This window comes from Trichormus variabilis 0441 (assembly GCF_009856605.1).
GTDB lineage: Bacteria > Cyanobacteriota > Cyanobacteriia > Cyanobacteriales > Nostocaceae > Trichormus > Trichormus variabilis.
Genome location: NZ_CP047244.1, coordinates 173,014 through 288,356, shown reverse-complemented (window position 1 = coordinate 288,356; position 115,343 = coordinate 173,014). Strand labels below are relative to the sequence as shown.

Sequence of the window (115,343 nt, the reverse complement as noted above, 5' to 3'; positions counted from 1 at the left end):
CACTCATACTTACTCCCTGGTAAACCAAATAACTACTAGTGCCAAAATTAAACCAACTAATTCACCTATACCCACACCAATCAAAATTGGCTGGATGCTATAAATCTCCTGTTTATCCTGCGTTGGGGGAATTGCTACCCATGTCCCAACTACAGTACCAGCTACTACCGAAAGTAAATTTATACCAACTGCTTGGGTAGATGTTTTTCTCAAGTTGAGTAAACTCTCATCCCGTATTCGATAGCAGATGGGTAGCATCTGGCTAACTATTTCTTCGGAGATTGCCCGGTTTTCGGCTGCGAGGACTTCAACTGTCTGGGCTGCGGTGTCGATGTACCGACCAACAGAGGATGAATCTCTTCCCCCCAGTTCACTTTGCCGAAAAAATCGTTATCAATGCGCGAATTGATTCGCTCTTGCGCCTGGTCGTAACCAGCTGGAACGGAAGTATTACCTTCAGCCAGCGAACTACTGCCATGAAAAACAAATTCTTCTAGAGCAAGCGTGGAAGATTCAAGCACCACTTTATGGCGTAATTCTCCTAACTGAATACCCCTGTCTGCATCCCGATAAAGTATTCCTACAAAACTATCGGGGGAAGCTTGTTCTGGGTCTACGCCAAATCGCTGTTTAATATACTCGCGCTTGTCGAATTTATGTTCGCCTACTTCTGATTTGCGATCGCGCATTGCAATCAAGTGCTGGGCAGCTTCTTCCAGGGACATACCTTCACGAGAAGCTATCTCTTTAAGTTGAACTAATTGCTGTTCGATTGTTTCGTCAAGCGTATCATTTGGCTGCAAAGCTAAATCTAACAACCGACAGCAGGTACGTACTACATCAGGCGACACCTGCAAAGTCTCTGCCACTTTGTTGATATGCTTCATTGCGCTCAATTCTCCTAATTACTGATTGCACAATTGGGTTATTTTTTTCTTCATCAGATATGTGCTTGGTCAAAAAGTTATAAAGGGTTAAGCCATTAACTTTTTGTAAATAAGCATCTAAGCCACCAGCAGGAATTACTTGCTGTAAATATTCCTTATACGTCAACCGCCGAATTTTGGTAGCAACGTAAAAAACATCAGCAATCTCAACTGTTGCTGCATCAAAATATCCTCCCCGCTTTCGCGGTTTTACTATACCGGCATAGGGATACCACTTTTGTAAAGCAGAGATTGAAATCCCAACCATTACGTGATTGGTTAGGTGATTTTTCTGCTGCATCAATGCTGATACTTGATGAGGCTCATAACGCCGCCCCAGCAAGTGGTGCCAAATATGCTGTTGATTCTCAACTGACACGAACTGTCCGTGACTTAGCACCTCGGTTTGAGCATAAGCTGTTTCTGTCTGCCACTCCCCACAACGGCCACTCTAACAGCTTTGCCGCATTACTAGAAATTCTTGACCCACAACGGTTTTGCCGAGGCGTACCTGTTCGTAACCCAAAACTCCTTGATACTGTGATGGTAAGGCGATTAAAACGCGACCTCCGGGAAATAGGAGAAGATTTTCCTAATCGCCAAGTTATCCCCCTAGTTATTGATGGGCTACCTGCAAATGCTCCAGAGTTAAAGCTGTCTCGATTGTTACAAGAATATCGCCAACTACGTGAGGAACGGTTAAAAGATACATCCAAATCCACTCAAAAGTCAGCGATGCTTGTTGTCACTTCTCTGCAAAAACGCTTACTCTCCTCTATCGAAGCATTTGCTAGAACTTTAAAGGTGCATCGTACTGCAATTGAAAAGCAAGCAGCTTCTACTTCTAATACAACTAAATTGTCACGTAATTTACCGCTACTGTGGGAACCTCCAGGGGCTGATGATGACCGCGCTGAACTTGACGAAATAGAAGTACAGGCAGAAGAAGATGCTCAGATGATGGCAGCAACTAGTCAAGCTACCACATCTGCACTTACAGCCCGCGAATTAGAACTACTAGAAGAAATGTCTGAGACTGCAAATGCTGCACGTTATCAGCCAGATCCCCGCATCAAAGAACTAGAAAATTGGATTCGTAGTAATCTGTGTCCAAATTTGGGTGAGCCAGGGGCTACTTGGAATGACCGCCGTGTAATTATATTTACTGAGTATACAGATACAAAACGTTACCTTCAACAGCAATTAGAAGCGTTGATTGCAGGCTCAGACCAAGAGCATGAACGTATCGATGTATTTCACGGCGGTATGAGCGAAGAACGTCGAGAAGCAATCAAACTCGCTTTTAATACTGACCCGTCTCGCCATCCTCTGCGTATCCTCATTGCCACCGACGCAGCACGGGAGGGGGTAAACCTACAAAATAACTGTGCCGATTTGTTCCACTTTGACGTTCCCTGGAATCCCAGCCGTATGGAACAGCGAAATGGGCGGATTGATAGAAAACTGCAACGATCGCCTATTGTTCGCTGTTACTATTTTGCACTGCCACAGCGAGCTGAAGACCGGGTACTAGATATCTTAATTAAAAAGACGGCAACCATACAAAAAGAACTGGGTAGCCTTTCCCCAGTGGTAGAGAAGAATTTATCAAGATTGCTGGAAGGGGGTATTCGCCATGAACAAGCAAATTCAATTGCTGAGGTAATCAAAAAAGTAGACCAGTCTGAAACTCAAGCCAACGCTTTCTCCCAAGTAGTTGATGAAGAATTGGAGGAAATTAGACTCAGGAAAGAGCAATTGGTGAACCAAGTAGCACAACTTCAAGAAATGCTCAAAACTTCGCAGGACTGGTTGGGACTGGATGACCGCCATTTTCGGGATGCTATTTCCGCTTCTTTGGAAATTTTGGGAGTCAGTTCGCTTGCACCTGTGGATGCTAATGAGGCAGCTAATGACCCTACCACTGCACGTTGGATAGTACCATCTCTTAACCAACGCTTGGGAGCAGACCCTACCTGGGCTAGTACCCTTGATACCTTAAGAATACCGCGAAAACACGGTCAAAAACCTTGGGAATGGCGGCGGGAAGCTCCTATTCGTCCGGTAATCTTCCGTGACTCCGGTACGTTGGATGGCGATGTAGTTCACTTGCATTTGGAACACCGATTGGTACAGCGATTGCTAGGACGCTTTTTATCGCAGGGTTTTACCCATGATGAATTAACTCGTGCTTGCGTGTGTCTCACGGATGAACCTTTACCCAAAGTGTTAATTTTAGGACGCTTATCTCTATATGGCGATCGCGCTACTAGATTACATGATGAAGTAATTGCTGTGGCTGCGGAGTGGTCAGACCCAGTAACTAGAGGGCGTAAAAAGTTACAAGCTTTACCAGAAGGACAAAAGGAGGATGTTTTAGCTTTATTGGAAACTTCCTTGGCTTCTCCCCGGTTGCGAGAGGTTCCCGCATCAGTGAGACAACGCTTATGTCAAGCTACATCTCAGGATGTGGGAGAGTTGACACCACATTTGCACAAACGCGCAGAGGTACTAGCTGAACGCGCTAAGAAAAAGCTGACAGCACGGGGACAAAAGGAAGCTGAGGAAATGAAGAAGATTTTGGAGGAACAACGCGATCGCATTCTCAAAACTAAACAAGAAACCGAACAACCCCTACAGCTTTCATTATTTCCTGAAGAAGAATTGCGTCAGTTAGAAGCAGACCGTCGCCATTGGGATAAGCGGCTAAATATGTTAGCCCAAGAGTTAGTACGGGAACCAGCACGAATTGAAGCAATTTATGAAGTGAAGGCGGTACGAGTTGAGCCTGTAGGTATAGTTTATTTGTATCCAGTTAGCGGTTAATTCATCAGTGCAGCCAGCAACGTTCTGACCACAACTTCCAATTCTTCAGTCACTCGATAAAGGTTAATTGCTTGTTCAATACTTTGTTTTTGTCTATTTAATCTACCAAATTGCCAAACATTACCTGTAGTTACTGCTCCTAATATTTCAGCTTGTGTAGAATCAGTCCATTTATCGAGAGCTATCATCTCAGTGGCTAGTTGTATAAATCCCCTATTTATATCTGCTTGCTTGGCTTCAATCACAATTAAATTTGTTGTTGTTCGTAGATAATAGTCCAAATTACCTTGGAGTTTATTATCAACTTTAATATTGTATTCTATTCGTAATTTAGCGTGGGAATAATGAATTAAATCTGTAACAATCGGTGCAATTAAAATTTCCCTGCGAGTAGCTTCGTTTTCTAAATCTACAAAAGGTAATACTTCTTCAATTCGTTGTTTTAGTTCAGTAAGTCTATCTAATGAGCCTGAATATTGTGGTAATTCCAGAAATTTACGCTCGAATGAATAACCAAATTCAGCTACTAAATCATCAACTGCAAACCCTAATTCAAAGTAATTGCTAAAAGTATATGAGCGATTTGGGTCTAGTAATGGTGGACGACTCATAAAATTTCTCCAATCCAGCAAATTACGTTTTCTGCTAACTTATGTAAGCGAGTGGGGATATCATTTAGTATAAAAGTTTGCTGGTTGGTAGTTAAATCAGTTATGGATGAATTCATCTATTTAAATCTATGACTTATGCTGAAATTTTTTCAACAGAAACTTGATACATAATTGTCTCTTTTAACGAATCTGCTGCAACTGCTGCAATAGTTTCCCAATCTTCTTGTTTCAACAACACCGCCAGCAATTCGCGCATTATCTCTCGATTAGAGATAAACTCTTCCCCGTAAAGTTCATCTTTTCCCAAAACAATGAGTATCTGTTCTCTGACTTCTGGTGTAGGTTGTTTTAATCTTTGAAGTAATCTATCTCTTGCAGTTTTTACCGCAATTTTTGTAGCTGTTCCTAAATTCCAATTATTCAGCAGCAACCGCACTTCTCGATTAAGAGAAACCCGTAAAGTTGTTAAACGTCCCAAAAGTTCAAAGTTAAGCATGAGGTCGCCAAATCCAGAACCCCAATCCAAGCCAGCACCAATTTTACCACCTACTTTATCTTCTGCTTCAACAGCTTTTCGCAACCATTTTTCATCAAACAATAAATCCATTGGATTTACTGTATTTTCTTGATTAAAAGTGCTTTGAATATAATTAGGTTCTTCCTGATTCATTAACTTCACCTCGCTACCTTATTCAGAAGAACGGCGAACTCCATACTCAAAATAAACTAGGTCTTCGTAATCTTCATCTTCTCCTAAATCAATCATCCCTTGATGATCATAAAATTCTTCTGCTCCTGGTAGCGAATGCAACCCTACTCTACCCTCGTAATCTAGTTCTATACTGCGGTTTCTGGCAAATGCTAAGAGTGCAGTACCAACGCCTTTTAATTTTGGTGGGCGTTGAATAAATTCCCGGTTCCAAGGCGCAGAAGCAATTCCATCAATGTATACTAACCGTTTACCCTCACTGATACGTGAACCGTGCATTTGAGTTTCAATCAGCATTAACCCTTGAGTTTTGCCTTCGTACTCAATTGCATAGCCTTCGCGGTTTGGTTGTCTGTGAATAACGAACTGAAGTTTAAACTCCCAGTCCCAAAATTTATCTTCTTGTCCGTACAATTTTAATTGTTCTTTCCACTCTGAGGCATAATCATTGACGTGCTTTTGCACTAATTCTACTAAATCTGCTTCCACGGTCATGCTATCTTGACCGCGAATTAGTTGTATTTTTGTTCGCATCGCACCAATATCATGTGCATTAGCAGATTTTGATGTTATCAGATTAAGTAAACAAACTGTACCAGACTCAAAGACCGCAAAGGAGAAACGATGGCAATTGACCCAGAAATCACCAGACATAAAGAGTGGTTGGGTTTTCTCCAGCCTGTAGGGTTGGTGGTATCTCCCCCAGCGTTGGTGAAGGCGCAGGCGGTGGTCAACCGGAATGTTGTAGATTTTCAACAATCGTTGCTGGCTGCGGTTGATGAAGATGGCTTGATTGCTGATTTTCCCGCTTTTACTGTTAATGTATTAGGCTGGGCTGAGAGTGACCTTGTTAAACCATCAGCAGAATATGAGATAGCTTTACCTGATTACAGCGAAATTCTTGCGCCTACCTATATTGTGCCTGACCCAGATAGCGACAAGCCGCAGATTTTGGTGCAAATAATTTCTCCTGGTACCGAGTTAGATGTAGTCGCACCAGAATTAACTAAGTCTAGCAGTGGTTGGCACGCCAGCCCCCAAGCTAAATTTGAGCGTTTGTTGCGGGAGACGCAAATACCCATAGGTTTGTTGTGTAATGGCGGGTTGCTGCGTTTGGTGTATGCGCCACGGGGCGAGTCTTCTGGACATTTGACCTTTCCAGTGCAGGCGATGTGTGAGGTTTCTGGAAGGCTGATTTTGGGGGCGATGGAAATGCTGCTATCGGCATTTCGCGTGTTTAGTGCTACTACAGGTCGTTCTTTAAAAAATTTGTTGGAAGACAGCCGTAAGTACCAAGCGGAAGTTTCTACAACCTTGGCTAACCAAGTGCTGGATGCTTTGTGGGAACTGCTGCGTGGGTTTCAAATGGCGGATGCGGCAGTTGATGGTAAGTTATTAAGTGAAATTGCTGCTACAGATCCGCAACACATTTACGGTGGATTAATCACTACGCTGATGCGGCTGGTGTTTTTGCTTTACGCTGAGGATGAAGGGCTAATGCCGCCAGATGATATTTACCAGCGTAACTATTCTGTAACTGGCTTGTATGAACGGCTACGTGAAGATGCAGGAAACTACCCCGACACGATGGATCAGCGTTATGGGGCCTGGGTATGGCTGTTAAGTTTATTTCGCTTAGTTTATGATGGGGGCGGACAAACACCAGAGTATTTACCAGCACGGCATGGTCAGCTTTTTGACCCAGATGAATATGCGTTTTTGGAAAGTCGCCCACGCGGTAGTAAGTTTGTGGCGGGTCAAGCAATCGAGCCTCCGCGAATACCCGATGGTGTGATTTATCGGTTGTTAGAAAAATTACTAATTTTAGAAGGGGAACGGCTATCTTATAGATCCTTAGATGTAGAGCAAATTGGCTCGGTATATGAAGGCATTATGGGTTTTGCGGTGGAACGGGCAGAAAGTCCCAGTATTGGAGTTTACAGTAAACCCAAGGGTTCAAAGGTTTCTACAACGGTGGTAGTTGATGTAGCAGCCATTTTGGCAGCGAAATCGGGCGATCGCCAAAAGTTACTGAAGGAGTTAGCAAATTGCGAAGTATCAGGTAATGCCCTCAAGGAACTGAAAGCAGCGCAATCATTGGAAGATATAGCGATCGCACTAGGTCGAAAGGTATCGCGGCAAACACCAAATTTATTGCCTGTGGGTTCGCTGTACTTGCAGCCAGGGGAAGAACGCAGGCGTTCTGGTTCGCATTATACGCCCAGGTCACTGACTAAACCAATTGTGGAAACAACCCTGCGTCCGGTTTTGGAAGCGTTGGGAGAAAAACCGACTGCGGAACAAATTTTATCTTTGAAAGTTTGTGATTTGGCGATGGGTTCTGGTGCGTTTTTGGTAGAAACCTGTCGTCAGTTGGCTGAGAAGGTGGTGGAAGCGTGGGAACGCGAGGAAAACGATACCCGCCTGGGAATTAGCGATCACTCCGCCAGCCAAAGGCATCCCAACCAAAATGCGACAATTAGCAATTATGGCAAAGAAGAACCTTTATTAATTGCGCGTCGCTTGGTGGCGCAACGGTGTTTATATGGTGTGGATAAAAACCCGTTTGCGGTGAATTTGGCGAAGTTATCTTTATGGTTGGTGACGCTGGCGAAGGATTTACCGTTTACATTTCTTGATCATGCCCTCAAGTGTGGGGATTCGCTGGTAGGGTTGAGGAAAGAGCAGATTGGGTCTTTTGGGAAGGATGCTACTGACGATTTACCGCTATTTATATATTTAAAAGAGCAACTTGACCGTGCGCGTTCTTATCGGGCGGAAATTCAGGCTTTGGATACGCGCAGTGATGCTGATGATGACCAAAAGCGGGATTATCTATACAAAGTAGAACAAGAATTGTACCAAGCGCGGTTAACGGGGGATGTAAGAATTGCGGCGTTTTTTGAAGGAAGTAATAAGAAGCAGCGAGAGGAGAGAGAAACTGAGATTGCAGAATTAGTAAGAAAGTGGCGATATCACCAAGCTGATACTGAGAGTTTGGAGGAAATTGCTAGTAGGTTGCGGAGTGGGGATAAGGGGATTATTCCATTTAACTGGGATATTGAGTTTCCAGAGGTTTTTGATAGAGAAAATCCGGGGTTTGATGCAATTGTGGGTAATCCTCCGTTTTTGGGTGGAAAGCGTATTAGTACAGTTTTAGGCGATGCTTACAAAGATTGGTTGCCTGTTGTAAATCCTGAATCTAACAGTAATGCTGACTTGGTTGCACACTTTTTCCGTCGTGCTTTTGACCTGTTACGTCAGGGTGGAACTTTTGGATTAGTAGCAACTAACACAATTGCCCAAGGAGATACCAGAAGTAGTGGTTTACGATATATCTGTCAGAACCAAGGCACGATTTACAATGCTCAAAAACGCATGAAATGGCCTGGACAAGCAGCAGTAGTAGTAAGTGTGGTTTATGTGCTGAAGGGAACGTATAAAGGTATATATTTGCTGAATGGACGAGAAGTTTCTCTAATTTCTGCGTTCCTGTTTCATGTGGGGACAAATGAAAATCCGGCAGTGTTGTTGGCGAATAGCAATAAAAGCTTTATTGGCAGTTATGTTTTGGGCATGGGCTTTACTTTTGATGATACCAACGACGAAGCAACACCTATTACAGAAATGCACCGCTTAATTGAGAAAGATGGAAGAAATGCTGAACGAATATTTCCTTATATTGGAGGTGAAGAGGTTAACAGTAGCCCAACTCACGCGCATCGTCGCTATGTTATCAACTTCGGAGAAATGAGCGAAGATGAAGCGCGGAAGTGGTCAGATTTGATAGAGATTGTTGAGATAAAAGTAAAGCCTCATCGTGACACATTAAAGCGAGATGCTTATCGTAAGCGGTGGTGGCACTTTGCTGAAAAACAAGCAGCTTTATACAGAGCGATCGCTCCACTTGAAAAAGTGTTAGTTGTCTCCCGACACCAGCCAAATTGGTCAGCAGCATTTATGGGAGCAAATGTTGTTTTTTCTGAAGGCTTGGTAGTTTTGGCTCTTTCACAATACTCATCATTTGCTCTCTTGCAATCTCGTATTCACGAAATTTGGGTGCGTTTTTTCGGATCATCCCTAGAAGACAGACTTCGCTACACTCCCACAGACTGCTTTGAAACCTTCCCCTTCCCCCAAAACTGGGAAACTAACCCCACCCTAGAAGCCATAGGTCAAGAATACTACGAATATCGCGCCGCCTTAATGGTTCGCAACAACCAGGGACTAACCGACACCTACAACCGCTTCCACGACCCAGAAGAACGCGACGCTGATATCCTAAAATTACGCTCACTGCACGCCGCAATGGATAAAGCCGTACTCGAAGCTTACGGCTGGAGTGACATTCCCACCGATTGCACCTTCCTGCTAGACTACGACGATGAGGAAGACGAAGAAGAAACCAGCAACGGACGACAACGCAAAAAACCTTGGCGTTACCGTTGGACAGAAGAAGTGCATGATGAAGTTTTAGCACGCCTACTCGACCTTAACCAAAAAAGAGCGCAAGCTGAAATTCTCGGCGGTAAAGCAGCACAAAAGAAACCCAAGCCTAAAGCTACTAAGAAAAAAACAACCAAAACCAAATCTAAAAAGGTTGGGGAAACTACACCAATAATACCGGGATTTGATGTGGAGACTGGCTTATGAAAATTCAATCCCTACAGCTAAAATACTTTAAAAAATTCCGGTCTTCTACATTTGATTTCACAGATCCAGAAACTGGCTTGGCGCGAGATATTATTGTTCTCATCGGCATGAACGGTGCTGGAAAAACCAGTCTTTTACAAGCGATCGCCGCAACTCTCGGCACAGCAACCGGACGCTTAAAAGAACCCTCCGATTTAGAATGGGCAGGATTTAACTATGAACTGCTTGGGAGTAACTGGGGAGCATTTGAGCCGGAGGTGACTGTACAGGTGCAGTTCTCATCTAGTGAACTCGAAGCTGTGCGGTATTTTCAACAGAAATTACGAGAGATGGGTCGTGATTTGCAGCCTCCTGCTGAAAAGCATATTGTTAACCTTAAATGGCGAAATGGGCGTGTTCAAGCAGATAGTGCTGCGGAATTATTTCAATTTAAAGGACGAGAATACGCTAAACAACTGCTCCGTGCTGAAGGATTTTCAGCATTTGAACGAGTGGGTACAATTCTTTGGTACACAGAACAGAGAACATCAACTAGCCTAACTACAGAAGACCCAGAACGCAAACTAGAAATTACAGAAGACCTGTTGCGCGATCGCCTTTCTAAGTGGCGACAATTCCATCAAGATGTAGGAACACCTAAAATCCCCAATCTACGCCCAGGACAAAAGGATTTATACGCCGAAATTGAACGCGCTTACAAAGCAGTCTTTCCAGAACGCAGTTTTGAAGGCCCAGTTCTGCGAGAGAATGTAGACGATATTTTAAGTGAACCCTGGTTTTATTTATACGACGGTAAAAACCAGTATGAAATTTCTGAGATGTCCGGCGGTGAACGGGCTATTTTCCCAATGTTAATGGACTTTGCTAGTTGGAATATTCACAACTCTGTCATTCTGATTGATGAAATTGAATTGCACCTACATCCACCAATGCAACAGGCATTACTGAGAGCTTTACCCAAATTAGGCACAAATAATCAGTTTATTATTACAACCCACTCTGATTATGTAGAGCAATTAGTGCCTGAAGCATATATTATCCGGCTAGAGGTGTAATTGTGAGTCCAGTGCTGAAGGAGGGTCTCCCTCCGTAGGCAACTGGCGAACCCGAAGGGTGAGTGTCGTTAGTGGCAAAATTATTTTCTGTGAGGGTAAGCAAACTAGTTTAGATTTTAGACTACTTAATAGAGTTGTCGAGAACCTTGGAACAAATAAGCCCACAATTGTTCCCTCTGGCAGTAAATTTACTTTTTCAGGTTTTGTTCAGGGTTACTTTTCTAGAGAGGGAACGACAAATCAACAAGCTATTATTTTTCGCGATCGTGATTTTGATGCTCAACCTACTACCAACATCGGATTAATCCCATTCCAATCCATGTTGCTTACCCATCGTGCTTGTGTGGAGAATTATTTAATAAATGCCGATTTAATTCATAATTATTGGCACTCAAAATATCTAGAAAAACAAGAAAATCCCACTTCCAAATGGGGACATGGAGATTCACCAGGGATTGAGGCGATCGCAACTTGGATTGAAGAAGCTGCAAGAAGTTTGCAAGATTATCAAGCAGTAAGATGGGCATTAGCTGACTTGTTGCAATCAAGTGCAAGTCGGCATCAATTAAAAACAACATGGACAGGTGGTAGTGGTAAACTCCCATCCTCACTAACCCTCCAAGACTGTCAAACTGAAGCTGAAGCACTAATTAACCAGTTTCAACAAGCAGTTGGAACAGTTACATTAGCCAGATTTCAACAAAGTCTTGCTGTATATCAGCAGCAGTTTACCCAAGAGGAATTTTGGATACAGAAGCAGTATTTGATCTGGTTTCATGGTAAAGATATTCAAAAAGCAATGCAGCAACAGAAACCTCAGTATATTTCTCTGAACGCTTTTTTTGATTGGGTGCTGAATCAACTTGATGTTAATCAGTACCCAGATTTAATTGAGTTACAAAACAGAATTAACCCACTTCAATAGGAATTTCTGATTGTAAAGATAGACTAAAGTATTATTTGACACTTTTAAACACTTCAGGCAACATAAGAAAACAGTTAGTTGCTTGTTATATCTTTTAAAGGAGTAAACAGCGATACACCATGCCCAATACTCCTGCCGAAGTGCGTTCATGTCTCATTGATGCCCTACAACTTGACTTAGTGGGGCCTACGCCCAATGATATCGCCCATGTTGACGAAATTATTGACCAAGCTCCATCTAAGTGGTATCTCACGGGTTTTTTAGTGCCTTATGAAGCTTCGGTAGAACAGCGTTCAGAAGATATAGGTAACGATGACATAGACGAGATTTCTCAGGTGAACGCTGGCGATGATGAAAAGCAACCCGACAGTGCCTCCGCCCGGAGAGCATTTTTCCCCTCATCAATGGGTTTAAGCATCCTTGTACCAGCAACTGCTAAGGAAATAAATGTTACTGTTCACTGGGGCGATTACAGTCCGGTTGATGAAGAGGATGAAGAAAATCAAGAAGACTCTAAAAGCCAACTCCAGTTGCCCCGGCTGTGGCAAAGAACCCCCGGACAAGCAGAATTAACTGTTCCTCTCCATTTAAGTAATGTCCCCAAACATTGGGAAATTCCTGGTAGTAACGGTTTGAGACTCGTTACCTCAGTGCGTCCCGTAACTGCGGCGGAGTTAGTTCCTGTTGGTACTCGTTCCGTATCCGTATTCCTGGTGAACTATCGCCCGCCAGTAGCCAACCCCTACAGCGATATTGCTTTCGCCTTCCAAACTTGCCTCATCATCCGCACCCCTTCTTCTCTCGTTCCTCGTCCCAACCTGCGCGGACGACACGGTGATGATTGGGATGAGAAGGTAGCAGATTTACAGTATCGAGATGATTATGAGTACGCAGTGGGACATAACGTTTCAGCTGTCGCTGTCACTAACGATGATGCTACTTGTCAAGAAGTCCGCACTGCTTGGATGCCCATTGCTGATGTAGAAAAGGTAGTACCTGAAAAAGTTCCAGGCGTGGAACTGGGAATGGAAGCACTCGCCGCCGCACCCACGGTGGAAACTCTGCGAAATATGATGTCTGGGATAGTTGATGCTTATAGGGTGTGGATTGAAGCACAAAAGCTAAATCTTCCTAATGATCCCGAACGACTGGAAGTTGCTAACGATTTACTCAACCGGGCAACCAGGGCAAACAAACGCATCGCCGCCGGATTAAAAGCACTAGATGATCCTAATGTATTAGAAGCATTTCAAATTGCCAATCGCGCGATCGCCACTGCTATCCGTCAGCGTCTTACCCACAATACAGATACTACCCCAGAATCAGTCAAGCCTCCGGCATGGCGACCTTTTCAGCTGGCGTTTTTATTAATGAACTTGGTTGGTATCGCCTATCCCGAACACCCTGACCGAGAATTAGTAGACTTGCTGTTTTTCCCCACAGGCGGCGGTAAAACTGAAGCTTACTTAGGATTAGCAGCATTCGCAATGGTATTGCGCCGCCTGCGAAACCCCACAATAAACTCAGCCGGCGTAAGTGTCTTGATGCGTTATACCCTGCGCCTGCTTACCCTTGACCAATTAAGCCGTGCTGCGACTCTTGTCTGCGCCTTAGAGTTAGAAAGACAAAAAGATACACAAAAATTAGGCCCCTGGCCTTTTGAAATTGGACTATGGGTAGGACAAACCGCTACTCCCAACCGTATGGGAAAAAAAGGCGACAACGATGAATACACCGCCCGCGCCCGTACTATTGCCTTTCAAAATGACACCCGCAAACCTTCACCCATCCCTTTAGAAAACTGTCCTTGGTGCGGTAAACGGTTTACCTCTGACTCCTTCCAATTACTCCCAGATGCAAATCAGCCAAAATCTCTGCAAATTACTTGTATCAACCGAAAATGCAAATTTACCCGCAATCAATCGTTGCCCATCGTTGCCGTAGATGAACCAATTTACCAACGATTACCCAGCTTTATTATCGCCACTGTCGATAAATTCGCCAATCTCCCTTGGGTAGGAGAAACTGGGGCATTATTTGGACTGGTAGACCGTTATGACAAAGATGGTTTTTACGGGCCTGCCCATCCCGGTCGCGGTCAAGCACTTGCAGGTCATTTACCAGCCCCAGACTTGATTATTCAAGACGAGTTGCACCTAATTTCCGGCCCCTTGGGAACAATGGTAGGGTTATATGAGACTGCCATTGACGAACTGAGCAGCAGAGAAATTAACGGTAAAAAAATACGCCCTAAAATTATTGCTTCTACCGCAACAGTACGGAGAGCTAGTAAACAAATTCGAGCCTTATTTGGTCGAGATGCTGTAGATATTTTCCCACCTCCCGGCCCCGATCGCCGCGATTCATTTTTCGCTAAAACAGTACCAGCAAGTGAAAGTAATGCCCGTACCTATGTAGGCATTGCGGCCCAGGGACGAAGCTTAAAAGTGGTACTGTTACGAACTTACTTAGCACTACTGGGTGCTGCACAGAAACATTATCAAGCAGCCGGAGGAGCAAAAAATCCTGATAACCCCGCAGATCCTTACATGACCTTGCTGGGATATTTTAACTCCCTACGCGAACTAGGTGGTAGTCGCCGCATCGTTGAAGATGAAGTCAACTCTCGTTTAGCAAGGTATAGCCTGAGAAAACGAGTCAACGAAACTGAAGGTTTATTTGCTGACCGTCAAATTGCCTATGAACCGGCGGAATTGACTTCCCGTGTCAGCACTAATGTTGTTGCTGAAATCAAAAGCTGCTTGGCACTACCATTTCACGAAAAGAAACATATCGATGTAGCCTTAGCAACAAATATGATATCCGTGGGTTTGGATATCACCCGTTTAGGGTTAATGGTCGTGTTGGGTCAACCAAAAACAGCATCCGAGTATATTCAATCTACCAGTCGGGTGGGACGGGATGAAAATCGCCCTGGTTTGGTGATTACATTATTAAATATACATCGACCACGCGATCGCTCTCACTACGAACGCTTCCCAGCTTGGCATACCAGCTTTTATCGTTCTGTAGAAGCAACTAGCGTCACTCCATTTTCACCTCGTGCTATTGACAGGGGTATTGCTGCTATTTCCGTTGCCTTGGCGCGTTTAGGACATCCTGGCATGACTGCACCACCCCGCGCTATCGAGATTTTACAACATCGGCAGGATTTAGAATATGTTGTCGATGCCATTAGCGATCGCGCAGAAATGCACGATAAAGAACTTGATGCCGTAGAAGCCGAAGCACTACGTCAAAAAGTTCGCGGACGGGTGAAAGATTTACTAGACACTTGGGAACGCATTGCTAGTCAAAAAATCAGCTTGCAATACCAACAAGAAGTAGGTCAAGCACCGCCATTATTATTCGACCCCCTTGACCCAGAACTTGAAAAGCAACCAATGGAAGCACGCAAGTTCAAAGCACAACGCAGCCTGCGAGATGTGGAACCAACAGTCAACTTGTGGGTTTGCAACCCTGATGGTTTTGAGGTTGAGGAGGACGAAAAATGAAGTCGAAAAGCAAACGCAAGCCTTCAGGAGAAATACGGCAAAGCCAAATTATCTCCACCTTTGGCCCCGGCGCAATGGTGGACTTACCAAATTACTCAGTCATCATCGGCGGACTCAACCACTGGCGGGGTAATAGACGGCGAATTTACGAAGACCGCCTTGCAGCGAGGGTTGCCGAGATTTTGGATGTCAGAGACATTGCTATGTATGCACCACCTACAGACGAGCAAGACCCAGCCGCCGCCAGAAGTGGAATTTCAGCTTTTACCTTCCCCACTTGGTTTGTCGCCCAAGTAGAAGAAACTTGGACTTCCCCTAACGCCAAAGAATACCGTACTCGTCCTCTGATTCCTTGGGGTAGTCTAGTTAAAGGTAAATATCTCAGCGATACCAAAAAGAAAATCCCAGTTGTCCCCGTTCGCTTTGTCCAAGCCTGTGTTAACGGACACATCAGTGATATCCACTGGTATCGCTTTGTCCACAGCAATAGCGATACCAGTAAATGCCGGGGTCAACTTTGGCTTGACGAACGTGGTTCTGGCAACGATTTCGTAGATATCTTCGTTCGCTGTCAAGCCTGCGGCGCTCGTCGTCCCCTCTCCGATGCCACAGTACCCAATGGCAAAATTTTGGATCAATGTCTGGGGCATCGTCCTTGGCTAGGGCCAAAAGCTTTTGAACCTTGCGTTTCCCGCGTCACTGGTAAACCAGAGTACAACCGACTGCTAGTAAGAGCTGCAAGTAATACTTACTTTTCTCAAGTTTTGAGTGTTATCTCCCTCCCAGACTCAGATGAAGCCCTGCGAACAGCAGTTAATTTAGTCTATGAAGACTTTCTTCAGTATGCAGAAAGCTCAGATGATGTCAAAAGAGAACGCCGCAAACAAAAAGTTGCCAACGCCTTGGAGGGATTTAGCGATGAAGCTGTATGGGCAGAAATACGGCGCAAGCAAAGTGGACAAGGAGACCAAGGTAAAAGTATTAAGCAAGTAGAAATTGAAACATTGCTTTCCAGCCCAGAAGAGATGGGAGAAGATGCTCCAGATGGTGACTTTTACGCCCGCGCCCGCAAGTTAACTGCTTTGCCCTCATTATTATCGTCTCGTATTCACCGGATTATTTTAGTACATCGGTTACGAGAGGTCATTGCCCAAGTCGGGTTCACCCGCTTTGAACCTGCAATGCCTGATATTGATGGCGAACTGGCACTGGATGTGCGACGGGCAGCCCTTGATATCGAACCAAGCTGGGTTCCTGCCATCGAAAACCGTGGTGAAGGTGTATTTATCAGCTTTCAAAAACAGGCAATCGAAAACTGGGTAAAGCAGCCTGCGGTGCAAAAACGTGGGCTGGAATTGTTGAGGGGCTTCGAGGTGTGGCAGAAGCGCAAGGCACTCCCAGAAGCTAAATTTCCTGGGCTACCTTATATTATGCTGCATTCTTTATCACATTTATTGATCACAGCAGTATCTCTAGAGTGTGGTTATGCTGCTTCATCAATTCGTGAACGCATTTATGTTGGTGACACTGGCTATGGAATTCTTTTATACACTGGTTCCCCTGGGTCGGAAGGAACTTTGGGAGGTCTGGTACAAATTGGCAAGCGAATTGAGTACCATCTAACTGCTGCCCTAGAATTAGGAAAGCTCTGTTCTAATGACCCTGTTTGCGCCCAACATCAGCCAGACAACGTACAAGAGGAGCGTTTTTTGCATGGTGCAGCCTGTCATGGGTGTTTATTAATTGCTGAATCTTCCTGCGAACGTGGTAACGAATTTCTTGACCGGGCGCTTGTCGTAGCTACAGTTGAGGGTTTGGGTGCTGAGTTTTTTCTCAATCAGGAATTGTCATGACAGCGTTTCTCCAACTGAGCCGACCAGTTTTGCTCAGTTTGGCTACAGCCTTTGAAACAGGAAGGCTTCATCCACCCTTTAGCATCTCAACTATTAAAACCTACGTCCCAGAAATTCTCAGTAACGGTGTTGTTGAGGAACTCAATCGACTTAACGCAATGGGTGCTACTCCTGAACACATAGCTTACACATTGCGTCTACTAGCAGCAGAACGGTCAGCATCTCAGGAAATACACGACAGAGTAGAGTTGGTTTGGACAGGACAGGAGGTTGTGGGTTCCCAAAGCCGCGCTACTAGCGTTGTCGTGCGCGAGTTATTCAGCACGGCCAAAAGTAGCATCCTCATTTCTAGTTTTGCTGTTGACAAAGGGAAAAAAGCACAAGCTTTGTTTGGTGTACTGGCTTCCCGGATGGATGCAAATCCAGAGATAAATGTCAGGATGTTCCTTAATGTGAAGCGATCGCACAACAATAAATTACCAGAGTCAACGCTTTTGAAAGAGTTTGCAGACACATTCCGTCAAGAAATCTGGACGGGACAACGCTTACCAGAAGTGTTTTATGACCCCCGTTCCCTCGCCCCAGGTGCAGGTACAAAAGCCTGTCTTCATGCAAAATGCGTTGTTGTAGATGAAGAACGCCTGCTTGTAACTTCAGCCAACTTTACTGAAGCCGCCCACGAACGCAATATTGAAGCTGGTGTACTAATTGATGACCCTGTAGCTGCTAAAGGAATGCGATCGCAGTTTGAAACTTTAGTGGCAAAAAATATACTACGTCGAGTACCGGGAATTCAATGATTTGACTAATTTCGCTGCTAAAGCATATGCGCTGGCAGCTGAATGTGATTGTGAAGCAGGTTGTCCAAGGTGTCTACATTCAACTGGTTGTCCGCAGCATAATGAAGCACTGCATAAAGACTTGGGTTTGTTTTTGTTAGATGCAATCAGTCAGGCAGTGTAGAACATTTGCGCCTACTGGGTTGAATAATTGCATCTTATACCGTATCAGATTTGACCAAGCCCACAAATGCTACTTGATACTGTTCACCCTGAATATTTCATACAGATCTATTTTTGATTCTGTAATTGCTACTGCCTGTGTTATCGCATATTCACCTTCCTGTTTCTTATTGTCCGTTAGTGCTTTGGTATTCGACAAGTAAATTAGCAAATCATCGGCTGATAATAGCTTGGTAATAGTTAAGTGCTATTCTCTCTTCCTTTGTAATCTTTAAAAACAATAGGAAATTTTCAATCTTGGTATTGTGAAGCATTAGCTATGGATTCCTTAACTGCTTGGTCTAATTCCTCAATTGAACATCCATAAAGCTTACATAATGCTGCTGTCTGATCAATTCTTAGTTTTGGTATAGTACGCCCTTTCTCCCAATTGCGTACAGAAGATTCTCCAACACCAACTTTACTAGCTACATCGACGGTTCTGAGATTTAACCGCTCTCTTAACTGCTTCATATCCATTACAGTAACTTTACCATTTGCATTACCGCAACGGGTTGACGCTTTTAGTTAACACAAGTAGAATTAGTAACAGAAAGCCGCTGCACTCGACTTCCAGGAAGAATCGCAACGGCTAACGTCAACCCCTTGCGAGGTCAATATAATCATGACACAACTGCAAGGAGCGATCGTAGTTTTACCCGACAACCAAGCGATCGCCCAATTAGAATTAGAGCAATATATCGAAGAACAAGCCGATGCCATTGCTCCTTTTGCAATAACTTACAGCTTCGATTACAACCAATTTAAAAAACCTGAACTACAAAGCAAAGCCCGAACAACGTTGGGTAACTTCTTAGGGTTTGTTCGCCAGACCTTTGATGGTTTATTAGAAAGTGGTCGAGCTTTGCAGCATGTCTATGACGACTGCATCGCTATGGCCACTGATGGGAAAAAGATTTTTGCAGCATGGCTCGATAGCCCTGACTTTGGGGCATCACGCTACATTGCTAAAGCCTCAATGGAAATATACACTTGGTTTGAGAAGCTTCCGAAAAGGTTACAACGCCTTGTGCGCGAGAAAGTACAGAATTGGAGCGTTGCAGCCCTGCGTCAGTTAACTCAAATCTCAACTGACTTAGTGAAGGAGCTGGTAGGTACTGGGAAAAAGACAGTAGCACAAATTAAAGCGGCAGCAACCTCAAAACTGCCTACTCCTAAAGCAAATACTCTTTATAACTCTAAGTCAGTTCTGGTTGTTAGGAAATCAGATTCTATCGCATTATCTAAGCCACAGTTTGCACCGGGAGTGCGGGTTATCGTGGTCGAGGACAATATGGGTTGTACTGGATGTAGGGGCATCATTATTTCTAAATGGGATAAAACTGACTCAGATTTGTGGTGGGTATTATTAGACCATACAGTTTCTATGGGACTAGAAACTAAGCGCCTGTTTGAACCAGAACAGTTACAAGTAGAAGTGTCCACTGCCGAAATTACTCCCAAACAGACAAAGCTTTACACAACTGAAAAACTCTACACTGCGGCTCAACTAGAGCAGAAAATAGCAGAAGCCTTAGCACAACAAAATCAAGAAAAAGCCGAAGAAGAACTGGGGCGGTTTGTTGAAATTCGAGATGCAGCACTAAAAGCAGCAACTGTAGAACTCCAAGCAGCAAGAGCATATGCCCAAAAAATGGCCCAAGCCAAGGAAGAAGTAGCTAAAAAGCTAATTGAAACAGAACGCGAACTAGGGAAAGTGCGGTCACTCCAAACAGAAAAGGCACAATTGGAACAACGAGTAGCCCAATTAGAAAAAGCTCTCGAAGATGCTAACAAAAACAGATGGAGCAATACATTCAATAGCCAAGCTGCTAAAGTAGTGAACTCGGAGTTGGAGAAAACTATTACACCTTTAATGTCGGAAGTTGAGCATTTAAATAATGTACTCTTATTACGAGAAGAAGAACTAGCCAAACTTCAAGTTTTTAATACCAAACAACAGGAAGAAATAACGCAATTACGCCAATTATTACCTTTGCCTAACATCGAAACCCAAGAATCAACAATTATTGCTGAATTTGGGCATATAGGAGAGCAGTTTGGTTGGGCTGGTTGGAGTCGTCAAGGTTATCTAGCAGTCAATGGAATTTTACATACAGGGATAAATGCTATTGCGGCTTTTGTCTTTGATTTGACTAATTCCCAACGTCATTAATAACAACAAATCACATTTTAGAGTTACGCCTAACAAATTACAGCTAGCTTCACATAATTGCTATGCAGAGAATACACAAAATGTATCTCTGTCCCTTGAGTTGCTGTAATTGCATTTAGGTGAGGGATCATTTATGAAAAACTATGAAATGCTCAAGAGTTTACCCAAAGAAAGGTTAGAAGCCAGACAATTTCTACGCCACTGTTTCGGTATTGCAGAACTCAGCCCCCCAGAACTTCTTGAAGAAGAAACAGATTCGCAATACCGCAAAAAATGTATCACTGTACTATGTGCAGTCTTAGGTGTACAAAGACCAACAGTTCGTAAGTGGGGAAGCGATCTCAACTTTGACGGAATACCCAACTACTGCAAAGTTTCACTTGCTTACATTCACGCGGCCGAAATCGTACCAAACCAGCTAAATAGCATCTTGACAGGAGAATACAATGCACCGGAAGTAGACGCTCAAACCTTTCTTGAAAAAATACTCCTTGAAGGGTTAACTGAAAAACAAATACTGCAAACCGTTTCTCACGCCAATTTTCGCGCAACTTGTGTCAAAACCCTCACGCAAGTATTACATATTGGCACCAAATCAGTCCAAGATTGGGGTCAAGATATGTCGTTTCACAAAATGCCCAAAATTCACAAGCATACCTTGAGCTATGCTTTGGCTGCTATCTCCAAATCGTCATCAAAAAATTGGGAAAAAGCAGCCTGATTTATTTAAATAGTCGAATTAGGAAACTTGGTCTTAAAGATAAAACCGCGCATTATATTAGCGCAGAAAAATGAACTCAACAGCAACAAACAAAAAAATAGCTATTAGCCTATTCTCCGGGGTGGGTGGATTTGATTTGGGATTTGAAGCAGCAGGATTTGAAATCGCGATCGCCATTGATAATAATCCCATCGTCCTAGCAACATACCAACATAATTTCCCGCACGCCACAGTCTTGTGCAAAGACATTCGGGAGGTGACGGCGCAAGAAATACGTGCCTGTATTCAGGCGAAGTATGTAGATTGGGACGGGGAAATTCATACCGTTTTTGGTGGCCCACCATGCCAAGGATTTAGCGTTGCTGGACTGCAAAATGTTGAGGATGAGAGAAACTCGTTGGTGGGGGAGTTTGTTCGCCTGGTGTTGGAACTCAATCCTCTTGCGGCAATCATGGAGAATGTGCCAGGGATTGAGAATCAGAAGTTTGGCTGCATTACTGCTAACCTCCAAGCAGTGCTAGAAGAACATTATTTTCTCTCAAAGTGGAACCTCACCGCTTCAGATTACGGAGTTCCGCAAGCTAGAAAAAGGGTGTTTTTTGTTGCATCTAAGTTTGGAGAAATTATACCGCCGGAGCATCAACCTCAACATACAGTTAGAGATGCGATCGCGGACTTGTTGCCAGTCCCCCTACTCCCCAAGCAAAACACTCAAGAATGGCATCCAGATTGGGTGAAGGGAGAATATGCTAAGTATCTTGAAAAAATATTCCCAAATTTTGGTATAGTAACTAACATTGAGACGGGATTCGCAGCGACAACACATACACCAGAAGTAATTCAGCAATTCATCAACACTCCCCCAGGTGCAAGGGAAGCTAAATCCAAATCAAAGAAGCTGCAATGGGATGGATTCTGCGTGACGTTAAGAGCGGGGAGTGGCAACCGCACTGCATTGCGTCCCCTGCATCCAGAACAGCCACGAGTTATCTCAGTTAGAGAAGCTGCTCGTTTGCACAGCTACCCCGATTGGTTTAATTTTAGTGAGGCAATACTCCACGCCCAAAGAGAAATCGGAAATTCGGTACCCCCATTGCTTGCATATGCTGTGGGAATGCAAGTTAAAGAACATCTAGAATGCAATATCAATTATCAGATTAAGTGCCAAAATAGGCATTTTTGCCAATTTTTAACAATTTATTGCAATTTTAAGAATATATTTATTTTTGTGAATGAAATGCTGTCTTTAAGCGGGTTAAGGAAAATCAGCAAAGAGCGATCGCCTCCTTTCAGCAAGAGGTAGACGAGCGATTGGGGAAATTCGTCGCCTGAAAGCAGAGGGCGAATCTTTTGGGCTTGTTGATTTTTTAAAGCGATATCTTAAATTGCTTCCTTGGCTGGAAGAATTACGCTGATTGCTTGAATAGCTGGCACTTTGAAAGGAAGATTTAAGCCATTCAAATTATTTTCTAAAAACTGTTCTGCATCGGCTAGCAATCGACTAATTTCATTCGCGTTTAGTTGACAAGCATTAGAAGATTCAGACATTTTCTTTAATTCTGGTAAGTATTGATTTAATGTGGCTATTAGTTCCCAATCTTTCACAATAGTTGCTTGCTTGAATAAATCTATGCTTACCCCTACAACAGCTTGCCGTACATTAGACTGGATACCAGTCACGCGGTCAATAATCAAAAAGATAAATAAAGGTTGTTTTATACAAGGTAAGACAGTTACACAAGCAGTAAAACTCGTAGCTTCTGACAAAGCTGCATTAAACAGTTTGTGACCAACGCCAAGCAAATGATGTGCAGGATTTTTATCACCTCGATAACGATTAAAGTGTACCTCTTCGTACTCTCTTTGAATTGCTGATTCAGTACGCCAAGTATCAGGTGTTATAAATGAGAAGCCTTCATCTGTAAATTTTATTCGTCGCTTATTCAGTTGCAACATTGTCAAAAAAAATGATTGTAAATCGGGTAAATCAAGTTGTGGTAGTAAAGGAGAAACTTGTTGAAAGTCAAATTTATCGCAGCTCCCAACAATTTCCTGTACAGTAGCGATCGCATCTTTTCCACCAAATTTAGCAGTTTTGCTATCGAACCATTGATTTAAATCTTCATGATGTCTGTCAGCTTCGCTAAAAATTTCTCGAAATAACTTTGGTGATGTCATCCCCAGAACAAGTTGTAGCAAATCTTCTGGTTCATCCATTACTTGCTGTAGAGATTGCATGATGTTATCAATCTTGCGATTGAGTTTGTCCCAAATTAGGGTTTCTACAGTCTGGGGGTTACGTAGTGTAATTACTTCTACTGCTCGTTTTTGCCCGTAACGATTCAAGCGGCCAACTCGTTGGTGTAGACGCATAGGATTCCAAGGCAAGTCTACATGAATCAGAGAATAACAATTTTCTTGCAAGTCGATACCTTCACCACCAGCCTCAGTGGAAATAAGAAATCTGACCTCTCCCTTGTTAAATTTTTCGGCAGCATTTTCGCGTTTCTCTCGCAGACTTATAAATTGATTAGATGCGCTAATAACTCCCTCTGCAAGTTCGTCACCATTAATAAAAGTAACGCACCGATCGCCATATTGAGCAACCAACGCAGACATTAGTAATGATTGCGTTGCTTTATACTCTGTGAAAAAAAGCACTTGGCGGTCAGTAAACTGATTGGCAACCACATCCAGAATTTTCTGAATTTTTGTTTCTTCCCTGATGGCACTGGCAGCTTGTACAAGTTCTCTCAGACGAGGTTCCTCATCTTCCATGAGTCGGATCATTTCTGTTAATTCCAGAATCCGTTCTTCCAAACGATTAATTTCGTCACTATTGAGTTTTTCCTCGTCCTCAAGGTCATTGAATTCTTGCTCTAACTCCTGTTTTCGTTGTTTCACCTTATCGAGTTGCTTCCGGTTGTTATCAATTCGTCTTAAGCGACCTTCTAATGCTCTGCGAATTGCTGCTACTGAGCTAGAAGCAAGCTTTTGCATACAAATCAAAATCAACATGACTGCCCGTTGGTTAAAATCATCAAGTCCAGAAGCATAAGCTTTTCCTGTCAGGATAAACTCAGTTAGCTGTTCGTAGAACAGTGACTCTTCAGGCGAATAATCGTAAATTTCCGATCGCACCTGTAGAGGTAGAAATAATTTATTCCCCTTCATATCTGTAACAGACTGCTTGTTGTTGCGAATCATTACACTTCGCAGCGATTGCAATTGCTCCTTCAAAAGTTTTTTGGGATGGAACAGGTCTTCTCGTAAAAGCTTAAGTAGAGAGAAAAACTCATAGTTTTTGCCGCGATGCGGTGTTCCCGAAAAAAACACAACTGAACGGACTTTTTTATACCTGTTAACCAACTTATCTATAAAACTATATCCAAGGGTCGGCCCACTTTGTTCATCAGCATTAAGATGGTGTGCCTCATCAACAATTAGTAAGTCCCAAGGTTCTGCATCAAATAGACGTTTATGGCGATCGCCGCTATTCTTGCGGAGTGTAGGCAATGAAGCAATTACCTGATGATGCGTGTTCCAGAAATCGCTTTTCAATGTATCTGCTTCAGTTATGTATCGTGTACAGCGAATATCAAACATCACCCGCAGTCGGTGTTGCCACTGCTCAACAAGAGAAGCAGGGCAGACAATTAAGATACGCTTCACTGCTCCCTTACTCAAAAGTGTCCAAAGAATAAGACCTGCCTCAATAGTTTTCCCCAGCCCAACATCATCAGCAACCAAGCAACGGGCTGGTAGTTCCTGAACAACCCGACGACAGACCCATAGTTGATGGGGTAGTAGAGCAATCCGTGCCAGAGAAAATATACCCCAAACATCATTAACCGAGCGTATTGCCAATGCTTGCACGCGAGCAATCACCTCAAGCGAATTATGCGACTTTAGGGAATTGATAGCTTCTTCCAGTGAAGAGAGACGAGTGAGTTCTTCTCTAGGACATTCTTCCAAACCATGCTCAAAACGGACAATAACCGTAGTTCCTTCATCAGTTCTTACCTGACCATTGCCGTGTTTGGGATGAGATACACTATTGCCTTGCTTGAATTCGATATCCATATTTAAAATCCTCATTCTCTCAGCCCATATATGATCTAGGAATTACTCGACCATCTGATAGTGTTACAAAATCACTATCTTCACTAGAATATTCGTACTGTGAATGTTCTTCATCGGAAATACTTTCATACCAGCTAACATCATCTCGAACCTGTATTTTCGCAAGATTTAAGCGATTAGCTCGTGAAGGTTCTTCAGGATAGAGTTCAAAGGGAATATCAAAGCAGTGGTGAAAAATTGGTTCACCTTGTAAACCTAATCTCTCAAATTCCCGCTTTAAAAATTTATATATTATTGTGGATGTTTTATAATCTGGTTTACTTAAATCTTGACAACCAAGACGTATTAACAATCGTCTTACATTTGCTCTAGGCACAAAACAGTGTTGATGAACAGATAGTTCGGTAATTGGATTAATAACCTCTAGACGTACCAGTTCTCTCAATACGAAGTTTGCGCCAATACCCAGTGGTAAGGGTGGCGCATCGGCTCCACCTCCTTGGAATGCCGGATTAGTTCTTGGAGCAGTAATATGATGTAAATTAAAATTAGTCTGTATGTTTTCAATACTAAGGAAAGAATCAATATACTCATTTAAGTAGTTAGCAATTCGATAAATACTAGGAAATTTTTCCATCCAGTAATACCAAGTTGTATCTTCAATTTGGTCATCCATATACTCATTCAATACTTCCATCCATTTCTTAGAAAGTGCGCTGGGATTATTTTCTGTAAATATTTCCCACCAATATCGCTTTAAACAAAAACGAATAAAATCTCGATGCTGTTCGTGTTTTGTACGACCCATTGTATGGGTAATGCCAATGAAGAAAAGCATTAGCCAGGCACTGCGATCGCGATTTTGTAATTTCTGTTTAAGTTCATCAATGGTTATAGGATAAAGACGCTCATTATATTTCTTAATTTCAGTAATGTGATTTACTTGCCACCAAGTATAAATTTCTGTTAGTGTTTTATCAATATTAAACGTTGGAATTTCCGGGATAATTTCCTGAACAATTTCGTTGCGGTTTTCTTCTAGTGATGAGTTACTGACCTCAGCCCAAGCAATTTCCCCTCTGATTGCCTGTTCAACCTTTTGTTGAAAAGAATTAACCTTTAGGATTTCTTGAATACCTTGATCATTCTCTATCCAAGTTTTAGCGGTACAATTCCGCAGTGCATTGGCAAATCCTTGTTTGCGCTCACCCGATGCCAAGTACTGACGCACAGCTTGCTGTTTATCCTGGGTCTTAGCATTGCGTGCCCATTCCACCATTTCTTGTTCTGATATAATATCTCTTGGCTTACGGCATGCAAGGAAAAACTCAAGGCTAGTTACAGCATAATCTGGATGCAGTAATCGGTCATTTGGAGCAAACTCAGCCAGTAAACTTTCTTCTTGGCTTGCTCCTTTAACTAAGAGCTTCAATGCTGTAATGTACTTTTTGTTATCTTTACTTTGGAAGTGGACATTCTGTAGTGCTATCTTGATGCGCTCGCATTCCTGGCGATGGGATACTTGTAGCTGTTCCAAACAAGCGGATGTAATAATATTCCCTAATAAAGCTGCTGTTGTGGGATCAACTTGTTTTCTTTCGCCTAACTCCCAATCTAGAATGTCAACAAATTGCAGTTTCTCTGGTGTGCTAGGAATGATACTGAGTAACTTTTCAACATATTTCCAGACTTTACTGTGAATAACACAGTGAGAAGGGCAATTTTCTTGGAATTTTCTCCAGTTTACTATTTTCTTAAAGTACTCTTCTTCCGCAATAATACCTTCAACAACGTAGCTGACATTCTCTAGTGAAATTAATTGACGATAAATTTTTCCGTACAAACCATTTGGTAAAGCTGCATGATTATTAATGAGATAACCTATGCCACGATCTGCACTACTAAGCGCGCTCCGGATTATATCCATCGTGTTGTAGACAGTATCTTTTTCTAACCAATCTACAACCAGCACATTCCAAAGGAATTCCCAAAAAGTGTACTCATCTGCTGACTCAATTTTGAGAGTTTGGCACAGTGTATCCCAGTTACGATGTGATTGATGGAATAGTTCACCAAGTTTTTCGCCTAAGCCTTTACCTATTTCTTGAGCAATTTCCCGATTTCGTGCAGAATTGGAATCTAGGTTTGTGCGCCCCGTCGATAAATCAAACATGGCATTAATGACAAACCTTAAGCCTAATTTTTCTTTTGTGGGAGCAGTCACCCAGAAAGTAGGAAAGTCTGACAAAGGCGAAGGCGAACTACTTTGTGAGAATTTTCTGGGGATTACAATGGCAATGGAGGCATCCTTAACTTGAAAACAAAGCAGGTTATAACTGAACCACTCTCGGACAGGTTGCTTTACCTGTGGAATCTGGATTTGCCCGAACTCAATACCTGAAATTCCCAGTAGGTTAGTTGGTTGCCATGTCAGAAATTTCTTAGGAGAGGAAACTAAAATAAATTTGCAGGTTTTAATAAATTTAGCGAAGACAAGCAGTAGATTTACATTATCTTCAAATTCAGCCACAACATTACTAATATCAGCATTTGCTTTAGAATCTATTTCTAAATGAATTAGTGTGCCATCTGTGAGATTTGAGGAAGATTGCTCACTTTTTAAGCGAGAACTTAGATTATTCAATAGATGTTTATCTTCCTGTATACAATGTTCTCGAGGTAAAGTGAAAGGAAGTAATCCAGCCTGAACGACAAAGCTTAAATCGCCACTGATTACCTTTGGTTCTTGAGAAATCAAGTGAACTGTTTTAAAACCCAAACCAAATTTACCCGTTGTATCTTCAGACTTATCAGAAATATTGAAAAAAAGCATTTTTAGCAGGTCTTGGTTAAAGCCTTGCTGACTAAAATCTTCTGTACGATCATCAGGGTGAATATAGAGATTAATGGGTCTTCCCCAGTGCATTACAGTCAAAAATTGAGTATCCCAATAAATAACATAGCGTCCTCTATCCTGATGAATATGACCCAGCATCTCGTTTAATTCTGCAAGAGCATCATCAGCATTTTGAAATAACTCAAAAAGAATACTATTAGCATTGTATCCATATTTGCGAATTTCTTGGCGAACCGATTCTAATATAGATTTTTTAACATTTTCATCATAATTAATTAACTTGTAAATAGAATTACTAATATCGCTAATACTATTTTTAACCTTTTCTATTCTTTGATTAAAATATTTTTCTAAAGGCTCTTTTTTTTCTTGTTCTTCAAGAGCAGTAAGTCCAAATTTCTCATTATTCAATTGCTTGATTAAAGATGTAATTTCATGTTGATTTGGCTTTAGCCTACTTAACAGATTGTCTATATTTTTAAGAATATGATTTCTCGTAACTTTAACCTCTAGTTGTCTAGGTTGAAAAACAGACTCATCCCATATATCCTTGAGTAATTTTACTCTTGTGACAGCTTTATAAATACGTTCCAAAAGAAATTTAGCAGAATTAAAAAGTATATTGGGCAACTCATTTTCTACAGAATCTTTTGGTTTGAATGAAGATAGTCTAATAAGTGATGTAGTATCAGTAGGCTCCATAATAAAGATGTGTTCAGGAGTTTGACTCTGAGATATCATCACATCGAGGGAACCACCAAGAAGACTAACCACAGATATTTGTTGATCTTCATTGGATAATACAGAAATAGTAAAATTTTTCTCCATTAATGAATGACTCCATAGCAATTGATGCCTAATATCATCAAAATTGCGTCCTCTGAGGTAATCTTGAGCTAACTTTTGCACTTCTGTGTCAGTACCGGAAAGTAAGCTTAAAAAAATACCAATTGCCTCAGAAGGGATATAAGAACGCCAAGGACGAAAATATTCTTCCAGAATCTGAGCGTTACTTTTAACACTTTCAGCCAAATAATTATCTTCTACAGTATTATATTTAGGTGGTAAAGAAAGATTAGCTAACCATTTACTTAATATTTCCTGTTGAGCTTCTATCAGAATATATTCGTTGTCGATACCAGTAGAGCAGCTAAGAGCATGAGGAAATTTCCATTTACTAGATTTGTTCAGTAGTTGAATTTTTGGTAAAAATTTTTGATAAAACTCTGGTAATGAATTGACAGCCATTTTTAAGTAAAGATTGTAAAGTAAAACTACTTCTTCAGAAGGACTTTCGTAACTTTTTACAATCCATTGTAAAAGTTTAACTAACTCTTCTGTGCCAATTGGTTTTAAGGCTTTGCTAAGAATATATTTCTGAAACTTATCAGGTAATATCTTTTGTGCCAGCTTTAAGATAGGAAAGCCTTCATAATACTTAAAAGTTTTTAAGAAGCTATCTAGATGAACTTCATGTATATCTATATTACCAATATGATATTCTTGAAGTATATCAATAGCCTCACCAATTGCGTCTAGAGCAAGATCACCTGTGACGAATAATTCCTGTATCTGTAATTGTTGTAAACATAAACTAATATCATATCCGAGCATTTTTGGGGTAACATAATCCCAAGGTTCTATCAACTTTAAAATCGTTGTAACATCATCTTCGAGACTAGAAAAATTTATAACTTTTTGTATGCTAATAGCTCTTGCATTAGCATCAATTAACCATTTTTTATTTTTTAATCTTTCCAAATTATCTTTACTAATATTTCGCTTACGAGTAAGCATAATTTTTATAACTTTAAGAATTACTTGGCAATAATTAGATGGTTCATCTATTTCTTCTAATAAAAACTCAAGAATATTATCGTCATACCAAGATTTTGGTAAAATTTTCTTGATTGGCTCAGAAAAGGGAATATCCTCAGATAGCATAGATAGTGTAGCATAACTACTTTTTTCGGACTTAAAAACCATTTCTAAAGCCTGTTCTATTTCTTGTGCCTGCTGTTTAATAAAATTTTCTGACACAAGAACGACTTTCTCAGGGGAAATAACACCTCCTGATTTTAAAGGCAACCATTTAGTCTGTTTTAGTCTTGATATTAATTCTTCGTTTACTTGAGGTAGCAGCTTAAGGATTATTAAATAAAATTTGGCTGGATGCTCCTGATTCAAAATTACATTGATTGCAGTTTGTGGTGTCCACTGAGTAATCCAGTTTTCTCGTAATGCATCGCTAATTTTAATGAGGGTAACAATATCTTGGAATTGGGAATCAAGTGGAAAAGTAGGGTTGTCTAAATAGGTATTAGTAGTAATATTAACTAGTTTACCATCTACTGTTTCATGCAATGGCAGTCTCTTCCACAAGGATTCACAGCTTGAATTAGATGAAATTTGTCTCAAAATTTCTTTCCGTTCTTCTTGTGATAAATCATTTCCTGTAATGGATAATGAATTAGTTAATAGCTCATTGATGATAGTTTCGGGTTCAATGTATTCTATAAATAGAGTATTACAAATTTCAGGTTGAATCTTACCTGCAAGCATAGGTGGAATTATACGCCATGATTCAAGCACTTTATGAGCAACCTTTTCCCATACAGGTTTTCCGCGTGAAATGTACAAAGTATCATCACTTTCATATTTGTCTCTATTGCCATGCAGCAAAAAGCGTAGTTCGTAAAAATTTTTGTGTCTAGGTAAATTCATTAGAGTAGTTCCTCCAGTAATTTTGCACGATCTTCTATATTAGATAGTTCTGGCTTTTGTTTAATCAAACTTAGACAAGCAGAGTGATTGCACCCCCGTATTTCTTCCTCTAGAAAATTGTTGGCAATTGTATTATTAACTAAAATAATTGTCTTGTTTTTCAAGGCCGCTTGTAGGGCAGCAGCAATTTTTCTACTGTCCGATAAATTCAAAAATAGTAATCCTTGTTGTTGTAGATTTACAAGGTTTGAGGGAGTATAAACCTCAGAAATATTACTGCGGCAGTTAAATACAGAAACAAATTTTAAGTCTTTAGTATATTCTCGAAATATAACCATTTCCTGTTTAGGAATAGCTTTAATAATTTGTAGAATAAGTGTTTCGTTCTGTTGAATATCAGTTTTTGAATGTCTTACCAAGTAAGAAACTATTAATCCTGCATCATGTCCAGAAATTTTAGGTTCTGTTTTTCGCTGTGGAGCAAAATCCATTGGAAGAATCAAAATATTAACCTGATTTTGGATAATCCGTAATATTTGTGTATCATTACATGGGAGTTCAAACCAATTTGACTCATCGATAAGATTAATAACTTTTTTTAGAGAGTCTTTCAAATGTGTAAGACTCATTAGTTCTAAATTAATAAATACCTTTAGAAGAACAGCCTTTAAGCAATTCTGTATTTTCTCAGTCAGAGAATTTGAAAATAATTTCAGTAAGTTAACCAAAAAATCTATACATTCAACTTGCTCAAATACATTTTTTAGATTAAGAGATTTTAGTATTGCTTGAATGTCTGATTCCTCCCAATTATCTGGCTTGCAAGACGTAAATAGATTAGGGGTATCTGACAACACAAGACAATATTCTTTAGCACATCTGCATAGTTCTGGAAATGCTGACCATATTTCCTCTGAGATGCTTGGTAATGGCAAAAACTTTTGTGTTCTCTTCACTAACTGCCAGTCATATTGTTCTGGCTGAAGTTGATAAACCCAGAAATCGTCAGTATAAATATATTCTTGACAAGTTGTGGATTTAAATATTTTGGTTTCTCTCAATGAAGCACAAAGATTTGCAATATCCTCTCGTTCAAGTTGATGTCGTCTACAAAATTTATTTAAAGCAGGTAAAAGATTATATAAAGTGCCAACAGTAGCAAGAATAGCATTCCACTGTCTAATCATGTCGTTCTCATTTTCGGGAAGTTTCCAACAAATTCTATCCTCGCAAATATCCTTTAATACCTCAACATAACGCCGTCCAGAATCAGGAAAGAAATAACCATGAAGCAGAAGCGTATAGTTCCAATTACCATCACATTTACAATTTTGAAATTCGGTAACATCTGACTGTTCATCTACAAGTGGTAGGAAAACCGCCCATTGAAGGTTTAAACTTCCTTCTCCTTGCACCGGAGTTCGAGAAAAGACAACTGCACAATGGGGGACTGCTTTATCGGGTTGATTCTCTATATTTCCTTCTTGATCTTTTGTATATGGCTTTGGCCAATGTGTGGACTTTTTGATGTCATCTAGTGTTGTGGGAGGAGAAGGTAACAATTGATGAAATTGATTGGCTGCTAAAATAGCCTCCCAACCTGCATAATTAGTAATAATGGTTTGGGCATTTCGATTTCTTAGAGAAATACAGCCAAATAGCGGTCTTTGCATCTTCGGAATGTCTTTCCGGTCTGGCTTCTCGGACTTCGGATAAGAACAGCATTCCGCTTTTGCATCTAAATAAACATGGAATTCTTCTTGCAATTGCCCTGCATCATTAGGTAGCCAATAGTGAACTTCTCGAAGCGATCGCAACATAGGTAATAATGTAGTAATTTTCTCACCCATATTCTTAGGAAAGTCTTTTTCGATCAGACGCTCATCATAATAGTTATCTACAATACAGCGATTATTATCAGCTTCTTTTCGTCGTAATGGTATCCAAAGAATGAAATACTGTTTACCTAGTAAAGCTTGATTACTCAAATAATTCTCTACAATTTCTTTATCTTTTACTGTTAGTTGTTTCCATTTAGGTTGTTTTGGATCGGTAGGATTTGCCCAAGGATTAATAAATTGGAACCGATAAGGATCACCTCTAAGCAATTCTGAACTAGCAATATAAAAAAAAGCTTCACAAAGGTGAAATATGCTTTTCTGTCCAAGTCCAAATTTTCCAATTTTAGCGGAATCTTTAGCGTTTAAATCTATTCCAAAGTAGCGAATTGCTTGAGCATCTTCATCACGAAAACTACCATCATTAATAAAAAATAAGGCAGGACATTGCAGCAGAGGATGACTTGCAGTGTCAAAACCACTAGATACTCCAATATCCAGCCTTTTAGCGCCACCATCATTCGCATTTTGAATGATTTCTTTGATGATGGGAAAACCTTGTTTGTAACGTTCTTTGAGTAAGGTTTTAATTTGTATAGCTGCTGGGGGATACAAAAAACCTGTGCTGTCTTCACCTAGCTCTCTCATGTATCGCACCTTGTACTTGATAAACTACTTAAAATTTCTGTTTAAATGATACATATTGCCGCACAAGATTTTTTGAGCAGCTTTAGTAGCTATCATAACTGCATAATTTTAAATTCACATAGAATAATGAATGGCATCTTTAGTCTGAAGCAGTCTAATTAGACGAAATAACCACTCATAAGCAGGTATCAAGGCAAGCAACAATGAAAGAGTTATAATCGTGAAAGAGTAATAGCTGGTTTTAAGTATATACACTGAGAAAGCAACTATTATTATATTAGGAATAAGGTTTTTGATATTTTGCCATCTCAAACTAACTGCTAAAAGTATTGCAGTATATCTTTTTTATACTTATAAAAGTAATTACAAGTGCAGTCTAAGTACTGAAATTAGTGCTGATGCCTGATAATCTAGTGCAAACGTTTAGATTTTTTTTGGCTAAAAAGACATCTAGGTAACTTGGATGCTTAGTCTTCTTGAGCAAGAATCAAGTTTAATATATTCAACTCATTGGAAGTCAAAAGCTGCTTATCTGTGAATAACTTGTGCCTAATTTCGCTTAAACTATAGCTCCTAAAAACAACAAATGGAAATTCTCCGTACTGAGAGCTAATGGGCAAAATGTTGTCTACAGGAAACATACAACGGATATATTCAGCTAAAATATCTCGGAATGATTCTCCATCTGGCTCCTCTACACCCCTAGAAAAATAGTCTTTAATCGCTTCATTGCTGGTAAATATAAATAGTGGAATTGCATAATACTGGTCAAAACGCTGACTATTTTGCTCAAACCACTGTGTTCGCCTCATTTGTTTTCCAAGTAAATTAACTAGCTCAATTGCTCCAAAACTTGCTGAACGCAAATTTTCTGGATAGGCTTGATTAGAATTAATAGAATATAACTTTTTTAAAAGTTCATTATTAGCATAAGGTTTGAGTTCTCGCTCTAGACGCATTTCATAGTTTTCTTGAAGTGCTTTATTAGCTAAAGAAACTACTAGCATACTGCCACTAATGTGGCTGGCTTCTACAGGGCCAAAGCTTAATAGCTGATCCAAACCACTACTTACCAACTTCACAAACTGGTCTGCAAAGGACTCTCGCATTGACAGATAAGAAAGGGTTGGTGTCGGCGGGGAATTGTCTAAATCACTCAAGATAATCTTTACACGACCTAACAGTTGCTCTAGGCTCGTATAAACCTCTTTCAAAAGTTTGTCACTGCGACGACGAATATGCTCTTTCTTCAGTTCTTTGATTAAACCAGATATCTTACTCGTAAAGGTTTCACCTGCTGCAAATACCGACTTTCCCCCAATAGGAATCATCATAAAATGGTCTTTACCTATCTGCCCAGACCCAGAAATTCTTGTCATGACAGATGTCTTGAAAATTAATAGAATATTCACAAGACTCAGCACACTTTCTTGTAAAGAAAGCTCCGGGTCATCAGCGTAATATACAGCCCGCTCTGATAAATAAAGAATTAAATCTTTCTCCTCATTATCTAGGGTTTTGGTCATTCCATCTTCAAGGTAGTTACCGCGACCCCGGTAAATTACCTGAATAATTTCCATTAAGTTTTGCTCAATGGCAAAGCGAGGAATATCAACCAGAATATGTTTAGCTTTAGGAAATGATAACCCTCGACTAGCTGAGGCGGTCATAAAGACCACTTTTACGTCAGTATTACATTTTTGGATTTCTTCTTTTTCCTGCTCTGAAATATTAGCGTGAATTTCTAAGTAGTCCGTAAATAACTGAAAATTACGTCGATGTTTTTTTAGATATTCAGTCAATTCTTTTAATCTCTGCTTATCCTGGATATATACAATTACCTGTCCAGCTTCTGGGTTATCCAAGAAAGAATTAATATCTTCAGCAATCTCTGCTTGTACACGGTTAACTAAGCTATTGTTTTTCTCTAAAAAAGCTGAATTGCTATATTTAAAAGATTCTATAAATACTTTATAAGTAATGTTTAAACTACGAGCAGGGTAAGAGTTAGAATTGATGACAGTTGCGCCTAATCCCTTAAACTTGAAATTTTGTACTGAAAGGGGTGATTCGTTCTCTGACGCTCGCCGATAAAAGATTTTGTCTGGTTCTGAAACTGTAGTAGAAAGATGCTGTTGAATGACATCTGGGTCAACAATAGAAGCATCAGCTACAATAATTTTGGTATTAAAGCCATATTGGGAATTAGTCAGCTCATATTGGCGAAGGATAGAACTGATGCGGTTTAAGAATTCTACACCGCTATGGTCTCCTGTAATCTCATCAACCATGATAAATATATGTTTAATGCGTTGAGAGATTTTCTTCATTTGGTCAGGAATGACTGAACCTTCACTTTGGTTATAGGCGTTCCTAAATATCTTCTCAAAATGGCGGAGAGTGTCTTGGCCGTTTCCCGTTTTTTTCAAAGATTGTAGCGAAATTGTTGCCACTATATTATTGGAAAGTTGACGGTCTATAATTGTGTAAATAGCTTCACAGATACTATCTAAAACTCCTTTAGTCTGCTCACCAGCATCCTGAATTAAATCTTCCATTTTGCGCTGGAGTCTTTGAGAAGCTGAGGGACGCCGCTCAATAAGAGCTTGACCATCGATAAAATGAACAGCTTGCTCTGTAAAGTCCCCTTCTCGTAAATTAGAGAAATACTGCACAGTACAGTGTCCACCATTAGCTTGAATAATGTCTGCATTGGTATTGATGCAAAACAGTCCGTGATTCTCCAATGGTGCTGCAATGCTCCCGCCCAATGATTCTCCCGGTTGACTCTTGAACTTCTCAATTACGTCCTTGTTAACGTTTTTTCTGGGACTGACATAGAAGAACAAAAAGCCATCGTCGAGATGCTGTTTGAGAAATTCTACAATGGTTGTGGTTTTACCAATGCCAGGATTGCCAGTTAAGAAAACATAAGGATTGTCATTAGTCAGGGCAGTTTGAATTAGGGCGGTGTGAGCCGAACGTAGGTCTAGACTACCACTCAGTCCGAGTTGAGCCATTAATTGAGGCGGCACTTCCCCGCTTGAGTTGAAAAACCCTGTTACTCGCTCCTGGTGAGCAACCAAAGTAGTTGTGTCAGGTGGCACTGCTAAAAGAGAGTTTATAAATGTCTTGCCATCAACAAAACTCTCAGCTGCTTTCCTTTTGATGATTCTGAGAACTTGTTGACGAGCTTCGGCGATCGCTTGACCGCTTTGTTGCTGCTTATAAATGCGGTGGCAGGTATTTAAGATATCTAAATTTTCTCGATTTACTGACATGGCACTAACGCCCCGGTCAGTGTAACCCATAACGTTAAACATCACGGAGTCAGCTTCTTGGAGAAGAGAGTGCTGTCGTAAAAACTTATAGAAGCTATGAGCATAACTGGCGGCTTGGATTAATTTGACACTCTCTTTGTCCTTGCGCTTGAAAGCTGTGAAATAACGAGCAATCCCTTCAGAAAAGGTTAATCCAAGTTTTGTGGTGTCTGTTCCCGTGTCGATACTAAGTCCAGAGAAAACACTTTTTGAGCGTAAATAACTAATTTCACTGAGCAGTAATTGCCGTATAACTTCTACATTATCTAAATCTTTAATATCTTCAGCTGACTTAATCGAGAACACTGATAAATCCACTGAGAGGATACGAAACTGTTTGCCGTTGTGCAGCAGCATTAAAGTATCAGCCCTAAGAAACTCTCCTTGCTGCTTATAGCGACCGATATCAACCTTGATATTTCCTAATTGTGACAAGATATCTCTAAAGACTTGTTCCTCACCCTTAACAAGAATACCAAGGCTGTTGTCATCACAAAAGTTACACTGGTAGTATAAAATTTCCAGCTTTCGCTGTTTCCAACCTGTTGATTCCAGGTACTCCCTAAAGAAATTTAAGCCGGATAAAAACCCCTTTTGGAGAAAGAACACACTCCACTTAGCAATGATTTTACTATCACTATCATTAATTACGTTAGCGCGGTCAACTATACGTCGATGCAGTTGTGGAAACCGCAATGCTTGTAAGTCACATTGATATAAATCTCTGAATCGGTGATTCAATTGGTTTTGCTGAATATAAGCAAGGATGCCAACATTGAAGCCGATTTCAAATAATCTTCCTAAATCTTCCGCAATCATTTCCGCTCCTCTCCTTCTACATTCAAAGCACGTCTAACTTCAGTTAAAAAGGCTAAAGAGTTAAAGCTTACACTCCTAGTGGTGTGCTTGAAAACTGACAATTTACCAACCGCATCATCCCCAATTATGTTTTCGTAAGGGTCAAGTTTAAAGCTAATGTTCCGATTCTTTCTGGGAACAGCTTCGTAACGCGAAAAGTGGAATAAGGTTAGATATTGCAAGATATCATTTTTGATAGGATTGTTTTCGCGGTCATAAATTAGTCCCCTACGGATATCTTCATCATCTAGAATGTCATCATAGACATTTAGCAAGGTGGCGTAGGAAATTACCCCGTTGTAGTAACGCTCGTCATCTTGACCGACTTTAATTCCATTGAAGAGATTGAAAAAGACAACAGCTTTCTTGCTGGGATCTTCAACTAAGCTTGTTAGTTCAAGCGTGTCTTGTATGTACAGAGAACTAACAGTCTGCCCTAGATTTACCACATAATATTTATCAAAAAATACTGGATATATTTTGATGTCGTCTCTATCTCCCTTTAAAGCCTTGAGTACAGGTGTAGACATGAAAAATAGTGATTCATCTTCATCACTCTGAGTCATATTGAGAGTGCTAGAATATGGAGACTTGGCAATATACATAAAGTGCCGATAGCCCTGGCGGTACAATTTGTCCACTTCATCAATGACAATAGTAGGTCTTTGAAACATCTGCTGATGTTCATAGTTTGCTGCGAAGGTGTTGAGCCTTTCTAAGCGAACTGTGCCATCCTGTAGACGCTCTACTCCTACAACTTCTCCTAACAAGTTTGATATTCGTTCTCCACCTCGCCAACTGGCATCACTCTCACGGCTAGAGACTATAATAATTGCTAGTTTGTCTAGCTGGGTGTTGTAAGAAGAAGCGTTGAATTTAAATTTTTTGGGCAGTACAGAGTAAAGAGAACTTAGACCATTTTCAATTTTGTAAGGATTCAGGTTTTTGACACAGAATCCTTGAGTACTGGATTGATGTTCTTCGCTCAATAAGTGGGATAAAATTTTAGAGAGCGAGCGCATAAATTCTTCTTCTGGTGTGGAGTTCTGCTTAATATTCAGTTGTAACCGCACAATGGGAATAAACAGTTTATCTTTGACAGACTCAAGCAGTACTTTCAGGCAGATATAAATAAGCAGAGAAAAAGTAAATCGGTAAATAAACGCTTTGGGGGAGTCAGGATTGTTGAAAATTTGCTCTCGTAACTTTTTATGATTGTAGATGAATAAAATTGGTTTTTGATCTTTGAAAGAATTATTGTAGATGTTCTGACAGTTTTCTTCAGTAAAAGGAACCAAAAGAATTGGTAGTGCTTTAATATTTGTGATATCATACGCCATGCTAAATATTTGGCGGTCATCAGTGGGGAAATAGCGAATATCTTCTACTGCAATACTGACAGAAAGATTGCAAAGGTAGCTGCTATCAACATGAGGCTCCCTGATGGCAATATACTTTAGGGCTTCTCGTGACTTCTCACCAAAGACAGGCTTGAAAAATGTAGCATCAGTTAAAATGCGGTCTAAATCGCGCTCTAAAATGCCTCTTTTAACGCCGAGATAAAGCGGATACTCTCGTCTTTTTAGAATAGGCTTATCTTTGAGCAAATCCTTAAGTAACTGCCTGAGTTTTTCAATTTTTATTTTGACGTTAAATTTTTCAATTCCTTCCTTAATTTTGGCAAATATTTTCTTTTTAGCTTCTTCGTCAGAACCTTTAAGTACAGGTAATACCTGTTGCTCAAAGACCGAAACAGGTTCATAATTTAGCTCTGAATTTTCTTGGTAGTTATCTGCTAAAGGATTACTCCTAGAAGCAAATATAAAATAGTATAAAAATATTATTTTTAATACTTTTTCTTTGAAATAATCACTTTTAAAAGAGTCCCCTAATCCCGCCTTATGTTCCTGACTTTCTGGGTCGATTAGGTTGAGGTAATAATCTAGTACAGAAAGTGGCTTGTCTCCGTAAGCTTGAACTGTACCGCCAAATTTTAGTTTGAAACCAAAAATAAACTGCTGCTCTCCTTTAGTATCATCTTTTGTTTCTCCTAAATACCCTTCTATTAAGGGAATAATGGGGAGAATATCTAAAGCTTCGGCACGAGAAAATAAGTCTCTGTAGTTGACTGACTTTCCGGCATAGTTTACTTGGTAATGACCATACCCTCGGTTGATATCATTGATATATTCTTCTAGTAATCGTAGCCGTCGAATTAAATCTTGAAGATATATTTTGCCATCTACACTATCGTTAACATTCTCCAAAATAAACTCTAAATACCTGATTTTCGCCTCTCGTTTGAGCATACCAATAGCTTCGGTATACATAACTCGTTTGAGTTTGTAAAAGTCAGATTTTTGATTTTTAATCAGTTCTTCTAGTGTGTCGCTTAATTCCTCTAAATCACTCTCAGTTTCTTCGCTAAATTCTTGTTGGATATAATTATCAAGACTGGAAGAAAGTTGAGAATCAAATCCCTTGACATCTTTAACTGTGATGATTAGTTTATGAAGTTTCAAGAGAGAATCACTGCCTGAACGGTGGCGCTGAAGACTGAGCCGCTGTTTTTGCAAACCTGTATACTCTCCGAAAGGATAAGTAAATCCCAGAGATGGCTTTGTACCTTGAAAAGACTGTAAATCTGTCAGTAATTGCGAAATCGCTGATTCTACTGTTTTGTTTGGTGGTAATGCGGCAATCAAGAGGTTTTGCAAACGATCGCGGATTAGCCTGATTTGCTCTGGGAAATTTTTACTTGTGCGATCGCTAAGGTTGATAGTTGCACAACGAATCCCGCTAGCAGATGCCAAAGGGCTTTCCACTTGTGAATTAGCAACCAGATCGGCGATTTTGTCAATATTAATCCGCAATCGACTGTCATCTGGGGAGAACTGGAATGGGTTTTGACTGGGCAGCACTTCCAAGATTTTGTTGAGTAAACTGCTGTAATCTAAGGGAGCTAAATGATTGTCACCTTCAGAAATAATATTCACCCTAATGTCTCCTACAAATGGTTGAGATAGTGTAAAATGCCTTGATTGATAGTGGCGATATAAACTACATCATCTGCGCTCTTAACATTAAAAAGCAATACATTTGCACTATTACAGCATAAGAAATCAATGCTAGGCAAGTAGGGACAGATTTAGCGATCGCCACTGGATTTAGTTGCTATTTTGTACTTGAATATTGGGCTGCTGCGATCCTTGAGGTCTAACAAGTTTTAAAACCAGGTGGACATTTTGTGTTTGACATCCTCAATCCAGAACAAGCTTTAGCCGAAGATTGGTCAGTTGAAACATAGTTGGGTGCTAAAGTGTTTCTGGAATCTGTGGCTGAGTGGGAAAAAACAATCACGGGAAAATCCACAACTAAAACTAGCGCGTCTCAATTCATTAGGGCTTATTTTGGGTCAAGACAATTGTTTTATAGCGAATTTCAAAAACCCCCAACATCTTCTCCTCCCAACCTGCTTGAGTCTTCCCCAAAAATCCAGTCGCTATCACTGTCGGCATTACCTTCGCCATCCACTTGAAGATTTAAGGAAGGTATTAGCTGTTCAATTTGGCTTTCAAGTCGGGAGATCGCCAGCGTTAAAGATGCAAGTTGCTCCCTATCCTTCTTAATTTCATTTGAAATTCCCACCCGCAATTGATTTAACCGCTCCTGGAGGGTATGTACTTCCGTTTTGGTCGCAGAAGGAATATTCACCTTCTCTTCCAGGGCGGCGATTTGAGCTTTCAAAGCTTCAATTTCGGCAGCAGTTGCACTATCTGCATCATCCGGACTCTCTTCCACAAGTGCTTGTTTAATACAATTCAGCACAAACTCCTTAAAAGTGAGGCGCAACTCCTCAGCACGCTGCTTGGCCTGCTTCACCAACTCCCGGTCTTCTTCAGACAGAAGTTTTATATTTATCTGCGGATATTCCACCAGTCCCTCGCGCTTTTGTTGTGGAGAAGTGATTTCTAACCAGTTCTTTAACCATTTGCTTCGAGTTCTAATATTTACTTACTCTCCCTACCTCCCTATCTACCTCTACTTCCCCTACTCTTCTCACTACCATCATCGCATACGGGATATCCGCGGATATACGATATAGATTATTTTCAATGAGTAATTTTGTGGTGCTTGGGAAAGAATTATCATAAAGATACCGGGAATTACAGTTCTCGGCATCATAATTATCAGTGGGGGTTGGGGAATTTTATTATGGAAAATTTACCCGTCAAAAGCGTGGAATCACTTGCTGTGGAGGTTGTGACTCTACCACTTGATGAAGCTCGTGTCGCGCTTGTGGATTATTATTTCCCCAACCGCCAGAAAATTAATTCCACACAACAGCTAATTGAGCTATGGGTGCATTCTGTCACTATCAAAAGCGACCAAACGCGACGGGCATATCGGCAAATTGGTTATGAGCTTGTCGATTATATGCAGTCGCGGTTTGGGATATCTGATTTGAGGATGGTAACGTTATTCCATCTACACGCTTATCTGGCTTGGCTCAAAGATGAAAAGCCAGTACGCGGAAAGAAAAATACTTATGGAATTAGTAAAAATACTGCGGCTAAATACACGGCGGCGATTAAAAGTTTGTGGGAATGGGGTACTAGAGCTTCTATTGGTTATTTTGCTATCGACTTGGGCAAGGACTTAAGCATCCAGTGGGACGATAAGCTCGCAGAGCGCATTTTGTCGGAACGCGAGATTGCTAAGTTGGAAAAAGCGGCGATGGCAGTAGACTTGCAACACAACACTAATAAGATGCACTGGTTGCTGTTTACTCTCATGTTTTACAGTGGGGTGAGGGCAGGAGAAATTGCGCGGCAAACTTCTGATTATGGTAAGCGCGTAATTACGCCGGGGTTATTTTGGCGGCAGTTTCGGGAGGATGGGGACTGTCTGTTGTTAACTGTGACGGGGAAACGAAATAAAACTAGAACCATTAGTCTCGATCCGGAAACTAGTGCAGTGTTACTGGATTATCGTGGGGATGCCAGCAATGATCGGCCGGTGTTTCCTAGTCCCAGTCGGCGGGATAGGGGTAAACCTTTAAGCGATCGCGGGTTGCGACTGATGATGGAGGAAATTTCTACTTGTGCGGGAATTAAGTTCAGCGCCCACTTTCTCCGCCACACTCACGCAACACTGGCTAAAAAAAATGGAGCTTCTGATTTTGACTTACAAGCAGATTTGGGCCACGCTTCCCCAGCGACAACTGCAAAGTACATTCACCATGTTGGGCGTGTTGGGACTTCTCACGCACTGCGTAAAAAAAGCAAACATCGGTAAAAAGCGTAGGCGTAGGCGTAGTCTCTCGTAGAGAAGGTATCGCTTCTGCCGGGCGGTTCGGCCATCGCACTCATACGCTCATCATGATAGTGTCAAGGTAGTTATCAAGATGGAAACACGCTCAGTTGTCCTGATCACGGACAAGTTTACCTAGATATTACCTAGACATTACCTAGATATGAGCAATACAGGGAGAACAAAGAAGCTAGCATCTTTCAACTGTGACCAAAAGATGTGGGAGCAGTTTATCGCCCGTTGCAACTCGAAAGGCACGACAGCAACAGCGACGCTCACCCGTTTTATTGAGCTATACCTAGATGGTTCTCTAGATGACCTTGATGCAATTGCTGGTAATGAAAATAAACGCCTGGTGTACATTAAAGAATTATTTGTCAGTTTTAAAGAATTAGTGTCCAGGCACTCGATTTTTTGAGTCCTTTGGAATGAGAGCCAAGCTCTAGTTCGGTAAATTCCAGTTTTAAAGAATTAGTGTCACTTTTCACCCACAATAGTAAAATCATGCTCTAACAGGTACGGAAACAGTAGTTTGGGCATTCCAAAGGGCATAATTGGCGGGCGTGACTTGAGAATTGTTATCTAGGTAACGTATAGGTATTACCTATAACGATAAAACATTGTTAGAGCCTGGTTTAGCGGCTCTAACTGTACCTAGACTTGACGTAAATATGAGCAACACTGGACGTAATAAAAAACTAGCTTCATTCAACTGCGATGTAGAACTTTGGGAAAAGTTCACCCGCCAGTGTCGAGATAACAGTACAACAGCCACTGCCGTACTAATTAATTTTATCTCCCAGTATGTAAATAATCCCTTAAACGAAGTAGTTAAGAGTTCAAGGAATATAAAAGATCCAGGAAAAATAGATTGGGAACATCTGATTAAACAACAGGTAGATAAGTACCTAGAACAACATTTGCCCTCTTACCTGGATAAACATATAGCTAGTAATCAGCAAAAAAGTCAAAAACGACAAATGAATACTCAAAATAAAGAGTATTGGTTAGTCAAAGAGCGAGCTAAATATTTAGGAAGAGAAATAACTGATAATCAACTCATACATATCGAATTGTATGCTAATGATGCTTTTAAACAACGGCACGGAACTTTACCCAAGAAAAAGCTATTTCAGAATATTGAATTTTTTACTTATCCAAAAAGTGATGTTGATATTTTAGATGTAGCGATATTAAAAATAACGGGTGATTAAAAAATCTAAAAAGACTTACCTTTATGAAAGTGGGGGAACTCAAACTTGTGCTAGAGACGAATGGGACTTTTCAACTAGGATACTCCATTAACAATGGTTATCTGTTTGAGTTTAGTAGCTAAGTGGATATTCTGTTAACAGGTTTACTACGAGTGAACAGAATGGACTTTAAAGATGAAATATTTAGAGCTAAGTCAGGCTTTTCTAGGGAGAAAATTGCAATTTTTCGTAGCATTTCATATAAAGTTTCAGCCTGTCCCCCTGACCTTTCATAAAGAATGTTTACAATGCCACTATCACTTGTAAGATTTAATGGTTGCTTCCAGCCATCTAGAACTTGAGACTCCCAACTTGATATGACTTCTGCTGTTTCTTGTTTTTGAAATGAGCTAAATTCATGCCAATCTAAGAATGTATTGGCTACATCTGTATATTTCTTACTTTGACGAGTGAGAATTTCATGTAGATAAAGCGAACCAACAGGAACTACGGAAATTTTTAAATGGCGAGTAATTTCAACAAGCTCGTTAAAAGATTGATAGGTGAGGTAATGTGCATTCCCAATGATTAGCACACTAACGTTGTAGTAACTAAGTGTCATCCAAGTACGATTTCTTAAGAGTTTTAATTGACATACGCCCGTAAAAGGATTACTCAGTTCTGACAAAATTGCTAGAAATAAATCTGTTGGCGTACCCGGTTGCTGAACTTGTGCATAAACAACAGGCATAGGAATTGTGTGTAAGGTTCCACGTTTGCGTACATATCTCAAGCGATAAAATTGACAAGCTTTTCTTAAATCTGCACAACTAACTGCAACAACATAACCATTAGCTCTAGACTCACGTTGGAAATCTAACCAATTGAAAAGTTGTCGGTCTCGAATGAAAAGGTAATAGGTATCGCTTTTTCTTAGACGCTCAATCAAAGATTCTACTTCTGGTGAATGTTTTGATAGCGCTTCGGGAGAAGTTTGAGGCTCTTGTTCTTCTATAAATTGTTGATAATTTGGTGATGATTGCGTCATAAAAGCTACCAATTCTCTTCAATAATTTGGTTCCAGTCATAAGCAATGCTTTGACTCGATTTAGCGCATTGTTGTTTAGGCTCACTGACCAAATTTATTGCTGATTGTTGAGATAGCTCAGGAGCGTCTGTTTCCTTTTCTAAAACAACAGTAGTCTCGTTTTCTTCAGGAAATAATTCAATGACTTTGCTTTGAACCGATTTGCGGTTAATGCGTTTTTGTTCTGATGCTCGTCGTTGTTTAAGAGTCCTAATTTTCTCTTGAGCAAACTCATTTAAAGCTAGTCGCTCTGATAAAATTGACGACTGGTCAATAGTTTTACCACAAGAACGAACCTTTTGCTTTATTGCCTTCCACTCCTTCAAGGACAGACGTTCTTCATCTAAATCTCTGGCTTTTACCGTACCTAGAAAAACAGACGCTTGATTGTTCTTCTCCACGCTATAAACCAGGAGAGTAACAATATTGCTGGGATTGTATCTGAGAGTAACTTGCTGTCCCTCAAACTTTTGTAGCCAAGTGGCACTATAGATTAGACACTCAAACTGTACACAGCCATACGCTTGCACACAGCGCGGTACTGTCTTCATTAAGCATATATCTAACTCGCGTTCTTCTAATAGCTTAGGTTGTTTGCCAATTAACCCTGCCCACCACCGTTGAATTCGTGTCTGATTTTTGACTCTAGGATAGAGATGTTGATTGTAGTGGTCAACAAAATATCGAGTTAATATTTTCTCAAATTCTTCGTAGGTTATACAGGCATATTTTTCGGCATCTAATGGTCTTTTTTGGACATTGGAGCCTTTATAGCCAGGTAGCATTGACAAAACTTCTTTATTTGCTTTATCAAACAGGCTTTCAATCAGACCTCCTTGCTGTGGATAAGCACGTAACCGTAGTTGAATATTCAAATCCATTGCAATTCGTCGCAAATGCCCCGATCTAAATTCCTTGGCTCGGTCTGTGACAATATATTCAGGCAGTCCCGCAAGCATCCACTCATGTTGTATTTGGTAATCAGGCGGATACTGTTTGGCTAAAATCGCATGACGCAGGGCTAGTGCTACTTCATGAGACCCTGCTGCCTCAAAGCCCAGATAGAACCCCATTGCACACCCGGAATAGCTATCGATGACCACAGTAATGTAGAGACTGCCAGCTAGTTCTAAATTCTCATCTACTAATAAAGTGTCTAAACGAGTATGGTCTATTTGCCAGACTTGATTGCTACGCTCAACTACTAACTCTCCTGCCGTTGTCTTAATTACAATCCGAGAACCTTGCCCTGGATGTCGGACTTTTTTCTTTTCGACTAAGGGAGCTAGCACTTGATAAACAAACACATGGCTTGGGTATTCACTCTCTTTCAACCCTAATTCCAATTCGGCGTGTCCCTTCACCTGGTTGTAAACTTGGTTGCGATTCATGCGACGGCTATTTTTATTGCCATCTCTATAAGTTTTTTCGATAAAATTCACCCAATACTCGACGCTGGGCTGCCACTGCTTTTTCCCTCTACGTTTACCAGCATCCGCGCGTTTGGTTTTGATTATTGCTGCTAATCCTTCAATGTCTGCCTTAGACAACATACGGGTAATGGTTCTTGGATGCTTCCCTAATTTTTGCGCCCACTGTCTGATACGTTCCTGTTTGCCATTATCAGAATTAGTCTGGATATCCTCTATCGCATCCATTTTCAAGAGAATTTCTCTTTTCATCTGGGCATCCTCAATTTGCTCAATCAAGATTTTGTGGTCTTGTTGAGTGGGAGCCGTCAACTCCATGCCTATGGGTGTCACCTCAAACAGATTATTTTGTTCACCTTGGCTAACTTTCTTTTCTAGCATTGCTGCTTTTAAGTATCACAAACGTGCAACTTCCGCTTAAAGCGGCATTTAATTATTTAAGCTTAGAGGTGCCACTTTTTCAAGAAAAGGCATTTAATTATTTAAATTTTGAGGAGTCAGTTTTTAGAGAAAAGGCATTTAATTATTTAAAAGCCTTCAAAGAATATAAAAGGGCTAAAAAGCCTAAAATACTTACTGTATAAGCTTTTTAGCCTCTATAACAGCAAGACATTAATTCCTTAAAATTGACAAATAATTCTTTAATGGACACCTGGACTCTTTAGAACAAAAAACTGAAGAGATAACAGCGCAAATGAAACAATTTACTGAGGCGATTATTAAAATTCAAAATTATCTCAACAACCAACCGAAACGGCAGAAGAAATCGTACAATAATAATTCATATTATCAAGGGCAAACTCCTCGAATCCAACCGCTAACGGAAGAAGGTTTAGCTTCAAGACTTGGTGTAAGTGTAGAAACTATACGCGAGCAGCGAATTAATCTGCCACCACCGCTTTTTGTGGGATGGTGCAAAGGCAAGGATAGAGCAGGGTTAGGATGGGAATTTAATCAGGATACGGGGTTATATCATCCGGCAAGTTAGAATTTCTGAATTTACACTGATTCACTCTGTTAATGCGATCGCGGGTAAGAAAAAGAATAGGGCTTTAGTTCCTCCTGGAGATAATGCCGATCTGCGCTAACACTACGGTGCTGGCTCGTCTACACAAACAAAACTTCCCTCCAGATAAGGGATTAGAACCAACAGAGCGTTCTGATTATTTTGTAACTGAAAGCTAAAATTTTAATGTTGAGTGCTGAACCTTTACCCTACTATGTGGATAAAGAAAATAGTTTGGTAGTTATTGGAGAAATTTCAGATGATGCTGTGCTTGCTGGTTGGCATAAAGCTATTGATATACGCATTCACATTTACTCTTTTATCTACCAGTCAAATAGCAGTCACAAGCTTTAATAATCAGTTGACAATTAGGAGCTTTAGGTGCAGCGAAAAATCGAGTTAAAAAGGGGTGTTGATAATACACCTGTTGAAGCCTATCTGGTAGATTTAGGACAAAAACATGTTGATGATTATGTCAATGATTGGATCGAAAAGTTAAGGTTATTTACTCAAGAAGATAAATACTGGGACTGGATATTTAAATTAAGATATATTGCCAATCAAGCAAATCTTGAAGGTTATGCAGTTGAGTGCGAAAACAAAACTCAAGGATTAATGATAATAGAAACACAAATGCACGGTTCCCGGTTGAATATTGGTAAGAGACTAGTTTATGTTGATGGTATTGCAACTGCCCCCACTAACCGAATTGAAATTCAGCGTCCGCCTCAATTCAAAGGTGTTGGTCAAGCACTTTTAAATTTTGCCAGAATTAGAAGTGTTGAGCTTGGGTATGAAGGTAGAGTTGGGTTGCATTCTTTACCAAGGTCTGTAGGATTTTACGAAAAACAAAATATGTTTAACTGCGGGCCTGAAGAAGAATACGATAATTTGGTTTATTTTGAGTATGGTGTATTGAGACGGAGAGCCGATGAAAATTTATGAATCATCAACAGCAAAATAATAATTCTCAGGTGAACGAGCCAGTAACAACCCAAGAAGCTATAGATTTACTTTTTGGTGAAGGATGGCTCGATGAGGCTGTTCGTATCGAAGATGAAGCCAATTGCACTATTGGTGCTGGTTTAGATTGGGGTAATGCACTACCACCTTTAATGCTCAACCTTCCTTTATTTGGTCGCCTATCAACGCTGCGTGTATCACTTAACCGTGAAATCAGGCTAATAATTGAAACATGGGATTTAGGTGTAGGTACAACTTCTGCAACAGAGACGGCAAGGAGACGCATTAAAGAACGGTTGTTATCTCCTGCGCCTGAGCTATTACCTTACTTAGAAGCCACACTGCTGCAAGATGATTTATACGGTGAAGAGTTTATATCTAACCGCGAAGCTCTCAAATCGCTACTTGCAGTACTTCTTACTGATTATGATAGAGCAGAAATTGCAGAAACGGCTGCTAATTCAATACGCGCACAAGTTATGTCGCAGGTGAATTTTTCCGAAAAACTTTCTGCTTAAATACCTAATATAATAACAAAAAGCTTAAAAGCTTAATATAATAACAAAAATAGTGTATATCTATCCTTTTTTAAGTTTTAAGAGTTAAGAATGCTGGCTCTCCCAGAGTTGTTATGATAAATTAACAATAAAAATAGTCTAAAATTATTGATACAGAAAGGTTTTAGCAATGCAAAATCAAAGATTTAATAAAAATATACTTGATTTGTTTAAAAGCCTCGCTATGTAATAATTGAAGCTGACATTAAGTATTAATTTTACATAGCTAGTCTAGGAAAGCCTAAACTTTTAGCTCAAGATATGGGTTCAAAGGACAGTTATTCATTCATAATTTAATTTTGTCTGATGTCTTCCTTAGAAATTGGCGTATTATCAGCGATATCTCCGATGGGCTACGCTTACGCATCAGGCAATTGAGTTTCTAATAAACGTAGAGGCTGGTATAAATAGAAGCTTACTGTGGCTAACATAGTCAGTATTCCCATAAGAATAAATAATAGGGCAATGCCGTATCCTTTCCCTACACCAATAATCTGTCCAAGGTTTCCGGCTAATAACCCTCCTGGAACAAGTAAAGGTTCAAAGACATGATCGGCTAAGGGGCCTGCCACAAGGCTAGCAAGCGGTAGAGATCCCCAAGTAAGCATACGTCGCAAAGCAAAAACTCGTCCCTGGACAGCAAGCTCAACTTTGCTTTGCCAAATAGCTTGATCGCAACTGTTGACAATGGGGAAGCCGAAGAAGTAGGTAAACGCAGCTGCAAAGAAAACTGGTGCTGCTGGTTTGATTCCAGCCATGATAATAGATAACCCACCCAACAGGGTAAAGCCCAGTACAGCATGAATACGTCGCCGTGAACCACCCCAAAAGCTCATAACACAACTGCCAAGGAGCATACCACTGCCACCAATTGATAGTACAGTGCCTAAGACAGTAGTGGAAGTAAAAGATAGAACTAAAGGTGTAATCAGTACGTTAACAGTTCCTACCAAAAAATTTTTGATAGCAAAAAATATCAATAATGCCAGTAGTCCGGGTCGAGTAGTGATGTATTTCCAGCCAGACACCGCCTCCCCTAGCAGGGATTTGTTTTTCTCTACATCTGCGATCGTAGTTTTGATCTTAGGGAATCGAACGAGCATCTGCGTGGCGATCGCCAAAACAAACGTCACACTATCTAGTAATATGACACCTTGAAGATTGATTGAGACTACTAGTATTCCTGCTAAGGCTGGTGCAATTAACCGTGATACTGCTTCTGCAAACTGTACCATTCCATTAGCACGCCCTAAGTGCTGTTTAGGAACGAGTAATGTTGTGACAGCAGCATAAGCAGGCCACTGGAAGGCACTGAACATTGAACTGATGGCAACAATAAGGTAAATTTGCCAAACTTGGAGTTGACCCAGCCACAGCAACAGGGCAATTATCAGACTACCTAAACCTGCTCCAGCATCACTAAAAATCATCAGCCAGCGTCGATCCCATCTGTCTACTAACACGCCTGCTAATGGTGCTATTAAAAGACCTGGTAGTAGTGAGAATAAAGAAATGAGTGCATACTGTGTAACTGATCCAGTTCTTTGATAAACCCAAACTCCTAGTGCAAACCCTGTGAGACTCGAACCCAGCAGTGAAACTAGTTGTCCAAACCAAATGAAAGTAAAAACTCTCATGCTTTGGGCTACAGCAAATTGTGGCATTTAATTCTCCTGGATTAATCTTGAGCGAGATAATGTCTCAACTGTTCTAGGAGAGTTTGAACGTGAGGTTTAGTCAGCATTGTGTAGTGCGTTCCTGGCACATTGACAATCTCTACTGATTCCGAGGAAAGTTCATCCCATCCCAAGGTTTGGTTTTGAGGTGCTTGATTAAAGTTATTTTCACTGGCTCTAAAAAGAACTATGCGCTGCGGATAAACTTGTGGTGCGTAATTTAATATGGCTTGAATATTACTTTTGAAAACTTGCAGAAGATTACTAAGTTGCTGATATTCAATATCTGGAGGGAAAATATTAGCTATCTTTGCCTGTTCTAAGAAATATTGCAATTGCTCATCTGGCTTTAATTGCTGAAGTTGTTGCTCAGAAATGGCCAAATTTCTGCCAGTTAAACTAGCCATATCTTGAGCCAGTTGAGATAGCATTTTGGCATCGTTATACTCACTAATATTTGTCGGCTTATTTTGAGGAATTGGTGCTAGGCTATCGAACAAAGCTAGTAAATCAACTCGATCGCCCTGTTGATGTAACTGCTGTGCTATTTCAAAAGCGATCGCACCACCCATAGACCAACCTCCCAAAAGATAAGAGCCTGTTGGTTGAATGGTACGTATGAGTTGAATATAGTGAGCAGCCATGTCTTCGATGCGGTTGTAAGGCTGTTGCTCTCCATCTAAACCTAATGCTTGCAGTCCGTAAATTGGTTGGTCTGGTTGCAGATGACGGGCTAATTCATAGTAGCAAAGCACATTACCACCAGCCGGATGTAAACAAAAGAAAGGTCTTTTAGAACCGTGAGGTTGAAGAGGTATCAAAAGATTGTGAGTTTGTACATCAGACTGCTGGCGTAAAATACTCGCTAGTTTTTCAATTGTGATTCCTTGAAAGAGAATAGACAAAGGCAACTCTTGATTTAATTTAGTCCGAATCTGCGCCATTAAACGTACAGCCGAAAGCGAATGACCCCCCAAGTCAAAAAAGTTTTCCGTCACACCAACCGGGTGAATATCTAAAATGTCTTCCCAAATCTGGGCGAGTTGAAGTTCTAAACTATCACGGGGAAAAATCAAAGTTTCTGTGAAACGAGAACGTATTTGCTGAGGGGCGGGTAATGCTTGATAATCTACCTTGCCATTAGGTGTCAGTGGTAGTGCTTCTAGAGCGACAAAATTCACAGGAATCATGTACTCAGGCAATTTTTCGCGCAGGTAACTGGTTATTTGTGGAATCAACTCTGAAGTTAATTTGCTCTGGCTGTGCAAGGGTTTGTTAGTGTATGTATCTAATGGCTGTTGGGAATTAGTGGCGATCGCACCAAATCCCGGAATAAGATTTGTAGAATTATCTGAGTAGCGGCGAAACAGTACATCGTAACTACCATCAATAGCAGCGTTAGCCCAACTGATATCTACTGTATACGGTAAATCTTGGCTCAAAGTCCAAAATTCTTCAGGATCAACACCTAATGGTGAAAAATTTGACTGCAAGGCTTGTTTGAGTTCAGCAACAGTTTGTATTCCTGAATTTTGTCTTAGTAATTCTACTGCTTTTGCAGATGTTTCTACACGAGCATTGGGTATATTTCGTAGCCCTAGTGTTGCTGGTGCGCTGGACTTTAACAACTGACGTACAGCAGTGACCGTGAGTTTTTCTTCATGCCAATTTAACCACAAAATATCCGGAGTTAAATTTACTTCTGCTTTGATATGAAGAATCACATCGTAGTGAAATTTTGTCAGTTCATTGTGATACGAACCACGTTTAGGACAAATCTGTACATAACTAATTTCTGGCAGATATTTTTGTAGCGCAGTGAAGAAGTCTGGATTGATAACTAATTCCTTCTCAGCAGATAATTGTTCTTGCACCTGTTGGTAAAATTGCGCTGTACTCCATGAAGGCGGAACTCGATTTAACTGCACCCAAGTGTGAAAAGCTTCTAGAAGTGGCAAACTGCGTACACCACCCAGAAAAATACATCCTCCTGGCTGGACAACTTTCACAGCACTTTGTAAAACATCAACAAAATATTCAATGCTAGGAAAATGCTGCACGACTTCATTCAAAATAATGGTGTCAAACTGTTCGGTTGCTATGTCTTGAAAGTTGTGCGCTGCTCTATGTAAAAATGAAACTTTGGTGAGAATATCTGGTTGACGAATTGCCAATTGCTGCTGAGTGTAACGCAAAGCTACATCTGAGATATCTGTACCACAGTAATGCGTGCAGTGAGGAGCTACCCGCAACAAAATCACACCAGTACCACAGCCAATCTCTAATACCCGTTTGGGTTGCATAACTGAGAGGATGCGTTGGGCGGTGCTGTCTGCGTACTCAATAACTTCTGCTTCTGGTAGGGGCTGATTAGTATCACTGCTGATCCAGGCTCTAAGGCTAATTGTAGAGTCTAGCTGAGAAAAGTTCTGATCTTGACTATATATTTCGTCATAAACTGTTTGATAGTTGGCAATATACTGCTGTTCTAGAGTTGTTGCTTGGAAGTAAAGCTGTTGGGGTGATGGTACTATATATGCGACTAAACGAAGGTCGCCTTGTATCTCCCTAGAAACTACCGCCACTTCCCGAATCGTTGGATGTTGTTCTAGTACCGCTTCAATTTCACCCAGTTCGATGCGAAAACCGCGAATTTTGACTTGGCGATCGCTCCGACCTAAAAATTCAATGTTACCATCAGGGCGATAACGAGCTAAATCTCCTGTTTTGTACAAACGTGCGCCTGGTTCATCGCTAAAGAAATCAGGTATAAATTTCTCTGCTGTTAGCTGAGGTTTACCGAGATAACCTCTAGCGATTCCGTCACCACCAATATACAGTTCACCAGTCACACCCACAGGAACAAGTTTCCCATCAGAATTGAGGATATAAATTTGTGTATTATGAATAGGACGACCAATAGGTATACTAATTCCTGCTTCTGGCCAAGAGCAATTGTAGACGCTACTCCATACTGTTGCTTCTGTTGGGCCATACTCATTATATAAAGATGTGGTTTTCAGCAATTCACAGTGGGATTGAACTAATTTTTTCGGGCAGGGTTCCCCCGCTACAATCACTGTATGTAGTGAAGTTAGTTGTGCAATTTCAGCTTGTTCTAATATCAGGGCGTATAGAGAAGGAAGAGAAAGTAAATGAGAAATTTGATATTGAGATATTAACTTCACCAACTTTCGTACTTCTTTTTCTTCACCGACTTGAGGAAGATAAAGAGTTCCCCCACAACACAAAGTCCAAAATATTCCCGCAACTGAGCTATCGAAAGCGAAGGAGGACAGTAAGAGAAAATTTACATCATATTCTGGATAATAATTTATCCTCGCTATGGTGGAGTGAATTAAATTTTTATGAGTTATTTCTACGCCTTTGGGAAGGCCTGTAGAGCCAGAAGTATAGATGATATATGCTAAGTTATCTGATGTAATTTCACATTCAGGATGAGCATCACTGTGTTGTGCAATTGCCTCCCATTCGGTATCTATGCAGATAATTTTTATATTGTGATGAGAAAATTTTGGTAGTAAATGTTTTTGTGTTAATAAGATTTCTATTTTGGCATCTTGCAACATGAAATCTAATCGCTGTTGTGGATAACTCGGATCGAGTGGGACATAAGCTCCACAAGCCTTGAGGATGCCTAAAATACCGACTAACATTTGCGGGTTACGCTCCACGCAAATTCCCACCAAAGTCTCAGTAACTACGCCCAAATTTTGCAAAAAATTAGCTAATTGGTTAGCACTATTATTAAGCTGTAGGTAGGTTAATTGTTGATGTTCACTGGCGACGGCTAGACTGTCTGGTATTCTGGCTACTTGTTGGGCAAATAATTGATGAATGCAATTGTATTGAGGATAATTAATTTTTTCTCCAGTAGATATAGCTAATAATTGGTATTTCTCATCTTCCTTAACTGTCTGATTGGCAACTTCAACTAATTGATAATTTGCTGTTGTCTCTTTCGCCATCACAGCTAAGGTTTGAGCATAGTTTTCACCTATTTTCTCTATTTGTTGCTCAGAAAACTCAAAGGTATTACACATTAAAAATAATTGTAGTTGAGATGCGAAAACATCAAAACTAAATTCAGCGACTAGGGCAAAATCTGTCATTGCAAAGCCCTGGGTGTCGATTATCTGTAAACCACTGAGTTGTTGCAAACGTTCGTAGACATGAAAGCGTGTGAAGTTTACCGATGTTTCTGCTAGACGCTGATTCCCCAAATCGATTTGCATCTGAGCTAATGGATACAATCTGTGGGGTAATAAATCTTTCTCAGCCGCAAAAGTTTGTTGTACTAAGTCTATCCAAGTACCGCCGGAAAGTTTCATCCGCAGTGGTAAGGGAGTGAGAAAAAGTCCTAAACTCCAATCACTATCAGTTGTTTCTGGGCGGCCATGAGATGCCATAATTGTCACCACATCTGATTGCCCACTCAACTGACTAAGTACATATATATGTGCAGCGACTAATACACTCTTAAGGGAAACTTTGGCTACTTTCGCTAGTTGTTGCAATCCAGTTGCAGTTTCATCACTAATGAGAACGGGGAATGCACGAATGGCTGAGGTTGTGGCAGACTGAGGCTGATACTCCCGTGGTATTCTAGTCATCATGCAGCCCTTGAGCTTTTGCTTCCAGTAGTCTTGAGATGCTTGTGACTGGAGGGCTGTTTGTTGTAAAGCAACAAAATCTCGAAAAGCTATCTCAGGCGATAATTTAATAGTTGGTGTTTCTCCTTGTAACAAACTAAAGTAGTTTTCAAATAACTCCGTCAGCATTGTAGCGACACTCCAGCCATCGAGAATTGCATGATGTTCGCTAAAGTTAAACTGAAAAGTTTGGCTGCTACGACGGTAAATATGAAAGCGTAATAGTGGTGGAGATGTCCAATCAAATTTATGGCGTTTTTGGGCTTCTAACTCAGCATTTAATATCTCTTCTTGTTCAATAGTCGAGAGGTGAGATAAATCTTCTACTTGCAAAGCGACAGCAACATTTTTATGCACCAACTGTAACGGTTGACTAAAGTTACTCAAATCAAACGAAGTCCGTAAGACCGGATGGCGATTTATGAGTTGCTGTGCGGCTGTCTGAAAATGTTGCGGTGCAAAAGGAGCTTGTATGTGTAAACTCGCAACATTATGATAAATAGGTGTATCAGTATCATACTCATTATGAAAGAGCATCCCCATCTGAAGCATAGTTAAGGGATAGGCATCTTCTATATTTTCCGGTAATTGCGATCGCTCTTGTTCACTGATTAAGCTAAATGCTGCAATTGATTGTGTGGTAGCCTGGGGATTTTCTGCTATAACTACATCTGCAATCAGTTCGTGAATTGTCTGATGTTGAAAAATCTGTTGTAGGGAGAAATACAATCCACGTTCTTGCGCCAGAGAACGGACTTGAATACTACGAATCGAATCTCCCCCTAAAGCAAAAAAGTTATCATAAATGCCGATTTCTGCAAAACCCAGCACTTGTGACCAAATTTCAGTTAATATCTTTTCTGTGGCTGTACGGGGGGAGACAAAAGCAGTGTCTAATTCTGGTCTGCTGGTGCTTGGTTCTGGTAATGCTTGATGGTCTAGCTTACCATTGGCTGTTAAAGGTAAAGCTTCCACAACCACAAACACTGATGGCAGCATATAATCAGGCAGTTGTTTTTTCAGGAAGTTTCGCAGTTGGCTAGTTGTAGGAGTCTGCTGATGGCGGAAAACCACATAAGCGACTAGATATTTTTCTCCAGATGAGGTTTCCTTCGCCAGTACCACGGTTTCTTGCACAGATGGGTGTTGAGTTAATATCCCTGCAATTTCCCCTAATTCAATACGAAAACCGCGAATCTTCACCTGATGGTCGATGCGTCCCAAGTATTCAATATCACCATTGGGTAAGTAACGAGCTAAATCACCAGACTTATACAGCCTTGCATCTGGCTGATTGCTAAAAGGATGAGGTATAAATTTTTCGGTGGTTAAATCCGGGCGGTTCAGATAACCTTTGGCTAAACCTCCACCACCAATGTACATCTCACCGGAAACGCCAATGGGTACGAGTTGCTGATGTTGGTCTAATATGTACACTTGCAAATCGGGGATGGGACGACCGATAATACTCCCTGAGTTAACTTGCAAGTCTGCCATTGTGATGGGACGATATGTGACATGGACAGTTGTTTCTGTAATGCCATACATATTGACCAACTGCGGATAGCGATCGCCATGTCGCTCACACCAAGGTTGCAAGCTGGAGATTTCTAAAGCTTCTCCACCGAAAATTACCAAACGCAAGGCTAATTGATGATTGAAAGGCTCTTTGGCTTGTATTAGTTGGCGAAAAGCTGAGGGAGTTTGATTGAGTACCGTTACCTTTTGTTTACACAACAATTGATAAAAAGCTTCCGGCGATCTACTCAGCCAATAAGGTACTATAACTAACTTTCCACCATGCAACAAAGCCCCCCAAAGTTCCCACACTGAGAAGTCAAAAGCAATGGAATGAAATAGCGTCCACACATCCTGTTGATTAAACTCAAACCAGGGTTGCACAGCCTCAAATAGACGTGTGACATTTTGATGAGGGACTAATACACCTTTGGGTTGACCAGTAGAACCGGAGGTGTAAATAATATAAGCTAAGTTACCCACGGTAGCAGTACAGGCAGGATTAGCTTGATTTTCCTGAGCAATGATTTGCCAATCTCTATCTAGGGAAATTACCTGAACCTGATGCGGTGGTAAGACTTCCAACAATTGCTGCTGGGTGAGCAAGACTTCTAATTGAGCATCTTGGATAATAAAAGCGAGGCGTTCTTGGGGATAGCTGGGGTCAAGGGGTACATAAGCTGCGCCTGCTTTGAGGATAGCGAGAATACCTACTATCATCCACAAGGAACGCTCGACACAGATACCCACCTTCACCCCTGGTTTGACACCAAGGGAACGCAGGTAATGTGCTAGTTGGTTTGCTTGTTGATTGAGAGCTTGGTAAGTTATTTGTTGCTCTTCAAAAACAACTGCGATCGCTTCTGGTGCCTGTTGTGCAGATTGTTCAAATAATTGATGAATGCAATAGTGCTGCGGATAGCTAATTTCTGGGTGATTCCATTCATATAAAAGCTGATGTTGTTCAGCCGCACTTAAGAGAGGTAAACTAGCAAGACGCTGGTCAGGGTTAACTGCAATACCACCGACTAAAGTTTGAAAATGTCTGACCATTTGCGTAATTGTCACTGCATCAAATAGGTCTGTACTGTACTCCAGCCAACCATTTAGACCTTGTGAGGTTTCCGATAGTATCAAGGTTAAATCAAACTTAGCGATCGCTGTATTGATTTCTAGCAGACTCAACTTTAAGTCACCCAATTCCCCAAGCAACCTAGACCGATTTTCCAGCACAAACATCACTTGTATCAATGGATTTCTGCTTAAATCCCTCTGGGGCTGTAGTTCTGCGGCTAACTGCTCAAAGGGAATATCCTGATGTGCATAGGCCGCTGATGCCTGTTCATGTACCCTAGCAATTAGTTCCCGAAAACTGGGATTACCCGACAAATCAGTACGCAGCACCAAAGTATTGACAAAAAAGCCAATTAACCCTTCAGTTTCAGCCCGGTTACGGTTAGCAATAGGAGAACCCAGCAGTATATCTTCCTGTCCTGTGTAGCGATAAAGCAAAGTTTTGAACGCCGCCAACAGGGTAACAAACAGAGTAGTTCCCTCTGTTTGACTCAGAGTTTTGAGGGCTTGCGTCACCTCAGCAGATAAAGAAAAAGATTGCGTAGCACCCCGAAACGTCTGAATTGCTGGGCGAGGACGGTCAGTAGGTAGTTCTAGTGCAGGTGGGTGATGTCCTAGCTTTTCTCGCCGAAATGCTAATTGATTTGCGAGAACTTCTCCTTGCAAGTATTGACTTTGCCAAAACGCGAAATCTGCATACTGAATAGGTAATTCGGCTAGGGGAGAAGGTTGACCACTACAAAATGCTTCATACAACACCATTACTTCACGAATCAAGACATCTATTGACCAACCATCAGCAATAATGTGATGAATGGTCAATAATAGTACATATTCAGTTACATCTAACTGTAATAAAGTTGTTCTTAGCAGTGGCGTTTGTGTCAAATCAAAGGGCTTTTCTGCTTCTGCTTTTATTAATCGAGTGACTTCAGTTTGACGTTTATCATCAGGTAAATCCTGTAAATTTACCACAGACAAGGGTATGCTAATAGTTGGATTAATTATCTGAATTGGTTTACCATTGACAGTCTCAAAACGGGTGCGTAAAATTTCATGTCGTCGGGCAATTTCATTAAATGTTTGTGCCAATGCCGCAATATTCAAACTTCCCTGAATGCCTATAGCAGCAGGCATATTATAAACAGAAATATCAGGGTTTAACTGATGCAAAAACCACAGTCTTTGCTGTGCAGAAGAAAGCTGACAAGGGCTTTGGTCTATTCTTTTCGGAATAGTTTTCTGTTCTGGTTTACCAATTCCTCTTTTCTTAAGTAAAAGCTGTAAAAGTTCGTACTGTTCTGGTGAAATATCGCCGAGGCTTTCAGAAAAATTACTCATAATTAAATTAATATCTATAAATTTTATTTTGTAATTAAAAAACTATCTGATACAGGAGTAATCGATTGATAATCTCGACTAACAATAAACTCTGGTCTTTTATTCGGAATGCTGACAGGGATATTTTCAACACTGTTATAAGTAATAATTACCACACTCCGAGAAAAAGGAGATATATTACTAGGTGAAGCATGAACAATATTACTATCAAAAAATAACGCCGAACCAGCTAATGCTTTGATAGCCGAAATTCCATATTTATTAACTAAATTAGCAACAGTATGACGATTCAAAGAATAAGTTAAGTTATTAGAAAAATTTGCAGACCATTGGGGATTATTCTGCTCTTTACTATCTATAACATTTTGGGTAACAATATCAATCATTCCCTCTTGATGTGAACCAGGAATAAAAAATAGCGGCCCGTTAAATTCATTCATATCATCCAGAAAAATCACAACATTCGTCACTCTATTAGTTGGCATTCCATCTTCTTTTCGCCAAAAAATATAATCTTGATGCCATTGCCAAACATCACCACTAAACGCCGCCTTAATATTAATTTTGAATTGATAAACATAAACCTGACTATTTAAAATTTGCATTGCAGGCTCAACCAAACGAGAAATTTGTGAGAGATTCTGAAAAACATGACTATTAGTATGAGAACCGTGAATAGAGCGAATAGTTGTTTTATCATTCTCTAAAACTGTGTAATCAGCATTTCCTGCCAAGAGATGAGCCTGTTCAGTTTTCATTCTTTCCACTTCTAAAGCAGAAAAATAATCGGGTAATAAGATAAAACCCTTCTCTTGATATTCCTTTAACTGCGCTTGTGTCAAAATCATAGTCATGTCCTCAATAAATTAATCCTCAGTCAAAAACTCCGCGTGACTCTGCGTTTACTTCGCGCGACGGCAGTCGCTACAACGGGGGGAACTCCCGCAACGCGCTGCCTCCCCTCTGCGTTTAATATTACTTATCAAGCATCTCCCTCACCTCCTCCGGTGAAAACTGTTGAATTTCTAACAATATTTGAGCAATATTTTCCACAACATCAACTCCACCTAATTGCTGTGTAATCACCTCTAATAACCCTGCAACTGTCGGTGTTTCAAATAGTTGAGATAGCGATAACTCTACCTGAAAAATCTTGTTCAGCTTAAAGAAAACTTGCGTAGCTAACAGCGAGTGTCCACCCAATGCAAAGAAATTATCATAGATACCGATTTGATTCACACCAAGCGTTTGTTTCCAGATATTTGCAATCACCTTTTCAGCCGCAGTGCGTGGTGCTATAAAGTTAGCCTTGAAGAGATAATCATCTAAATTGATATTCAGTAATGCTTGGCGGTCTATTTTTCCATTTGATGTTAAAGGTAGTGATTTTAGGAAAATAAAAGCTGATGGAATCATGTACTCCGGTAGCTTTTTTTGTAAGAAGCTATGAAAATCACTCGTTGCTTCCTGTACTGCTTGATTAGATACAATATAAGCAATCAAACGCTGCTGATTTGTGGTGTCTGTTTGAGCCAAAACAACTGCTTTATTTACATCAGGATGCTGATTTAATACAGCTTCAATTTCACCCAATTCAATCCGAAAACCTCTAACTTTAACTTGGTTGTCGATGCGTCCTAGATATTCAATATTCCCATCTAATAAATAGCGTGCTAAATCTCCAGTTTTATAGAGACGGCTACCAGTTTCTTTACTAAATGGGTCAGGAATAAATCTCTCATTGGTCAAATCTGGTCGGTTCAAATAACCTCTTGCTAAAGAAACTCCCCCAATATAAAGTTCACCAATAACGCCAATGGGAACTGGTTTTAGGTGTGAATCTAGAATGTGAATTTGCGTGTTCGCAATTGGAGTACCAATAGGTGGATGATATGACCATTCATCAGGATTTGGACTCAATTTTAAGGCAGTTACTACATGAGTTTCTGAAGGGCCATAATGGTTATGCAGGGAACAATGTTTTAAGGCTTTAAAGAAGTTGATGATAGGTTTAGTAATTTGTAATTGCTCACCTGTAGTTGTGATTTATTGCAAGTGTTGTAACATTTCAATATGCAAGGGAGCAATACCAAAATCACCAACAAACTCAGCTAATTGTTGTAAGACAACAACCGGGATAATTACCTTTTCAATGGACTGTGCAGAAATATATTTGCCTAACTTAATAACATCAACTCTTAACTCTTCAGATGCAATAAATAGTGTTCCCCCACTGAGCAAAGTGGCAAATATTTCATGAAAACTAGCATCAAAACTCAGGGAAGCAAATTGAAGGGTACGAACTCCAGTTAATAAAGTTGAATTATGCCATTGAAGAAGATTGATTAAAGGACGATGAGCTAAACTTATACCTTTAGGTTTACCAGTTGAGCCAGAAGTGTAGATTATATATGCTAAGTTATCTGCTGTTACTTGATTAGCTAGATTTTCTGAATTTTGAGATTTGATAAGTTCTCTATCTTCATCTAAGCAAATAATATGCAGTGCATCTTGAGTAATGCCCTCAACTAATTTTTTGTGCGTCAGCAGGACTGATATTTGGGTATCTGCTAACATAAACGCTAGTCGTTCTTGTGGATAGGTGGGATCTAATGGTACGTAAGCACCTCCAGCTTTGAGAATGGCTAATAAACCTACCACCATGTCTAACGAACGTTCTAAGTAAATACCTACAGGTACATCTGCTGTTACTCCCAAAGCTTGGAGATAATGCGCTAGTTGATTCGCTTGAGAATTCAATTCTTGATAAGTAAGTTGCTGGTCTTGAAATACTACTGCAATTTTGTCTGGTGTTTGTTCTACCTGGGCTGCAAATAACTGATGAATGCACTTATCTTGGGAATATTCTGTTTGAGTATTATTCCAGTTTGTGAGTAGTTGTTTTTCAATGGGGCTTAAAATTGGTAATTCACTAATTGCTATATTTGATTGATGAATAATGTTAGTTAATAATGTTTGAAACTGACCCGCTAATATTGCAATGCTATCTGCTGAAAATAAGGTGGAGTTATAGTGAAATTCTGTAGTAATTGTATCTGCTTGCTCAAAACAAGAAAGTTTAATTTTAAATGGTTCTAAGCAAACATATTTTTGAGCTATTGTAAATGAAAGTTCGTTATTAATATAATCATGTTGTAGCTGTTCAAATTCAAAGCAAAATAGTGGTGATCTCTCCTCAATATTTTCTAATTCTGGAAATATTTGCTCCCAGCTAAAGTAATCTTGTCTAACATTAACCTCAGTAGCTGATTGGGCGATCGCTTGCAAAGCTTGGTAAAAGTTATAATCATTTTCATTTAGAAAATGAATTGGTAAATATTTCGCAAATAAACCAAATGCAGATTGCAAACTTTCATGGGAGCGACCATCAAAAAGAACAGTAATAGCAATATCTGGTTGTTGGGTAATACGAGACAGTAAAATCGCAAAACAAGTTAATAAAAATTCAGAGGTTGAAGTTTTGCATTTTTGTACAAAAGCTTTGATTTGCGCTACTAGATCAGGAGAAAGTTGGATAGCTAGAGATTGCGGTTGAAACTCTGATTTAACAGTAGCTTGATTTTCTAAAGGCAGTTTTAAACCAAGAAACTTATCAATCTCATGTTCTTGCCAATATTCTCTACCTATATCTGTGTCTGCGATAATTTCATTCTGCCAAGCTGCAAATTGGGTATATTGTATAGGTGGTTCATTTACATCATGATGTGCAGTTTGAGAATAAAAATTGCTAATTTCTTGTACTAAGTTATTCAGAGTTTTGCTATCAGCACAAAGGGCAGGAAGTGTTAAAATTAATGTATGTTGTTGTGGCGATAGAGATAGCAGATAGCAACGCATCACAGTCTCAGACTGCAAGTTAAGATAATAGTATTTTTCTGACTCAAATAATTCTGTAATTCTATCCTGCTGCTGTTCCCAGGCTAAACTCGTCAAATCAATTTCTTGCCAGTATATATGGGGTCTATCGCATATACATTGAATAGGAAATTTAAAGTTGGGTATTTTGTGAAACCTTGTCCGAAGAATTTCATGTTTATTTATCAATTTATCGAAAGCAGATTTGAGAATTGCAACATCAAGGTTTCCTGTTATGGAAATAGCCAGTTGGACTCTGTAAGCCGAACTATTTTGCTGCAATAGCCAAAGGCGTTTCTGTTGTGGTGAAAGTTCAAATCCTTCAATAGTATTTAGCATATTAATTTTGTACAGTTAAAATCTAGTATTGGCCAGAATTACTAATTAGTAATTACTATTAAGGCTTACATCCAAAAGCCAAAAAACCTGTAATAGCGCAAAAAAAACGACCAGCTTGACTTGCTGCTTCCAAATTAGTAATCCAATTAGCGGCTTCTGCGATTGAGATTAAACCTGCTTGCTGGGCTTTCATCGCCGCATTAATTACTCCCAAATGTTTATCTGCTAAGGTACAGTCAGTCAAAATTAAAGTATATGTATCAACATTGATTTTATGTAACCCAACTTCTTGAAAAAGCGTAGGTAATTGTCGTCCTATCCAGCCGTTAACGCAACTATCACAATGAAAGTTTAATATCTTGCGAGTTAAAGCGCGATCGCCTGTATCAATGACCAAAGTTTCCCAATCAGGATCAGAAACAACAACTCGTCCACCGCAACGGGTGACGCGCACTATTTCCGTTAAAGCTTGGCGGGGATTTAACAAATGTTGAAAAGTGCGATCGCTACGACAAGCATCAAATGTACAATCGGGAAACTCCAGCTTTTCTGCATCGCCTACATAATATGCAACAGGTAAACCCAAATCTGCGGATCGGCTTTGGGCTTCTTTCACCATTGTCTCACTGCGATCAATTCCAACTACTTCGCCAGCATTTCCCACTTTGACAGCAAGCGATCGCACATCATCACCTATTCCACAGCCTACATCAAGAATGCGATCGCCTGCTTGTATTTCTAAGCGCGTAAATGTTTGTTGTTTGTACTTCTGAATAGAATTTAAGCTACTGATAGCATCTAAATAAGATACAAAATCTTGCGGATTTGCAGTATCATCAACTTTACTAAAACCAGCTATATTTTGCTTTTTCATATAGTTTTCCTATTCCCTGTTACCTGTTCCCTATTTCCTAAATTAATGTTCTTGCGTAAACGCCTCTCCCATCGCCACCAAAATTTTGCGTTTACCCACAAATGGATTGCGACCATGCGCCACTAACATATTGTCCAGTAATAATACATCTCCTTTCTGCCAAGGAAACTTTACAGATACTTGCTGATAAACTTCCCGAATTTCATCTAATACTGAAGTCTCGATAGGAGAACCATCACCATAATAAGTATTGCGGGGAATATCTGACTCCTTAAATAGTTCTAAAAGTGCTTCACGTACCTCTAAATCTAAATTTGAAATATGGAATAAATGCGCTTGATTAAACCACACCATTTCTTGAGTTTTTGGATGTATTGCCACACTCGGACGTATCTGACGAGTTCTGAGGCGGTTTTCATCTAGCCATTCAAATTCCATCGGGGCTTGACGACAATAATCTTCAACCACAGATTTATCATTAGTCTGAAATGCTTCTTGCCAAGAAAGGTCTATACCATTGCCATAATTACGGACATACATCACTTGTTTTTCGATAAATTTATCTTTAATTTTTGGATTAATTTTTGCTAAAAACTGCCGACAATCTGCAATAGGAGTTTCTCCGCCATATACGGCTGTTTCTGCACAATAAAAACAAATTTTCAGAGGCCAAGTATAAGCATAAGAAAACTCATTATGCAAAGCAATATGCTCATGAGCAGGATACTCGGTTGATGTATAAATATTTCCACCTAAATCTGTTCGTGGCGTTGAACGTTCTCGGTATTCTAGTAATTCTGGAGAAATCACTCTCATGAACTTTTCAAATATCGATGTTGAGCTAATCTTAAAATCCCTAAATAAAATTGCTCCATGCTTTAAAAGCTTTTGTTCAATAAAATCTAAATTATTCTGACTCCATGTAACTAAATCTAGATTGTCTTCCAGTGGTTGAATAACTATAGGTATTGGCTTATCTGGAAACAAATAATTTATTTTTACCAAACTGCCAAAAGATAATCTAAAAGTCTGTGGTTTGATAGTGGCTAATTTTTGAAAGTTTATTTTTTGACTTTCTTGCAATTCTTGATTCTTTTGTTTTTTTTCATAAGCCTGAATTTTATTTATTAATTCATTTATTTTTAAAATTGGTGCATTCACCATATTTACTAACAGATAACGGAAGTTTTCTAATATCCTATTAATTTTGTTTTCATGAAAGCAACGGACATCATAACTAGCTTTTAAACATAACTCTATACCTGGAATTACATTGATAGTCAGGGGATAATTAGTCGAGTCTTCTGTATGAATTTTGCTAATTGTGAGACTGCCAATTTCTGCCTGTAAAACATCTAGAAAAGTATTTTGAAAAATCAAAAGACTGTCAAATAAAGCTACACCTGGCGGTACATCACTCCAACTTTGAATTTGTACAAGTGGAGTATATTCATATTCATGTAATTGAATCTGTTGACTTTGGATACTTTGCAGCCAAGTTAATAATGAATCTTCTGGAGATACCTGCACTCTTGCAGGTAAAGTATTCACAAAAATGCCTACTGTAGATTCAACTCCAGTCATACCAACTGGGCGACCTGACATAACTTTTCCTATCAGTACATCTTGATTACCGCTATAATAACTAAGCAGTAATGCCCATGCTCCTAATACTAAATTGCTCGCAGTTAAATGGTATTTTCGAGCAAAATTATTTATCGATGCTGTATCACTTGCAGATAAATAAATTGTTTGATGCTGATAATATGCTGGCTGATTTATCTGATTTTTAATATTTTTATACAAAGGTGTTGGGGTAGTAAAACCTTGTAAAGTTTGTCGCCAGAAAGTTTCAGTTTGAGAAATATCTTGTTGCTTCAACCATGTAATATAGTCTCGAAAAGGCGGATTTGTTGCTATGTCAAGTTGTTTACCATTACAAAAATTTTCATAAAAAGCAAACACTTCTTTTTGCAGAATCACACCAGACCAGCCATCTAATACTAAGTGATGGCTAGTCCAAACAAATTGATAACTTTCGGCAGCAATTTTAATAATAGTTAACCGAATGAGTGGCGGTTTGGCTAAGTCAAAGCCATGCATTTTATCAGCTAGACAATAATCTTGTAGATGTGCTTGTTGATTTGCAATATCAAGTTCACACCAATCATATTTGGCAATTTCTAGTTTTACCTCACGGTAAACAATTTGAACTGGCTTTTCTAGTCCTTCCCATACAAAACCTGTCCGCAAAGCAGAATGTCGGTTGACAACTTCTTGCCAAGCCTGTTCAAAGGCTAATAAATTTAGATTACCTTGTAAAATACAAGTTGTTTGGCTAAAATATACACCAGAATCAGGCGCAGACAGTACGTGAAATAGTATGCCTTGCTGAGTAGGTGAAAGGGTGTAAATATCTACAATATTTTCAGCTTCCATATTTAACTTTGATGCTTTTTGAGAATTTGATTAAGTTCGGCTTGGCTCAATTCTGCTTCCGAAAATTGTGCCGTTTCTGTAGTAGTTAAAGTCTGTTGCTTTGTATTGAATAAACTTGTATCTGCTACTGTTGCTAGTTCGGCAATTGTGGGATGGTCAAAAATTTGATTGATGGTGAATTTAATTCCTAATTTCATTGCTCTAGCAGCAATTTTAATGCTTTGGATCGAGTCACCACCCACTTCAATAAAATTGTCATGAATACCAACTTGCTGGAGTTTTAATACATCAGCCCAAATATTAGCTAATGTTTCCTCGACTGCTGTGCGGGGTGCGACATAATTGGTTTGTAATTTTGTCGCTTCTTCTTGCATTAACATTTCCAGAAGTTGGCGTTTTTCTGGGGAAAGTTGATTAATCTGATTTAAAATATCTTCGTTCATGTCAAGAATATAGAGTTAAGGTATTTCACGCAGAGACGCGGAGGCGCGGAGAGGATTTAATTAGGTTGATGATTTTTTTGAGAAAGTAGGGTTTTTACTTCGGTTTCTGAAAGTGAATTGAGTTTTTTGAGAAGTTCAGTTAAAAGTTCGTTGTTGGGTTGTAATTGCTCTGGTGTGGGTAGTTTTTGGCGGTCAATTTTACCGTTGGGGGTTAGTGGGAGTGTATCTATTTGCAGGATGACTGAGGGAATCATGTAATTTGGTAGTTTGGTTTGTAAGAAAGAACGTAGTTCATTAGTTAAAGAATCTTGTGTTTGAGATGGGACAATATAAGCTACCAACTGCTGATTTTCTGAGTCGCTATTTCTCGCTATCACGATTGCTTGTTTAACTTGAGGGTGCTGTTGTAATACTGCTTCAATTTCCCCTAGTTCAATACGATATCCTCTAAGTTTAATTTGATGATCTATACGTCCGATAAACTCAATGTTGCCATTACTGAGATAACGTGCTTGATCTCCGGTTTTATATAGGCGTGCGTTTGGTTGTTTACTAAAAGGGTCAGGAATGAATTTTTCAATGGTTAATTCTGGACGGTTGAGATATCCTTTACTTACACCAAAACCACCAATGTAGATTTCCCCAGGTGTTCCGATTGGTACTGGTTGGAGATGAGAGTTGAGTATATAAATTTGGGTATTGCTAATGGGACGACCAATAGGAATAGAATTGTTGTTTAAATCGTGGTGAGAACAGTTATAAACACTACTCCAAACGGTGGTTTCTGTTGGGCCGTATTCGTTGAATAGGGATGTATTTGGTAGTAATTTTTGATGATTTTTGACTAACTCAATGCTACAGGTTTCTCCCGCTACAATTATAGTTTGTAGCGATATTAATTGCTGCTTTTCTATATGCGCTAACAGGGAGTTATACAGTGAAGGTACACTCAACCAATGTGTGATTTGATGTTGCTCAATTAGTTGCGCTAACTGCCAAATATCTCGTTGCCAACCATCTTTAATTAAAATTAATTTACCACCTTGGCATAATGTCCAAAAAATAACGGCAACAGAACTATCAAAAGCAAAGGATGGAATTAATAAAAAGCTGCTAATTGGTGTTTGATAGTAGGCTATACGGGCGTTGGTGGAGTGGACTAAGTTTTGGTGAGTAATTAACACTCCCTTGGGATTACCTGTAGAACCGGAGGTGTAGATTACATAGGCGAGATTCTCTTTTGTTGTTCTACAACTGGGATTGTCATCACTATTGTTGGCGATAATATCCCATTCAGAATCCAAGCAGAGAGTTTGTGCTTTATTGTTTGGTATTTTTGGCAATAGTTGGGATTGAGTTAATAGCAATGATACCTGAGTATCTTTTAATATAAAGGCGAGATGCTCTGAAGGATAAGTGGGGTCGAGTGGTAAATAAGCTCCTCCGGCTTTGAGGATTCCCAATATTCCCACGATCGCCTCTAAAGAACGCTCAACACAAATAGCTACTAGCGTATCCGCACAAACTCCGAGACGCTGTAAGTGATTTGCTAGTAAATTAGCTCGTCGGTTGAGTTCTTGGTAGGTGAGTTGTTCATTTTCATATACTAGGGCGATCGCATCGGGGTTACGTACAACTTGCGCCTCAAATTGTTGATGAATACACAAGTTTTCAGGATAGGCGATCGCAGTTTCATTCCACTCTACTAGTATTTGTTGCTGTTGTGCGGTACTTAGCAAACATTGTTCTTCATGGCGGTTAAATGGCTGTGTAGCCATTGCTATCAAGGTTTCGCTGTAATAGCTACCAATGGCGGCTAATTGAGTGCTGCTAATTTCTGCAATTTTGCACTCTAAGTCAAGTTGGATGTGGTCAGTAATATGGTTGCGATTAAACTCTACTCTCAAGGTAAAGTTACTTTCACCAAAACCTTGACCCCCAATAATTTCTAACCCTGATAAATCTTGCAGACGTTGATAAACATGAAAGTGTGTATAATTAAACACTGTTTCTAATAAAGGTTGGAGTGGCTGGCGATTGCCAAATTTTTGCAACTCTGAATAGGGATAGTGTCTGTAGGGTAATAACTCTTGTTCGGCTGCAAAAGCTTGCTGTACTAATTCAATCCAAGTTCCTGCTTCTAGTTGTAGTCGTAGAGGGATGGTATTAATAAAAGTTCCGAGAGTTTTTTCTCCGTCAGCTTCCTCTAACCGACTGTTAGATTCTAATCCTGTTAACACATCCTCATCGTTAATTAATAAACTCATCACTTTCAAATGTGCAGCTAACAAGACATTTTTTAAAGGAACTTCGGCGAGTCGCGCTAGTTGCTTGAGTCCATGAGAAACTTGAGGCGAAATCGGTACATCTAACACACCAACTTGGACATTTTTTTTTGCGTTATTTTTATCCCAACGAGGGATTGGCTTAATCACCAATCCTTGTAATTTTTGCTGCCAATAGTTTTGATATTCTGGAGATTGTAAAATCTGACTTTCGACAGCGACAAAATCCCGGTAGGAAATTGTCAAAGCTGATTCTATCTGATTTTCTTCTCCATTCAACAGAGTATGATAACGCTGTAACAATTCTGTTAAGAGAGAAGCATTACTCCAGCCATCTAAAATTGAGTTATGCCAACTTAAAGTGAGACAGAAGGTTTCATCTGTCAAACGATGAATAAATAGGCGCATCAGTGGTGGACAAGACAAGTCAAAACGCTGATGTTTTTCAATTTCAATCCAAGATGTAATTACCTGTATTTGTGCTGCTGGTAATAATGAGCGCAAATTCTCTACAACTACTGGTATACACGCACTTTGATGAACGAGTTGCAGAGGCTCATCAAAGTTAATTAAATCAAAGGAGGTACGCAAAATTGGATGGCGAGTTACAAGCTGTTCTATCGCCATTTGTAATAAATCTAAGTCAAAACGAACCCGCAGATGATATTGAAAAATGTCATGATACATCAAGGATTCCAAGTTGTACTGGCTATGAAAAATGATGCCAGTTTGAACTCTGGTTAACGGATAAGCATCTTCTATATTATTGGGCAGTTTATCTCTTTCAATGGCTGATATTAAGCTAAAAGCTGCGGTTTTCTCGGTTAATAAACTATCTAGTTGATTTAGGGAAATAGCTGTTAATAAATTGTAGATAGTTTGATGTTGAAAAACCTGCGCTACAGAGAAGCTTAAACCTCTTTCCTGGGCTTTCGCTACAACTTGAATACTGCGGATAGAATCTCCTCCCAATTCAAAGAAGTTATCGTGAATCCCCACTTGTTCAATTCCCAAAACTTCGCTCCAGATTTGCGCCAATATCTTTTCATGTAGAGTGTGAGGAGGGACGAAAGATTTTTCTAAATTAGGTCTACCTTGACCGGGATTTGGTAGAGATTTTTTATCTAATTTGCCATTTGCGGTGACAGGAAGTGCATCAAGCATGATGAACGTCGCCGGAATCATGTAATCAGGTAGTTTTTCACCTAAGAAGCGGCGTAATTTAGTAATATTGGGTGCAGGTTGATGACGACAAACACAATAGGCGATGAGTTGCTTTGTTGTTGATTCAACTAGCAGTTCTTCGGTTAATTCCCCTTTGAGGAAGTTTCGTAAATCCGTAATTTCTGAGTTATTTTCTGGAGGATTCAGCACAACTTGACGTTTTACAGCCGATGTTTCCCGCATCACAACAACGGCTTTCCGCACATCTGGATGTTGCGTCAAAACTGACTCAATTTCTGTCAATTCTATGCGGAAACCACGCAACTTAACTTGGTCATCTAGTCTTCCTAGATACTCAATACTACCGTCTGTATGGTAGCGTGCTAAGTCACCAGTTTTGTACAGGCGATTATTTGAGTTGTTACTGAAAGGATTGACAATAAATTTCTCGGCTGTGAGTTGTGGTTGGTTGAGATAACCCCTAGCTACACCTACTCCGCCAATGTGTAGTTCTCCTGGAACACCAATAGGAACTGGTTGTAAATGCTTATCTAGTATATAGATTTGCGTGTTGGCGATCGCTCGTCCTATGGGGACAATATTTTTATCAGAATGGCGATTGCAAGCCCAAAATGTAACATCAATTGCGGCTTCTGTGGGGCCATACAAATTATGCAATTCTGCATCCAAGCGCGTAAAAAAATGCTCTTGCAGTTGCACAGGTAATATTTCCCCGCTACAAATTACCCGTCGCAAGCATTTACACGCTTCAACGCTGGGTTCTGCTAAAAATACTTGCAGCATTGAAGGTACAAAATGAATCGTGGTAATTTGCTGCTCTTGTATTAATTTAACTAAATAAGCACTATCTTGATGGCCTCCTGGTCGAGCCATCACTAAACAAGCCCCGGTAGTCAAAGGCCAGAAAAATTCCCAAATCGACACATCAAAACTAAAAGGTGTTTTTTGTAACACTCTATCTACTATCGTCAATTGGTAAGTTTCCTGCATCCAAGCTAGGCGATTGCAAATTCCGCGATGGGTATTCATTACCCCTTTTGGTCTGCCAGTTGAGCCGGATGTATAAATTACATAAGCTAGGTTATGAGTTGTTACCTCATTCACTGGGTTGACAATAGTTTCACTAGCCCAAACTTCATTGTCTTTATCCAGACAAACCACCGTTGCTTGATGTTCGGGTAAACTGGGTAAAAATTTCTCTTGAGTCAATAAAACTGCAACTTGAGCATCTTGGAGCATAAAAGCCAGACGTTCTCGCGGATAGCTAGGATCTAGAGGTAAATATGCCCCTCCCGCTTTGAGAATCGCTAAAATACTGACTACCATCTGGGGCGATCGCTCTAAGTAAACACCAACTAACACCTCTTTTTTGACTCCCAAACCTTGCAGATAATGTGCTAGTTGGTTAGCCTGTTGATTCAATTGTTTGTAAGTAATTTCTTCCTGCTCAAAAACTACTGCTACCGCGTCTGGTGTCTTCTCGACTTGAGTGACAAATTGCTGATGTAAACAAATACTGTCGTAATCTTTCTGAGTAGCATTCCACTCTAATAGTAATTGCTGCTGTTCTTGCTGAGTCAGCATTGGCAGCATACCCACGGGCTGGCTAGGTTCAACAATGATACTTTCTAGTAATGTCTGAAAATGCCCAGCCATGCGGGTAATAGTGGCTGCATCAAATAAATCTGCATTGTATTCCCAAGAAGTCGATAGTACACCATTGACTTGGGAGATCGCTAAGGTAAGGTCAAACTGAGCTATTCGCTTGGACAGTGGTAAAGACTCTAACTCTAGTTCCCCTAATTTTAGTCTTGCACCAGCTTCCCCTAAAGCAAAGCCGCCTAATCCTTCGTTATTCAACAAGTGTGCTTTCTGAAAGACAAACATCACTTGAAATATAGGTGAGCGACTGGGATCGCGTGTGGGCTGTAGTTGCTCAACTAGCCGTGCAAAGGGATAATCTTGGTGAGTTAACGCATCCAAAACCAGCGATCGCACTTGTTGTAAAAACTGCTCAAATGTTGGATTTTCAGCGAAATTTGCCCGCAATACTATCGGATTGACAAAATAACCTACCAACCCAGCAAAATCAGCCCGACTTCTCCCTGTGGTTGGCGAACCGACTAACAAATCCTCTTGGCCTGTATAGCGATACAGCAAGACTTGAAAAACTGCCAACATAGTCATATACAGCGTGACTTGATGCTGTTGGCTGAAGTTTTGCAGTTTATTTGTTAGTTCTTGACCCAGTTGCCAACTTATACTATCACCTCTATAGGTTTGCATGGGCGGCCGCATCCGGTCAGCAGGCACATTCAGCACTGGTAGTTCTCCTGCTAGTTGCTGTTCCCAGTAAGCTTGCAGTTTTTCTCCTTGAGAACTAGCGATCATTTTGGCTGTAGTGCTTACATAGTCAGCATATTGGCAGGTTATGAGGGGAAGATTTTCGGCTTGGTAAAGTTTTCCCAACTCATCTACTAATATCGTCAGACTCCAAAAGTCAGCAATGATGTGGTGAACAACTAGCAGCAAGATATGTTCTTGAGATGAGCGAGTAAATAAACTCAACCGCATCAACGGATCTTGCTCTAAATTGAAGGGACGGTATGCTATTTCTAATAAGCGATCGCTTAAGTATGTCTCATCCCATGTTGTCGCATCTTGTTGTAGCCAACAAACTTCTACTTGTTGACAAACTCTTTGTCTTGGTTGTCCATCAATAGTGATGAAACTGGTACGCAAAGCCGGATGACGGTCAACTAAAATTTGCCATGCTCGGTGGAATGCGGCAATATTTAAATCACCATAAATCCGCGCCGCCCTAGCAATGTTGTAAGCATAATTTTCTGGTGCTAGTTGTTGTAAAAAGTAAAGAGCTTGCTGACCGTAAGTAAGGGAATACTCAGACGAGTGAGAATTTTGTACTGGTTCGTCAATTGTATGGGAGCTTAATTTGTCGAGTATTACCGTTGCTAATTGATTAATACTTACATCTGCCAAAAAGTCTTTAACTGCCAAAACTACACCGAATTTCGTCTCAACGGTGTGCTGGAGTTCAATGGCCATGAGAGAATCTATACCGCAAGTGCTTAAAGGCTGTTGTGGTTGAATTTGCGATAATTCCACTTTCAGAATTTGAGCAACTTGCTGTTGCAAGTACGATATTAGCTGTGGCTGTTCTGAGATAATTTCATCCGCTACACTTACCCCAGTTTCCATACCTTCTAAAATGCTACTGGCAATAGTCTCCCAACTTCCTGCTAAAAATTTCGCCCGACAAGCATAACGCTGAATTTTCCCACTAGAAGTCCTCAAAATGCTCCCTGGTTTGAGCAGCAGTACCCCATACAGTTGTATTTCATGATTGACCGCGACAGCCGCACGGATTGTGGCAATTACCTCGTCTATATCCAACTTTCGTATGTGACTGCGTTGGACTTCTTGAGCAATCACCAGTCTTTCTTCCCCATCCACATCAATACTAAATGCTGCCCCACCGTGAGGTTCTAAAGCTGGATGGCTCTGCTGGACTGTATTTTCAATGTCTTGAGGATAATAGTTTCTGCCCCGAATAATAATCAGATCCTTCAAACGACCTGTGATAAATAGTTCACCATCCTGTAAAAATCCCAAGTCTCCTGTACGCAAAAACGGCCCTTCTTTGGTGTCCTTTGTATAAGCTTTAAAGGTGGACTCTGTTTGCTCTGGCTGATGCCAATAACCTTGAGCTACACTCGCTCCCGCCACCCAAATTTCACCAACTTGGCGATCGCTACAAGCACTCAAGGTCTGGGGATCGACAATGACAATTTTCAGATCCGCTAAGGGTTGACCACAACCTACCAATATCTGTGTGCCGATTTCTCCCGCTTTAGCTGGAACTATCTGATTTTGCGCTAGAGCATCTGATTGGACTGGCTGTAATACTGGTGGAGTTGTTTTACAGCCTCCAGAAACAATCAATGTGGTTTCTGCCATTCCGTAACAGGGATAAAATGCTTCGCGGCGAAAGCCACATTCACCAAAGGTAACAGCAAATTTTTCTAGTGTTGCTTGGCGAACTGGTTCTGCACCGTTAAAAGCTACTTCCCAGCTACTCAAATCTAAGGTAGCTCGTTGTTCGGCTGTAATTTTCCGCACGCACAAATCATAAGCAAAATTAGGGCCGCCGCTAGTTGTGGCGCGATACTGAGAAATTGCTTGTAGCCAGCGCACAGGTTTTTGTAAAAATGCCACTGGAGACATGAGAATGCAAGGTATCCCCAAATATAGAGGCTGGAGCATATTCCCCACTAAACCCATGTCATGAAACAGTGGTAGCCAACCCACAAAGATGGTTGCTGTGGTGTGCTGCATCGCCTGTTTAATCAACAACTGGTTATGCAGTAAGTTTCCATGACTCACCATTACGCCTTTTGGTGTACCTGTAGAGCCGGAAGTGTATTGTAAAAAGGCCAGGGTGTCCCTATCTATAACTGGCTGTCGCCATAAATTTGTCCAGTCATCAGCCATCATGTTATCTGTGGTTAGCAACCGCAGAACGTTGAATGTTGGATGCTGCTGTAAGTAGGACAAGACGGTTGTTGTAGTCAGTGCGACTGTTGAATCTGCATCAGTAGCGATCACACTCAGCCGAGATAAGGATTGATTCGCACGCGGTGGATAAGCCGGAACTGCGATCGCTCCTGCATATAAACAGCCAAAAAATGCCGTGATAAATTCTAAACCTGGTGGATATAGGAGTAAAACCCGTTCGCCTTTTTTGACTCCAAAAGCTTGTAATAAACCAGCAATTCTCTGAGCTTGATTGTCTAATTCCCCATAAGTTAATGATTGGACTTCAACCTCTCCATCCAGTAGAAAACAGTAGGCTTGTTGCTGAGGTTGCTTTTGCGATCGCCAACGGATAATTTCCAGCAAATTCACAAATTCTACTGATTTCTGCGAAAGGTTCTTATCCATTGATACCACTCCATGACTTAATTATTTTTGTGGAGTAAAACTGTTTATGGTTGTTAATAATTAGATGCTTGGGAAGGGTTGATAATTTAGTATTTTATGACTTCTAGAAATTAAATTATCCCAACTTTGAAACGCGAAGACAATGATCAGATTTTTTCTCTCCCAGCCTTCCCAGCTTCTAAACAGATAGGATATCTATGTTGTTTGCAAGTCTCTTAGGTGTTATTTGCTTGATAATGATAATATTTATCATCTAATGTTTGTTTCTGTCAAATATAAACAAATATTGCAATTTCATTCAAAAACAAAATATTCTGCTGCTCTAAATTCATGTTTATCTTGGCTAGAAAATCATGGGAGATAATTTTAAATTAATTTGACCAAATGTCCAATTTTAAAAAAGTTATCTAATTACTTTGTATAGAATTAAGTAACTGATAGTTCAGGAAATACTTGACTTTTATTATCAAATTGGTATTGTAGGAATGATTATCTTTATTTTCTATGACCACCTAGCAAAATATTTTGAATGCAGCCAAAATAGTCTTAACTAACCAATACTTAATCAATCAATCACTTATCAGAAAAATAAATTGATTTCTCAGCTATTTAGGGAAAGAAAGATTTAACAAATCTAAATTTGTTGCGTTGTAGATGCAGTTTTTTCATTTTTACTTAGAATAGATAGTTTAGACTGTGCGAGAATGATTATCATATACAACCCATTCAGAGTCAAGCGGATTGTGATCGCGTGCAACTGAGTTGGTGTTGATTTCATAAAAATTTGGTGTGGAGTAAAGCTTTGAAACGTAGACAACGTGCTTATTTGGGAATTATAGGAACTATTGTTTTATTGGGGACTCAGCCTGCAAACGCACAAGCAAGCCCAAATGTCGCAGAGAATACAGAAGTACCAAACACACAGATTCCTCAAACGAACATCAAAGGACTGTTAGCGCAGGAGCAACCACAAAATGCAGCAGTCACAATTGTCACGGGAGTGCGCCTGAACTCAACAGCTAACGGTGTGGAAGTCATTTTAGAAACTCCCTCATCAGACAAGCTACAAACCGCAACTCAGAACGAGGGGAATAACTTTATTGCAGATATATCCAACGCGCAACTGCGTCTGACAACTGGTGACTCATTCCGCCAAGAAAAGCCAGTTGCGGGAGTTGCAGAAGTTATAGTCACCAATCAAGATGCTAATAGTATTCGCGTTGTAGTGGTAGGTGAAACCAGTCTTCCCAAAGTTGAGTTGTTTGACGACGATGCAGGTTTAGTTTTTGGTGTCACACCAGATGCAACATCTACACCACCACCACAAACACCGGATACTGAAAAACCTAGTAGTGAAACACCACCAACTCAACCATCGGCGCAAGAGAAAGAACCGATTGAATTAGTAGTGACAGGAGAACGTGATAGTTACAGTGTTCCTAGTGCGATAACTGCAACCAAGATAGAAGCTCCACTCAGGGACATTCCCCAATCAATTCAAGTAGTTCCCCGTCAGGTAATTGAAGATAGACAAATAGTTCGCATTGGTGAAACTATCGAAAATGTCAGTGGAGTTCAAGAACTACCAGGATACGGTGGTTCAACATCCTTGACAGGTTATTACTTTCGGGGTCTTTCATTGGCTTATCAGAGTCTTCGCAATGGCTTCCGAGATATTGGAGTTATTGGTAGTCGTGATATCGCTAATATTGAGCGAGTGGAGTTTTTCAAAGGCCCCGCTTCTGTGTTGTATGGAGGACGTTTTTCTTTAGGTGGATTAACCAACACAGTCACCAAAAAGCCGATAGAAGAACCTTATTACAATCTTGGTGCAACCATTGGTAGTTATGATTTTTATCGTCCGACGCTTGATATTAGCGGCCCATTAACCAGCGATCGCTCTTTGTTATATCGTCTGAATTTAGCCTATCAAAATTCCGGTAGTTTCCGCGATTTTAATGAAAATGAAAGTTTCTTTGTAGCCCCGGCTATTACCTGGAAAATTAGTCCCAAAACCAGTCTAACAGTAGAGCTAGAACAACAAAACTATAACTACACTTTTGATTATAACTTTCCGCCAGAGCGGGAAGTTTTTCAACTACCAATTAGTAGATTTTTAGGTGAGCCAAATTTTAATGATGCTACCTTTAATTCCACATCAGTTAGTTATAATTTTGAGCATAAATTTACTGATACTTGGAAGTTTCGCCAAGGATTTAGTGCCATCATTGTCAATGGTGATACCCGCCAAGTAGAACTATTTGACCCTCTAGGCAATGACCGCAGAACATTACCCCGTTCACCATTGAGAACCGAAGAAGAACAAGAAGATTACGTACTCCAAAATGAAATATTTGGCGAATTTAAAACAGGTTCTATTCAACACAAAATTCTTGTTGGTCTGGAACTATCGCGTTGGGGCTATGATTTTAATTACTTCCGAGGAACGCTAGATCCAATCGATATTTTTAACCCCCAATATGGCGCACAAGCAATAAACTTTGAACAAGAATTACATCGCAAGCAAAGCTCAGATAACTTGGGGATTTATCTACAAGACTTCATCGAGATTTCACAAAATTTGAAACTATTAGCTGGTGTTAGATTTGATATTAATGATGTCTCTGTAGTCAACAAAATTACTAATACAACTATTAACCAGCAAACAACTACTCGCTTTTCGCCACGAGTGGGGATAGTTTATCAACCAAGTTCCACAACATCACTGTATTTCAATTGGGCTAATTCCTTTAACCCACAATTTTTTAGAGTTAGTCGTACAGGTGAGCAGTTTCCACCGACAACAGGGGAACAGTTTGAAGTAGGGATAAAACAGGATTTCTTGAACAATCGCCTCTCCACAACCTTAGCACTGTATCAAATTACGCAACAGAATGTGTTAACAAGTGATCCAGCAGACCCTAGATTTAGTATCGCTACAGGCGAACAAAAAAGTCGTGGTGTGGAATTAGATATAGCAGGAGAAATACTACCAGGCTGGAAAATCATTGCTAACTATGCCTATGCCAATGGTTTTGTCAGTAGAGATAATAGCATTCCTGAAGGCGATCGCATTGCCGGGATTCCACAACACAGTGCAAGTTTGTGGACTACCTATGAATTACAAAAAGGGAATTTACAAGGATTAGGATTTGGTTTAGGACTTGTATATGCGTCTGAAAGAGAAGCCCAACTACCAAATACCTTCACTCTTCCTTCATACGTGCGAGTCGATGCGGCTTTATCCTACCGTCGGGATAATCTCAAAGTTGGACTCAATTTCCGCAATTTGTTTGATACCAAGTATTACAACACCGATACCTTCTATATTTATCCCCAAGCACCTTTGACGGTATTGGGAACAGTATCAGTGCAGTTTTAATATGAAACACTTCAAGGTACTATTTGGCATCATCCTCATACAAATTTTGGTGGGTTGTAATTTAGCTACACCTAAGCGAGTAGCTAACAATCCTTCTCAGCCAAAAAAGCAAATTGTGATTGCTTTGGGGTGGGGAGATTCACCAACAGGGTTTGATCCGACATTGGGTTGGGGTTATCATGACCCTCCTTTGTTCCAAAGTACCTTGGTACGTCGGGACGAAAATCTGCAATTAGTTAATGATTTGGCTAAAAGTTATACTTTGAGTCCTGATAAAAAAGTCTGGAGGTTTAAAATCCGTCCAGATGTGCGGTTTTCTGATGGTAAAATGCTAACAGCCGCAGATGTCGCCTATACATTTAATCAAGCAAAAGCCAGTCCTGGTCTAACCGATGTGACAATTTTGGATAAAGCTGTAGCGAAGAGTGCTTATGAAGTAGAACTATATCTGAAGCAGCCGCAAATTACCTTTATTAATCGCATCGCCCAATTGGGAATTGTCCCCAAACATCTGCATAATCAAAACTATGGTCGAAATCCCATTGGTTCAGGCCCTTATCGTTTGGTGCAATGGGATGAAGGTCAACAAATGATTGTTGAAGCTAATCCCGATTACTACGGCGAACAACCAGAAATCAAAAAGATTGTATTTTTGTTTACTAGAGGAGATGCGGTATTTACGGCTGCCAAAGCGGGAGAACTGGACTTAGCACAAATTCCGCCTTTTTTAGCCAAGCAGTCAGTTACAGGAATGAATTTGTATGCCATCAACAGCAATAGTCGTGTAGGCTTGATGTTTCCATATCTTCCCAATACAGGACGTAAAACTACTGAGGGAAATCCCATTGGTAACAATGTCACAGCAGACCGAGCCATTCGCCAAGCGGTGAATTACGCAATTAATCGCCAAGCTTTAGTTACAGGTATTTTAGAAGGTTATGGTTCACCAGCTTATGGTGCAGCCAGTAAATTACCTTGGGATCAACCACAAGCGGCGATCGCAGATGGAAACCCCGACAAAGCAAAACAAATTTTAAGCGCAGGAGGTTGGAGAGATAGCAACGGGGATGGGGTATTAGAAAAAGCGGGGATGAAAGCAGAATTTACGATTCTCTACCCTGTAAGTAATCCTACCTCCCAAGGTCTAGCATTAGCGATCGCCCAAATGCTCAAACCTGTAGGTATCAAAGTTAACGTTGACGGTAAAAGCTGGGAAGATATTTCGCGGCGAATGCACCAAGATGTAGGGCTGTTTCCCTGGGGAATATACGACCCAATGGAGTTATACATTCTTTACCACAGTTCGGCAGCCCAAGGAAACTGGCGTAACTCCGGTTACTATTCTAATCCCCAGGTTGACCAAGCACTCGACAAAGCAATGGCCGCCGCATCAGAAACAGCAGCTTTGCCGTTTTGGCAACAGGCGCAATGGAACGGTCAAACTGGGACAGTCACCATAGGAGATGCAGCATCAGCTTGGCTAGTCAACCTGGAGCAAATTTATCTTGTGAGTTCTTGTTTAGATATTGGTAGACCAATTCAGGCTAGTAATTACACTGGCTCAATTATGATCAATATTACTAAGTGGAAGTGGATATGTAATTAGTTGCTTATCTTGATGAGGAGATAAAAATGTGAATCGGATTTTTTTATTTATACTCAAAAAATTTTTACATTTATGTTTACTTTTGCTAGCTGTTTCGGTGTGTAGCTTTGTATTGATGAGCTTTTCTCCAATTGACCCCATCAATGCTTATGTGGGTGCAGATATTTCTCGCATTGGCACAGAACAACGAGAATTAATTGCTAGACAATGGGGATTAGATCAACCGATGACTACCCGCTTTTTTCTTTGGTTACAGCAATTTCTCCAAGGAAATTTAGGCACTTCGATAATTTTTAATCAATCAGTCTCAAATGTCATTGCAACTCGCTTTCAAACATCTTTAGCATTGATGGCGTTAGCGTGGCTAATATCAGGTGTTTTGGGCATTACTTTAGGTCTTGTGGCAGGGGCAAATGCAGGTTCAATAATAGATAGAATCATTCGCCTTTATGCCTATACTTTGGCATCTAGTCCAACTTTTTGGATTGGGTTGCTGCTACTAAGTTTATTTGCTGTGCAATGGCGACTAGCCCCTATTTGTTGTGCTGCACCTATTGGTGTTTTGCTAGAAGATGTGACATTTTGGCAACGCCTACATCATCTATTTTTACCGGCTTTAACTTTAAGCTTAATTGGGATTGCTAGTATTGCTCTGCACACCCGTGAAAAACTCATTGAAATTCTACATAGCAACTATGCTTTATTTGCTTTTGCTCAAGGTGAAACCAAAATGGGCTTTATTATCCATCATGGATTGCGGAATATTGCACTACCAGCCATTACATTACAATTTGCTAGTTTGAGCGAATTATTTGGCGGTTCTGTCCTAGCGGAAAGAGTATTTGGATACCCAGGATTAGGTGATGCTACTACACAGGCAGCTATGCGGAGTGATGTGCCATTACTAGTGGGAATTGTGTTATTTAGTGCTTTATTTGTTTTCACAGGTAACTTTTTAGCTGATCTGGCTTATCAGCTAATCGATCCGCGTATCCGTATTGGGAAATCTGCATCATGAAAATCCCAGTGGTTGTTTCTCACCCGCAAAAGTTTTGGTATAAATTGTCTAACTTTTTAGGCAATCGTCGCCGTCAGACATTAGCGATCGCTACATTATGCACAATCATATTAATCGCTTTATTGTTAAGTACCCAAATCATTGGTACAGATGGTTTGGAAATTGCTTTACCAGAACGTAACTTAGCACCTTCATTCGCCCATCCCTTTGGTACAGATTGGTTAGGTAGGGATATGCTAACTCGCACTCTCCACGGTTTGAGTTTGAGTTTATGGGTGGGGCTATTAACAGCTACAGTCAGCGCAGTTATAGGTTTAATCTTAGGAACACTTTCCGCAACTTTAGGCGGCAAAGTAGATGCAGTAATTGTTTGGATAATTGATGTATTTTTTAGTCTGCCCCACTTAGTATTAATTATTTTAGTGGCTTTTGCTATGGGCGGTGGTACGCAGGGTTTAATTATTGCGATCGCCTTAACTCATTGGACTAGTTTAGCTCGACTTTTACGAGCAGAAGTTTTGCAACTCAAAAGTGCTGCTTATGTGCAACTATCTGCCAAACTGGGTCATTCTCCCTTGTGGATTGCTCGTCACCACATCCTCCCCCATCTTATCCCCCAATTTCTGGTAGGGCTGATATTACTCTTCCCCCATGCAATTTTACATGAGGCAGGTTTAACTTTTTTGGGATTGGGAATTTCCGCACAAACTCCTGCTATTGGCATTATTCTCTCAGAGTCAATGCGCTACTTATCGGCTGGATATTGGTGGTTAGCGGTTTTACCAGGAGCATCTTTACTCATAGCTGTACAAACTTTTGATATTTTAGGGCAAAGTCTACGCGCTTTATTAGACCCAAAAACTAGCCAGGGGTAAGGGACTTTCAATTTAAAAATATACAATCACGTTAATTGCAAAGGGGCAGGGAGCAGGGGGAAAGACAGTTGTTTTGAAGCAGATAAATTGGATAATTTATTCTCTGTAAGTCCCTAATAACTAAAATATGCTATCAGTAAAAAATCTCAGTGTCACTTTTACAATGTATGATGTGGGCTTAACCCAGAAGCAATTAACTGTAATTACTGACTTAGATTTAGAGGTTAATGCTGGTGAAGTCGTTGCAGTTGTTGGTTCTAGTGGCTCAGGTAAAAGTTTACTCGCTCACGCCATTTTAGGTATATTACCGCACAACGCCCAAGTGACAGGACAGATAATATTTCAGGGAGAACCGTTAACTGTAGAACGTCAGGCGCAGTTGCGAGGAAAGCAAATCGCTCTAATTCCACAATCTATAAGCTACCTTGACCCTTTGATGCGTGTGGGTTCTCAGGTAAATCGTGCAGGTCATTTAAGTGGATTACCTAAGATAAAAGCTAAACAACAAGTAGATCGAGTATTTGACCGCTATGGGTTAGCTACGGTGGTGAAACAGCAGTATCCTTTTCAAATTTCTGGAGGTATGGCGCGGCGAGTGCTAGTTGCTACAGCAGCAATAGGATGTGCTGAGTTGTTAATTGCTGATGAACCTACTCCTGGGCTACATCCAGAGATTGTAGTAGAGACGCTGAATCATCTGCGGGAACTGGCTAGTGAGGGTAAAGGTGTCATCTTAATTACTCACGACTTAGAAGCAGCCTTGCAAGTGGCGGATAAAGTGGCTGTGTTTTATGCAGGAACAACCCTAGAAGTGGCGAAGGCTGGTGATTTCACATCTGGAAATCTACGTCATCCTTATACCCAAGCTTTGTGGCGATCGCTTCCCCAAAATGAGTTTATCCCTGTTCCTGGTAGCCAACCCAGCCCAGAGGCTTTACCTGTTGGTTGTTTATTTGGCGATCGCTGTCCCCTAGCAACAGAAACTTGCTTAGAAGCTAGACCCCAAGTTCGCATAGTACGGGGCGCACCCGTGAGGTGTATTCATGTTGAAGGCTGAACATTTATCTTTTCGTCACCATTCGCAGCAAAGGTGGATTTTGCAAGATTTTAGTTTGGAATTAGCCAGAGGCGAAGTTGTGGGTTTGACTGGGGCGAGTGGTTTGGGTAAAACCACAATTGCTAAACTTCTAGCGGGATATCTCCAACCGACTCAAGGAAAGATAACTTGTAATGGTCAACCCTTACCCAGCAGTAGTTATTGTCCTGTACAGATGATTTTTCAAAACCCTGAACTAGCTGTCAATCCGCGCTGGCGAATCAGCAAGATTTTAGCAGAAGGACAGCAGCCTTCAGATGATTTACTCGCTGCTTTGGGCATTCACCAAAGTTGGCTCAATCGCTATCCTCATGAACTCAGTGGGGGTGAGTTACAACGGATTGCAGTGGCGCGATCGCTCAATTCTTCCACACGCTACTTGGTTGCAGATGAAATGACGGCAATGCTAGATGCTAACACTCAAGCTCTGATTTGGCAGGTAGTGATTAAATACGCCAAGGAGCATGAAATAGGAATTTTAGTCATCAGTCATGAAGTAGCGTTACTTCAGCGTCTTTGCTCTCACATCATTGATTTGAGTCAACTAATTTATCAAATTAGATGAGAGCAAAAACGTGGTTGAGATGACTGTAAAAATTGCCTACCAACTTGACAAATGGCTTCAATCAAAGTGGCAAAGAGATACGCGATTCTACACCTTAACCCTTTGCCAAAACCTATTTGGAGAATGGACGATCACTAAAACTTGGGGCAGTGCCATATATAGAGGATTTGGCAAGTCAAAAGATTTAGATTGTCCTGATTATCAAGCCGCGTTAATAACTTACTACAAGCTCCAAGAGCGAAGAGAAAAGCGAGGGTATAAAAGAGTTGACCTATAGTCAAGATATTGATGAATCTTTAGCTAGTCGCCATGAAAGTAGTTCATAACCTGATAAAAATTTATCATTGCTGACTCTAACCAAAATTTCTCCTTGCTGTACTGGTAAATATTTTTCGGAACATCCTGACAGAAACCTCTCTCGATAGCCAGCCTGACGATACCAACGTTCAAACTCTTCCTCAAAAGGAGTAATCGCCCATTCTACCTTGACCATTTTCTACGTTGTAGAATTTAATTTAGAGAAATTACCAATAATTATAAGAAGGGGTAAGATTAATTTTCTCCCTTAATCATCAGAACTATAACAAGCACTAACGTGCAACTTCATTAGATGAATTGAAGTTGTATAGAGATGAAAACTGTTATAAATTCTAACCCAAAAAAGGCAAAAAAATCCCCAAAATCTACATTGCAGACTCAACAAGTTAGCCTGTTTTTAGATGAGGCAGATTACTACGACTACGAAGCAGAATTGGCACAAGAAAAGTCAGATTACTATCACTTGCGGTACGGGTACTAGATTCAATCTCCCTTCAAGCATCACCTCTTCCTAGTAAACAAGCAGTAGCAGGTAACTAGGTAACTGCTACTGGTTTTTCATATCAAAAAGTAAATCATGACTCAAGCAATTGAACGCGAAATCAATCAACTCACGCTCAAAGAGTTAAGCTTAGATGCTGCTAAACTCTGGTCACAGATAGAAGAAGCAAGCGAGTTAGGCGAAGAAGGTAAAGTAGAACAACTCGTACAAGAACTTATGGGTGTTCAAGATGGTATCGAAACCAAAATTGATGCGATCGCCTGGGTAGTAGACCAGTTAAATCTTGACCTTGAAACCTGGGAAGAAAGAAAAGCACGAGTAGCCGAACTCCACGATCGGGTAATTTCACGTCGTAAAACTCAACTTGAACAAATCAAGCGTACCCTGATCCATCTGCACGAGATTGGATTAATCAGTGACAAAAATATTGGTAAGGAAAGGGTAATTGAAATCAGGGATAACCCACCCAAAGTCGCTAATTTACTAGTAGAGGTAGACGATCAAGATTTTCCTGATGAATTTAGAGTTATTAAGTACCAAGCTAATAATAAGGCAATTCTTGAAGCCTATAAATCTGGTAAAGATATTAGCGATGTTGCTGAGATAACTATTGGCAAACAAGTACGGTTTAAGGTGCAATCAGCTACTAAGGGGCGCAACAAGAAAAACCACAACTAATGGCATACGCCTCAACCATGTAAATCAAACACAGGTATATCCCATCATTTTACAAATATATCATCAAATGGTTAAGAGTTAAATCTTAATCATTTTTATTTTTTCTAAAAACTATACCTCAATTTTAAACTTATTAAAAAAATCATCAAAACTTTGCTTAGATTTAAAATCAGTGAATATATAATTGATAAAACAGTAAATATCAATTTTAGCAGCAGTAATTATGTGCCGGACTAGGTACAAACATCGTTACAATAGATTGGTATATTTAACCTTCTGTGATGTGGTTCAGTAGGTGATTGCAATTGTGTATGTATTTTCAAATTTTCCACTATCAAGATGATAATTCAAACTAGCCTTAAGTTTAATCTTAAGGTATGCAATCACCATAAATAAAAATTAAATATTAGCTATCGGGAGACATCTTCAAATGTCATATCATCAAAATCGAAGTATAGTTATCCGTAACGCTATTATCAACAGTTTATTTATTATTTGGTGCTTGGTTTGGCGTACTGGTTTGGGGCTAACTTTTTTCATCATATATGCTTCTCTTGGCTACATATATAACTGGCCATTTTACCTTCCCATTTCGATTATTTTGGGATTTGTTCCTTGGGGCTGGAAAGTGCAAGAAGAAAGAAGGATTAGAGAAGAAGAACAAAAAATGAAAAATTTGAAAAATAAAATTGAGGATGGTGTTATCTATGCCAAAGTCGAATCAAATGTCGAGATAAATTACAGGGGAGTTATCTTCCTTAAATCAGTACTTGGTCTATTTGTTAGCGGATTTTGGGGAATGATACTTGGCTGGAAAGCTATTTGGAATATGATAATACAGTTAGTTGATAATATTAGAACAGTTGTTAGATATATGTAGAGTGACATCTTTATCTAAGCAAACCAAGACCAAGATATTTCATCACTATTACACCATTAATTTATTATCGATTCTTTTATTCAGAGTAAATTTACACAAGCTAACGCTTTGATATAAATAGAAGGCTGGTATACCGCTTCATTAAATAGCCAGTTACTAATTATATCAACAGGAGTTAAAACAATGGAATTAGCACAATGTATGCTAACAGGGCTTCTCTACATTCTTATTTACGGATTTTCTACTCTCTTCATTTTCCAATTCTTGCTAGAGATATCTATCGCTTTTGAAAAGCACTGCAATTGCACTACATCCATAAAACCCACTGTAAGTAAAATTGAAAACTTAACTGATAAATCCAAACTTCAGATATCCAACAAAAATCAAGTATCTACAAACAAACATATCACTGTTCAACAGTTAAGAAAAAGATGCTCCCAAGCTGGAATAAAATGGAGTTACGCTATCCAATTATCTAAAACAGGCAAGAAACGACACCTCAATCGAGAAGAAATGTTAATAGCTCTAAGCCAGATTAAACAGTCAGCATAATAAAAATATAAACTGATAGTAATTAATTCTATTATCAGTTTATATAAAATGGACAAGTATTGTATTTGTTGGCGAAGAAAAAATTCTAGTAAAGACGCAACACCCCTAATTTTCAATCATCCAAATTCTAGACAAGAAGCAATGATGAAAGGTGATTATGGAGAGATGGAGTTATGGGATAACCTAACTGCTGCTCAAGCAGAAGTAAAAAAATTTAACCACAGATATCCCAATCTTTTCTTTTGGGTAAAAGAACCAAATGTCAAATAATCATCCCTACAAAATTATTCCTGATAGAATTATCAAACTAGCAAAAAACCAGATTTTTGTATTTGGCAGCAACACACAAGGAAGACATGGTGCTGGAAGTGCTTTATTTGCGCGACAGTACTGCAATGCAGAATACGTTGACATACTCCCCAGCCTAAAGGCGTGGGGATTCTAGGCTCAAACAGCGATAGCAGTTTCATACCGACTTACATCCCCTAACCCAACAGTCGATGCCCCGACTGCACAAATTACTTTAGATGCGTTTTCATCCCTTCCATTTACTGATTGGCAAGATGGGCAACGCCATTCTCTAATAGATAAATCCAACTCTTCTAGAACGTGTCCACAGCCAGAGCAAGTCTTAGTGGATGGATACCACTGGTCGATGAAAACAACCAGTTTATTCTTCTTTTTAGCAATCCATTTTAAAATTTGTAGGAACTCGCCAAACGCCAAATCTGATATTTTTCTTCCCCAAAGTCGTTGCATTCCCTTGAGGTTCAGCGTCTCAAAACACAGTATATCAAACTTATCTGTTAGTTCATGGGCCAATTTCCAAAACCAATCACGCCGACGATGAGAAATATCTTCATATTTGCGTACCAAATTTTTCCTAGCTCGCTCCCTGTTGGATGAACTCTTTAGTTTTTTGGAATGCTGTCTGCTGGCTTTTTTGATGGCGTTGAGTGACTGCTTGAAAAATTGGGGTGATTCAATTTTAGTACCGTCTGAGCAAGTGAGGAATGTTTTCAACCCAAAATCAAAGCCAGCGATTTTACCCGTCTTAACTTCAATTTCTGCTTGACTAACATTATCAACCACTACAACCATAAACAATTCACCTAATGGTGTGCGTTTAATGGTTAAGGTTTTAACTGTTCCCTCAATGTCTCTAGACTTCCAAAATTGATATACTCGATGCCCAATTTTCACCCTGTTGCTACCTAAAAACTTATAACCAGCTTGTTTGAGAGTGAATGATTTGTATTTTTTAACCTTTTTAAATCCTGGTGGTCTAACTCCTTTTTTATTGTGTTTAAAAAATAGTTGATAGGCTTTCTCTATGCGTTGACAGATATCTTGTACTGCTTGAGAACCTAGCGATTGCCAGAATAAATTACGTTTTCTTAATTTGGCAATATGAGACTGAAGTTTTGCACAACTCAAGTGATTGCCCCACATTCTGTAGTAGCGTTTGTGTAGAGCAATGCAATGATTGTAGATTACCCCAGCCGCATTAATAATGCGCTTAAGGTGTCTATTTCTTTTGTGTTGATATAGCTTAAACTTCAGTGTCTTCATATTAGTATTTTACCAAAAATATGAAGCTAAAAACTCAGATTCTTCCTAAATTAAGCAAAGTCGCCCTTCAAGGGCGAGGCTTTAAACCCATGTTTTTTGTAATCCCCAAGGACGACAAGGACAATCCTGGGCGATCGCAACCAAAGACCTAAATAAGGGTATCCGGTCAATTCCCCTTCCCCAAATCAAATCCCAAATTGAGAAACTAGTCGAATATGCAAAGACTCATCCTGAATTAGAATTCCTAACAACTAATGGTCTGACCCCACTTTTTCGCGTTGTACCCAGTTCTATTGATATGCGATCTCCTTACCTTTGTTCGCTAAACAGAGGTTTGTTAGAACGAGAAGACGGTGCGGAGTGTACTTGTAAGGATTGTGCCATTGACGCTTTGATTAGCTGGATTTGTAATCACTTGAAATACAGGTGTGACACGGATATTGTCATTAATTGGAAAATTGTAGAAAGCCTCGAAATTCGTTTGTGTTGAATCTCCTATTTCACTTGCGATAAACGGCTGACCTACAGCTATGCCTGCCAGAGCATTTTCAATGAATAGATCCAGAAAAGCTACACCTGCCATCCAATAGCTAGGCTTTAAATCACCAAAGGCAGTATCAGCGTAGCTACCGTAACCGTAGCGTCCAAAAACAGCAAAACGGTCTGAAAGCGTCAATTCCAAGTTGGCTCCAAAGACATCAAAGTTCCCTCCTAAAATACTACCGCTCGTATATTGCAAGCGTAGCGCAAACATTCTAGAAGGAGCGTATTCTAACTCAATGATTCCTTGATAAGGATCGCCAAACAGCCCTCCTTCTCCTCGTCCGTTGGGATAAAGAATGTATCCCAGTGGGAAAATACCAGGAACTGGAGATGAACTCTCTATTTTCGACCGACTCGCAGATGCCGCCACATAAGCAGCTCGTGCCGTAAATGCGCCTTCATTCGGATTCCACCTGATAGCAGCACCCGCTCCTAGCCCTTGAACTGGGAAAAGAATATAGTTATTTACCAACGCTTGCGTAGAGAAGTCTAGAAAACTGACATTTGCATAGCGGTTTAAGTCTACATAGTCAGTAAGACTGATGACTGGGCCTAGGGAAAGCGTCAAATCCTCAGATAGAGAAAAGGTATAATTCAGACGGGACACGCCAAACTCTTCAACAGGGGGTTTGGCTGAATAGTCTAAAACGCTGCCAAAACTGGGTTCTAACAATCCTGCTGCATTGTCATCTGCCCCATTGCTGCCAATTTCCAGCCAGAGTTCTAGCGCATCTGTTCCATTAAAACTTGTAGTGAAGTCTAGGGTAGCTCGGTAAAGGAATGTAAGGTTTGGATCTTTTGTCGCAATTTCTCTACCTGTGACATCAACAATGCGATCGCCGCTAAAGCCTCCGCCAGTGACTCCAAATACAACTATTCCTGAGAATGTGGTGGTTGTCGAGAACTGACTTGCTTCCAACTTAGCAGTTCGGGCTGCTAATCCATCTACACGTTCTTGTAGTGTGCTGAGTTCGCCAGAAAACTCTTCTTGAAGTCGTTGTAGTGTCTCTAAATCATCACGAGATATTCGTGAACCAGTTCCTTGAGCAATTTGTTCGCTGATTTGTTTAAGTGTTATGTTCAATGCTAGTGCAAATTCGTCGCGAGTCATTGCTCTTAGATGCAAAGCGGCTTGTCGTGAGACATCGCCCCGAAAAGTTTGGGCTGGATAGCCTGTAAGAATGTTATATCGAGAGATCAAAGACTGAAGCACCTGAAATGCCCAATCTGTCGGTTGAACATCATCCAGTTGATTTACTGAAGTCACTTGTCCTTGTAGCGTTGCGTCTGATTCTTGAGGAATAATTTGATGAATTAGCTGAGTAATTGAAGTTGGAACAACAGGAGAAAGTGTAGGGACATCCTCTGTTGCTTGTTTTTCCTCAAAAGTTAAAGACTCAACAGTCTTGGCTAGGGAAGGAGTTGCATGATTGAGGATGACGAAGCTCAAAACACTCAAACAACCCAGTATATGAAAATTTGCAAACCAATAATTTTGCATACTTCAGTAGTAGATTTTTAGAAGGGTTAGCGCTTACGTCCAAGCGTGAGTGCTGCAAAAGCAATGATCGACAAAAACATCCCGGCGGTACAAACTCCATTCCATCGCCAGAGATTCCAGCCGTAAGCACCCAGGAATGAACCGATCGCGCCACCAAAGAAATAGAATGTGACAAACAGCGCATTCAAACGGCTATGCGTTTCTTCAGGTAGCCTGTAAATCAATGCCTGGTTGGATACTGTTGTCACCTGTACCCCCATATCTAACAAAATCACGCCAACAATCAGTCCCCATAGTTGGTATCCAAACAACCAGAACACCAGGAAAGACACAGCAGTTGCGAGTAAGCCCAGTGCAATCGCGAGTCTCGGACTTCTGCGATCGGCAAGTTTGCCAGCTAGTGGCGCGCTTGCGGCTCCAACGACCCCAATCAACCCAAACAACCCAGCGACCTCGCTGCCATATTGATAAGGTGGTTGTTCTAATAGAAAAATCAAGGTACTCCAAAAAACGCTAAATGCCCCGAAAGCCATTGCACCTGTAATTGAAGCTTCTTGCAAGATAGGCTCTCGAACCAACTTCAACATCGATCGCATCAATTCTCGGTAAGTAAACATGACCGCAGGCTGACTGTTGGGCAGCACACTAAACAGAACGAGCGCTAACATCAACATTACGCCACTCGCAATCCAATACATCGACCGCCAACCTAGTTCTGCACCAACGAAGCCACTCACCGTCCGGGCAAGAAGAATGCCAATCAGCAGTCCGCTCATGACTGTGCCGACAACTTTGCCCCGCATTGCCGCAGGAGCAAGTAAAGCTGCAAAGGGAACCGCAATCTGAGGTACGATCGTCGTTACCCCAACGATGAAGCTAGCAATAATTAACCAGCCAATGGTAGGAGAAACAGCAGCCGCAGCTAAAGCTAGAGCAGTTCCAATGAGCATGTTAACGAGCAAACGTCTGCGCTCTAGAAGATCGCCGAGAGGAACGATGAAAAAGTTGCCCATTGCATAGCCAATTTGTCCCAACGTCGGAATTAATCCTACGTCTTGAACAGAGGCGTTCAAATTCTGAGTAATTGCTGCAAGCAGGGGTTGGTTGTAATACAGGTTGGCAGCAGCAGCCCCACTGGTAATTGCCATTAGCCAAACGATATTGCGATTCATAATCATTGAAAAGATAGAGAGCAAGGCATTGCAGGCAATGCAGAACTTAGTCGCTCGATTCAGATGCAGGTACTAGATTGCCAAGTTTTTACAACTTGTTGAATGGCTTCATGAGCAGTTGCAATCGCTAGTTGTCGTTCTTCAGACCCGATTGCCAGATTTTCGGCATGGATAAACGTGACATCAGTTATACCAATGAAGCCAAACACTGCACGCAAATAAGGCTCTTGAAAATCGAGTGGTTCGCCTGCATAGCTTCCGCCTCGTGTTGTAATTACCAGCACTTTTTTATCTTTTAACAGTCCTTCGTAACCATCAGCACTCACCACAAACGTCCGTCTGACTCTCACAATCTGATCGATGTATGCTTTGAAACTGGCAGGTACACTATAGTTGTACATAGGAATGCCAAAGATATAGAGGTTTGCCGCCAGCAGTTCAGCAATCAACTCATCGGAAATCATCAAGGCAGATTGTAATTCTGGAGTGAGTTGAGCTGGAGGACAAAACGCAGCAGCAATCCACGCTTCATCGATCGCGGGTACTGGATAACGTCCTAAATCGCGATAAATGACAGGAACATCTAGATGCATTTGTTTCCACAAACTCACAAATTGTTGGGTTAAGGAGCGTGAGATAGAGCGCTCGCCGCGTGGGCTAGAATCAAGGTGCAAAAGTTTCATGGATTAATCCTCTTAAAACCTGTTTGTAGAGTCAAAAAAACAATTACATCAGGTGTTGTATGAGTAAGATTGCAGCTTATAAATCAAGATGACTAAGCAAGATACTGGTTTTTTGCTATTCGTTGATATCTGACAAAGAGTAGGGCATTGCAAACCAGCAAGACTGCGCCAAAGCCAAATAACGCCTGCATCACGCCAAATTTGTCAGACACAAAGCCAATCAGAATTACAGGGATGCCGTACCCCAAATAAGCGCAGACAAAATAGCCAGAGGTGAATCTCGCAGATTGAGTGCCGCTTATCTGTACCACTTCAGCCAATCCGCCCAGGTAGGTGAACCCGTAGCACGCCGTTCCAGCGATCGCCACTCCTGCCAGCACCAACCCTAAATGACCAAGCCATGCTCCACATGTGAAGCTAAAATAGCCAGTTACCAGCAGGACAGCACCGATCTGAAGCGATCGCCGTGCCTCTAGCCGACGGGCAAAAGGTTGAAACACAACCCCTGCGATCGTAATGATGAATAGCATTAGACCTGCCCAGTTCGGTAGCCCATATCTTGTTAGCTGGGTAGGTAAAATGACACCGACAATTCCTGCCAAAGACCATGCCAATGCGATCGCTAACCCTGCCCAAACTGCGCCCATTGAGAAACTTGGCAGCCGGATCAACGCTGCTGAAGCCGTTGCCTGTTCTGGAATACTAATAGCTAAACTAATACAGCCTAGAAGGAGAATAAAGACGACCCAATAGCTAAGCGGCACCAGTGAATAGCGATAAAACAAAGTGGCATTCGTAAACAGCGCACCACTGGAAAAGCCCAAAGCAGTAGTTAAGCTGACGTAAGCAGCAACCTTCGTGGCATTTTGTGGCATTAGCGCTGATAGGTATGCCGTTCCTGTTCCAGTCATGAAACCAACACTAATTCCTTGTAGAACTCGTGTGACGAACAGCGTGTAGATATTCGGCTGAACAATCATTAAAAACGTTGCGACACAAGCTAATAGCAAACTTGTGAGGATGACAATTTTGCGTCCAATCCGGTCAGAGGCTCCACCCAGCAGAAGCAGCGTTGGCACCAATCCTGCAATATAGGTTGAGAAAACGATCGCCGAAACACCACTACCAAAACCTGCCATCTTTGCATAAGTACCGTACAGGGGAATTTGCAAATTCGTTGCGTGGGTGATGAGGAAAATGGCTACTGCCACAATGAACTGGGGTCGTTTCATTGTGAAACTCCTGAAATCCAAGTTGTATCTGTCAAAAAAGCCTTGGTTTTGCATCAAATATGCGATTGTTCCAGCAAACTTCAGCTGCTATAGCTGCACTTTATAAAGAATAATCTTTATAAAATAACTCTACAAAACCGCCTCAATGCTGTCTTGCACATTCTTGAGTTTTTGGACACATTCTTACTGACTTTTAATAAATACTTTGGGACTTACACCCACCAATCGTTTGAAGTGTCGGCTGAGGTGGCTTTGATGGGTGAAGCCAAGACTGTAGGCAATTTCTGCGATCGTTAGGTTACTTTGTCGTAGCAATTGCTTGGCACGATCTACTCTGCACTGAATCACATACTGATGCGGTGCTAACCCGGTTGAATGTTTGAATAACGTTGAAAAATAACTCGGACTCATTTGCACAATGGCTGCTAGTTCCGCAAGTGCCAAGTCCTGTTCAAGGTTTTGATTAATGAAATCAATCACCTTCTGCAATTGGCATTTGGCTAAACCACTCTGAGGTCTAGAGATGGATCTTTGGGCTGAGTAATGCCGTAACAAATGAGTCATCAAAGCAGCTGTTAGCGAATCAATATAGAGACGACTGCCAACTCCGCTAGACTCCAGCTCTGACTTGAGCGCGAAGCCAAGACTGTAAATCAGCTGGTCAGGTTTGCTGAAACTGGGGACAAGCTCGATATCAGTGGCAGTTGTCAGATCGAAGGTATGACGTGCAAACGTCCTCGCCTCAAAACTGAGGGTAATAAATTCGTACTCGGTGTTCCAATAAGCCGAATTTAGGACATCAGCTGGCACAACCGTCACATCGCCATACCCAAATTGCCGCTTTTGAAAGCGATGTTCGATCATCTCTTCAACCATTGGCGGCGAAGGACTGCGATCGTGAATGATAATGCGATGCTGCTTGGAATGATTTTCTGAAAGCTGATGTGGCGGATGCCGATGATATTGCAGTTGAATACCATCCCATTGAGCTTTGTCGCTGGAAAGTAGGGGCGCTTCAGGGTAAAGCTTTAGCACGTCATCCTTTTGAGCAAAGTCAATAACTAACAAGTCTGAGGCTAACATTGCTTGCTTTACTTCCTTGGACTGTACATGGCTTCAAAATAATGGATAGTAATATTTGTTTTTCCTAGGTGCTAGACTGCATTACAGCTTAATTTAGTTTCTAAAGATAAATCTTTAGAATCATCATAAGTATCCTGCTTGACTTTGTAAAGACTTTTCTTTAATTTGTTGATTATGAAAACTGATCGACCAGTAGAATCAACTAGCATTCGGACTCGACAGGCGGTTGTCAAACGGCTCAAGCAAGAAGGATCGATAGATGCGGAAACGCTCGCCTCCTACTTGAACATCACTGCAATGGCAGTGCGGCAGCATCTCTACGCTTTGCAAAAAGAAGGATTGGTGACGTACCAGAAACAAGCGCGTCCAATGGGACGACCTGCCAAGTTATGGGAGTTAACGCCTGCTGCCGATCGTTTTTTCCCCGATCGCTACGCTGAGTTAACGTTGGGTCTGATTAACTCAATGAAAGAGGCATTTGGTGAAGAGGGATTTGATCGGCTACTGGAAGTTAGAACTCGCGAACAAATTCAAGCGTATCGAGCGATCGTACCTCGCCATACTCCGCTTCAACAGCAACTAGAAGCGTTAGCAGCGCAGCGAACTGAGGAAGGCTACATGGCAGAGGTCACAGATCAAGCCGATGGCACCTTTCTCTTCGCTGAAAAACATTGCCCCATTTGTGCGGTGGCAACTGCTTGTACTGGGCTGTGTCAGATGGAGTTAGAAATCTTTCAAGCGGCTTTAGGTGACGATGTGAGCATTGAACGAATTGAACACATTTTGGCGGGCGATAGATGTTGTGTATATCTGGTTATCAGTACTTAAACAAAACTAAAGAAGAAAGAAGAGTACAATGCTTATCTGGCATAGCTTTAACCTCAAAGTAACCTCTGACCAAGATAACCTTGACGGTAATCACTTTTCTTTAATCTGGAAGCTTGATGTGCAGACCACTGGCGCAGAGGAGTAACTTTCTCTACATGAAGTAGCTTCTGGCGATAAGTATTATTATCTGTTAGTTGGGCGATCGCACCAGCAATAAATCGAGCACAGCGTTCTGGTTGAGATGAGACTTGTTCTTCTGCAAACCGGATAACCAACCAGTTTGCATCGACAAAACACTTGTTTCTATAGTCATCATCGCCGATACAGTGAGTGGGCTTGCCAGTTGCAAATGAGATAGGTTCATCAACCTCCAAGTCTATGTGTAAGCCAGTATTTGGTTCAATCAACAGAAAATCAGCCGTAAATGGTAATTGATGCCCTGGTGGAAACATCACCTGCTGGGGAGAAACAATTTCACCAAAATAATGTTTGAGAACATTTTCAAACAACCCCTCACTTGCCCCAATTGGTGCATCTCCTTGTCCAGATGGAAAAACTAATGGGGTAAACTGTTTTTTCTCTTTAACTAACTCTGGAATAACAACAATTGGATATTCCGGTGTTTTAGCCATAACTGAAAACCGAAAAACTTGGAAAATCAGAGTTCTTGGCAATTATCTAAATTTACAACATCATTACACAATCAACAAAATACTGAAAAGAAACCAACTTTTTTCTAATTTTTTGGATTTAGAAATTAGAAAATTATCAGTTATCGTACAGCATCCCTTCTAGATAAGATTGCTTCTGATTACGCTACAAGCAATTAAGATGAAGTCTAGCTTTGAGTATCTAGAAGACCTGCTTGCGGACAATTATCCAATCATCGCCTGTGAATCCCCCCTCCAAGAACGTCACCGCTTCCTCATTCGTATTACTACTTCCTGTCAGCAAGTAGGTAAAAAAGTCTATATATGGAATTTAAGCGAGGACAGTATTAAAGAATTAGCCATCAGCACCGAAAATAATCTTATTTTTCAAGAATTTGAGGACTATAAACCTTCCATAAAACAAAATACAGAAGACTATTTTCAAGTACTCAATTTTTGGAGGGTTTATTCTGGCACTGGAGTACTAATCATTGAGAATATTTTTCCTTGGTTAAAAGAAAGCATAACTAAAGATACTGAATTTATTTTTCTATCAGAATGGATTAAGTCATCTCTAGTTAATCTAAAATTTCATACAAACAATAGTGATAAGACTACCATATTACTAGGAGCAAATGCCGAGATAGCAAGCGAAATAGCAGCAGAAATACCCCTTTGGAGCCAAGAATTACCAGATACACAAGAAATAATTACTAGTTTAATTAGCAGTAATTTATTTTCTTTAATTTATACTGAACAAGACTATTTAGAAATTGCTAACGCTAGTGCTGGTCTGTATATTTCTGATATTATTTCTTGCCTAACTGATATTAGAAAAAGTCATGACTTAGGAAATTCCAGTGAGATAGCAAAGCTTCTACTAGCAAAAAAAATTCAATTGCTCAACCGCTTGTATGACATCGAATTCTTACCTCCACCAAAAGTACAACTTGGTGGGTTAGAACTCATGCAGCAGTCATTCAAAAAGTTCAAGCGATTGCTTACCCCGCGTGCCAAACAATACAATCTGCGTGTACCCAAGGGGATTATGCTTGTGGGGCCACCAGGGACGGGAAAATCACACTCAGCAAAAGCCTGTTCCCAGAACATGGGTATTCCCCTCATCATGGTCGATTGGGGCAACTTTAGAAGTTTTGGCAACCAAGCAGAAATGAAACTCAAACGCTTGTTGCGACTGGCAGATAGGCTCAATCAAGTAATTTTGTACTTCGACGACTTTGATAAAGGCTTCGCCGGGGATGATGACCTCGCCAAACGGCTGGCTGGTCAGCTGTTGACGTGGATGCAAGAGCGCACGTCAGATGTACTGGTCATTGCGTCAGTTAACCGCATGGAATGGCTGCCACCCGAACTCACCCGTGCTGGACGGTTTGACTATTTATTTAAAGTAGATTTGCCCAATAATGGAGAAAGATATAGTATCTTCAAACTGCACGCCGCCCGGTTTGACGAACGCTTTCGCAATGGCGGCGACCCTTGGAGTGAAGAACAGTGGCGCAGAATTCTAAAAGCCACCAATCGTTGTGTAGGTGCAGAAATCCAGACAATTGTAGAACGCGCCGCTAGTACGATATTCTGCGAAACCATAACAGAAGATACCTACTCAGAAAGCCAACTCCCAGCACTTGAACTAACAATCGAGGCATTACTAGAAGAACGCCGTCAGATTAACCCGCTTGCCATCCGCGAAGCCGATAGAGTCGAATCGATGCGTAACAAAGCTGACCAACAAGCTTTACCTAGTAGTCCCCTAGACGAAAGCAAGTTTGCTGTTGGCAGCATTGAGATTTTCAGCTAGCACGCCTCATAAATCAATTCAAAGTTTCATCATGTTTGGACGAAAGCAAATGTAACTAAAACATTTCAACAGTTCATAATGCTCGCCATTTCTAAACACTTTACTATCTTATTTAGCTAAAACTATGGAAGTCACAAGACAAACCGCTCAAACCAACATTCAAACTAAACAAGCACAAAATCCAGAAAAAAGCCTATTTTACAAATTCATCAAATTTATCAAATTTGTTGGGCCAATTGCTGGTTTTACTGCTGCCCTCTCACCCCTACCGCTATACTTTTGGACTCGCCAGCCTCAGTATTTACCTATTGGCGCAACCTTTACCAGTAACAATCAAACAGTTCAACTCGAATTAGCAGACGATAGAAAAGAATATGCCCACGGACTCAAATTTCGTAATTCGATTCCTGAGAATCACGGAATGTTATTTGTCCTTAACAAACCTGAAAAAGTTAAACTTTGGATGAAGGATACGTATATTCCTTTAGATATGATATTCCTCCAAGATGGAGTTATCAAATCAATCGTAGAAGCAGCTCCCCCTTGCAAAACCAAAACCTGTCCTAAATATGATTCAATTTATCCTGTTAACCAGGTTATTGAATTACCTGCTAACAGTACTAAAACCCTCAATCTCAAAGTAGGCAAGAAACTTCAACTCGATTTCAACACAAACAAAACGCAGAATTAGTTGGCAGAGAGTTGAGCCATCACAACAACCTAGCGGTAAATAACCGTAATTACACTACCTCATATATCAATGTTTGACCCCCGATATAGGCTATATCGGGGGTCAAACATTATGAAATCAATCACTGATTTAATTATTGGAACTTGTCAAGCAAATTTGCCTGAGTTTTCACTGAATGATTTACTGAAAAACATAGTGTCTAAAAATAGAAAATTTTTAGATGATTTCACGGTTATTAATCTCATAAAATAATTTCACAAGTGAGAAGTTGGAGCAGATATTTACTCCAATAAAAACTTTGGTAAAAAGCAGTGTTTCGACCTTAGTTACTCTACAAAGTTTCATCCACTAATTTCTGAAATAATCTTTTTATGAGAACAGACTACGAATCTGATTTTGGCAGCGATCGCATTCCTTGCAACGAAGAATACGGATACTCTACTCCCAGCCGTCGCCGTCGCAACTGGAAAGAAAACGCCAGCATCGCCGGACTAATGGCAGTTGGTACTGGTTTGATGATTGCAGATATCTCACTCCACCACATGGTGATGGCATCACTCGCGTTTGGAACTGGCATCGTAGCGTTACTACCCAAGGAAGCAAACTTGCTACTTTCCAACTTTGAGAAATGGCAGCGCAAGTATGGCATCAATATTTATACTGTCCTGTTTTGCTTGGTAGGTGTAGTATTTATGTTGGATATCGCCACTGCACCCGCAAATGCCCAGTTCATGCAAAACGCAGAGGACTTCTTCACAGAATACTTTACTGGTGTCAATGAAGATATTATTAGGTACGTATTTGCGGTACTGCGCGGTTTGTTCCTAATTTACCTGGGTATTGGTCTTATTAGGGTTGTTCAAGCAGCCAGAAACGACGAAGACTGGGTGCGATTCGTTTAACTGAAACCAGTAGAAATACTGGGGGATAGTTAGCTTGGTTTAAAACCATGACAACTGAATGATCATGTAGGTGAAAGTCCTACTCCGTAAGTGCAACGGTAAAAGCACTTCCCCTATTCGGGAGACTGGTTATCAAACGAGTAAAGCGGGGAAGAAGGGCAGACTTCTGAGAGCCGTACTCAGCAACCTGTCTAGCAAGAACCCATGAGTAACTATATGTGAAGACGCGATTGAACCATCGTTACGTCGGATGGGCAACGACGGCTAATCAGCCCAAGCCAAAAGGCAAGGAAATAGGGAACTGGCGATTCCAGTCTCGACCAGTCAGCACTTCCCTCTAAACCCGGTGGAGAGCGTCACTCTAAAGGTTCAATCAATGGTCATTCGGAACGAAGTAATCCATCTATGCGCTCTTGAGTTTTTAGCACTCAAGTAGGGAACCACCCACAAGCCATAAATGGAAGGGAATGTGTCAAAAGCCAAAGCCCAGAGTAATGCCTGGGATATGCAGACAGACACACGACATTTTGGAAGGTATAGTCTCCACTAGCAGTAATATGTCTAAAGCCGAACCACAGTTCAGGATGGAATCAGAACAAGACAAACCGCACAAACCCCGAATTGACCCGACCATTCAATGGCAGTCCATTCCCTGGAAGAAGCTGGAACGTCGAGTTTACAAGCTGCAAAAAAGAATATACCAAGCCGCGAATCGTGAAGATGTCACTACAGTTCGCCAGCTTCAGAAAACCCTACTCAAGTCCTGGTCAGCAAAATGTATTGCGGTCAGAAAGGTAACTCAGGATAATCAAGGGAAAAAGACGGCTGGGGTAGATGGTGTCAAACTATTAACACCCCACCAACGTTTGCAACTGGTTAAACGTCTCAAACTCTCTTCCAAAGCAAATGCTGTGCGAAGAGTCTGGATACCAAAGCCTCTAACCCAAGAAAAAAGACCTCTGGGTATTCCCACAATGTATGACCGTGCATTGCAAGCCTTAGTCAAAATGGCACTAGAACCCGAATGGGAAGCACGTTTTGAACCTAATTCTTATGGCTTTCGACCAGGGCGTTCGGTGCATGATGCAATTAGTGCAATTTATCTTAATATCAAGCAAAAGGCAAAGTATGTGCTAGATGCTGATATTTGCAAGTGCTTTGAACGCATCAACCATGAAGCATTATTGACAAAACTGAACACATTTCCCAGCCTACGCCGTCAAATCAAAGCATGGCTCAGGGCTGGGGTGTTAGATGGAGATAGTTTATTTCCTAACCTGGAAGGGACACCACAAGGAGGCGTTATATCTCCTTTGCTGGCAAATATTGCCTTACATGGGTTAGAAAATCAGATTAAGATGGCATTTCCGCGAATAGACCGCAAAATTAATGGTAAGAAGCGGACAATTCGACCACCAGCCTTAATCAGATATGCAGATGACTTTGTGGTCATCCATGAAGACCTCTCCATAGTTCAAAAATGTCAAACTCTAATTGCTGATTGGTTAAAAGGCATCGGACTAGAGTTAAAACCAAGTAAAACATCTTTAACTCATACTTTCCAATCTTATGAAGGAAAATTGGGTTTTGACTTTCTCGGATTTCATATTAGGCAATATCCCGTAGGAAACTACCTAAGTGCCAAAAATTCGTATGGTCAGTTACTTGGATTTAAAACCCTGATTACTCCAAGCAAGGATAAGTTGAAACAGCATTTGCTTCACATCGCCCGAATAATTGACACCCATGCTCTCTCTCCACAAGAAACTCTCATCAGTAAATTAAATCCTGTGATCAAAGGGTGGGCAAACTTTTATTCTATCGGTGTCAGTAGCAGAGCTTTTTCAAAAGCGGACTTTTTAACTTATCAAAAACTGCGTGCTTGGGCTACTAATAGATGTACTCACAGTAGTAAGCACGAAATTGCTAACAAATACTGGAGAGTAGCTCAAACAAATAAATGGTGTTTTAGTACACCTGATGGTCATCAGCTTATTAAGCACAGTGATACCAAAATTATCAGACACGTCAAAGTGAAAGATAATCGCAGTCCCTACGATGGAGATTGGGTTTACTGGAGTTGCAGAATGGGTCATCACCCAGAAGCGCCTACAACAGTTGCAACTTTATTAAAAGAGCAACAAGGTAAATGCGCTCATTGCGGACTCTTTTTCCGTGATGGAGATTTGATGGAAGTTGACCATGTTATTCCTAAATCTAGAAAAGGGAAAAACTCTTACAACAACCTCCAATTACTCCACCGCCATTGTCACGATACTAAAACTGTTACAGATGGGTCAATCTCACGTTCAGTTTTAACACAGGATTATCTAGAGGCTCATCCCTTTTAAATATCTCTGAGTCAAAAGCGGTACTTATGAAAGAAGCCAATTTGTTGAGGAGCTGGATGAGGGGAAACTCTCACGTCCAGTTCTGTAGAAGAGTTAAAGAAAGTGATTTCTTTATCGACTTCATCCAAACAATCGCCCGTACACCAATTATCGTTGCCCTCACAGTTGTAGTCGGAGACTTGCTCGCAGGACTAGTAACAGGCTGATACGTCACTCGTCAAAAAAGCCACCACGAGTGGCACAATTCCACAAGTGCCACTCATCAAAATTTCAAAAACTGACTTTTGTCTTTCGTAATAATGGGCAGAGAACGGGAATTTCGTACTGTCAACCGCGTATTAGGAGAACAGCCACGCCTTGGGCCATTCCCCGCCGACCAAATTGTTCCTTGGAGTGCGATCGCTCTCATCTCCTACATAGTAGTCAAGGGTTTTATGCAAGCTTCCTGGCTCGCAACCGGAATTGTAACTGCTTGGGGATGGGCAACTTGGTGGACGGTAAGTTCCAACAAAGCCTTCTTCGGTAAGTTTGTCGGCACACCCCGCATCACCCGTGGCTATAAACCTTTTGTTTCTCTCGTTAATCCTTTACAACCTCAATCCCAGAAAAAGCACCAGCTGAAAAAACGCAGATAAAGCTGCTCCAGTAAAAAATATCACCGAACGAGACTACAGGCTATGAGTTCGACCGCCTCCACGAAAACAAAGGACAAAATTGGTAAAAAATCCCTCGATACCGAACAATTAGGTGTTGTCAAAAACCTAACACCGTTCGAGGATATTACTCATTTAGCCGGGATTGCAAGTATCTCACTTGCTGGTCGTAGAGATATCGGCGCACTCATCCTCCAGAAAAAAGAAGATATTCAAATTAAGTTCTGCTTCGACGTACAAGGAGTCCACCCGTCTTTACCAGAAGAACAGATTCTCCCGATTTTTGAAAATATTGAGGGCGGACTCAAAGAACTTCCCGAACGCGAAACCTTAACAATTCATCTTGGTTCGTTCACTGATGATTTTCTCCGGCAGCAGGAACTAAAAAAGATAGAGGATAACTGCGACCTAGAGCAACTAACTTTATTAGTGCGATCGGAACGTCTGCGGGCAAGAGAACTCACTAAAGCAGGAACTCGTAAAAATAAGTTTTTACGTTTCTGGTGTACCTATAGTGTCCTGGCTTCAGAAGACAGTCGCTCAAATGATGCAATTGAAAAAACTATCAAACAATTGCAAAATGCCTGGTTCCAATTTACTGGACAAATTCACGGTGTTCGGCAAGAACGAATTGAAACAATTTTACGGGATAGTTTTACCTCTGGGTTTCAACGGTGGGAACAACTTTTGACAAACTCGATGGGGCTTTCAGTACGAGCAGTCACGAGTGAGGAAGTATGGTCAATTCTTTGGAGCCAATTTAACCGTAGCGATGCACCCAAAGTTCCCAATCCCCTCATATTAGATGAAGAAGGACTTCGAGAAGTTCAAACTAGCGATTTCCACATTCGCCACCTGATGCTGGAGAATGAAAAATCTGTCCCGTTTCTCGATCGCAGCTGGGTAAGACTGCAAGACAGGTATATCGGCGTTCTTCAGTTTAGCGAAAAGCCCCAAGGCTGGGTAGATGAATACGCCCAGCTTCGATATCTGTGGGAAGTAATATCTAAAGAAAAAATCTCCGACACTGAGATTATCTGCCAGCTATCTAAAGCCAACCAGGGACTTGCCAAAACTGCTCTGCAACGGATTACCAAACAGTCAATTACCTCCAGTGCCATGTCTTCAGAGAAGGGGTCAATTGACGTAAAAGCCAACATGAACATCGAGGAGGCAGTTAAGGCACAAGAAACTATCCTCAGAGGCAGTCTCCCGATTCATACTGCTGTTGTTTTTTGTGTCCATCGCCACAGTCGTCAAAAACTTGATGAAGCTTGTCAATACCTTTCTAGCTGCTTCTTGCGCCCTGCTGTAGTTGAGAGAGAAATCGAGTATGCCTGGAAAACATGGTTACAATGTGTACCTGTTGTTTGGGAAAACCTACTTACAAGGCCATTTAACCGTCGCCTGCCTTATTTCTCATCAGAAGTTCCCGGACTCATGCCGATAGTTAGAACAGCTACGGGAGATAAATCCGGGTTTGAGCTAATTGCTGAAGAGGGAGGAACCCCAGTACATCTTGATTTGTACAAGCAGCACAAAAATCTCGCCATTTTTGGTACTACTCGTGCGGGTAAATCTGTCTTAGTAGCAGGTCTATTAACACCTGCCTTGGCTCAAAACATTCCCGTAATTGCACTTGATTATCCCAAACCCGATGGTACTAGTACGTTTACTGACTACACCAAATTTATGGGAGAGGAAGGAGCGTATTTCGATATTAGTAAAGAGTCTAACAATCTATTTGAATTACCTGATTTAAGGGGGTATGAGCCTGAAGTTATTAAAGAAAGGATGACCGATTTCAAGGAATTCTTGAAATCCACATTAATGATTATGGTACTAGGAACAAATCCTGTAGGGGTAAGTCCGACAACGGTATCAAATATTGAAAGTATTATTACAATCACAATTGAAACTTTTTATAACGATGAAGATATCAAGCTTCGGTACAAGCTAGCACTAGAAAATGGATTAGGAACACCTGAATGGGCAGATATTCCCACACTTAAAGATTTCTATAATTATTGTTCGCCTGGGTTTATAAAACTCGATTCCATCACCAATAATAGTAAAGAAATTCTCGATGCCCTTGACCAAATCAGATTGCGATTAAAGTTTTGGCTAAATTCACGAGTTGGGCAGTCAATCGCCAATCCATCTAGCTTTAAAACTGATGCTCGATTGCTTGTATTCGCACTGCGATCGCTTGGGAGTGAAGCCGATGCCGCAGTCCTTGCCCTGAGTGCCTATTCCGCAGCCTTACGTAGAGCTTTATCATCTAAAGTATCAATATTTTTCTTAGACGAAGCACCGATTTTATTCAATTTTGAGAGCATAGCCGAGCTAATTGGTAGACTCTGCGCTAACGGTGCAAAAGCAGGTATACGTGTAATTTTATCTGCCCAAGAACCAGAAAGTATTTTCCAAAGTAAGTCTGCTTCCAAGATATTTGCTAACATCACAACCCGCCTGATCGGTCGGATTCAAACATCGGCAGTTGACCCATTTGTGAACAGGTTTAAATATCCTTATGAAATTATCTCGCGTAATAGTACCGAAGCATTCTTTCCCAAACGCGAAAGTATTTATTCACAGTGGTTACTTGATGACAATGGCAAACTTACTTTCTGTAGATATTATCCTGCTTATTGCTTACTTGCAGCAGTAGCAAATAACCCGAATGAGCAAGAATTACGCACTCTATTTCTCAATAAATATGCCGATAATCCAATGCTGGGTATGGTGAAATTTTCAGAAAGCTATATACAACTGCTTCGGGGAGATGAGTTAAGTCAAGAAGCACAACAATTACTAAAAAATCAGCGATAGCGTGAAAGTCCCTGAGCAAAATTAACAAAGCAACATAGTTGTATGTTTCGTACTTTATAAAAGGAATGTAGGCGTTCGCGTAGCATCTTGTAGAAAAGCCTTACCGTAGGGTAACGCGAACAGTGTTTCTACGCAATCTTAACATTATAAACTCGCAAATAATGAGATAATTAATAATATTAATGAGGTGATTTCTTTGTACGGTTGTCAACAAGTTTTGATTCACGCGGATAAAGAATTAAAAGGAATTTTAGAGTTTATCTGTTCTGAAGCAAATAAACTATCAAATTGTGCCGTCTACTATGCTCGTCAAATATGGTTTAAAGCAAAACGTTATATAACCAAGTTTGAGTTAGATAGCGAAATGAAATCAAACCGTCATTTTCAAACACTCTATTCTCAAGCAGCGCAGCAATTATGCCGTTCTGTGTATGAATCGTTTGCGTCATTCAAGCAGCTTAACGCTTTGTATAATCGTGGCGAATTAGCAGATAAACCTAGACCACCAAAGTACAGAAAGAATGGTTTCAATTTAGTTAGTTATCCAAAGCAGGCACTAAGGCTAAAGGATGGACAGATTAGAATACCACTCGGTTCGCAGGTAAAAGTGTGGTTCAAGCTAGATTCTTTCACTTTACCAATGCCATCAAATTTGAGGTTTGAGGACATTAAAGAGTTACGAATTTTACCTAGAAACCGTTGCTTTTATGCTGAGTTTATCTACAAAACTAATACCGTAAAGTCGGACGTAGATAAAAGCAGAGTTTTAGGTATTGATCACGGGTTGAATAACTGGTTAACTTGCGTCTCTAATGTAGGAACAAGTTTTATTATTGATGGTCGGCATCTTAAGAGTTTAAATCGTTGGTACAACAAACGAGTGTCAACAATTAAAGAGAATAAACCTCAAGGTTTTTGGTCTAATAACCTTGCCGATATCACCGAGAAACGCAACCGCCAAATCAGAGATGCTATCAATAAGGGTGCCCGAATTGTTATTAATCACTGCTTAGACAATCGCATTGGTAGAGTCGTATTTGGGTGGGGTCAAGGCATCAAGCAAGAGATTGATTTAGGTAAAAAGCGTAACCAACAATTTGTCCAAATCCCCACAGCAAGACTCAAAGCACGGATTGAGCAACTATGCCAACAACACGGTATAGAGTTCGTGGAGACAGAAGAAGCTAACACATCAGCAGCATCATTTGTTGATGGTGACATGCTCCCAAAACACGGTGAAAAACCCGATAGTTGGAAATCTTCTGGACGCAGAGTGAAACGAGGATTGTTTAGAACGGCAATGAATTGGTGCATCAATGCAGACTGCAACGGTGCAGCCAATATCATCCGTAAAGTAAGCACAAAACTTGGACTTGATTTAAGTGGAGTGTCTAGGGGTGCTTTGACTCACCCCACCCGGATCTATATCTGGGTGACAGCTAATAAGAAGCAAAGCAACGAGGCTTTAACCCGTCGCGTAGCATCCTCTTAGAATCCCTTGAATTCATTCAGGGGAGTAGTCAATGGATAACAATAACAATCAGCCATTAAAGTCAGCATAAATTATAGAAGAAAAACTAAGAATAATCTGTATTTATAACAAGAAGAATCAATAACTCATAAACAAGTGGCTTAACTTTAATTGCCACATTGATTATTTTATCCACGAAAAGTATGAAACCAAAATTCAAGTTTACTAAGAAAGGAGTAATAATCGGGTCAATAATTGGTCTGGTTACTTTACTCGGTACAGCACCCAGTTATGCCTTTTCAATTGACGACTTCTTCAAGGTTTTAGGGAAATTCAATAACTATTTTGAGGAAACCAAAAAGGAACTCACTTCAGGAACTAATAAATGGGGTGGGATGAAAGGCGAAGCTAAAACTGCTATTCAGACTGGCAGTATGGATATGCCAGATCCAGTAAACTCAGCCGAAAAGCTCAAAGAGCAACTTAAGAGCAAGGGTAACTGGAATGAAAGCAACACAGTTGAAGCTGCGGTCAGTGCAGCTAACGAACTGGAGAGAGAAACCACCCGCGCTACGATCGCCAGCGTCTTAGGGGAAGTCGGTCAGGAACGTACCAAAAATGAGATAGAAGCAACTCAACAAACTGTAGCCGAGGCCAAAGAACTCGCAGAATCTGCACAACCAATGGATGCTTCACAAAACATCCTCAAGGTCATTGCCGCCCAAAACTCGCAAATTGTCTCAATGTTGGGTCAATCTCGCATTGACGGACTGCAAACACGGCACGATGCCCAGCAAACTAACCTAATGCTATCTCAACTTGCCGAACAGGGGGCAAGCGATCGCCGTCGTCAAAACCTGATGATGGACGGTATCAGCGCCCAGTATATCGAAATCAGTGGGTTTAGCAGTCTCAAAACTACCGCAGGTGAATAATTCACCCTAATTAGTTGGTCATCTCTGCAATTGAGATGACCAACTCTCTATCAGGTACATAATACAGACCATGTTAGAACATCTTGTAATTGCAACCGACCCATTCTTCGGGCAAGACATTTTAGAAAATGCGTCAGCTGGAGCGCAATTAGTAGCAGAAGGTTTCAATGAACTTTGGCAAGAAACCCTCAACGGTAACTTGTACGGCTCCATGTGCAAAGTTGGTCAGTTTTTTGCGATCGCTACACTCACCCTTTTTATGGTTGAGTTAGGCAAAAACTGGATAAATCAAGAAGATATGAAAGCTCTCTCCAGTTTGATATGGCCCATTCTGGTGATCGGACTACTAGCTAACAATGGCACTTTACTTAGAAGTGGAACACTTGCCATCCGGGGATACATTAATACTGTTAATAATGACATCCTGGAATTTACTGCTGCCGGAGCCAACCTAGAAGTAGCATTCAACCGCGCAGTCGGCAATATTGCCCTCCAGCAGCAAGTAGGGGCGGCAATGGAAAGATGCCGCTCCATCCCTGGTAACACGCAAGATTCAATCACCTGCTTGCAACAAGCAGAAGCAGAACTCAAAACCTCTGCGCCCGATCTATTTAAAGGAGAAGCCCCCGATAGCGGTAGTTGGGAATTTAACCCACTTCAGGCTTTATCTGATGCTAAAGACGCGCTCGAAAATCTCTCCCCTGGTCAAATCGCCGAAAAGATTGGTAATACTATCACCAGTACAATCGGTTCGATGATTACTGGATTTGTCGCAGTTATCCTCCTCGCCCTCAATAACGCTTACCAATGGGGTATAGAATTCACGATGCTTTTAACTGCCCTACTTGGCCCGTTGGCAATAGGCGGTTCGCTACTCCCCTTTGGCGCAAAACCTATTTTCGCTTGGCTAACTGGTTATTTCACCGTTGGAATGGCGAAACTCTGCTTCAACATGATTATTGGTTTGTGCGGACAACTTATCGCTAATTCCGAACAAAATCAACCGATGATATTTCTGCTTTTTGTTGGGTTAGTTTCTCCTATCCTTGCATCTGCATTAGCCGCAGGTGGTGGAATAGCTGTTTGGACAGGATTAGGTAAAACAGTAGCATTTGGCTCTGAAATTGCAGCAGGAATCGCTACAGGTGGAGCAAGTACAACTGCTACGGTTGCTGTCAATGCCACCAAATTTGTTAGTTCCAAAATCAAAGTTAAAAAGTAATAAATCAGAATTCAGAAGTCAGAATTCAGGAGTCAGAATAAATGAGACAGCCAGCCAAAACATTTCAAGATTTGATAGTTTGGCAAAAAGCACACCAGTTTGTTTTATTGGTATATCAATTTACTAGTCAGTTCCCTAAATCGGAAATATATGGACTTACCTCCCAATTTAGACGAGCAGCAATCTCTATTGCAGCAAATATAGCTGAGGGTTTTAAGAAAAAAGGAGCAGCAGATAAAGTTCGTTTTTTAAACATTGCACAAGGTTCTTTAGAAGAATGTCGCTACTATCTAATTCTTTCAAAAGACCTTGACTATGGTGACATTTCAGGATTAATGCTTCAACTTGAGGAAGTTAGTAGGCTACTAACAGGCTACGCTAATTCCATTCTGAATTCTGACTCCTGACTCCTGAGTTCTTCTTTGTAATTAACAAATAAATATGCTTAAACCTAAGTCTAAATCTCAACCAGCTCGGCTCCTCAGTTATGGGCAATCTACGTCCACACCTATTGCAATGGCGATCGCCGTAACAGCAGGAGGAACTATCTTATCTACCCTATTGCAAATAATAAATATTGGCATGAGTGCTAGCACAAATCATCATGTCAAAGGCATGACGATAGTTCAACTCCAAGATGGGTCTATTTCACCTGGTAAATTTGCTGCTCCCAACGAACGCGAAGCCGAAACTATCAAACGCTTTATCTCAGATAGCATGATTAAAATGTTCGGATGGAACGGAATAATCGAAGCAACAGAGAATGGCGAAAATGTTACTAAACCTGATAGGGGAATAGATATTCAAACAACAAAAAATAGTAGAAAAAAAATTCCCACTAGAGCCTGGGAAGCTGCATTTGCACTATCTGAAAATCAAGATTTCCGGGCAAACTTTCTCAAGAAATTAGCAGAAATCGTTCCAAGTGGTGTATTTAACGGTGAAGTTCAAGTTTCACTCGTCACCCGCCATATCTCTGAACCCAGAAAAATCAAGGATGGACAGTGGGAAGTTGATTATATCGCTACGCTCGTCAGCTTTAATAGGAACGAAAACCAAGGCAAAGGAATTGCATTTAACAAAACAATTACTGTCGAAGCTGTCGATACTCCCAAGTTACCAAATAAGCCAACTGAACTCGATAAGAAAATTTATTTAATACGAGAACCAGGTTTAGAAATTACTCAAATCGTTGATTATAACCTCGGTAAGAAATAAAAATCATTAATCAAGCATAGAACTATGTTACAGCTAGAGAATGAGGCTTCCAATAAACATATATCTTCAGTAAATAGTCTTTTACCAATCGATAGGGCAGAAGAAGATGAAGTTGAAAATTTGCAATTTGAGGTGGTTGAAGAAGATGAAACTGAAGTAGAAGACGCCGCGTTAATCCAAACTAAACACGACTTTGTTACATCTCCCTGGTCAAGATTAGGAATTATTGGTGGTGCATTTGGTGCTGGGTTTCTAGTTATATTTGTTGTCCTCAACGGCATGATGAATGGGGGTGGTAAAAATGCCAAAAAACCAGAATTAACTACTACTCCAACTCCCACGGTTGCCGCATCTGAGAAAAAAGAAGGCGATGTTTATGCCAAGCTTGCTCTCGCCAAGCAACAGGAAGAACTTGATGCCCTAAATGGTAAAGCTAACACAGAAGACAAAGAGGAGAAAAAAGAAGCTACTGAAGAAGAACAAGCCAAAAACCAAGAGAGAACCCGTTCTATTCGACAACGAAGGGTAGTTGCTCAAGAAACTCCCCCTACTTCCAGAAGACGTGTATACCGGGAAGAAACACCCGAACCTGTTAGACCAACACGTAGAGTAGTGGCTTCACAGCCAATACCACCTCTGCGTCCTAGCGCTCCTCTGCCAAAATTTGCCAAACAAACAGTTGCCAGCAACCAGAGTGTCGCCAAAGATCCAATAGCCGAACTCGAACGCCTGCGTAACCTGGGTTCGGTTGGTCGAGTTGAGTATATGCTAGCCAGCACTACTATCAGCGAACCTACAAACACAACAGTACCAGAAGTTACAGCTAAAACTGAAGAAACATTACGCCCAGCAGAACAAAATAGCGATCGCTCCCGTCGTCGCCGTAGCCGACGCAGCGAGAATACCGAAACAATTACCAATACCCCTAATCAAGTTGAAGAACTGCGCCCGCGTTGGCAACCTGTAACTACAAACAACGGTACTCCAGAGTATAGCAATACTGATGACAAAGATAACAATCAAGCCGTGCCAGTTATTTATAGCTTCTCAGTAAACGAGCCACAAATTAGCTTGGAACTTGACAAAGAAAAGACCGTAGAATCCAGTTTTGCTAGTAACAAAGAAAACAACTACACTCAGCAAATCGAACAAGTTGCAAATAACTACCTGCCAGAAGAAGCGCAGATACTCCAAGAAACACAACCGCAGTATTTAGTTGTCGGTTCGTTTGCAAGTGCAACCCTGGTAACTCCGCTCGTTATGCCTCAAACCAGTAATAACGCTCGTTCCCAAGAACAGACAAATACATTACGGTTTGTCGCCCGGTTGAACGAGCCGCTTTATAGCAATACTGGGGAAATAGCCATTCCCGCCGGAACGCAGGTAACTATCGCTATGATTTCGGTTGATAGCACATCAGGTGTGCGTGCCGAAGTCGCGGCTATTCTTAAAGACGGCACAGAATATCCTCTATCACCTGGAACAATATCAGTTTTGGGAGAGGCGGGTTCACCCCTAATCGCCAGACCTTACGACGACAAGGGATCTGAAATTGCCAAATATGATGCCACATTAGGGACAATAGCTGGTCTTGCCAAGGTAGGGGAAATTATTAACCAGCCGGATGAAGAAATCACAGAAGATTTGCCTTTAGGTGGGACAAGAACCCGCAGCCGCAATAACAATCGCAACCTGGGAGCTGCTTTCCTTGAAGGTGCTTTTGGCAAACTTGGCGAAACACTCAGCAAGCGGACAGAACGTGCTACTGACGAAATCAACCGCCGTCCCAATGTTTGGTATGTGCCTAAAGACACCAAAATCACAATCAAAGTCGATAGGTCAATCAAGCTGTGAAACTAAGAGATATAGCCGATTTTAGTTTAAGGATGCCTTGGGCGATTGCCTCTGGCACTGCGCTCCGCGCAATCGCCTTTGGTGGGTGCCTTACCATCGCCACCATGTTTGCACCAAACCAACTTGTACTGGCAAGTACTATCCGTCAAGTTGCAGCGTCCCAGGTGTCAGGGGAAAATGCCCAATTGCAGACAGTTAAGGTGTGGCCTGGACATGGGGTATCAATATCGTTCTACAACACCAAAGAAATTATCAAGAAAATCTGGCTGGATGACCCATCTAGGTTTGTTTTTGATGTAGATGGATGTCTTGAGGGCTTGGGTAAGTGTTCTAGTAACAGTACGGGTGCAGGACTAATTCACATTCGCCGCATCGAGACAGTCAAAATCCCCGGTTTACCACCAGCTCCTTCCGGGGCGCACATGACGGTGATTACCGAATCTGGCTCAACAAAGAAAAGCTATCACTTCCGGATTGTAGCGGGCAGTGGCACACCAGAGTACAGCCAAATTGAAATTATTGGCGACACTCCCAGCAAACCTGAAGAAGTAAAACCAAAGGTCAGTTACACCGCATTATCTGATAGCAGACATATCGCCAAAGGAATGCAAGTTGCTCTAAAAAACCAGTGGGTTACGACAGACAGCAAGCTTTGGAAGCGTCTGAACCAACTTGTTGAGTTGCGATCGCAAGGAGAGGAACTTGTCGTTGCCGCCAGCACCGCCGGAGTATCAATGCAATTGGTTGAAAAACTCATGCTACTGGGTGGAAAGCGCTTGTTAGAAATACCACCACAGCGCAATAACCCTCTGACAACAAAAAACCCAGGTAAAACAATTTTTAAATAACAGTGATGTATAACGAAAATCTCACCTCTAACAACCAAATTTTAGATACTACAGCAGAAGTAACTGCGATTGTACCAGTGAGAGCTGCAAGTCAGGAAACCACTCACAACAAAACCAATCGAGGGCTTGAGTATCGGATAGAAAAGTTTAATAAATTACGCTACCTAATGGTTGCAGGACTTATTGCTGGGCTTGCCCTACATGGGTTAATCCGATATGGAAGTAGCTATAATATCGGCAGTCTCTTATTCGGCGATAAAGCGGTAGCTCAAACAGTTTCATCGAAGTATTCAAATTTGAACACTTCGATAAATAAGACAAAACAAACCAAACAGCCACAGCCGGTTGCAACAAAATACGTCAATGGCGCACCTACTCCCGATTGGAGCAGTATCACGTTTAGAAATATGAAATTTGGCGGTGCTGGCAGCGTTGAATTCCCCAATATCAAAAACCCTGGTATGAAGGAGACACGCACCTGGAGTGCTGGACAAAGCCTTGCTGAAGTCATGGAACTGGGTGATTTTGAGGCAACTGAGTTCAATATTGAAGATTTCACGCTTAAAGATATCGCTGACATCACGGGCATTCAACTCAAAAATCTCAAACTGTCAGATTTTGAAACACTCGATTGGCAAACACTCGAAGACCTCGCCGAAGCAATTCCTAATTTAGAAGATTCAGAAATCGCAGCCATCCCACCAATTCAAGAACTAGTGACCAAAGTTACAGGCAGCACCGCAAGCTACCAAACTGTTGGTGAGGTGCTGGACAATTATCCCCAACTGGGAGAAGTGGAACTTGGTGAGTATATCAAACTTGATAAATATAAACTCACCAGTATCCCTGGTATTGAGGATGCACAGCTAAAAGACTTTACTAACTGGCAAAACACAACAATTGGTAAGGTTCCGGGATTAGCTGATGTGCCGTTTGATCGGTTCCCCAGTGTTCCCATCCCCGATGTTAGCTTTATCGGCAAAGTAGACTTACCCCTCGGTTCGCTTGAAAGTGGACGCTGGAAGTCAATAAGTGGTAGCTATCAAGCTGGGTTTAATGTCCCGTGCGAGAAAACCTGTGGTCACATTGAAGTTTCGGGTAGCGATATTGTGACTGGCGCACAATGGATGTCCGGCAAAGACCAAAAAGTTAAAGGCGGATTTGGCATCTTGGGCAGTCTCAACGGTGGAAAAGAACCCACAGGTCGCCACCCCTTTGGAAAATCATTTAAACAAGTCATCTGGGATATTAACGAGGCGGACGGAAGTATCACCACCGCGATGTTCTTCCGTATCTGCAAGCGGGGGTGGGTTGACTTAGGCTGCTCGCCCTACTTCATTGGCCCTGTTCCCTTCTTCACCTACCGCGAGATAGACCCAATTATCCTTGGTACGCCCCTCACCGTACCTAAAAATTAACAAGTAAAAAGGCAATCATAGAAGAATTTATCCTCTTTAACGTTTGACTTGGAGAGGACACACCAGATAACTAATGAAGAAATATGCAACTTCACTTCACCGCATATTTCTTCAATTTCCTCATGCAATTAACACAGATTAATATGAATAATCATCTGTTTGCAACTGCTAAAACTAAGACAGTTAGAGAAGTAAAAGCAAACAATAAAAATAGCAATACTGACTTTAGTAAATATACAGATAAGCTCATGTCACCTCAAGGTTTGGCACTTGCTGGGGGAATTGGCTTATTGTTGCTTCTACAGCTTTTTAGTAATGGTAAAAAAGGCAAGCTTGCTACTAGCTATTGGGGTGGAGCAAAGGAAACCGCTCAAGCTAAGAAAAAAGCTCTCAAGCAAATCGTCGCTCCTAAATGTGATAGTGCCAGTTTATATATTGGAGTACATAGATACAAGGGTCAAAAATCACCCCAGGGGAGTGGGGGAGTTCCAGTTTATGTACCCGATGTCCAACGCGGAACTGCTGTAATTGGCGCACCTGGTAGTGGTAAATCATTCTCGGCTATCAACCCGATGATTTACTCAGCAATTGACCAAGATTTTGGTATCGTATTATACGATTTTAAGTATGCTAGTCAAGCCAAAATCGCCAGTTATGCCAAATCCAAGGGGTATGACGTACATATCTTTGCACCGGGATTTCCCGAATCAGAGGTATGTAACCCAATCGATTTCTTGCGTGACAGTAGCGATGCTGAAACCGCACGGCAGTTAGCTACGGTAATTAACAAAAACTTCCGCCTGTTAGGTAATGCGTCTGAGGATGCCTTCTTTGGCCCCGCCGGCGACCAGTTGACCCAG

At 40.8% G+C, this 115,343-nt stretch carries 79 protein-coding genes and 2 pseudogenes (2 of these 81 only partly in view); 48 read left to right on the top strand and 33 right to left on the bottom strand.

Features of this window, described 5'->3' with window-relative positions; genetic code table 11:
- The 4 genes in view from GSQ19_RS29330 to GSQ19_RS29315 are tightly spaced (at most 22 nt apart) and all read right to left on the bottom strand, a layout consistent with a single transcriptional unit that may run on beyond the window.
- Positions 1-7: the 5' portion of a hypothetical protein gene (locus GSQ19_RS29330; protein ID WP_011316696.1), read on the bottom strand. The gene continues 212 nt to the left of window position 1, outside the view; the window shows 7 of its 219 coding nt (coding positions 1-7); its start codon is at positions 5-7; its stop codon lies beyond the left edge, outside the window.
- A 2-nt stretch (positions 8-9) separates the two neighbouring features.
- Positions 10-258, bottom strand: coding sequence for a hypothetical protein (locus tag GSQ19_RS29325; RefSeq protein ID WP_011316695.1), 249 nt, complete (start codon positions 256-258; stop codon positions 10-12).
- Positions 259-266: 8 nt separating this feature from the next.
- Positions 267-818 (bottom strand): hypothetical protein, encoded by a 552-nt coding sequence (locus tag GSQ19_RS29320; protein WP_011316694.1) that lies wholly within the window; start codon positions 816-818, stop codon positions 267-269.
- A 22-nt stretch (positions 819-840) separates the two neighbouring features.
- Positions 841-1,194: a hypothetical protein gene (locus tag GSQ19_RS29315; protein ID WP_011316693.1), complete on the bottom strand. Its 354-nt coding sequence runs from the start codon at positions 1,192-1,194 to the stop codon at positions 841-843.
- Here GSQ19_RS29315 and drmD point away from each other — a divergent pair.
- Positions 1,179-3,752: a DISARM system SNF2-like helicase DrmD gene (gene drmD, locus GSQ19_RS29310; RefSeq protein ID WP_228119726.1), complete on the top strand. Its 2,574-nt coding sequence runs from the start codon at positions 1,179-1,181 to the stop codon at positions 3,750-3,752. The two genes, GSQ19_RS29315 and drmD, sit on opposite strands and share 16 nt — an antisense overlap.
- Here the strand turns inward: drmD and GSQ19_RS29305 are convergent.
- The 3 genes from GSQ19_RS29305 to GSQ19_RS29295 form a co-directional block, all read right to left on the bottom strand.
- Entirely contained in the window at positions 3,749-4,363 is a 615-nt protein-coding gene (locus tag GSQ19_RS29305) for a hypothetical protein (protein WP_011316691.1), read from the bottom strand. The genes drmD and GSQ19_RS29305 overlap by 4 nt on opposite strands.
- 133 nt (positions 4,364-4,496) lie before the next feature.
- Positions 4,497-5,033 carry a hypothetical protein gene (locus GSQ19_RS29300; RefSeq protein ID WP_011316690.1) on the bottom strand — a complete coding sequence of 179 codons (537 nt, stop codon included), beginning with the start codon at positions 5,031-5,033 and terminating at the stop codon, positions 4,497-4,499.
- Positions 5,034-5,051: 18 nt separating this feature from the next.
- Entirely contained in the window at positions 5,052-5,606 is a 555-nt protein-coding gene (locus GSQ19_RS29295) for a GNAT family protein (protein WP_011316689.1), read from the bottom strand.
- Positions 5,607-5,696: 90 nt separating this feature from the next.
- Between GSQ19_RS29295 and GSQ19_RS29290 the strand changes: the two genes are divergently transcribed.
- From GSQ19_RS29290 to drmC, 6 genes are all read left to right on the top strand, one after another.
- A complete protein-coding gene (locus GSQ19_RS29290) occupies positions 5,697-9,725 on the top strand; it encodes an Eco57I restriction-modification methylase domain-containing protein (RefSeq protein ID WP_011316688.1) in 4,029 nt (1,342 codons plus the stop codon).
- Positions 9,722-10,780, top strand: coding sequence for an AAA family ATPase (locus GSQ19_RS29285; protein ID WP_011316687.1), 1,059 nt, complete (start codon positions 9,722-9,724; stop codon positions 10,778-10,780). The genes GSQ19_RS29290 and GSQ19_RS29285 overlap by 4 nt, the downstream gene beginning before the upstream one ends.
- 58 nt (positions 10,781-10,838) lie before the next feature.
- Positions 10,839-11,705 (top strand): DUF4435 domain-containing protein, encoded by an 867-nt coding sequence (locus GSQ19_RS29280; RefSeq protein ID WP_011316686.1) that lies wholly within the window; start codon positions 10,839-10,841, stop codon positions 11,703-11,705.
- A 119-nt stretch (positions 11,706-11,824) separates the two neighbouring features.
- A complete protein-coding gene (gene drmA / locus GSQ19_RS29275) occupies positions 11,825-15,220 on the top strand; it encodes a DISARM system helicase DrmA (protein WP_011316685.1) in 3,396 nt (1,131 codons plus the stop codon).
- Positions 15,217-17,073, top strand: coding sequence for a DUF1998 domain-containing protein (gene drmB / locus GSQ19_RS29270; RefSeq protein WP_011316684.1), 1,857 nt, complete (start codon positions 15,217-15,219; stop codon positions 17,071-17,073). The genes drmA and drmB overlap by 4 nt, the downstream gene beginning before the upstream one ends.
- Positions 17,070-17,873 (top strand): DISARM system phospholipase D-like protein DrmC, encoded by an 804-nt coding sequence (gene drmC, locus GSQ19_RS29265; RefSeq protein ID WP_011316683.1) that lies wholly within the window; start codon positions 17,070-17,072, stop codon positions 17,871-17,873. Before drmB ends, drmC begins: the two co-directional genes overlap by 4 nt.
- 453 nt (positions 17,874-18,326) lie before the next feature.
- Here the strand turns inward: drmC and GSQ19_RS29260 are convergent, their stop codons facing one another.
- Complete coding sequence (locus tag GSQ19_RS29260; protein ID WP_224311777.1) at positions 18,327-18,548, bottom strand: helix-turn-helix transcriptional regulator; 222 nt, start codon at positions 18,546-18,548, stop codon at positions 18,327-18,329.
- Between the two features lie 151 nt (positions 18,549-18,699).
- On the opposite strand from GSQ19_RS29260, the gene GSQ19_RS29255 reads away from it, so the two are divergent.
- The 3 genes from GSQ19_RS29255 to GSQ19_RS29245 all read left to right on the top strand — a co-directional run bounded on the left by GSQ19_RS29255 (position 18,700) and on the right by GSQ19_RS29245 (position 22,274).
- On the top strand, positions 18,700-20,250 hold the full coding sequence (locus GSQ19_RS29255; protein WP_011316681.1) for a hypothetical protein: 1,551 nt from the start codon (positions 18,700-18,702) through the stop codon (positions 20,248-20,250).
- 133 nt (positions 20,251-20,383) lie between these two features.
- Positions 20,384-20,971 (top strand): hypothetical protein, encoded by a 588-nt coding sequence (locus tag GSQ19_RS29250; RefSeq protein ID WP_011316680.1) that lies wholly within the window; start codon positions 20,384-20,386, stop codon positions 20,969-20,971.
- A gap of 70 nt (positions 20,972-21,041) precedes the next feature.
- On the top strand, positions 21,042-22,274 hold the full coding sequence (locus GSQ19_RS29245; RefSeq protein WP_153228402.1) for a DNA cytosine methyltransferase: 1,233 nt from the start codon (positions 21,042-21,044) through the stop codon (positions 22,272-22,274).
- 77 nt (positions 22,275-22,351) lie between these two features.
- Here the strand turns inward: GSQ19_RS29245 and GSQ19_RS29240 are convergent, their stop codons facing one another.
- From GSQ19_RS29240 to GSQ19_RS29220, 5 genes are all read right to left on the bottom strand, one after another.
- Entirely contained in the window at positions 22,352-25,054 is a 2,703-nt protein-coding gene (locus GSQ19_RS29240) for a DEAD/DEAH box helicase (RefSeq protein WP_011316678.1), read from the bottom strand.
- A gap of 19 nt (positions 25,055-25,073) precedes the next feature.
- Positions 25,074-30,635, bottom strand: a complete 5,562-nt coding sequence (locus tag GSQ19_RS29235) for a hypothetical protein (protein ID WP_011316677.1) — start codon at positions 30,633-30,635, stop codon at positions 25,074-25,076.
- Positions 30,635-33,121, bottom strand: coding sequence for a sacsin N-terminal ATP-binding-like domain-containing protein (locus GSQ19_RS29230; protein WP_011316676.1), 2,487 nt, complete (start codon positions 33,119-33,121; stop codon positions 30,635-30,637). The genes GSQ19_RS29235 and GSQ19_RS29230 overlap by 1 nt, the downstream gene beginning before the upstream one ends.
- Positions 33,122-33,588: 467 nt before the next feature.
- Positions 33,589-37,260: an ATP-binding protein gene (locus GSQ19_RS29225; protein ID WP_011316675.1), complete on the bottom strand. Its 3,672-nt coding sequence runs from the start codon at positions 37,258-37,260 to the stop codon at positions 33,589-33,591.
- The gene (locus GSQ19_RS29220; protein ID WP_011316674.1) at positions 37,257-40,295 is read right to left on the bottom strand and encodes a hypothetical protein; all 3,039 of its coding nucleotides are present in this window, start codon (positions 40,293-40,295) and stop codon (positions 37,257-37,259) included. The genes GSQ19_RS29225 and GSQ19_RS29220 overlap by 4 nt, the downstream gene beginning before the upstream one ends.
- Before the next feature lie 149 nt (positions 40,296-40,444).
- On the opposite strand from GSQ19_RS29220, the pseudogene GSQ19_RS30600 reads away from it, so the two are divergent.
- Positions 40,445-40,708: pseudogene (locus GSQ19_RS30600) on the top strand (SAM-dependent methyltransferase); the annotation flags it as partial.
- Between the two features lie 32 nt (positions 40,709-40,740).
- Here GSQ19_RS30600 and GSQ19_RS29210 read toward each other — a convergent pair.
- Entirely contained in the window at positions 40,741-41,235 is a 495-nt protein-coding gene (locus GSQ19_RS29210) for a hypothetical protein (protein WP_011316673.1), read from the bottom strand.
- A 279-nt stretch (positions 41,236-41,514) separates the two neighbouring features.
- Between GSQ19_RS29210 and GSQ19_RS29205 the strand changes: the two genes are divergently transcribed.
- From GSQ19_RS29205 to GSQ19_RS29195, 3 genes are all read left to right on the top strand, one after another.
- The gene (locus tag GSQ19_RS29205; RefSeq protein WP_011316672.1) at positions 41,515-42,597 is read left to right on the top strand and encodes a tyrosine-type recombinase/integrase; all 1,083 of its coding nucleotides are present in this window, start codon (positions 41,515-41,517) and stop codon (positions 42,595-42,597) included.
- A gap of 232 nt (positions 42,598-42,829) precedes the next feature.
- Complete coding sequence (locus GSQ19_RS29200; RefSeq protein ID WP_011316671.1) at positions 42,830-43,030, top strand: hypothetical protein; 201 nt, start codon at positions 42,830-42,832, stop codon at positions 43,028-43,030.
- Between the two features lie 202 nt (positions 43,031-43,232).
- Positions 43,233-43,826 (top strand): hypothetical protein, encoded by a 594-nt coding sequence (locus GSQ19_RS29195; RefSeq protein ID WP_224312222.1) that lies wholly within the window; start codon positions 43,233-43,235, stop codon positions 43,824-43,826.
- 118 nt (positions 43,827-43,944) lie between these two features.
- Here the strand turns inward: GSQ19_RS29195 and GSQ19_RS29190 are convergent, their stop codons facing one another.
- Together GSQ19_RS29190 and GSQ19_RS29185 are read right to left on the bottom strand one after the other, a co-directional pair.
- Positions 43,945-44,853 carry an ATP-binding protein gene (locus tag GSQ19_RS29190; protein ID WP_011316413.1) on the bottom strand — a complete coding sequence of 303 codons (909 nt, stop codon included), beginning with the start codon at positions 44,851-44,853 and terminating at the stop codon, positions 43,945-43,947.
- Between the two features lie 5 nt (positions 44,854-44,858).
- Positions 44,859-46,703, bottom strand: coding sequence for a Mu transposase C-terminal domain-containing protein (locus tag GSQ19_RS29185; RefSeq protein WP_011316412.1), 1,845 nt, complete (start codon positions 46,701-46,703; stop codon positions 44,859-44,861).
- Between the two features lie 23 nt (positions 46,704-46,726).
- Between GSQ19_RS29185 and GSQ19_RS29180 the strand changes: the two genes are divergently transcribed.
- The 4 genes from GSQ19_RS29180 to GSQ19_RS29165 all read left to right on the top strand — a co-directional run bounded on the left by GSQ19_RS29180 (position 46,727) and on the right by GSQ19_RS29165 (position 48,809).
- Positions 46,727-46,906: a hypothetical protein gene (locus GSQ19_RS29180; protein WP_153228523.1), complete on the top strand. Its 180-nt coding sequence runs from the start codon at positions 46,727-46,729 to the stop codon at positions 46,904-46,906.
- A 110-nt stretch (positions 46,907-47,016) separates the two neighbouring features.
- Positions 47,017-47,310, top strand: a complete 294-nt coding sequence (locus GSQ19_RS29175; RefSeq protein ID WP_011316670.1) for a hypothetical protein — start codon at positions 47,017-47,019, stop codon at positions 47,308-47,310.
- Between the two features lie 399 nt (positions 47,311-47,709).
- Positions 47,710-48,273, top strand: a complete 564-nt coding sequence (locus tag GSQ19_RS29170; RefSeq protein WP_011316668.1) for a GNAT family protein — start codon at positions 47,710-47,712, stop codon at positions 48,271-48,273.
- Positions 48,270-48,809, top strand: a complete 540-nt coding sequence (locus tag GSQ19_RS29165; RefSeq protein ID WP_011316667.1) for a hypothetical protein — start codon at positions 48,270-48,272, stop codon at positions 48,807-48,809. Before GSQ19_RS29170 ends, GSQ19_RS29165 begins: the two co-directional genes overlap by 4 nt.
- A 398-nt stretch (positions 48,810-49,207) precedes the next feature.
- On the opposite strand, the gene GSQ19_RS29160 is transcribed toward GSQ19_RS29165, so the two are convergent.
- The 9 genes and pseudogenes from GSQ19_RS29160 to GSQ19_RS29120 form a co-directional block, all read right to left on the bottom strand.
- Positions 49,208-50,512, bottom strand: a complete 1,305-nt coding sequence (locus GSQ19_RS29160) for an MFS transporter (RefSeq protein ID WP_011316899.1) — start codon at positions 50,510-50,512, stop codon at positions 49,208-49,210.
- Positions 50,513-50,526: 14 nt separating this feature from the next.
- The gene (locus tag GSQ19_RS29155; protein WP_011316898.1) at positions 50,527-59,130 is read right to left on the bottom strand and encodes a non-ribosomal peptide synthetase; all 8,604 of its coding nucleotides are present in this window, start codon (positions 59,128-59,130) and stop codon (positions 50,527-50,529) included.
- 23 nt (positions 59,131-59,153) lie between these two features.
- Positions 59,154-59,978, bottom strand: a complete 825-nt coding sequence (locus GSQ19_RS29150) for a phytanoyl-CoA dioxygenase family protein (protein WP_011316897.1) — start codon at positions 59,976-59,978, stop codon at positions 59,154-59,156.
- 127 nt (positions 59,979-60,105) lie between these two features.
- Entirely contained in the window at positions 60,106-60,546 is a 441-nt protein-coding gene (locus GSQ19_RS30220) for a phosphopantetheine-binding protein (RefSeq protein WP_235622545.1), read from the bottom strand.
- Positions 60,547-60,549: 3 nt separating this feature from the next.
- Positions 60,550-63,345, bottom strand: a pseudogene (locus tag GSQ19_RS29140) (non-ribosomal peptide synthetase); the annotation flags it as partial.
- A gap of 58 nt (positions 63,346-63,403) precedes the next feature.
- Entirely contained in the window at positions 63,404-64,219 is an 816-nt protein-coding gene (locus GSQ19_RS29135) for a class I SAM-dependent methyltransferase (RefSeq protein WP_011316894.1), read from the bottom strand.
- Between the two features lie 42 nt (positions 64,220-64,261).
- A complete protein-coding gene (locus tag GSQ19_RS29130; RefSeq protein ID WP_011316893.1) occupies positions 64,262-66,658 on the bottom strand; it encodes a condensation domain-containing protein in 2,397 nt (798 codons plus the stop codon).
- A 2-nt stretch (positions 66,659-66,660) separates the two neighbouring features.
- Positions 66,661-67,101 (bottom strand): phosphopantetheine-binding protein, encoded by a 441-nt coding sequence (locus GSQ19_RS29125; protein WP_011316892.1) that lies wholly within the window; start codon positions 67,099-67,101, stop codon positions 66,661-66,663.
- A 56-nt stretch (positions 67,102-67,157) separates the two neighbouring features.
- Positions 67,158-75,533 (bottom strand): non-ribosomal peptide synthetase, encoded by an 8,376-nt coding sequence (locus GSQ19_RS29120; protein ID WP_011316891.1) that lies wholly within the window; start codon positions 75,531-75,533, stop codon positions 67,158-67,160.
- 802 nt (positions 75,534-76,335) lie between these two features.
- Between GSQ19_RS29120 and GSQ19_RS29115 the strand changes: the two genes are divergently transcribed.
- From GSQ19_RS29115 to GSQ19_RS29090, 6 genes are all read left to right on the top strand, one after another.
- A complete protein-coding gene (locus tag GSQ19_RS29115; protein ID WP_224311861.1) occupies positions 76,336-78,915 on the top strand; it encodes a TonB-dependent siderophore receptor in 2,580 nt (859 codons plus the stop codon).
- A 1-nt stretch (position 78,916) separates the two neighbouring features.
- Positions 78,917-80,521 (top strand): ABC transporter substrate-binding protein, encoded by a 1,605-nt coding sequence (locus GSQ19_RS29110; protein WP_011316889.1) that lies wholly within the window; start codon positions 78,917-78,919, stop codon positions 80,519-80,521.
- 28 nt (positions 80,522-80,549) lie between these two features.
- A complete protein-coding gene (locus GSQ19_RS29105; protein ID WP_041457382.1) occupies positions 80,550-81,539 on the top strand; it encodes an ABC transporter permease in 990 nt (329 codons plus the stop codon).
- Positions 81,536-82,414 (top strand): ABC transporter permease, encoded by an 879-nt coding sequence (locus GSQ19_RS29100; protein ID WP_011316887.1) that lies wholly within the window; start codon positions 81,536-81,538, stop codon positions 82,412-82,414. Before GSQ19_RS29105 ends, GSQ19_RS29100 begins: the two co-directional genes overlap by 4 nt.
- Positions 82,415-82,541: 127 nt before the next feature.
- Positions 82,542-83,471: an ABC transporter ATP-binding protein gene (locus GSQ19_RS29095; protein ID WP_011316886.1), complete on the top strand. Its 930-nt coding sequence runs from the start codon at positions 82,542-82,544 to the stop codon at positions 83,469-83,471.
- Positions 83,458-84,075, top strand: coding sequence for an ABC transporter ATP-binding protein (locus GSQ19_RS29090; RefSeq protein WP_011316885.1), 618 nt, complete (start codon positions 83,458-83,460; stop codon positions 84,073-84,075). Before GSQ19_RS29095 ends, GSQ19_RS29090 begins: the two co-directional genes overlap by 14 nt.
- A 277-nt stretch (positions 84,076-84,352) precedes the next feature.
- Here GSQ19_RS29090 and GSQ19_RS29085 read toward each other — a convergent pair whose 3' ends face one another.
- Positions 84,353-84,568, bottom strand: coding sequence for a hypothetical protein (locus GSQ19_RS29085; protein ID WP_041457384.1), 216 nt, complete (start codon positions 84,566-84,568; stop codon positions 84,353-84,355).
- A 138-nt stretch (positions 84,569-84,706) separates the two neighbouring features.
- Between GSQ19_RS29085 and GSQ19_RS29900 the strand changes: the two genes are divergently transcribed.
- From GSQ19_RS29900 to GSQ19_RS30400, 5 genes are all read left to right on the top strand, one after another.
- Positions 84,707-84,874 carry a hypothetical protein gene (locus GSQ19_RS29900; protein WP_011316884.1) on the top strand — a complete coding sequence of 56 codons (168 nt, stop codon included), beginning with the start codon at positions 84,707-84,709 and terminating at the stop codon, positions 84,872-84,874.
- Positions 84,875-84,970: 96 nt separating this feature from the next.
- Positions 84,971-85,573, top strand: coding sequence for a siphovirus Gp157 family protein (locus GSQ19_RS29080; protein WP_011316883.1), 603 nt, complete (start codon positions 84,971-84,973; stop codon positions 85,571-85,573).
- A gap of 430 nt (positions 85,574-86,003) precedes the next feature.
- Positions 86,004-86,453, top strand: coding sequence for a hypothetical protein (locus GSQ19_RS29075; RefSeq protein WP_011316882.1), 450 nt, complete (start codon positions 86,004-86,006; stop codon positions 86,451-86,453).
- A 183-nt stretch (positions 86,454-86,636) separates the two neighbouring features.
- Positions 86,637-87,005 carry a hypothetical protein gene (locus GSQ19_RS29070; RefSeq protein ID WP_011316881.1) on the top strand — a complete coding sequence of 123 codons (369 nt, stop codon included), beginning with the start codon at positions 86,637-86,639 and terminating at the stop codon, positions 87,003-87,005.
- A 141-nt stretch (positions 87,006-87,146) separates the two neighbouring features.
- Positions 87,147-87,275 carry a hypothetical protein gene (locus tag GSQ19_RS30400; RefSeq protein WP_255449080.1) on the top strand — a complete coding sequence of 43 codons (129 nt, stop codon included), beginning with the start codon at positions 87,147-87,149 and terminating at the stop codon, positions 87,273-87,275.
- A gap of 177 nt (positions 87,276-87,452) precedes the next feature.
- On the opposite strand, the gene GSQ19_RS29060 is transcribed toward GSQ19_RS30400, so the two are convergent.
- A complete protein-coding gene (locus GSQ19_RS29060; RefSeq protein ID WP_011316878.1) occupies positions 87,453-88,577 on the bottom strand; it encodes an RNA-guided endonuclease InsQ/TnpB family protein in 1,125 nt (374 codons plus the stop codon).
- A 20-nt stretch (positions 88,578-88,597) separates the two neighbouring features.
- Between GSQ19_RS29060 and GSQ19_RS30395 the strand changes: the two genes are divergently transcribed.
- The gene (locus tag GSQ19_RS30395) at positions 88,598-88,729 is read left to right on the top strand and encodes a hypothetical protein (RefSeq protein WP_255449079.1); all 132 of its coding nucleotides are present in this window, start codon (positions 88,598-88,600) and stop codon (positions 88,727-88,729) included.
- A 185-nt stretch (positions 88,730-88,914) separates the two neighbouring features.
- On the opposite strand, the gene GSQ19_RS29055 is transcribed toward GSQ19_RS30395, so the two are convergent.
- The 5 genes from GSQ19_RS29055 to GSQ19_RS29035 all read right to left on the bottom strand — a co-directional run bounded on the left by GSQ19_RS29055 (position 88,915) and on the right by GSQ19_RS29035 (position 94,791).
- Positions 88,915-90,621 carry an iron uptake porin gene (locus tag GSQ19_RS29055; protein WP_011316877.1) on the bottom strand — a complete coding sequence of 569 codons (1,707 nt, stop codon included), beginning with the start codon at positions 90,619-90,621 and terminating at the stop codon, positions 88,915-88,917.
- Positions 90,622-90,647: 26 nt separating this feature from the next.
- Complete coding sequence (locus tag GSQ19_RS29050) at positions 90,648-91,769, bottom strand: MFS transporter (RefSeq protein ID WP_104010106.1); 1,122 nt, start codon at positions 91,767-91,769, stop codon at positions 90,648-90,650.
- Positions 91,770-91,852: 83 nt separating this feature from the next.
- Entirely contained in the window at positions 91,853-92,476 is a 624-nt protein-coding gene (locus tag GSQ19_RS29045; RefSeq protein WP_011316875.1) for an FMN-dependent NADH-azoreductase, read from the bottom strand.
- A 92-nt stretch (positions 92,477-92,568) separates the two neighbouring features.
- Entirely contained in the window at positions 92,569-93,708 is a 1,140-nt protein-coding gene (locus GSQ19_RS29040; protein ID WP_011316874.1) for an MFS transporter, read from the bottom strand.
- 183 nt (positions 93,709-93,891) lie between these two features.
- Entirely contained in the window at positions 93,892-94,791 is a 900-nt protein-coding gene (locus GSQ19_RS29035) for a helix-turn-helix domain-containing protein (RefSeq protein ID WP_011316873.1), read from the bottom strand.
- A 174-nt stretch (positions 94,792-94,965) separates the two neighbouring features.
- On the opposite strand from GSQ19_RS29035, the gene GSQ19_RS29030 reads away from it, so the two are divergent.
- A complete protein-coding gene (locus GSQ19_RS29030; RefSeq protein ID WP_011316872.1) occupies positions 94,966-95,619 on the top strand; it encodes a helix-turn-helix transcriptional regulator in 654 nt (217 codons plus the stop codon).
- 53 nt (positions 95,620-95,672) lie between these two features.
- On the opposite strand, the gene GSQ19_RS29025 is transcribed toward GSQ19_RS29030, so the two are convergent.
- Positions 95,673-96,251, bottom strand: coding sequence for a hypothetical protein (locus GSQ19_RS29025; protein ID WP_011316871.1), 579 nt, complete (start codon positions 96,249-96,251; stop codon positions 95,673-95,675).
- Positions 96,252-96,450: 199 nt separating this feature from the next.
- On the opposite strand from GSQ19_RS29025, the gene GSQ19_RS29020 reads away from it, so the two are divergent.
- The 17 genes from GSQ19_RS29020 to GSQ19_RS28945 all read left to right on the top strand — a co-directional run.
- Positions 96,451-98,088, top strand: coding sequence for an ATP-binding protein (locus GSQ19_RS29020; protein ID WP_011316870.1), 1,638 nt, complete (start codon positions 96,451-96,453; stop codon positions 98,086-98,088).
- Positions 98,089-98,212: 124 nt separating this feature from the next.
- Positions 98,213-98,779, top strand: coding sequence for a DUF192 domain-containing protein (locus GSQ19_RS29015; RefSeq protein WP_011316869.1), 567 nt, complete (start codon positions 98,213-98,215; stop codon positions 98,777-98,779).
- Positions 98,780-99,150: 371 nt separating this feature from the next.
- Positions 99,151-99,681, top strand: a complete 531-nt coding sequence (locus tag GSQ19_RS29010; RefSeq protein ID WP_011316868.1) for a hypothetical protein — start codon at positions 99,151-99,153, stop codon at positions 99,679-99,681.
- Positions 99,682-99,899: 218 nt separating this feature from the next.
- Entirely contained in the window at positions 99,900-100,022 is a 123-nt protein-coding gene (locus GSQ19_RS30390; protein ID WP_255449114.1) for a hypothetical protein, read from the top strand.
- A 243-nt stretch (positions 100,023-100,265) separates the two neighbouring features.
- Positions 100,266-102,032 carry a group II intron reverse transcriptase/maturase gene (gene ltrA / locus GSQ19_RS29005; protein ID WP_104010087.1) on the top strand — a complete coding sequence of 589 codons (1,767 nt, stop codon included), beginning with the start codon at positions 100,266-100,268 and terminating at the stop codon, positions 102,030-102,032.
- A 26-nt stretch (positions 102,033-102,058) separates the two neighbouring features.
- Positions 102,059-102,238 carry a hypothetical protein gene (locus GSQ19_RS29000; protein WP_096560880.1) on the top strand — a complete coding sequence of 60 codons (180 nt, stop codon included), beginning with the start codon at positions 102,059-102,061 and terminating at the stop codon, positions 102,236-102,238.
- A 93-nt stretch (positions 102,239-102,331) separates the two neighbouring features.
- A complete protein-coding gene (locus GSQ19_RS28995) occupies positions 102,332-102,667 on the top strand; it encodes a hypothetical protein (RefSeq protein ID WP_011316867.1) in 336 nt (111 codons plus the stop codon).
- 42 nt (positions 102,668-102,709) lie between these two features.
- Positions 102,710-105,517 carry a hypothetical protein gene (locus GSQ19_RS28990; protein WP_011316866.1) on the top strand — a complete coding sequence of 936 codons (2,808 nt, stop codon included), beginning with the start codon at positions 102,710-102,712 and terminating at the stop codon, positions 105,515-105,517.
- Between the two features lie 196 nt (positions 105,518-105,713).
- A complete protein-coding gene (locus GSQ19_RS28985; RefSeq protein ID WP_011316865.1) occupies positions 105,714-107,009 on the top strand; it encodes an RNA-guided endonuclease InsQ/TnpB family protein in 1,296 nt (431 codons plus the stop codon).
- Between the two features lie 182 nt (positions 107,010-107,191).
- Positions 107,192-107,923, top strand: a complete 732-nt coding sequence (locus tag GSQ19_RS28980; protein ID WP_011316864.1) for a hypothetical protein — start codon at positions 107,192-107,194, stop codon at positions 107,921-107,923.
- 70 nt (positions 107,924-107,993) lie between these two features.
- Positions 107,994-109,145: a hypothetical protein gene (locus GSQ19_RS28975; protein ID WP_011316863.1), complete on the top strand. Its 1,152-nt coding sequence runs from the start codon at positions 107,994-107,996 to the stop codon at positions 109,143-109,145.
- Positions 109,146-109,186: 41 nt separating this feature from the next.
- A complete protein-coding gene (locus tag GSQ19_RS28970) occupies positions 109,187-109,552 on the top strand; it encodes a four helix bundle protein (protein ID WP_011316862.1) in 366 nt (121 codons plus the stop codon).
- Between the two features lie 34 nt (positions 109,553-109,586).
- On the top strand, positions 109,587-110,363 hold the full coding sequence (locus GSQ19_RS28965; RefSeq protein WP_011316861.1) for a hypothetical protein: 777 nt from the start codon (positions 109,587-109,589) through the stop codon (positions 110,361-110,363).
- A gap of 24 nt (positions 110,364-110,387) precedes the next feature.
- Positions 110,388-112,217: a TrbI/VirB10 family protein gene (locus tag GSQ19_RS28960; RefSeq protein ID WP_011316860.1), complete on the top strand. Its 1,830-nt coding sequence runs from the start codon at positions 110,388-110,390 to the stop codon at positions 112,215-112,217.
- On the top strand, positions 112,214-113,065 hold the full coding sequence (locus tag GSQ19_RS28955) for a hypothetical protein (RefSeq protein ID WP_011316859.1): 852 nt from the start codon (positions 112,214-112,216) through the stop codon (positions 113,063-113,065). The genes GSQ19_RS28960 and GSQ19_RS28955 overlap by 4 nt, the downstream gene beginning before the upstream one ends.
- A 5-nt stretch (positions 113,066-113,070) precedes the next feature.
- On the top strand, positions 113,071-114,483 hold the full coding sequence (locus GSQ19_RS28950; RefSeq protein WP_011316858.1) for a hypothetical protein: 1,413 nt from the start codon (positions 113,071-113,073) through the stop codon (positions 114,481-114,483).
- A 143-nt stretch (positions 114,484-114,626) separates the two neighbouring features.
- Positions 114,627-115,343: the beginning of a type IV secretory system conjugative DNA transfer family protein gene (locus GSQ19_RS28945; RefSeq protein WP_041457403.1), read on the top strand. Its footprint extends 1,050 nt past the window's final position; 717 of the gene's 1,767 nt are visible here — the first part of the coding sequence; the start codon lies at positions 114,627-114,629; its stop codon lies off the right edge, out of view.

Excerpts from the sequence above, each read along its gene's own strand:
- ltrA (WP_104010087.1), top strand. The coding sequence starts at position 100,266 with ATGGAATCAGAACAAGACAAACCGCACAAACCCCGAATTGACCCGACC.
- GSQ19_RS29250 (WP_011316680.1), top strand. The coding sequence starts at position 20,384 with ATGAAAAACTATGAAATGCTCAAGAGTTTACCCAAAGAAAGGTTAGAA.
- GSQ19_RS29155 (WP_011316898.1), bottom strand. The coding sequence starts at position 59,130 with ATGAGTAATTTTTCTGAAAGCCTCGGCGATATTTCACCAGAACAGTAC.
- GSQ19_RS29050 (WP_104010106.1), bottom strand. The coding sequence starts at position 91,769 with ATGGCAATTACCAGTGGGGCTGCTGCTGCCAACCTGTATTACAACCAA.
- GSQ19_RS28950 (WP_011316858.1), top strand. The coding sequence starts at position 113,071 with ATGTATAACGAAAATCTCACCTCTAACAACCAAATTTTAGATACTACA.
- GSQ19_RS29900 (WP_011316884.1), top strand. The coding sequence starts at position 84,707 with ATGAAAACTGTTATAAATTCTAACCCAAAAAAGGCAAAAAAATCCCCA.
- GSQ19_RS30220 (WP_235622545.1), bottom strand. The coding sequence starts at position 60,546 with ATGATTCCATCAGCTTTTATTTTCCTAAAATCACTACCTTTAACATCA.
- GSQ19_RS29300 (WP_011316690.1), bottom strand. The coding sequence starts at position 5,033 with ATGAATCAGGAAGAACCTAATTATATTCAAAGCACTTTTAATCAAGAA.
- GSQ19_RS29160 (WP_011316899.1), bottom strand. The coding sequence starts at position 50,512 with ATGCCACAATTTGCTGTAGCCCAAAGCATGAGAGTTTTTACTTTCATT.
- GSQ19_RS29230 (WP_011316676.1), bottom strand. The coding sequence starts at position 33,121 with ATGAGAGAGCTAGGTGAAGACAGCACAGGTTTTTTGTATCCCCCAGCA.
- GSQ19_RS29130 (WP_011316893.1), bottom strand. The coding sequence starts at position 66,658 with ATGGAAGCTGAAAATATTGTAGATATTTACACCCTTTCACCTACTCAG.
- GSQ19_RS29090 (WP_011316885.1), top strand. The coding sequence starts at position 83,458 with ATGTTGAAGGCTGAACATTTATCTTTTCGTCACCATTCGCAGCAAAGG.
- GSQ19_RS30400 (WP_255449080.1), top strand. The coding sequence starts at position 87,147 with ATGATGAAAGGTGATTATGGAGAGATGGAGTTATGGGATAACCTAACT.
- GSQ19_RS29325 (WP_011316695.1), bottom strand. The coding sequence starts at position 258 with ATGCTACCCATCTGCTATCGAATACGGGATGAGAGTTTACTCAACTTG.
- GSQ19_RS29085 (WP_041457384.1), bottom strand. The coding sequence starts at position 84,568 with ATGGTCAAGGTAGAATGGGCGATTACTCCTTTTGAGGAAGAGTTTGAA.
- drmC (WP_011316683.1), top strand. The coding sequence starts at position 17,070 with ATGACAGCGTTTCTCCAACTGAGCCGACCAGTTTTGCTCAGTTTGGCT.
- GSQ19_RS29305 (WP_011316691.1), bottom strand. The coding sequence starts at position 4,363 with ATGAGTCGTCCACCATTACTAGACCCAAATCGCTCATATACTTTTAGC.
- GSQ19_RS29295 (WP_011316689.1), bottom strand. The coding sequence starts at position 5,606 with ATGCGAACAAAAATACAACTAATTCGCGGTCAAGATAGCATGACCGTG.
- GSQ19_RS28970 (WP_011316862.1), top strand. The coding sequence starts at position 109,187 with ATGAGACAGCCAGCCAAAACATTTCAAGATTTGATAGTTTGGCAAAAA.
- GSQ19_RS29110 (WP_011316889.1), top strand. The coding sequence starts at position 78,917 with ATGAAACACTTCAAGGTACTATTTGGCATCATCCTCATACAAATTTTG.
- GSQ19_RS29260 (WP_224311777.1), bottom strand. The coding sequence starts at position 18,548 with ATGAAGCAGTTAAGAGAGCGGTTAAATCTCAGAACCGTCGATGTAGCT.
- GSQ19_RS29165 (WP_011316667.1), top strand. The coding sequence starts at position 48,270 with ATGAATCATCAACAGCAAAATAATAATTCTCAGGTGAACGAGCCAGTA.
- drmB (WP_011316684.1), top strand. The coding sequence starts at position 15,217 with ATGAAGTCGAAAAGCAAACGCAAGCCTTCAGGAGAAATACGGCAAAGC.
- GSQ19_RS29040 (WP_011316874.1), bottom strand. The coding sequence starts at position 93,708 with ATGAAACGACCCCAGTTCATTGTGGCAGTAGCCATTTTCCTCATCACC.
- GSQ19_RS29075 (WP_011316882.1), top strand. The coding sequence starts at position 86,004 with ATGTCATATCATCAAAATCGAAGTATAGTTATCCGTAACGCTATTATC.
- GSQ19_RS29185 (WP_011316412.1), bottom strand. The coding sequence starts at position 46,703 with ATGCTAGAAAAGAAAGTTAGCCAAGGTGAACAAAATAATCTGTTTGAG.
- GSQ19_RS29025 (WP_011316871.1), bottom strand. The coding sequence starts at position 96,251 with ATGGCTAAAACACCGGAATATCCAATTGTTGTTATTCCAGAGTTAGTT.
- GSQ19_RS28975 (WP_011316863.1), top strand. The coding sequence starts at position 107,994 with ATGTTAGAACATCTTGTAATTGCAACCGACCCATTCTTCGGGCAAGAC.
- GSQ19_RS29080 (WP_011316883.1), top strand. The coding sequence starts at position 84,971 with ATGACTCAAGCAATTGAACGCGAAATCAATCAACTCACGCTCAAAGAG.
- GSQ19_RS29150 (WP_011316897.1), bottom strand. The coding sequence starts at position 59,978 with ATGATTTTGACACAAGCGCAGTTAAAGGAATATCAAGAGAAGGGTTTT.
- GSQ19_RS28965 (WP_011316861.1), top strand. The coding sequence starts at position 109,587 with ATGCTTAAACCTAAGTCTAAATCTCAACCAGCTCGGCTCCTCAGTTAT.
- GSQ19_RS29240 (WP_011316678.1), bottom strand. The coding sequence starts at position 25,054 with ATGGATATCGAATTCAAGCAAGGCAATAGTGTATCTCATCCCAAACAC.
- GSQ19_RS29285 (WP_011316687.1), top strand. The coding sequence starts at position 9,722 with ATGAAAATTCAATCCCTACAGCTAAAATACTTTAAAAAATTCCGGTCT.
- GSQ19_RS29100 (WP_011316887.1), top strand. The coding sequence starts at position 81,536 with ATGAAAATCCCAGTGGTTGTTTCTCACCCGCAAAAGTTTTGGTATAAA.
- GSQ19_RS29120 (WP_011316891.1), bottom strand. The coding sequence starts at position 75,533 with ATGGATAAGAACCTTTCGCAGAAATCAGTAGAATTTGTGAATTTGCTG.
- GSQ19_RS30395 (WP_255449079.1), top strand. The coding sequence starts at position 88,598 with ATGAAGCTAAAAACTCAGATTCTTCCTAAATTAAGCAAAGTCGCCCTT.
- GSQ19_RS29055 (WP_011316877.1), bottom strand. The coding sequence starts at position 90,621 with ATGCAAAATTATTGGTTTGCAAATTTTCATATACTGGGTTGTTTGAGT.
- GSQ19_RS29200 (WP_011316671.1), top strand. The coding sequence starts at position 42,830 with ATGTGGGAGCAGTTTATCGCCCGTTGCAACTCGAAAGGCACGACAGCA.
- GSQ19_RS29205 (WP_011316672.1), top strand. The coding sequence starts at position 41,515 with ATGGAAAATTTACCCGTCAAAAGCGTGGAATCACTTGCTGTGGAGGTT.
- GSQ19_RS29175 (WP_011316670.1), top strand. The coding sequence starts at position 47,017 with ATGAAACAATTTACTGAGGCGATTATTAAAATTCAAAATTATCTCAAC.
- GSQ19_RS29000 (WP_096560880.1), top strand. The coding sequence starts at position 102,059 with ATGAAAGAAGCCAATTTGTTGAGGAGCTGGATGAGGGGAAACTCTCAC.
- GSQ19_RS29060 (WP_011316878.1), bottom strand. The coding sequence starts at position 88,577 with ATGAAGACACTGAAGTTTAAGCTATATCAACACAAAAGAAATAGACAC.
- GSQ19_RS29235 (WP_011316677.1), bottom strand. The coding sequence starts at position 30,635 with ATGAATTTACCTAGACACAAAAATTTTTACGAACTACGCTTTTTGCTG.
- GSQ19_RS29030 (WP_011316872.1), top strand. The coding sequence starts at position 94,966 with ATGAAAACTGATCGACCAGTAGAATCAACTAGCATTCGGACTCGACAG.
- GSQ19_RS29190 (WP_011316413.1), bottom strand. The coding sequence starts at position 44,853 with ATGACGCAATCATCACCAAATTATCAACAATTTATAGAAGAACAAGAG.
- GSQ19_RS29020 (WP_011316870.1), top strand. The coding sequence starts at position 96,451 with ATGAAGTCTAGCTTTGAGTATCTAGAAGACCTGCTTGCGGACAATTAT.
- GSQ19_RS29290 (WP_011316688.1), top strand. The coding sequence starts at position 5,697 with ATGGCAATTGACCCAGAAATCACCAGACATAAAGAGTGGTTGGGTTTT.
- GSQ19_RS29010 (WP_011316868.1), top strand. The coding sequence starts at position 99,151 with ATGAGAACAGACTACGAATCTGATTTTGGCAGCGATCGCATTCCTTGC.
- GSQ19_RS29125 (WP_011316892.1), bottom strand. The coding sequence starts at position 67,101 with ATGAACGAAGATATTTTAAATCAGATTAATCAACTTTCCCCAGAAAAA.
- GSQ19_RS28995 (WP_011316867.1), top strand. The coding sequence starts at position 102,332 with ATGGGCAGAGAACGGGAATTTCGTACTGTCAACCGCGTATTAGGAGAA.
- GSQ19_RS29255 (WP_011316681.1), top strand. The coding sequence starts at position 18,700 with ATGACACAACTGCAAGGAGCGATCGTAGTTTTACCCGACAACCAAGCG.
- drmA (WP_011316685.1), top strand. The coding sequence starts at position 11,825 with ATGCCCAATACTCCTGCCGAAGTGCGTTCATGTCTCATTGATGCCCTA.
- GSQ19_RS29045 (WP_011316875.1), bottom strand. The coding sequence starts at position 92,476 with ATGAAACTTTTGCACCTTGATTCTAGCCCACGCGGCGAGCGCTCTATC.
- GSQ19_RS29245 (WP_153228402.1), top strand. The coding sequence starts at position 21,042 with ATGAACTCAACAGCAACAAACAAAAAAATAGCTATTAGCCTATTCTCC.
- GSQ19_RS29035 (WP_011316873.1), bottom strand. The coding sequence starts at position 94,791 with ATGTTAGCCTCAGACTTGTTAGTTATTGACTTTGCTCAAAAGGATGAC.
- GSQ19_RS29225 (WP_011316675.1), bottom strand. The coding sequence starts at position 37,260 with ATGATTGCGGAAGATTTAGGAAGATTATTTGAAATCGGCTTCAATGTT.
- GSQ19_RS29015 (WP_011316869.1), top strand. The coding sequence starts at position 98,213 with ATGGAAGTCACAAGACAAACCGCTCAAACCAACATTCAAACTAAACAA.
- GSQ19_RS28990 (WP_011316866.1), top strand. The coding sequence starts at position 102,710 with ATGAGTTCGACCGCCTCCACGAAAACAAAGGACAAAATTGGTAAAAAA.
- GSQ19_RS28960 (WP_011316860.1), top strand. The coding sequence starts at position 110,388 with ATGTTACAGCTAGAGAATGAGGCTTCCAATAAACATATATCTTCAGTA.
- GSQ19_RS29315 (WP_011316693.1), bottom strand. The coding sequence starts at position 1,194 with ATGGTTGGGATTTCAATCTCTGCTTTACAAAAGTGGTATCCCTATGCC.
- GSQ19_RS29070 (WP_011316881.1), top strand. The coding sequence starts at position 86,637 with ATGGAATTAGCACAATGTATGCTAACAGGGCTTCTCTACATTCTTATT.
- GSQ19_RS29095 (WP_011316886.1), top strand. The coding sequence starts at position 82,542 with ATGCTATCAGTAAAAAATCTCAGTGTCACTTTTACAATGTATGATGTG.
- GSQ19_RS28980 (WP_011316864.1), top strand. The coding sequence starts at position 107,192 with ATGAAACCAAAATTCAAGTTTACTAAGAAAGGAGTAATAATCGGGTCA.
- GSQ19_RS29135 (WP_011316894.1), bottom strand. The coding sequence starts at position 64,219 with ATGAAAAAGCAAAATATAGCTGGTTTTAGTAAAGTTGATGATACTGCA.